The following is a 115,343-nucleotide window of genomic DNA, read 5'->3' as shown; positions in this document are numbered from 1 at the left end:
TTATAATTACCTGTAAGGATAAAGTAGTGAAGCGCAAAATTGATTGTTCCTAAAATCATAATGGTCATACAAATAATCTCGTATGACAGACTATGAAAATACATTGCGTTTTGAGACTGTGGAGCAAACCCTGCTGTGTCCCAACCACCAAGAAACATCCACAGTCCTCTGAAAAATGCCATGTCCAATGGAAGACCTATTAAAACGCCATTTATTGTTAAAGCCAAAGTTCCCAGAACAAGGTATAAAAGGCTCACAGACCAGATTATTCTTGCTGTATGCATAACATTTGGGAATATCTGCTCGTCTCTTGCCTCGCCCATGTACACTTTTAAAAGTCCGCGCATTCCTGATGCAAGGAAACTAAGTGTCATTAAAACCATTCCTTGACCACCAATATAACAAATAAGATGTCGCCACATATTAAGCCCCATTGGTGCATGGTCTAAATCCTGAATAAGAACGAGACCTGTTGTTGTATATCCGCTCATAACTTCAAAGAATGCATCCAAGTATGATTTAAAGTGTCCTGAAAGATAAAGCGGAACAGCAGAGATTAGTGCGCCAAATGCCCAAGTCAAAGCCACCATGCTCATTCCAGCGCCCCACGAAAACCTTTCTTCTTTTGTATCCCTTCCAATAAAGATGAATATAAAACTTATAATAAAAAAAAGTCCAATACCAATCATAAGATTAAATAACATATTCCACTCTCGGTACAAAATCGAAGTAATGGCTGCTAAAACTTCTACAATACCAATTGCGCTTAAAGTTTTTCCTGTCATGTAAAGGACATGCCTAAGTTCTACATGACCATCTCTGAACTTGTTTTTGTACATTTTGTTCAGCCCTCTTTTTCAGCAAATTTTTATTTGTAGCTAAAAAAGATAAGGAATTAAAGTTACGATAGCACCAGCAACAATGAATCCCAGCGCAAGACCAATTTCTACAAGTACACCAATGAAAGTGTTTTTTAGATTTTTTTCTTTTTTCTTAAGCATTGTGTTCAAATCACCCTTTGCATTATTTTGAGCTTATAAGGCGTTTAAACTCTCTTTTTGCACTTTCGTTCACAATTACAAGTAGTGTATCGCCCGGCAAAATTATGCTGTCCCCAGAAGGGACAAATGTCTCATTTTCTCTCATGATAGCACCAATTATACTCTCTTTGGGGAATGGTACCTCAGCAATCTTTTTGTTTGCAGCAGGAGAATTTTGCTGAACAACAGCTTGAAAAACTATTATCTCCCCATTTTTTAACGTGGCAAGGACAGAAAGAGGTTCTATTTCAACCTCATGCTCAATTATCTTTGCAATGATGTCTGTTGAAGATATCACATTGTCAACTCCAAGCCTTTTCATCACGTTTATGTTTTTAGGATTGTTTGCCCTTGCTATAGTTCTTTTTACTTCAAATACCTTCTTTGCAAGCTGACATGATATGAGGTTGTCCTCATCCTTTCCAGTTACGGCAATAAAAAAGTCACACTTATGAACCTTTGCATCAGAAAGGGTGTCCAAAGATGTACCGTCACCTTCTATAACAGTCACATTCGAAAACTCTTCAGCAACTTTCCTGCAAAGTTCTGGCTGCTGTTCAATCACAGTTATGTGATATCTTCCTCTTTCTGCTAAAAGCTTTGTCAAAAAATAACCAACCTTTCCACCACCTATAATAGCAACTCTCATTGATTCACCTTCTTTTCAGCAACTACCATAATATCATTTTCCTGAAGTCTTATGTTTTTATTTTTGAAATAAAAGTGTTCATTTCGAATTATTCCGAAAAGATAGCAATTTTCAGGGAGAATTATTTTGTCCAGTCCTTTTCCAATATCATCTCTCTTTGGTGTGATGTATTTGAAAAACACATCGTCCTTGCCAAACCTATGCTTGTGTCTTATCTCGCGTGAAAGAAGGATTGATTTTATATACTCAACAGCCAAGGTTGTAGGACAGATTGTCTCAAGTCCAAGAGAGTGAAAGATGTCTTCTCTGAGCGGGTCATAAATTCTTGCTATCACCTTTGGTACATTGTAAATCTCTTCAGCAATCTGGGCTGCCATAATGTTTGTACTGTCATCAGGGGTAACAGCTGCAAGCGCATCAGCCTTTTCTATTCCTGCTTGTTTTAAAACGTCTTCATCTATTACAACACCTTGAATCTTCATGCCATTAAAGTCAGGTCCAAGTCTTTCAAAATTTTTGGCATCAGAGTCTATTACAACAACATCGTGACCTTCGTCAGAAAGAGACTTAGCTAAGGTTGAACCTACTTTACCACACCCTACAACTATTATATACAATTTTTCTGCACCCCTACTTGATATTACCTTTAAAAATTCATAGATTAAATTATATTCCTTTTACAATAGACTCACAAGAGGGATTTTGATAGAATAAAATTAATAAATACAAACTTATTGCAGCAAGAAGGAGAGAAAAAATGGTTAAAAAACTTTTATGCGGGGCAGTAGCGATTGTCTTTTTTGTAGTTTTTTCTTCAATCAATATATTACCCGCATTTTCACAATCTCAAATTCCAGAGTGGATAAGAATAGGTGTGTTTTATGCTGATACATACAAAAAATCAAGCCCGGTAGACTTTGTAAAGATTGAGGCAAAAGGAAGTCTCTTCTTGGCTATTTCTGATGACAAAAACTTTATTACAATTTCAAATACACAAAAGAATAGTCTCACAGTCTCAAAGGATGTATACAAAAAAAATGGTCAGGAAGGTCCAAATTATCATGTGGCAGTTGGAAGGTATATTTCATACAAAACAGCAGAAAATAGCTTAAAAAGTTTTTCTTCATTCAAAGACGCTTTTGTTGGCTTTGTAAATGGCGGGTATAGCATATTGATTGGCTGCTTTGACAATATAAACGATGCAAATAAGCTGGCGGCAAAACTTTCTGGTGCAACCATTTATTCTTCGGAGACAATGGTTCTTGTAAAAGATGAGAGTGGCAAAGTTATTTTTGGATTTGACGGGCAAAATACCAAGTTTTTAATGCTGATTCCACAAAAACAAAATGGTATTGAGAGGATTAAGATAGGTAGCAGGTGGTTCAGAGGAAGAGCCGAATTTAAGAGGATAAAGTCAAGCGATATGACAGTTATAAACGTCACCAGGCTTGAAGAATATCTGTATGGTGTTATCAGGATGGAGATTGACCCGCTGTGGCCAGTTGAAGCTGTAAAAGCATTTGCAGTGATTGCCCGAACGTATGCTGTGAGAAACCTTGGCAGGCACCTATCAATTGGTTTTGACCTCTGTCCGACAGACCATTGCCAGGTATATGGTGGTGCTGTTGATGGCACATATGGCGAAAAACAGGCAATTTCAGCTGTTGACGCAACAAGAGGTGAGATTATAACTTATAAAGGAAATCCAATTGATGCTGTATATTTTTCGTCAACAGGCGGTATTCCCACAGAGGATTCTGAAAATGTTTGGAGGTATCCTATTGAGTATTTGAGGTCTGTTGACAACTCTAAAGAAGCAAAAAATTCAAAGTCGTCGTGGCTATTTCAGTTTACTAAAGATGAGATAAAAAATATGCTCAAAAAAAAGAACATAGATATTGGTGATATTTTGGACGTTCAAGTGGTTGAGTATACAAAGGCAGGAAGAGTTTTAAGGCTAAAAATTATCGGTACACAAGGCGAATATGAGTGTCAAAAAGAGGCAACTCGGCTTTTGTTTGGCCTTTACAGCCAGGCATATACAATTACAACAGATGCAGATGTAGCTGTTGTAGACAGCAGGGGAAAGGTGAAAAAAGTGAGAATAAGCGGGCAAAAGATTTTGTTCGAAGATGGAAGTGTAAAAAGAGCAGTGGTTGCTGGGCAGAAGCAGAATTTTGAGGAAACTGAAAAGCTTTTGCCACAAACTGCTGAAAGTGTGTATCTTTCGATATATGATGAGGTGTACCAATCTGAGAGTTTTGGAGGTATTGAAACTGAAGGTCAGACATATTCACAGCAATATATAGATGTAGTAAATCCAGATGGTAGCATTGACAAGGTGCCACTTGTTCCTACTACTTACACATTCAATGGTAAGGGCTGGGGACACGGCGTTGGAATGAGCCAGTGGGGGGCAAAAGGCCTTGCTGAAAGTGGTTATAATTATAAGCAAATTATAAAACACTATTACACAGGAGTTGAGATTGAAAAAAGATGAGAAAATGGAAACTCAGCGACTTTCACTATGACCTACCGGATGATCTGATTGCACAAAAACCTGTAGAGCCGCGGGACAGCTCAAGGCTCATGGTTATTTTACCAGACGGCAGTCTTGAACACAGAATTTTCCGTGACATAGTTGAATATTTAAATGAGGGTGACTGTCTTGTTCTAAATAACTCAAAGGTCATACCTGCAAGGCTAATTGGGCAAAGAGAGGACACAGGCAGTTTTATAGAATTTTTACTTGTAAAAAGGCTTGATATAGACACATGGGAGGTAATGACACGGCCGGGCAAAAAGGCGCGAAAAGGAAGAAAGTTTGTGTTTGGCAATGGAGAGCTAAAAGCCGAGGTTTTGCATGTAAACCAGGAGGAAGGCACAAGAATTGTGAGGTTCTATTATGAAGGGGTGTTTGAAGAGGTTTTAGAAAGACTGGGCAAGATTCCTCTTCCACCGTATATAAAAGAGGAGCTCGACGACCTGTCAAGGTATCAGACAGTGTACAGCAAAGTGCCTGGCTCTGCTGCAGCACCAACTGCAGGTCTTCACTTTACAGAAGAGCTTCTTAGCAGAATATCAAAAAAAGGTGTTGAGATTTTGTATGTGACACTGCATGTTGGACTTGGAACTTTTAAGCCTGTTAAGGTTGAAAATGTAGAGGAGCACAGGATGCATGAGGAGTACTATGAAATTTCTCAGGATGTTGCAGACAGAATAAACAGAGCAAAGGATCTTGGAAAAAGAGTCATTGCGGTTGGAACAACATCGTGCAGGGTTTTAGAGTCGTGCAGCGATGAAACAGGAAGAGTAAAAGCAAAAAAAGGCTGGACTGATATCTTCATCTATCCTGGGTATAACTTTAAAGTGCTTGACGGACTTGTTACAAACTTTCATCTTCCGGATACTACCTTGATGATGCTTGTCTGTGCGTTTGGTGGGTATGAAAGAATCATGAATGCATACAAGATTGCAGTTGACATGCGGTACAGGTTCTTTAGCTTTGGAGATGCAATGCTGATATTGAGAAGATAAATTTGTTTCTTTAATTTCTAAAATTTGTTAATTTACAATTAATAGGTGTTAGTATATAATAATCTTAAACCCAGATAAGAGGAGCTGCTAAAATATGGATGAGATAAAGCAAATGTTAACTCTTGTGTTAGAAAAGGTTGATAGCATTGATAAAGGCTTAGAAGAGGTAAAACAAAGGCTTGACAAGGTAGAAGAGAGGCTTGACAGGGTAGAAGAGAGGCTTGACAGGGTAGAAGAGAGACTTGACAGGGTAGAAGAGAGACTTGACAGGGTAGAAGAGAGACTTGACAGGGTAGAAGAGAGACTTGACAGGGTAGAAGAGAGACTTGGTGCAGTAGAAAGAAGACTTGATACTCTTGAGAAAAGGGTTGACAAGCTTGAGGTTGAGACAACCAAGAACTCTATTATGCTTGAAGACCTCAAGAAGAAACTTGAACTTATGGCAGAGATTCAACAATCTCATTTTGATCAAGACAAGCGTGAACATGAAGAACTGAGAAGATATGTTGATGGCAGGTTTGCTGTTATTGAGTTTGCTATAAAACAACTTTCAGGCAATATGGAAGAGATGAAAAAGGATATAAAAGAGTTAAAAGAAAACAGAGTAAAAATTGAGGTTTTTTACGAGATTCTTGGCAGGCATGAGGTTGAAATCAGCAATCTAAAAAAAGCTGTGTTTTCAGCAAATTAGAATAAGAGGGGCTGTATGCAAAAAATGTTTCAGCCCCTTTTTTGTTTGGTAAGATGTGATATAATTTAAGATAAGATTTTGAGAAAGGTAGAACTTTACAATGATTGACAATTTTCGATTTCCACTTTTGGGCAAACTCAAATATTTTGAGTACCTCACAGCGCCTAACTCAGAAAGATACAGAACAATCATGAGATATTGTTTTTTGTGCCATTTAGAATACAAAAACAGGCTCACAAAAGAAGAGATATTCACATTTTTAAAAGGTTTCCCACAGTTTGCAGACTACACTGAACAGATGTGCGAACAGGACTTGAAAAGTCTTGTTGAGTGGGGCAATTTAAATTCAATTCAGGATACGTCAAAGACCAGGACTGTTGAAGAGTTCAAAAACAAAAGATTTTTGTATGAACTTACACATATCGGACTTAAGATTGAAAGGTTTTTGTTTGAACTTGAAACTCAAGAGGACACAAAAGCAGAGCTAAATCCCAAACATATTGAGAAGATATTTCTCTTGCTTCAGCAGGTGGATAGTATATTGCAAGACCCACAAAAAAGAGCAGTTGACTGGTGGGACGAACTGACAAGATCATTTGAGGAAATTGAAAAGAGCTATTCTGAGTATATTTCAATGTTAAAGTCGTATGAAGCTGAAAATCTCATGATAAGAGAAAAGTTTCTGGACTACAAGTCAAAGCTTGTACAGTACCTTTACAACTTCTATATTATATTTCAGAACTATCTTCCAAGAATAAGATCCATCTTTTTGTTATTGGAAGACTCTAAAGTTGAAAAGCTTTTGAACTACATAATCGCCCAGGAAAAAGAACATCCCAAAAACATATTCAAAGACCCAGAGAGTATAGAAAGAAATATAAAAGCAAGGTTTGACAATATAAAACTCTGGTTTGTTGCTCCTCATGGCCAGGCAGAAAAACTTTCTGACCAGATCCAAGGGCTTATAAGAAAAGTATCTGACCTTGCAGCAAGGCTTTCAGAGATGTCAAGTGTCAAAGTAAACAGGCAGGAAGAGTACAAACACTTAGCTAAAATCTTCTCAAACCTTGATTTAGCTACATGTCACAAGCTTTCTGCAGTTGTGTTTGGTGTGCTTTTGCCACGATACATTGCAGCTGAGGAAAAGAGGCAGAGCGAACTTGCAAGTCTTAGCATTCTTGATGTACCACCGATGAAGAGTTTGCTTCACTCAAGAGGAAGACTTGTGAGGGAAAAGAGCAAGGTTTTGCCGGCATCTGAATTTTCTGAAGACAAGAAGAAAAGGTTTGAGGAGTACAAAAAGAAGATTGAAGAGGAAGAAAAGCTTGTTGCTGAGCTTATAAAAGATGGGAGAATTGAGTTTGAAAATCTTCCTGTTTTGACTCCACAGGTTAGAAAAAAACTTCTTGTGTGGCTCTCAAGAGGACTTTCGTCAGGTTTTGGGAATACGGACGCAGGAAAAAGATTTAAAATTGTAAGACCAAAAGATGGAAGATATTGTGTACTAAAATCGACAGATGGTGAGCTTGAGATGCCGGCGTATGTAATTGAGTTTGTTGAGTAAAGAAAGGCAGGAAAATAGAAAGATGAAAAGTGTACTTTTAAAGCTACTTAACAACTTTTGGATTTTAAAAGAAAAAGATGTTGAAAGCTATTATGAGTGCAAAAACATTGACAAAGGCTTAAAAGACTTTATAGTTTCCAAACTGGGACTTAAGTTTTATGCTACATCTGACATGGTCAGACTTGAAAAGGTACCCCTTGTCCCAAGAGAGTACATGGGGATTTTGGAGTTTGAAGAGCCGAAAGACTATGTATTTTTCTGTCTTGTTCTTGCATTTTTAGAGGACAAGGGCAAAGACACTCAGTTTTTGCTTGAGGATATCACGCAGTATATACGGTCGAATTTTCCTTATGAGGAAATTGACTGGACGATGTATTCTGACAGAAGGTCGCTTATAAGAGTGCTTAAGTTTTGCGAAAAGATGGGGCTTATTAAGATAGATGATGGCAATCAAGAGCTGTTTGTGGAAAGAGCTGATGTAGATGTACTTTATGAATCAACAGGGCTATCAAAGTACTTTATGAGGACATTTCCTAAAAGCCTTGTTGAGTATTCGTCAGTCGAAGAGATTTTAAATAGCGAGTTTAAGTTTACAAATGGACTTTCTGACCAAATCACTGATATAAAGAGAATAAAAGCCTACAGAGGGCTTTTGATAGATGGCATTGTGGATTTTGAGAGTGAAGCACCACTTTATTACATTAAAAAGCAAAAGACAACCATTTTACAGGACCTTGAAAAGTTTGTACCAGAGCTTGAGCTTCACCTGTTCAAGTCGTTTGCCTACCTTAGCGTTGAAGGTGATTACAAGTATACCTATCCTGACCATTCGAACCTGTGCGATTTGTTGCTTTTGTGCTCAAGAGAACTTTTTGAAAGGGTTGAAAAAGGGGAGCTGAGACTTTCGCCTACAAATGAGATGCTTGAAATTTCGCTTGACTATTTTAAGCTAATTGTGGAGGATGTCAAGAAAAAATACGGGCATTTTTGGAACAAGGAGTGGAGAGAAAAGTCAACAGAGAAAATATTTGAAGAACTTTTAAAGTTTTTGCAGCTTCACAATATTGCAAAGACAAATGACGATGGATATCTTGCCATATCCCCTATTTTTTTAAGAGTTGTTGGAGAGTATCAGGACTATGATACAAATGGTCAGCTTTCCGAGAAAAATAACAGCACCGAGAAAGCTTTTGAGGATATAGAAGATATAAATGTAGATGGAGGTTTGTATTTTGACGATGAGCAAGGAAAATAGATGGGTGCTAAGCAGAGCCGGAGTTTTCAACTACTGGTACTATGACGAGGAGTATTTTGATTTTTACGATGGCAGGATGCTTATTCGTGGTCCTAACGCTTCAGGCAAGTCTGTGACAATGCAAAGTTTCATTACGCTACTTTTAGATGGCAACTACCACCCGTCCAGGCTTGACTCTTTCGGGTCAAATGCGCGAAAGCTTGAAGATTATGTTCTTGGCGATCAGGGACCAGGTCAGAAAAACGAGGCAATAGCCTATCTTTTTCTTGAGTTTAAAAAACAAAATGTATTTGTATCCGTAGGCATGGGAATAAGGGCAAAAAGAGGCACGAGCCCTGATACGTGGTATTTTGTTCTAACAGACGGAAGAAGGTTTGGAGTTGACATTTTCTTTTATGAAAAGATAGGCGACCAAAAAATTCCACTTACTAAGAAGAAGTTTGAAAACCTGATAGGAGATGGTGGCAAGGTCTTTACAAGCAGAAAGGATTATATGGAGGAAGTTAACAAGATCTTGTTTGGCTTTGAAAATATAGAGGACTTTGAAAATTTGATAGACTTGATTGTTCGAATTAGAACGCCAAAACTTTCGAGGGATATAAAACCTGATACTGTTTGCAGGATGCTGCAAGAGTCGCTTCCTGCCCTATCTGAGTCAGACTTGCGTAGTCTTTCTGACTCCATAGAAAACATGGACAAGATTCAAACAGAGCTGAAAAATCTTGAGATCATAAAAGATGTGCTGGAAAAGTTAAAAAAGGTTTATGATGAGTACAACAAGCTTTTGCTTGCGCAATGTATACTTAGCGTGCTAGAAAAAAGCAAAGAGTATTTGAGCCTTAAAAAAGAGCTTGAAAAAGCTCAAACTGAGGTTGAGAAAAATAGAGAAGAAAAGCTTAAGATAGAAGAAAAAATAGAAGAGCTTAAAAAAGAGCAAGAGTCTTTGACATTGAGGCTTGAAAGTATAAAAGAAAGTGACATATTCAAGCTTCAAAAAGAGCTTTTAAATATAAAAGAAGAGCTCAGAGAACTTGAGGAGCAGAAAAACAAAAAGATTTCCCAGATAAATTCAGCTTCACAAAAACTTGAAAAGGAAAGACAGCAGCTTATCGCTTTAGAAGAAGAGCTTGAAAAGTACAAAAGAAAAATAAAAGATAGCGTCAAAGAAGGCAAATTGCTAATCGAATCAATTGGTTTTCAGAGATTTTTAGAAACGCTTGATATGTATCTTCTTGAGCAGGGAAGCCTTGACATTTTAAAGGATGAGCTTTCATCTTTCTTATCTCAGGTTGAAATTGCACTTAAAAATTATGAAAAATTAAGTGAAATCAAGAAAGATTTGGACGGCTTTTATAAAGAGCTTGATATGAACAGAGCAGAAGCACAAAAGGTGGAGGAAGAGATACAAAATCTTTTGCTTCAGCTTGAAGAAGTAAAAAATAGTTTGAAGAATGCTATTTCTATTTACTTTGAACAAAATGAGGTTTTCAAAGCTTTAGATGAGCAGAGAACAGCAATTTTCCAGGCGATAAATAGTTGTGAGAGAAAAGGTGATTATGGCAGAATATACTCAATCTTAGATGATATTTATAACTTTCATTATCTTGCTATCTCAGATACAATAAGAAGGCTTGAATTTGAGATAGAAACGTTAAATGGCCAAATTAAAGCTAAGAAAGAGGAGATTGAAAAAATTAAAAGCCAGAAGGATGACGAGATTATTCTGTCTCCTCAGCAGAAGAAGGTAAGAGACAGGCTTTTGCAAAAAGGGGTGCCATTTATACCTTTTTATATGGCTGTGGATTTTAAAGACGGTGTGGACGAAAAAAAGAAAGCTATCATTGAAGATGCGCTAAACTGTCTTGGGATTTTGAACGCTTTGATTGTTCCAGAAAAACACAAAGATATTCTTTCAGACCTTATGGATGATGAAAAAGAAATAATTTTAATTTCAAAACCTGCGTATTTTTCGCATCTACTGAACCAGTTTTTGGAAGTTGCTGACTTTGATGGACCTATTGAGCTAAAACAGGAAGTGGCAGCTGTGATTGACAGCATCTTTGCCACCGAAAAAGATGATGGGATTTACATCAGTGAGGATGGAAGGTTTGGTAGTAGCATTTTAAAAGGCAGAACAACCACGTGCGAAAATGCAAAGTTTATTGGCATTGAAAATAGAAGAAGGTACAGGCAGATGCTAATATCACAGCTTGAAGATGAAGTGCAGAAGCTTTCAGTTGAATTAGATAACAAAAAACAGGAAAGAAATGCACAGAAAAATTTGGTTGAGAAGCTAAAAAACGAGAGAAACAGCTTTCCTTCATTGGTTGACCTTGACACTGCGTTTGAGATGATTGAAGAAAGGGAAGATAGAAAGTCAAAACTTCAAAAAGAGATAGAGTTTTTAGAAAAGAAGATAAGAGAGCTTTTGGGAAGAGAAAATAGTTCACAGCATGAGATTTCTGTCATTGCAACAAAACTTTCTATTACAGCTACGAAGGATAATTTTTTAAAGCTGAGCCAAGAAGCTCAAAAACTTAAAAGTGTACTTGTTAATTTAGAAAACGAGGTTGAAAAAGAAAAATTAGTTTCAAGGACATTAGACTTACGAAAAGATCAAATCCTACAGATAGAAGAAAATATTCAAAATTTAAGCTTCGATTTGCAGGTTTTAAAAACAAGATTGGAAGGTTTAGAACTAAAGAAAATTGAAATTGAAAAAAGGCTTTCAAGCGATGATGCTCATAAGCTTTTTGAAGAGCAGCAAAAGGCAATTGAGCGTCTTGATAGTATTCCTAAGGAGATAGAGAGCTTTAACAAAAATCTTCAGGAGATAGTTGCAAAAATTTCACGACATGAAGCGCTGATTGAGACAAAAGCTTCGCAGCTTGAAAAAGCCAAAATAGAGTACACAAATAGCCTTGAAGTGCTGAAGATTGAACTTTCTTTTGGTTTTGTATGGAAGGAAGAAAATATTGAGGATGAGAGCAAACTTTTAGAGTTTGCAAAGGAAAAAAGTAGCTTTGCTAATGAATTTAAATCCAAGGATTTGAACCAGGTTTTTGAAAGGCTCATTTCTGCACACTATGAAGCTCAAGTGCAGATTGCAGAGTTTGGAGCAAATCTTTATCTCAAGGAAGATGAAAAGACTGGCTATGCAAGATATTTTTGGACAGCAAAGAAGGATGGAAGATTGCTTTCACTTTATGAATTTTTAGAGAGAATAGATTTTGAAATAATCGAGAAGAAAAATCTTATCACCCAGCAGGAAAGAGAGCTTTTTGAAGAGGTTTTAATAAAAGACATTGGACGGAGAATCTCAAGTAAGATAATGCTTGCACAGGACTGGGTAAAGAGAATGAATGAGCTAATGGACGGCATGGACCTTTCAGGAAATCTTAAATTCAGACTTTCGTGGGAGCAGAAAAAACAGGAACTTGAAGATGAGCTTTCAACTGCGGAGTTGATAGGACTCATGAGCAAAGACTTGTCTATTGCAACTGATGAAGACAAACAAAAGGTTGTGAGACACTTCAGGGCACGTATTGAAAGGGCAAAAAGACTTCAGGACTCACCCGACAGTTTTCGAAGTCTTTATGAGATAATGAAAGAGATTTTGGATTACAGGCAGTGGTTTGAGTTCAGGCTCTATTATCAAAGAGGTACCGAAAACAGAAGAGAGCTTACAAACAACGCATACGACAAGTTTTCTGGGGGCGAAAAAGCACTTTCCATTTATGTTCCTCTTTTGGCAGCGCTATGTGCAAAGTACCAGAGTGCTGCAAGCTTTGCACCGCGCATAATTGCGCTTGATGAGGCATTTGCCGGCGTTGATGAGAACAACATTGAAAAGATGTTTGACCTGATAGAAAGTTTGGAGTTTGACTATATCATGAACTCTCAGATTCTGTGGGGAGATTACAAAACAGTGCCAGGACTTTGCATTTATGAACTTATTTCAGACCGAAACAAAGGCTGTGTTCTCAAAGTAAAATACATCTGGAACGGGTACAAGAAGGTGTTGGTGGAGATATGAAGGAAGACAGGCTTTTACAAGAGTGCATAGAATACTTTTCGCACAAGGGTTTTGTGCGTGTGCTGGAGCTCATTTACAACAAATACAGGTCGCTTGGCAGGTTTTCAGGCAAGGTTGTGCTGGAAAACCTACAGCCAGTTGAAAAAGAGATGCTTTCGCGCTATCTTGGAAGAATTGTCAGCGGTGACAGGGTGGTTGTCAATGTAAAAGAGTTTGCACAAAAGAGGTTTGAGCAGACCAAATTTTCTTCGCTTGATTTTAAAGATGTGCTTTCACATGTTCTAAAAAAAGATATTTTAACAAAAAAAGAAGAAAAAGAGAGCAGACAAAAGCAACTTTCAGGCTTTCTTGAAAAATTAGAAAAACAGTTGGCAAACGGCGCAGATAGTGAGTGTGTATTTCAAGCTGTAAAAGAAAATTTCAAGCAGTTTGAAGGGTATTTTAAGAAGTATTCTGAAGAAAAACTTTTGAACATTTTAAAAGTATGCTTAAAAGCTGCCGCAACAAAGCCAGAAAGAATAGAAAGTCTTGCGGTGTTTGCAACTAAAATGGCGCATGACCCTCATTTTTTTGACGAAGACCGCGACAGTGGCAAGATATTTTTAAGAATTTTAAGCCTGGTAAAAAATGTTGAATATCCAAAATCTTCAGAGGAAAAAACTGAACTTTTGTACATGCACAACATCATCATAGACGAGCTTTCAAACTGGTGTTTGGTATATGGTATAGGTGCAATATCAGAAGATGGAACAGAAGATGAAGCGCTCAAAAGTTTTGCTTTGCAAAAAAAGCCGGTGATTCTGCCTCTTTATACCATTAAGGATTACAAGCAGTTTTTTGGATATTCAAAGAAAATTGTGGTTGTAGAAAACCCTGCTGTGTTTTCAATGCTGATGCAAGCTTGCAGTGATATTTCTCTCATTTGTACAAACGGGCAGCTAAGACTTTCTACAAAGATTGTACTTGAAAGCCTTTCAAAAGAAGGCTTTACTATATTTTACTCAGGCGACTTTGACCCTGAAGGGCTCTTGATAGCAGACAGGATTATTCAAAACTACAATGCAGTTCCTGTTTGCATGGATGAAGAAAGCTACCTTTTGTCTTTATCTAAAAACAAGATTTCTCAAAAGAGGCTTGTGATGCTACGAAATGTAAAAAGCCCAGAGCTTTTTGATGTATGCAATAAAATGAGAGAATTAAAGCTTTCGGGGTATCAGGAAAGGATAGTTGATAGAATTGTTGAAAAGTTAAAAAGTTAATATTTTTCGATAATCAAAAAACACTAAAAATAAAATAGTTTTAAATAAATTCGATGAAGAGTAATATTGTATTGTTGCAGAGTTTATTTTTACAGTCATTCTTGTTGTCTTTTATCTTTTATTAAACAACTAAAAAATTGCAGAAATAATATTTTAAACGAATAAAACAGAAGGCACAATAATATTTCCATTTTAGTAGCTTGTGGTATACAATTATACTGAAAACTTTTCTGTAAAAGATAAAAACATTGTTGACAAAAAACTATACTTTGATTAAAATAATAATAGAAAAACGATTATCCATTAATTAATATCCGCAAAATTAGTCATTAAAAACATTTAAAATAAATTTCTATCTGAAGGTGAAGTGTTTTGAGAGTTACTATAAGAGATGTTGCTAAAAAAGCAAATGTTTCTGTGGCCACAGTATCTCATGTTATAAATAATTCTAAGTATGTATCAGAAGATTTAAGAAGGAAAGTTTTACAGGCAATGAAGGAACTTAATTATGTGCCTAATTCAGTTGCTAAAAGATTAAGAAGTAAGAAATCAAATATAATAGGATTAATTGTGCCAATGTTACCAGATGATACGTCGAGTTTTTTCTTTATTAGTGTAGCCCAAGGTATTGAAAATACATTAAAAAAATATGGTTATAGTTTGTTATTAAGTAATTCCTACGAACAGTTAGAAAGAGAAAAGGAATTAATCAAGCTTTTTAATACACAAATGATAGATGGTTTAATTATAGCTCCTACAAAAGATGAACATAGTTTTATGCATGAGATGATTGGTAACAATTACCCAATTGTGTTTATTGACAGAATACCAAAAGGTTTTTCTTCTGATTGTGTTTTATCTGACAATTTTAAAGGTTCATATGAGGCAGTGTATACTTTGATAAAAAAAGGACATAAAAAGATTGGTTTTATTAGTGGTCCATTAGGAATAACAACGAGTGACGAAAGAATAGAAGGATATAAAAGGGCAATTATAGATAACAATTTAGAGGTAGTTTATTCTTTAATAAGAATTGGAGAAGCTAACTTTAACAATGGATACGAATTTGCTAAAGAACTTGTTGAAAAAGAGGGGGTGACTGCTTTATTTGTTGCAAATAATGTAATGGCAAATGGTACAGTAAAATATTTGTATGATAGTAATATAAAAGTACCTGAACAAATTGCTATCATTGGTTATGACGATTATCAATGGACTAGTGTTACTAATCCTCCACTTTCTGTAGTGAAACAATATCCCTATGAAATGGGAGTTAAAGCTGCAGAAGTGTTATTAAATCGAATCAATAGAAAAAGTACCAAGTATGGTGAGTATAGGCTTCCAACTGAATTAATAGTGAGGGGAACGTGTTAATTGTTTTTTAAACATCAGAAAAACGATTAACTACAATCTTATTCCAGAACTTTTTATATAAGAATTTTAAAATTCTAAAAACTAAAACAAAAAGCATTTAAGATATAACAAATCCAGGAGGAGTTAAAATGAGGATAACGTTTAAAAAGATTTTAAGAAATTATCAATTGTATTTATTGATTATGCCTACCTTTTTGTATTTCATCATTTTTAAATATATACCAATGTACGGAATATTAATAGCCTTTAAAGATTACAGCCCGACAAAAGGTATAATAGGTAGTCCATGGGTTGGTTTCAAGTATTTCGAAGATTTCTTTAATTCATTTAACTTTTGGGATTTAATCAAGAATACTGTTTATCTAAATATATTTCAGCTAATAGTAACCTTCCCTTTGCCGATAATTGTTGCTTTAATGCTTAATGAGTTACCAAACGAAAAGATTAAGAAAACTATTCAAACTATTTTATATGCACCATACTTTATCTCAACAGTAGTTTTAGTAGGTATGATGTATGTGTTTTTATCTCCGTCCAGTGGTATTATTAACAAGATTATTCAAGCGATAAGTGGCAATACAATAGATTTTTTTGCCACTCCAGGTTGGTTCAGACCATTATATGTATTGTCAAGTGCATGGCAGGGTACAGGGTGGGGAACAGTAGTGTATATGGCAGCATTATCAAGTGTGGATCCTCAATTGCATGAAGCTGCTATAGTAGATGGGGCTTCCAAGTTTAAAAGAACGATTGTTATAGACATACCTGCAATAATGCCAGTTATAATTATACAGTTAATATTGGCACTTGGCAATATTATGAATGTAGGTTTTGAAAAAGCATATTTAATGCAAACACCTCTTAATTTAGATGTATCTGAAATTATTCAGACATACGTCTATAAATTAGGATTACTACAAGCACAATACTCTTTTTCTACTGCAGTGGGGTTATTCAATTCTGTTATAAATTTTATATTGCTAATTATAGTAAATTGGATAGTAAAAAAGTTTAGCGAAACAAGTCTGTGGTAAAAGGAGAGGATAGAATGTTTAGAACTAAAAACCAAAGTTCGGAGGATAGATTGTTTGATACAATAAGTTATTTAAGTTTGATATTTTTTGCACTCATTGTACTATACCCCTTGTATTTTATCATCATTGCGTCAATTAGTGACCCGGATATGGTCTCTAGTGGACAAATCTGGTTTTTACCTAAAGGAATTACTTTTGATGGTTATAAACGAATATTTGAGGATAATTCAATTTTATTAGGATATAGAAACACACTAATTTATGCTGGATTAGGAGCAATTATTAGTGTTGCGATGACAGTGAGCGGAGCATATCCGTTGGCAAGAAAAGATTTTTATGGCAGAAATTTCTTTATGGCAGTATTTGTTTTTACAATGTTTTTTGGTGGTGGTCTTATTCCTACATATCTTTTAGTAAAAAGTCTTGGTATGTTAGACACAATTTGGGCAATGGTAATACCTGGTGCAGTTTCTGTATGGAATTTAATAATTACTCGCACGTTCTTTCAACTCAATATTCCCGAAGAGCTAAGAGAAGCAGCATTTATGGATGGTTGTTCTGATTTACGTTTCTTTGTAAAGATAGTACTGCCTTTGTCGAGGCCAATTATAGCTGTTTTAGCGTTATTTGCGATTGTTGGTCAGTGGAATGGTTTTTTTGATGCATTAATATATCTTTCAAATGAAAAATTATATCCTTTGCAGCTTGTCCTCCGAAAAATTTTAATTCAGTCCGAACCTCAATTAGGGATGATGGTGGATGTTGATACTTTAGCTGCAAAATTAAAAGTGAGAGAACTTATAAAATATTCTTCAATTGTTGTATCATCTGTACCTGTTTTAATTATTTATCCTTTTATCCAAAAATACTTTGTAAAAGGTGTTATGATTGGTTCAATAAAGGGTTAATATTCAAATTAGCACAAATTAATTGATAGCCACCAAAAATGTGATATTAAAAGGTGATTTTTCTAAGTTCCTTGATTTGAAGGAATGACAATTTTGGAGAAATTGAAATAGTTTTTCAAAATTGAATAGACCTTTTGTGAACACCCAAGGTATTATGAAAACTATCATTTAGGGCTTAGGGTAAAAAGAGTAACAATATACTTTAATATACTTCAATATACTTCGACTAATTTCTAAGTTAGAATTTCGTTATAAAGTTCTTCTTAAAAGCACTTGGATGTATTTATGATTGTTTTTTCAACCTTAAAGTTACAGAAACGTTTAAGAACGCTCGTCTTGAGCGTTTCTGCGAAGAGTTAATAATTAAATAAATTAAGGTGGTGATAGAATATGTTATAGGTGAATTTGCTTAATAAAAGGGTATGTTATTTTATTCTAAAATTTATTAAAAAAACGGAGGAGGATTACGATGAAGAAAAAATTAATTGCGTTTGCTACTTTGGTACTGTTTACCTTTAGCTCGATTCTTGGGTATTCCTCGTGGATGAAACAGCTTGGTTTCAACAAGACAGGTTTACCAATTGTAAAGACTAAGGTTACACTAAAAATAGTCTCGCCAAAAGCGCCTTTAGCACCAAATTATAACGAGATGTTGATATTCAAGAGACTTGAAAAATTGACTAACGTGCATATTCAATGGATAAATATTCCTGATTCTGATTATCAGGAAAAGAAAAATTTGTTGTTAGCAAGTGGAGATTTACCTGATGCCTTTTATGGAGCAGGATTTTCAGATTATGATTTATTTAAATATAGTCAAGATGGAACAATTTTAAGACTTGATAATTTAATTAACCAATATATGCCAAATGTAGTTAAGTTATTTAAAAGGCGACCTGATATAAAGAAATTTGTGACTTTACCTGATGGACATATATATTCACTACCAGTAGGTGAAGAATTGGGAACAGGCAAGGAAGCTATTGGAGCAGTTCTATCATTTCAGTTTATTAATAAAAAATGGCTTGATAAACTTGGTTTGAAAATGCCTACTAACTTAAAAGAAATGCACGATGCTTTAGTTGCTTTCAAGACTAAAGATCCGAATGGAAATGGTAAGGCTGATGAAATACCATTTAGTTTTATTCATATGTGGTGGTGCGCTGATATTGGAACACTGTTCAGTGCGTTTGGGATGCTGGATACAATTGACCATTTAATAGTTAAAAACGGAAAAGTTATATTTACAGCAGTACAACCGCAATATAGGAATGCAATTAGGTATTTTCATCAATGGGTGAAAGAAGGGCTTATTGATAAGGAATCATTTACTCAAACAAAAGATCCAACGGCGTTGTTTGCAAAGGGAAAAACAAAGGATGTAACTTTAGGTTCATTTATGTGGTGGGAAGAAACTGAAATAGTAGGACCTGATAGAGAAAAGGACTATGCTTTTGTTGGACCAATAAAGGGATTAAATAATGAAAAGCCAGTAATATATAGATCAAATGGTTCTCCGTGGGGAAGAGGTGCTTTTGTTATAACAAAGAAAAATAAATATCCAGAAATTACAGCAAGATGGATTGATTTACAATATGAACCTAAAATGACTGCACAAATTCATTGGGGACCAATTGGTGATGTGTTCGAAGAAAAAAATGGAAGACTTGTTTTCAAACCATTACCTCCAGGAGTTGCAATGGGAGAATATAGGCAGAAAGTTGCGCCAAATCAAGTTGGAGTTGTAACTGCTGAAGACTTCAAAAATTTAGTTGATATGGAAGCAAGAGCAAAAGTTAGAATTGAGAGAGTTAAAAAATATGGACCTTATATGACAGATGAAAATCTTCCAACTCTATTCTTTACACCGGCTGAATTAGAGAAGAAAAATAGGATTGAAGTAAATTTATATCAATATGTAAACAAGAAAAGAGCAGAATGGCTAATGTTCGGCAGAATTGATAACGAATGGAACAAGTATATTCAAGACCTAAAGAAAATTGGCTTAGATGAGTATGTAAAAATAATACAGACCGCTTACGATAGGTATAAGAAGAGCAAATAAGATTGATTTATGCTTTGAGGCTGTCCTTGGAATAATTTTATATTAAAAAATGGATTCATGGCTTGCAAGGACAGCCTCAAAGTCAAAATTATAAAATTTTAATGAAATGGGGGAAAATAGTTTGATTAAGTGGAGGGTAACACCATGTCATTAATTTCATATTGGTCATTTGATGAAACAAAAGGGTATGTGGTCAAAAATGAAGTAACAGGCAAGGAAAACTATATAAACTATGTATTTAATAACGCGAAATTTAAAAGACCATCATGTCCAGAAAGGCGACCTGGTATCAAAGGTAATTCGCTGCTTTTTGATGGCTTTTCTACGTGGATTGAGGATGATGAAGGAATAATGAAAAGAAAAATTGAAGAAATAACTATTGAAGCATGGATTATGTCAAGATGTTATGAATATAGTGAGGATAATGAAATAACTGCTATAATTAATCAACATAATAATGAAAAAATTCAAGGGTTTATTTTTGGTTTAAAAAAGTTTAATGAATTGGCTTTTAAAGTGGCAATTAATAAGGAATGGTATGAGGTTAGTAGTTATGAAAAAACAATACCTTTACATATATGGACTTATGTTGCAGCGGTCTTCAATGGAAAAAAAGGATACATGGAATTGTACATAAATGGCGAAAGAGTTGCTTATAGAGAGGTACCCAAGATTTCTCAAATTACACCAACTGATGAAAGTCTGGTGATTGGGAAAACAAATAATTCAAAGAAGTTGGACGAGTGTGAGATAAGTTGTTTTTGTGGACTTATAGATGAATTGAAAGTATATAATGAAGCCTTAAATGAAAATCAGATAAAGGGGATTTATAACCAGTACATTTTAGAACTGAATGGTAAGCTACCAAATACATATATAGAGATAGATAGAAAAATTTATAATGGTGATAAACACAGACCAGTTTATCACTTAATTGCTCCAGGATGTTGGATGAATGAGCCACATGCGCCATTATACTTTAAGGGGAAATACCATATCTTTTTTCAACATAATCCGCATGGACCTATCTGGAGACAAATTCATTGGGGGCATTTAATAAGCGATGATATGATACATTGGAAGGATTTACCATGGGCATTAATACCTGAGAAAGGCAAAATTGATGAGAATGGCTGCTGGTCAGGCTCAGCAATTGTTGATAATGAGAAGCCTATCATTGTATATACAGCAATTGATCCCAATACTAAAGCACAGTGTATTACTTTAGCAATGAGTACTTATAGTGATGATGAAGATATTGAATTAAAAAAATGGGTTAAATTAGGGAAACCAATAATTAAACAGGATATGACTATAGAAACTGAGAAAGGGAAAATGCATTTTAATCATTTTAGGGATCCTTTTATTTGGAAAGAAGATGGAATATACTATGCGCTTGTAGGTACTGGATTTCAGAAAGATGGGGAAAGTACAGGGGGAGCAGCCTTATTATATATTTCTACAGATTTGTATCATTGGGAATACAAGAAACCTTTTTATGTTGGAAATTACAATAAGTACCCAAAGACGGGTGAGATATGGGAGTTACCTGTATTTTTGCCAATAGGAAAAGATAAAGAGGGTAATACAAAATATATTTTTCTTGTAAATCCATATTTTCTTGACTCTAATAATATATATAGCAATAGGTACGTGTGGTATTGGATTGGTACCTGGGATAAAAATACTTTATCATTTGTTCCTGATAGTGAAAAGCCTGACCTATTTGATTTGGGTGAACATTTTACAGGCCCAAGTGGGTTTGTTGACCCTAAGGGACGAACAATTATATTTAGTATAACACAGGGTAGAAGGCCAAGAAAAGATGAGTATTTATCAGGATGGGCTCATAATGCAGGATTACCAATACATATTTATTTAAGGGAAGATGGGAAATTAGGGTTAGATGTAATTTCTGAAATAAAATCTTTAAGAAAAAAGGAGTACATAAACATAAGAGATGTACCTCTAAAACAAGCGAATAAGATGATTGAATTTATTAAAGATGATTGTATAGAAATTGAACTTGAAATCGAAAAAGGGGAAGCAAATGAAGTTGGAATTAATGTAAGAAGGTCTCCAGACGGGTTGGAAGAAACCTGTATATGTTATAAAAGCAGTACAAAAGAAATATTTATAGACAGGACAAAATCAACTTTGAACAAAGAATATGAAACAGGAATCCAAGGTGGATTTATTGATATAAATGAGGATACATTAAAATTACACATATTTTTAGATAAGTCAATGATTGAGGTTTTTATAAACAATCTTAAAGTTTTGACATCAAGGATTTATCCTGTAAGAAATGATTCTTTAGGATTGTTATTAAGGGCTAATGATAAGGTTGATACAGTGAAAATTAAAAAACTAATAATTTGGCAAATGAAAGCGATATTTGAATAAAATTTTTAGACGAAAAGGAGTTTGACAAATGAGTAAGTTACAACAGGCACAAAAATATGTGGAAGAAAACAGAAACAAAGTTAATCCTGAATTTAGATTAAAATATCATATGATGCCAGAAATAGGATGGATGAATGATCCTAATGGCTTTATATATTACAAGGGGGAATATCACTTATTTTATCAATACTATCCATATGACTCAAAGTGGGGAACCCCATACTGGGGGCATGCAAAAAGCAAGGATTTAATAATATGGGAGCATATGCCAATTGCTTTGGCTCCGGATATGTATTATGATGTGGATGGCTGTTTTTCTGGCAGCGCTATAGAAGTAGACGGAAAGTTATACTTGATGTATACGGGTCATACAAATCCAGACCCGGATAATCCAAAAAACATAAGACAAGTACAAAATATGGCTGTATCAAAAGATGGAGTAAATTTTGAAAAAATAAAGCAAAATCCAGTAATAAGCGAAAGGGATTTACCCTACATTGCCTTACCACAAGATTTTAGAGACCCTATGATTTTCAAACACAATGATAGTTACTATGCGGTAATAGCTTCTCGAAACATTGATGGAAGTGGACAACTTTTATTATATAAATCAAACAATTTATTGAATTGGAATTATGTAGGTGTAATAATAAGAAGTGACAATAAGTTGGGGAAAATGTGGGAATGTCCAAGTCTATTTAAGTTAAATGATATGGATGTTCTTATTTTATCAGTTCAACACTTGGATAAAAATGGTGATAAATATCATAATTTGTTCTCAAGTATATATATGCTTGGCAAAATGGATTATGAATCATGGAAATTTATATGTGAAGTGGTGGATGAGATTGACTATGGTTTTGATTTTTATGCTCCTCAAACGCTTGTTGATGATAGAGGAAGGCGAATTATGATTGCGTGGATGCAAGTGTGGGGCCGAACTATTCCTACTGATTGTCACGGGCATAATTGGGCAGGAGCAATGACCTTGCCGAGAGAATTAAGAGTTATCGATGGTAAGTTGTATCAAATACCAGTTGATGAAATAACTAAGTACAGAAAAAATAAAATTAGTTACAAGGATATTATTGTAAACGATAAAATACAATTAGACGGAATTGAAGGGCAAAATGTTGAACTTGAAGTAGAAATAGATGCGCAAAATGCGAACAATTTTGGGATTAAAGTTTTAAAGGGTGAAAAAGAAGAAACTGTAATGCATTATGATAGAAGAGAGGGAAAATTTATCTTTGACAGATCAAAAAGTGGGGAGCAAATAAAAAATACTGAAGGAAAAGAAGATAATGAACAAATTAGAAAGACAACTGTATCATTAAAAAACAATATATTAAGTCTAAGAATTTTTATAGATAGGTGTTCTGTTGAAGTTTTTATTCAAAATGGTGAACGTGTAATGACTTCTACTGTTTATCCAAAATCAACTTCCAAATCGATTGAATTTTTTACAGATAATAAAATAATAATAAAAAATTTGAATAAATGGGATATCGAATTAGGAGGTATCAAATGAAAAGAGTATATACGATTGGTGAAATCTTAATAGACTTTGTATCTGACGAAATTAATACCCACCTAAAAAATGTTGGTACATTTAGAAAAACTCCAGGAGGAGCACCTGCCAATGTTGCTGCAACTGTAGCTAAATTAGGTGGGGAAAGTATATTAATTACTAAGATTGGTATTGACCCATTTGGGGATTACTTATTAGAAACATTACAGAATGCGGGAGTGAATATTGATTACATACAAAAAACAAATTTAGCTAATACAGGTATAGTTTTTGTTTCCTTAAAGGACAATGGCGAAAGAGAATTTTTCTTCTATAACAGGATTAGAGCTGACCTATTATTAGATAAAGATGAAATTGACCCTTCGTGGTTTAAGAAGGGAGATATCCTCCACTTTTGCTCGGTTGATTTAGTAGATGCACCAGTTAGATATGCTCATTTAAAAGCAATAGAATCTATTAAACAAGCGAAAGGATTTGTCTCATTTGATCCTAATGTGAGATTGCAATTGTGGAATAATAAAAAAGAGTACAAAGAGACAATACTGATGTTTCTAAAGTATGCTGATATATTGAAAATAAGTGAGGATGAAGTGGAGTTTATTACTAATATTAAAGATATACAAAGAGCTGCACAATGGATATTGACTACGTTCGATAATTTAAAAATTTTGATAATTACAAGAGGACAAAACGGTTGTTTAGCTTATTTTAATAGTAAACAAATAGAAGTTGAAGGGTATAAGGTTAAAGCAATTGATACAACTGGCGCAGGGGATTCTTTTATTGGGGCTTTCTTATATATGTTGTCTAAAGAAGAGCTAAATATTACCGAAATGACTGAAAGTCAAATAAGAGAGTATTTAAAATTTTCTAATGCAGTTGCTGCCTTGACTACTATGAAGAAAGGAGCAATTAGTGCATTACCTTCTTTAGAAAATGTTAATAGGTTTATTTCGTTTGGTGTGTATGAATAATTTAACACTAGAAAATATAGATTTTAAGATCATGAGATAATTATCCAAAAAAGATTCAAACTATTCTAAAGCAGAAATATTTTAAATATTTGTTGTTAAAAATCAAGAAAGATTAAACATAAGAAATTTAGCGAAAGGTTAGCCAATATAACTTATAAAATTCAGAAAAACGTTTAACCAAATGTTTAAGATAAAAAATTAAAGATTAGATATTACACGTACATTAGTAGTTGGACACAATTACAATTTACTATAATTAGTTATCATTTTCTAAGGCTGTTTAGTTTATTAAGAAAAATAATGTTTAAGCAAAACAAGAATTTCAATAAAATACTCTGAAATTTATAAGTCACTATATGAAAAATTATTGTTGTTTGGGAGGTGATGGGTATGAGTTGAATATAAGTTAAAAACAAAATTGTAATAATTTAATATAGTCACAAAATCAAGTAATCTATAAGGAGGGTTGAGTATGTTTAAAAAGTACGTTAGTAGAAGTTTAGTAGCGCTAATTTTAATTGTATTTGTACTTAATATTGTGTTTTCGCAAGCATATGTATACGCTAACGAGGGTTCACAAGGGGAGACAGATTATCCGTATACAATAGTAAATCCGGGATTTGAGACTGGGGACATGACAGGATGGACAGTAATAGAAGGAGGAGCTTTTGGACCCAATAGCGTGTCAGATGAAACAACATGGTGGGCAGAACAAATACCATATAATCAAGAAGGTAAATACCATTTGAATGGTTGGAGGTATCCGGAGTCGGAGACAGGTAGAGTACGATCGACGACATTTAAATTAGGAGGAGTTGGTTGGATAACGTTTAGATTAGGTGGTGGAAAAAATGTAAATCTGTGTTATATACAGATATGCGATGCAGATACTGGTGAGATAATAGCAAGATATGGAAATACAGAATTTGCAGATGTAAACTTCCCTCATATAGATCAGGGAATGAGATTAGCTAACATGGTAAAGTATAGAGCAGATTTATCAGCTTATATAGGACGTAATTTATATATTGAAATAGTAGACAATGCAACTTCAGATTGGGGTTTAGTATTTGCAGATGATTTTCAAACATATTACGAAGAAATTCCTCAAGATGGTGTATTGGCAAAGAATCTATATAGACCAAAAAAAGTTTATGTATTACCTAATTTAGATTTTGAAAAAGGGTCCCTCGAAGGTTGGACAGTTAAAGGTGACGCATTTACAGGGAGTGTTGTAAATGATGTATATACTCCATCTGGCACCAAATTCAACCAACAAAGGTTTTATCATGTTTTTGGTTTGGCTGGAGCAAATACAGTTGAGGAAGGGAATAAGCGAAAGGGAGAGCTCATATCGCCAGTATTTACCATTTATAGCCCCACTATAAGTTTTCTAATTGGTGGAACTGATGATATTAATAATGTTTATGTTGCATTATATGATGCAAATAACGATAAAGAATTGAGAAGAGCTACTGGAACTGGGAAAGAAGAATATACAGAAATAGTTTGGGATGTTTCTGATTTGAAAGATAAAGATGTGTATATAAAAGTTGTTGATAATTCAGAAAGTGGTCATATAAATGTTGATGACTTTAGTATTAATGTTACCGCAAATTCATTGATAAACCCTGGCTTTGAAACAGGAGACTTAGAAGGATGGTTAAATGTAGAGGGTGAAACATTTTTAAATTCAGTGACTCAAATTTCAACTTATTGGGGGACGAGGTTATTTAAGCAAGAAGGAACATATCACTTATGGGGGTTTGCGTCTGGTGGAGATCAACTCACGGGTGTATTAGAATCGAACAAGTTTATACTTCAAGGTGATCCTGAATTATATGGTAGTGGACGAATAAGCTTCCTTATTGGTGGAGGAAATAATATAGATAGTTTATATGTTGCACTGGTTGATGATTCAACAGGTAAAGAAGTATTTAAAGCAACAGGTAGAAATGATGAACAATATTTTAGAGTAGTTTGGGATGCCTCAGAATATATTGGCAGAAAAATGTTCTTCAGAATTGTAGATAAGGCTAGGGGAGGATTTGGACATATAAATGCCGATGATTTTAGAATTAATTTATATCCTTTTGAAATAAAAAATGGAGATTTTCATACATTAGATTTAACTGGGTATGAAGTTTTAGGTAATGCATTTACTGTAGATGAAAAAGGTGTATCAAGTATACAAAATAAAGAAGCTACTGGGCAATTGAAGAGTTCTGTATTTGAATTAGCAGGGAGTGGAAAAATTGAGTTTTTAGTAAGAGGAGACAGTGACATAGATAGTTTATATATAGCACTTGTTAATTTAGAAGATGGTAAAGAAGTTATTAAAGCTACTGGGAATGGGAAAGATACATTCTCGAAAATAATATGGGATGTAAAAGAATATTTAGGCAAAAATATGTATATAAAGATTGTTGATAGAAGTACGAGTGGTTATATTGGAGTAGACGATATAAGAGCATATATTCCGCCTGAAAGTTTAGATGCAAAAATGTTAATATCTAATAATGGATTTGAAACAGGAGACTTTTCGGGTTGGCTGGTTACTGGTGATGCTTTTATTGTGTCAGACGAAAACATTGATGGGAAGGAAGGAAAATACTTTGCTAAATCTGAATTGAATAAAATTGGAAGTATTAAGTCTCAATCGTTTAAGTTAGGAGGAAATGGTGAAGTTAGTTTTTTAATTGGTGGCAAAGGTAATCCAAATGCATTATATGTTGATATTTACGACAATAATAATATATTGTTGTTTAGAAAAACCATAGAGAAAGAAACATTGGAGAGAGTCAAGGTGAATTTATCACAGTATATCGGACGTGAGCTTTATATAGTTGTAGTTGATTATGATCAGAACGGTTATATAAAAGTTGATGATTTCAATGTATATAACAGAGGTTTGATAGCTTATTGGAGTTTTGATGAATGTAAAGGGAAAACAGCTAAAGATGAGGTAAGTAAGAAACAGGATTATATTAATTATGTTTTCAATAATGCTGTTTACGCAAGTCCAAAAGATCCAGAATGGCGTAAAAGCGGAATTAAAGGAGGTTCACTATCATTTGATGGATATTCTACCTTTATAACCCGTAAAGCAGGAGATATAGAGTTACCGAGAGATCAATTAACAATAGAAGCATGGGTTGCTCCACGCAACTATGAATATGGAGACGAAGGAAAATTATCAGCTATTGTAAATCAGCATAATAGAGATAAAAAAGAAGGTTATATTCTTGGCATGTACAGACATGGTACGTGGTCTTTCCAATGTGGGATAGGAGATGAATGGGTTGAAGTGTGGTGTAACGATCATCCATTAGAAAAATATAAATGGAATTATATTGTTGCGACTTATGATTCAAGAGAATCAATTGTACGATTGTATTATAACGGTCAAGAAGTAGCATCGAAGAAAACACCTAAAAATTATCCCATTAATTTAACTAAAGAGGATTTCATTATTGGTAAAAACAATCAAGCAGTTGCTTTTGCAGGTGTCTTTAATTTCAATATGTTCTCGGGATTAATTGATGAAATAAAGATTTATAATGTGGCTCTTTCTCCAGAACAAATAAAGAATAATTTTGATAATTATATTGCACAATATGGTAGTAAAATACCAGAAATACCTCCAAGCGATATTGAAATAGATGAAAGTAAATATGATGGCGATCCACATAGACCTCAATATCATGCGATGCCTCCCGGCAACTGGATGAATGAATCACATGCTCCAATTTATTATAAAGGAAAGTATCATTTATTTTATCAATTTAACCCTCAAGGACCTTACTGGCATCAAATACATTGGGGCCATTGGGTAAGTGATGATATGGTAATGTGGAAAAATGTAAGTCCAGCGTTAGCTCCAGAAGCAGGCAATTTAGATCCAGACGGATGTTGGTCTGGTAGCGCAACTTATGATAGGGATGGTAATCCAGTTATCTTTTATACTGCTGGAAATGACGCTGCTTCGCCTAATCAAAGAATAGCAATTGCGAGACCAGCTGATCTTAATGATCCTGATTTGGTAAAATGGGTAAAGTATCCTGAGCCAGTAATAGTACAAGAAAAAGGAATAGGTATATATGGTGAGTTTAGAGACCCATTTGCATGGTATGATAGAGAGTCTGATAAATGGTATTGTTTAGTAGGTTCAGGCAGAGAAGATGGAAGTCAAGGTACTGCATTGGTTTATGTTTCAAGTGATATGTATCATTGGGAATATAAAGGGCATTTATTTGATGGGGATGTTTCGCAATATAAATACCTTGGTACTGTATGGGAATTACCTGTATTGCTTCCTATTGGCAAGGATAAAGATGGGAATATGAAGTATATCTTCTTAGTTACTCCATGTAGAGGTGAAGCAAAAGTTGATGTTTATTACTGGATAGGAAGATGGGATAAAGAAAGTTGTAGATTTAAACCTGACCACATTGAACCAAGGTTGTTGGATTTAGGTGGTGGTCATTTAACAGCACAAGCAGGTTTTGTAACTCCTGATGGTAGGACTGTGCTATTTTCTATTGTACAGAATTTCAGAACACCACAAGCTGAATACGAATCTGGTTGGGCACAATCCAATGCATTACCAGTAACAGTAAGCTATAATGTTTATACTCAAGATATTGATGTTAAACCAATAAAAGAACTTGAAGGATTAAGAGCACAAAAACTAGCAGATATAAAAGATAAATCAATTGATGAAGCTAATCAATTAATCGGCAATATAAAAAGTGATATGCTTGAAATTATCCTTGAATTTGATAAACCTCAAAATGCCAAAAAATTTGGTATAAAGGTTCGCCGATCTCCAAGGGGAGAAGAGGAAACTTTATTCTATTATGATCTGAATGAAGGTGCTTACTATGTTGATAGGAATAAGTCAAGTATTGACCCTGATACGAGATGTTATGGAATACAAGGAGGAAAAGTTGATTTAAACGGAGAGAATGTAAAAATTCACATTTATATTGATCGTTCAATAATTGAATCATTTATTAATTATAAAAAGAAAATAACAACAAGAGTATATCCAGGACGAATCGATTCGCTTGGCATACAACTTTGGGCAGACGGAAAAATAAGAATTAAATCATTAGAGATTTGGCAAATGAATGCTCGAAATGGAGAACCAGCTAAGCCAGTATATGTTCCTAATAATTGGGATTCTCCTAAATTTCCGTATGTGGCGGAGAATTGGGATTCTTCGAAATATCCAAATGTTACGTTACCTCCAAATCATGATTTTTCAGCTGGGAATTTATCAGGTTGGATAACAGAAGGCAGTGCTTTTACTGATGCACATGTAACAAAAGAGGAAAAATTCTGGGGAACAATTTATTTTAATCCATCACGAAGGATACCAGGAGGATATCATTTATGGGGATTTAATGAAAAACTTGGTGGTGACAAATTAACTGGGACTCTTAGAACTCAGAATTTTATTCTTGGTGGAAATGGCAAAATAGACTTTCTATTAAGTGGTGGTAAAGACGAAGAAAAATTGTATGCTGCATTGGTACGTGTAAGAGATGGTAAAATTCTATTTAAACAAACTGGATTTAATTATGAAGAGTATCAAAGAATTAGATGGGATGCTTCTTCGTATATTGGTGAGGAGTTGTACTTTATATTAGTTGATAACAGTACTGCTGATTTTGGTCATCTTAACTTAGATGATGTTCATATACCTATAAAGATTGCTGAACAGATTCCAGTAACATCACAACCAGCACCAATAACATATGAAGTGACACCGACTCCATCACAGCAATCAACCCCATCACAGCAGCAGTCTCAGCAACAACCGTCACAGCAACCACAACAACAGCAACAGCAGCCAGTGCAACAGCCATCTCAAACACCGCAACAGCAAGCCCAAAAAGACATTGTCACAGTTGAAATTAATCCAATGTCAAAGTCTACTATTGAATTTGACAAGAACATTAAACTTGAGGTTCCACAGGATACTATTAAAGGGTTTGCACCTCAGGTTAAAATAGCAAAGGTTGAAAAACTTGACCAGGATATTAATGTAGGAACTTTAATTGCTCAGCCAATTGAGCTTTCGGTTGAAAAAGGGAACATAGCAGGAAATGTTCAGCTGCAAATAAAACTTGATGCTCAGGTTGTTAAAGAAGACCAGGTTGCAATTGCACTTATTTACGATGCACAGAAAGGTAAGTGGTTACCTGTTGCAACAAAGCAGGAGCAAGATAAGCTTATTGTTACTACAAACAAAGCTGGCAAAATTGCAGTTGTTGCAGCAAACTTAGAAGATGTATTCAAGGATGTAAAGAAAGAAAATTGGGCATATACTACATTTAAGAAGGCAATCACAACCGGACTTATTACAGGATATGAAGATATGACATTAAGACCTGACAAGAAAGTTTCACTTGCTGAGGCAGCAGTACTTGCTCAAAGAGCGTTTGAAGTTGCACCAAAGCAAGAAGGAAGTCTGCCAAATGTTCCTCAGTGGGCAAGCGCAGCTATCAAAGCGTTAATTGACAATAGTATTATTGAGACAGTTAAAGATTCAAATGCACCGCTTACAAGACTGGATGCTTGCGTAATAATAATGAAGATACTTGAGCAAAGGGGTATAAATGCTGAATCAGCTCAGGTTGCATTTGCTGATGTATCTAACTTGCCAGCTGACAAAATAGATTACATTGCAAAGGCATACAGTTTGGGCATTGTTAAAGGATATAATGACAATACATTTAAACCACAAAAAATTATCACACGTTCAGAAATGATAGTAATGTTAATAAGGGCACTTGAAATATTGAAAATGTGAATAAAACTCTTTATCAAAAATCAGGGGGCTGTCCAAAAAGATAAGTGGACACCCCCTTTTTCTCAATATATACCATAAGCTTATTTACCTTTAAATTTTACCACAAAGTCAGCACCTTCTCCTTTTTTACTAAATACACTAATTTCACCATTATGCATTTGTATTATCTCTTTTGCGATTGATAAGCCCAGCCCGCCTATTCCTTTTTTTGCACTTTTGCTGTAAAATCTATTGAAAATATAAGGCAAATCTGCTTCATCAATACCTTCCCCATCATCTTTGATTGATACTTTGATATAGTCATTTTCTTTTTCAGCTTTTATATAAACGTTTCCTGTGTCGTTTGTATGATGAATAGCATTGATGATAATGTTACTAAAAGCCCTTTTTAGAAGTTTGCTATCAGCTTTTGTTACGATATCATCTTCAAAAAGCCAAAACTTTCTATTTCCTTTTATAATGTTTACTTCGCTGATAATTTTATTAAAAAGGCTTTTTAAGTTTATAGGTTGTATATTCAACTGTATAGTACCAGATTGTAGTTTTGATAGCTCAAGAATTTCATTTATGAGATTATTCAAACGCTCAGCTTCTTCCATGATTAAACTGGCATATTCTTTGATTTGGTCTTTTTCTAATATGTCATCGTATATAGCCTCAGCATAACTTTTTATGATGCTCAGTGGAGTTCTCAATTCATGAGTTGTATTTGCTATAAAGTCCCTCCTTAGCTTTTCGGTTTTAGAAAGATTTTGAGCCATAAATGTGATTGTTTTTGCAAGCTCACCAATTTCATCTTTGTTTTTAACATCAATTTTAACGTTATAATCTCCCTTTGCTATAGCTTTGGCAGCATCAATGATTTTAAGAATGGGTTTTGTGAATAAACTGCTAAGCGCATATGCACCAATGATTGATGCCAAAAGAGCAGCGATAAAAAGGATAAAGATTTGATTTTTGACATTTCGAACGTCATTTTGAATGTCATGCAAAGGTGTATGAATAAATATTGCCGCTATGATCTTGTTATTGTTAATTATAGGCATTCCTAAGGTAATAAGGGTGCTTCCTTGAAATGTTTTTTGGTCTGTCCGGTAGATAATTTTTCCTGATAAAACATCTAAAATTATTTGTCTTTCAATGTTCCTTGTTCTTCCAAACATGAACCTACCATGAGATTCTATCAAACTGCCGTTTGAATCATATATTGATACCCTGCCGTTTATAATATTAGCTATATTATTTGCTTCACTTGAATAATCAAGGTTATTTTTAAATTTATAAGAAATGTCTTTTGCATATTGAATCATTCTATTTTTTAGATTAGCTTTAAAACCACTTGTGACGATATTTCCTTGAAGAAAAAAGCTTAAACCTAACATAAAGAAAAGCAAAATAAGTGTATAAATCAATAGTTTAAAACTTATCCTTCTCATTTTTTCACCTCAAACTTATATCCATAACCTCTTACTGTTTTAATGTAATCTCTGAGATCTCCGAGCTTCTCTCTGAGGTTTTTAATATGTGTATCCACAGTTCTAAGATCACCATAATATTCATAACCCCATACACTATTTAAAATCTGCTCTCTTGAAAGGGCAATGTTTTGCCTTTCATATAGGTACAATAAAAGTTCATATTCTTTTTGAGTTAGATTCACTCTTTGACCTTTTACATATACCTCTCTTGCTGCTTTGTCGATGAACAAAATGTCATTTGAGTTGGGCTTTTTGGTTCTCTTTAAAATTGCCTTCACACGTGCAACAATTTCTTTTGGGCTGACAGGTTTTACAACATAGTCATCAGCACCAAGTTCGAATCCAAATATCTTATCATCATCCTCTCCACGAGCTGTTAGCATAATAACTGGCGTATCGTCCTTTTTCCTTATTTCTCTCAACACACTCCAGCCATCTTTTTGGGGTAGCATCACATCTAAGATTACAACAGAGTACATTGAAGGTTGAAATTTTTCGATTGCTTCGTTTCCGTCCGATGCTTCTTCTACTTCAAACCCTTCTTTTTCAAGATATAACTTTATTATTTTTCTGAGCTTTTCTTCATCTTCAATCAGCAGTATCTTCAACCTATAACTCACTCCTTGTGAATTATAGATGTGAACAACCATAATTCCTTAAATAAATTTTACCAAAGATTTGAGAAAAAATCATCATTTTCAAAAGACAATTTATTTAAAAAGATTTTCTTCACAAAAACTCCACAATTTCTTCACATCAGTTTCACAAAACACCTTTATATTTAAACTTGCAAAACAAAATTTTAGTTTTTGGGAGGTTGATTTAAATGAAAAGAAGAATAGGTTTTGTGGTAGCGGTGGCTTTATTAGTGCTTGTCCTGAACTTAGCTGCTTTTGCCGCAACAAGTGTTTCAAACACCAATCCAGCATCAGCAACTAATACCACAGTTTTGCACATGGCAAGGGGATATGGTGCTCAGTTTATGGCATCAATTGTAGCAAAGCTGACAGGTCTTACAGTTGATGAGGTTGTATATTTGAGGTCACAAGGTCAGACTTTCTACCAGATAGCTTTGTCAAAAGGTGTAACAGCTGAGAAGTTTAAGGATGCTGTATATCAGGAAAAAGCTGCTTTAGTTGACCAAAAAGTAAAAGATGGCGTTATTACAAAAGAACAGGCTGATGCAATAAAGGCACAGATGAAAGCACGAATTGAGAGCTGCAACGGACAGGGCTACGCAAACAGACCACAAACAGGGTATGGACTATTTGGTGGTGGAAATGGGCAAAAGCAGGGTATTGGGCAAGGTAAAGGTATTGGCTACGGCAGAGGTATGAGAGGTTTTGTAAATGGAAATTCTTCAAATCAATCAAAATAAGTAAGTAGACATTTGGGCTTAGCAGGGTGTTTTTGCTCTGCTAAGCCTATGTTAATTTTTAAAATACTGTTTCATTGAAACCAGCTTTAAATATAGATTCTGTGAGACATTTTGCAGTTTTTGTAAGGGAATAAAGATTGATTTAAATGATGATGTGCCAAGGTTGACAAAAGATATAACCATAATATTTCTAATCAAATTTTAATTTCTTTATAATAGTTTTCTAATTATCCTCCTACATAATTATTCTTACGAGCAGCTGCTCGAATAAAAATGTAGGGGGTAGATAAAAAGTGTTGAAACAAGTTAAAAAATTTGTAGTGCCATTGCTTGCGGTAGCTTTTGTCTTGAGCTTTGTAATAGGATATGCAAATTCACACTCTATTGCAAGTTTTACTAAACAAGATAGTCTTGTTAAAAAACAGGCGGCACAAGTTCAGAATCAGAATCAAAATTATAATTCATCAGAAGGAAAGAATGTAGACAATCCAAAAGACAATGATATTGAAAGAGCCGATGATGGGCAAAATGTAGACAGCCCAAAAGACAATGATGTAGAAAAAGCTGATGAAGAAAATGATGAGAGCAATCTAATTACCAAAGCAAAGATTTCAAAAAATGAAGTGGAGAATATTGTTAAATCGGCATATCCTGGCAGCACTCTTCAGAAAATTGATATTGGTGATGAGAATGGTCTGATTATCTACGAAGTCAAAATGACTGACAAATCAGGTAAGGTTTTAAATGTCAAAGTTGATGCAAGCAATGGCAAGATTGTAGGTGTTGAAAATGGTAATTCCCAGCAAGAAGAACAAAAGGATGAAGACAATGGACATGACACAGACAATCAAGAAGTAGAAAATGAACAATAAGGTTAATAAGAATTTTGGGATTTGCAAATATCAAATTTTTTAACAAAGCAGGCTGCCCTAAAGAATTACTGGGCAGCTTTTCTTGTCAATAATTATGTATTTCACAGGCTGATAAATCTGCGGTAAAATATCTTCAAAGAAGAATTAGGGGGAAGATATACAAATGCCATCATACAAAATTTTGATAATAGAAGATGAAAAACAAATAGCTCGATTTATCGAATTAGAATTAAAACATGAAGGTTACGATGTATATGTGTGCTATGATGGCATAGAAGGACTTAAAAAAGTTGAAGAGATACATCCAGATTTGATACTCTTGGATATTATGTTGCCTGGCATAAATGGCATTGAAGTTTGCAGAAAAGTAAGGCAGTATTCTAATGTCCCTATTATTATGGTTACAGCTAAGGATGATATTCCAGATAAAGTGATGGGCTTAGACAGTGGAGCGGATGACTATGTCACAAAGCCATTTGCAATAGAAGAATTATTGGCAAGAATAAGGGCAGCTTTGAGAAAAAGCAAACAGTTGAATATAATTCGGGAAGTTCTCACTATTGCTGATTTGACTATTGATACATCCAAACGGATTGTTAAAAGGGCTGGTAAGATAATTGAGCTTACCAAAAGAGAATATGATTTGCTTGAATATTTAGTGAGAAACAAGGGAATTGTTTTAACCAGAGAACAAATATTGGAAAACGTCTGGGGATATAACTATATGGGCGACACAAATGTGGTAGATGTATATATACGGTATCTGCGCAGTAAAGTAGATGAGGGTTTCAAAACAAAACTCATCCACACAGTAAGAGGAGTTGGATATAAATGTGAGGAGAAAGAAAATGAAGATTAACATTTTAAGGTTCAGAAAGATTTCTTGGAGAATTACATTTACATATGCCGTAGTGTTTTCAGTGATGGTTATTTTATTAAATTTCTTAGTTTTATATGGATTAAGATTTTACCTTCGTGAGCAAGCTATAAATCAAGTTAATGCTATTGGTAAAGATATAGAAAGCAAGATATTGGGAATAGGTGAAGAACAAAAAGACATTTATGACGAAGAACTTATAAATGATGCAGTAATAAATAGCGATATTAACATAAAGATAGCAGACAGCAGTGGCAGGATTTTAAATCAATCAAGGAATTTTGATCCTCATGTTAATGTAATGGCAAATCCTAATCGCGCTATGGTAGTTGAAAATGAAGAAAAACACTTGATAGTGAAGAATTTTGTCATCTTTAATAATGGCAAGATTATTGGATATGTTCAAGTTGCCAAGAATATGAATAGAGAATACTTATTTCTTAAACTATTGTTCATGTTGTTACTTATTGCCGATGCTATTGGAATGATAACATCAGTTATTACCGGATTTTCTATCAGCCAAAAAATACTAAGACCTATTCAGGAGATAACAAATACTGCAAAAAGAATTACTGCCACAGATTTGAATGTAAAAATTGATGTAGGGGAGGTTGATGATGAGCTTACTAATCTTGCCAAAACTTTTAATGAGATGATTGAAAGACTGAAGGTTTCCTTTGAAAAGCAAAACCAATTTGTATCAGATGCGTCACATGAGCTGAGGACTCCTTTATCTGTTATAAATGGATATATAAACTTAATAGATAGATGGGGCAAAAATGATAAGGAGATTTTACAAGAATCTATAGATGCTATAAAGAATGAAGTCAAATATATGACAGAACTTGTAGAAAGATTATTATTTTTGGCAAGAGGGGATAGTGGAGTTATAAAGCTGCAAAAAGAGGTAGTTAATTTGAATCAGTTAGTAGAAGAAATTGTTAAAGAAGGTAAACTTGTTGCACCTAATCGTAATTGGAGCTATGATCTTAAATGGCGAATAGATATTTTTGCTGATGGAAGATTAATAAAACAAATGTTGCGAGCTATCATTGACAACAGCATAAAATTTACTCAAGAAGGTGGTACAATTAATATCTCAGTAGAGAAACATTTGGATAAAGTGAAAATAGTTGTCAAGGATAATGGCATTGGTATTCCCCGTGAAGAGATTGGCAAAATATTTGATAGGTTTTATAGGGTTGATAAGGTCCGAAGTAAGACCACAGGGGGAAGTGGATTAGGACTATCAATTGTAAAATGGATAGTTGAAGCACATAATGGAGAGATTTTGGTTGAAAGTGAACTTGGAAAAGGGACAGAGGTAAGCGTATTGCTGCCTATTTGATTGTGTTTAGTAAAATAGAAAATTTTATTACAAACTCTTGATGCAATCCCCGTGATTTTTCTATGTTGACACCTGAACCAATATTGTTATAAAATCAAAATAGGAGTTTAAAAATTAAAAGTAATGGCATAGTGCACCACGATGGTGCACAAAAGAGATTTGAAAGAGAGTTATTAAAGTGCTTTTATTGACCAAAGAAAAACTAAAAAAAAACTTAAGCTAAACAAGCCCACGAAGGGGATGAGAAGTCTTCCTTTGTGGGCTTTTTGTTTTTCTGTGTGCCAAAAAACTTGCAAAATGGAGGTTTTTAGAAAATGTACAACATTAAAAATAGGAAAATATTATTTTTGAATGCAAAAAGGTTACTTGCTTTAGCCTTAGCTATTTGTTTTTTAAGTTTTCTTAGCACAAGTATTTTCAAAGCCTTTGCAAAGGGGGAAAAAGCATCTTCAAAGCTTATTGTCACTGACCTTTTAGGCAGGAAGGTTGAGATTGAAAACAAGAAAAACAAGCGACTTGTTGCAATAGGTCCGGGGGCTTTAAGGCTTGTGTTGTATGTCAATGGCACAAACAACATTGTAGGTGTTGAGAACGCAGAAAAGGCATGGGAAGAAGGTTCAAGAACATATATCATGGCATACCCTGAACTAAAGAAACTTCCTGTGATTGGACAAGGTGGGGCAGATTCTTCTCCAGACCCTGAAAAACTTATTTCTGTCAAGCCTGATGTGATATTTGCAGCAAGCTTTTTGGACAAAGCTCAGGCAGATAGTCTTCAGCAAAAAACCAGAGTTCCAGTTGTTGTGCTTGACTATGGGACAAAACTACTTTTTGATGAGAATGTCTATAAATCACTAAGACTTATTGGTAAAATTGTAGGGAAACAGCAGCGTGCAGAAGACCTTATAAACTACATGCAAAGATGTAAAGCGTTCTTAAATGAAAGGACAAAGAACATTCCTGCTTCTAAAAAGCCCAAAGTGTATGTTGGGGGTATTAGTTTTAAAGGTGGGCATGGGTTTGAGAGCACATGGGGAAAGTATTTTCCGTTTTTAGCCATAAACGCGCTCAATGTTGCAGACAGCGCGAACAAAGAAGGGTGGTTCATGGTTGAGAAAGAAAAGATTTTAGAGTGGGACCCTGATATTATATTTATTGATGAGGCTAATCTTGAGTTAGTAAAGCAGGATTACAAGAAAAATCCTGAATTTTATAAATCTCTTTCAGCCTTCAAAAATGGAAGAGTCTATGGCCAGCTTCCTTACAATTTCTACTGGACAAATATTGATACTGTCCTGGCAGATACTTTCTGGATTGCAAAGGTTGTGTTCCCAGACAGGTTCAGAGATGTTGATCCCGTCAAAAGAGCGGATGAGATCTACAAGTTTTTCTTAGGTAAGCCTCTTTATAGTAAGATGGCGAAGAAATTCGGAGGTTTTGTAAAGATAAAATTAGATTAGCTTAAGCAGAAAGGGTCTTGATATTGAGATGCAAAAAGAGGTGCTTCAAAGAGAGTATTTGAAACTTACCACAAGAAAAATTGTATTTTTAGTGGTTGTATGCATCCTGATATTTATTTTAGCTGTGTATGCTATTGTTGTCGGGTCGTCAAATTTGAACTTTGTAGATGTTTTAAAGACACTCATTGGCAAAGGCGATGAGAGAACAAAACTCATTGTGTTTAATATAAGACTTGTGCGGGTGCTGGCTGCCATTTTGGCTGGAATTGGACTTGCAATAAGCGGTAGCGCTACACAGACTCTCCTTCACAACCCCTTAGCTTCACCTTTTACGCTTGGTGTGTCTCAGGGTGCTGCATTTGGTGCGGCAGTTGGCATAATTTTGCTTGGCGGCGGCACCACTTCATCTTCTGCATCTGATTCTGTTGTGATTTTGAATCCATCTGTAGTAGTTATCTGTGCGTTTTTAGGGGCGATGATATCAAGTGTAGTTGTCATTTTGCTTGCCCAGGTCAAAAAATTTTCACCAGAAAGTGTTGTGCTCTCTGGTGTTGCGCTAAGTTCCTTGTTTTCTGCTGCAACAACCATAATTCAATATTTTGCATCAGATGTTAAGATTGCAGCACTTGTTTTTTGGACCTTTGGCGATATTGGAAGAGCGTCATGGAATGATGTTAAGATACTATGTGTGTTTGTTCTACTTTCATGGCTGTATTTTTTCAAAAATTCTTGGGACTACAACGCAATTGAAAGTGGTGAAGATGTGGCAAAAAGCCTTGGTGTGAATGTTGAAAGAAAAAGAATTGTTGGGATTTTTATCAGCAGTTTTGTTACCTCAGTTACAGTTAGCTTTTTGGGAATCATAGGATTTATATGTCTTTTGGGACCGCATATAGCAAGAAGGTTTGTGGGGAATGACCAAAGATTTTTGATTGCTGCATCTGGTGTTGTTGGCGGTTTTTTGCTTCTTTTGTCTGACACAGTTGCAAGGCTTATAATATCGCCGGTTGTTTTGCCGGTCGGGGCTGTGACCTCTTTTTTGGGTGCGCCGCTTTTTCTATATCTCTTAATCAGGAGGAAAAAAACATAAAAATGCTTGAAGTCAAAAAGCTCAGTTTTGCCTTCAAAGATTTTGAGGTGTTAAAGGAGATAGAGTTTAGAGCTCAAAAAGGCCAGTTTGTATCAATCCTTGGCAACAACGGTGCTGGAAAATCCACATTTTTAAAGTGCATAGCAAGAATTTTAAAACCACAAAACGGCGTTATTATTGTTGATGGCAAGGATATAAGTCGTTTTTCATCAAATGATCTTGCCAAGGTAGTAGGATATGTCCCACAAAGGTATGCAAGTACAAGGCTTACAGTGTTCGAATCGATTTTGATTGGCAGAAAACCTCATTTTTTGAGCATAACGCCTTCTAAAGAAGATTTGCAGGTGGTAGAAAATGTCATAGAAAAGTTTGGGCTAAAACCTCTTGCTTTCAGGTATTTGGATGAACTGAGCGGCGGTGAAATGCAGAAAGTTGTGATAGCGCGTGCCATTGCCCAGCAGCCAAAAATTTTACTTTTAGATGAGCCAATAAACAATCTTGATTTAAAAAATCAGGTAGAGGTATTGAGTATTTTAAAAAAGTTGTCAAAAGAAAATGGTATTTTGGTAATTAGTGTCCTGCATGATTTAAACTTGGCAATAAGGTTTTCTGACCACTTTGTCTTCATTAAAGACAAAAGCGTATTTGCCTCAGGTGGCAGGGAAATTATCACTCCTGAGATTATATCAAATGTGTATGGAGTAGAGGTTAAGATAGAAACTTCACACGACCAACTTTTTGTAGTTCCTGTGATTCCGACAATATAAAGATTTTAAAGGAGAGAGATTTTATGGAGCTTGTCCCGATTGGCATATTTCACAGCCCATACAAGACAAAAGATGAAGCGCCGCACCAGGGAAGAGGTTCTGAGGTTGTTGCGTATATAGAAGTTTTTGAAAAATATATTCAAGGGTTGAAGGATATAGAAGAAGCTAAGTACCTTATAATTCTTTACTGGGCACACCAGGCTAAAAGAGATGTGCTTGTGACAAAGACTCCTTTTTCAGATGTACCTAAAGGTGTGTTTGCCTGCAGATCGCCAAACAGACCAAATCCAATTCTATTGGATGTTGCTGAACTGGTAGATAGAAAAGGAAATGTCCTGGTTGTAAAAGGAATAGATGCTATTGACAGCTCACCTGTTTTGGATATAAAACCTTTTTATGCAGAGATTGATGTGCCTAAAGAAATTTTGTTCAGTAGCGTAGTAAGAAAGGAGAGTGAAACTTAAAATGGACAGCGCACTTTGGCAAAAATGCATAGAGTTTCACGGACACAGTTGCCCTGGTCTTGCAATAGGATTTAGAGCATGTGAAGTAGCAATAGAAAAGCTTGATCTTACTTTTTCAAAAGACGAAGAGGTTGTGTGTATAACAGAGACAGATGCCTGTGGTGTTGATGCTATTCAGATTATTTTGGGCTGCACTGTTGGAAAAGGAAATCTTATATTTAAAGACAGAGGCAAACATGCATTTACCTTTTTCAGGCGTGACACTAATGAAGGAATAAGGGTTGTTTTTAAAGGTTTTGACAATGACATGCCACGTGAAGAAAGGCTCAAAATTGTTCTCAGTGCACCACTTTCACAGCTGTTTGAGCTAAAACAGCCACAAGATACTATTCCACCATCTGCACGCATCTTCAAAAGCATTGAATGTACAGGGTGCGGTGAAAAGACAGCAGAAAATAAAATAAGAGTTTTGGACGGCAAGTTTTACTGTCTTGACTGCTTTGAAGAATACTCAAGAGGATGGGGAAGATAAGCTCCTGTCCTCTTTTTTTATGTTAAGGGCTATATCTTCAATTATCTGATTAAATATCTCCTTGATTGAAAGATTGAGTGTGCCAGGAATAAATATTCCATGCAGATTAAGAGGAATGATGTACTTCTTGCACTCAAGAGAAAATACCGTTTGGGCTATCTTTGCTGTTATCTCACCGCCAATTCCGCCACACGTCAAAATTCCGATGGGTCCCACAATTGCATCTGGTACAAAATTTGTTAAAAAATAAACAATCTCATCCTCACCACAATATCCCACATCTGCGCCGTTTTTGAGCATGTTCTGCATAGCCACTTTGTTAGTCCCAAGCGCAACGACTTTTATTTTATCTTCAAACTCTTTTTTTAATCTTTTTATAAACTCCCTTCCAAGTCCTGCTCCTTGTCCATCTAACACTGCGATGACCATTCTCAATTCAGCCCTTTTTTGAGTACTTAAGTGATATGTTTCTAGTAACTAAATTATAAAATCTTTGCGTTGGATTGTAAAGAAAAGATTCTTAAGTAGAATGTAGTTTGGTCTGATGTTTTGGAAGGCTCACTTCAAATTTTGAACCTACTCCAACAGTACTTGTTACATTTACTTTTCCCTGATGAATTTTTACTATCCAATCGACAATGGAAAGACCTAGACCTATTCCCTCAGTTGCACGCGATTTATCAACCCGGTAAAATCTGTTAAAAATAAAAGGAAGGTCTTCTTGAGGAATTCCAATGCCACTGTCTTCAATAATTATTCTTACTTGCTGGTCCAGTTCTTCAACTTTTGCTTTTACCCATCCACCTTTTTTGTTGTATTTTATAGCGTTCTCAATAAGATTTATAAAGAGTCGGGTAAGCAGTGTCTGGTCACCTTCAATAAAAATATCCTTTTCACATTCATGGTAAAGTTTAACATTTCTTTGTAAGGCATATTCATCCATTTCTACTATTACATCTTCTACCATTGTTTTTAGATTTATATTTTCAAAATCCACCGGCCAATTGCCTTCTTCACACCGTGTGAGCATAAATAGCTGGGATATTATTTTGTTCATCTTTGATATTTCTCTATGGATGGAGATTAGCCTGTGACGATATTCTTCTTTTGTCAGGTCACTTTCAAGCGCTTCTTCCACTAAAGCTTTGACAGTTGCAAGTGGAGTTCGAAGCTCGTGTGATGCATCTGACAAGAACCGTCTTTCTCTTTTGAATGCACTTTCTAACCTTTCCAACATCTCATCGAATGTCAGAGCAAGCCTGCCGATTTCATCATTTGTGTTTGGAAAATTTAAACGTTTGCTCAAATCGGTGTGTCCTATTGTTCTTGCCATTGTTGTTATATCATCAATGGGTTTTAATGCTTTTTTGGCAAGAAGGTATCCTCCTGCCACTGCAATTAAAAATGGAATTGGAGTGGATAAAAATATGACCTTTTTTAAACTATTCATAACTCTTTTTGTAGCAGATGGTCTTCCTATCCTGAGCCAGCCAATTGGCTTATTTTTTTCATCGTATATTTGCTGGTCATATACAAGCCAATCCTTTTCGTTTAATTCAAACATTCTCACCGCTGTATTAAAAGGAATATTTTCTACACTTTTTGCAAATAGATTACTTGTTGCATATATCACCTTGTTGGTCATAAAGTATACTACTATTTGTGCTCCTGAACTGATTATCCTGTGTGACTCTGAAAGAGAAATTCTGTTGTCTTTTGAAATGTTTATTCTCAGGGCAACCTCATTTGCAAAGTCCTGCAAAAAATTCTTCTCACTTGTTTCAAGAATTTGAAACATAAGGAGATATAAAAATAGACTGAACAGAACTACTATGACCATTAACATTGTAGAATACCAGATAGTAAGCTTTAGCCTTATATTTAAAAATTTAAGACAATTTCTTTTCATTTTTCATCCCTCAGCATATATCCTACACCACGAATGGTGTGAATAAGCTTTTCAGGAAACCCATCATCAATTTTCCGACGAAGATACCGGATGTACACATCTACTATATTTGAAGTTCCTTCAAAGTCATAATTCCATACATGTTCAGCTATCTGAGATCTGGTAAGAACTCTTCCCTTATTTCTGGCTAAATATTCTAAAATAGAGTACTCTTTTGTTGTAAGATCAATTACTTTTCCCGACCTTGTGACTTTGTGGGAGTTTGTATCTATTACAAGGTCTTTTACCTTGATTATTGGTTCTCTTGTTTGGCTATATCTTCTTAGCAATGCTCTTACTCTTGCTAAAAGTTCATCAAATGAAAAAGGCTTTACAAGATAATCATCTGCACCAGCATCAAGCCCAGTGACCCTGTCCTCTATTGAATCTTTAGCAGTCAGGCAGAGTACTGGTGTTTGAATTCCCTTTGTTCTTATAAGTTTCAGCAAATCTATGCCATCAATCTTGGGAAGCATTATATCGAGTATAATGAGGTCATAGTTAGCGCTTAGAGCAAAATGAAGACCTTCCTGTCCGTCGAGAGCTATGTCTGTGCTGTAGCCTACTTCTTGAAGTCTTCTTGCAATAGTATGTGCTAATGATTCCTGATCTTCCACCACCAAAATTCTCATTTAAACTTTCACCTGCACTTTAGTTTCTATCTCAAAATTATAGCTTATGTCAAAAGCTTTATAAATTAAAAAAGTTTAATCCTTCTTTAAGCTTCTTTTAATGGTAAAGGTTTAAAATAAGAATCTGAATAAAAGTTCAAAAATTTTTAAAAGAGGAGGTGTCTGAGGTGAAATTAAATTCAAAGCTTATTCAAAGAGTAGTTGCAGTTGTAGTTTTATCAGTATTTATTATGGTTGGAGCACTTGGCTTTGCAGCCACAAATTCAAAATCTATGACAAAAAGTACGGTAAAAAAGATTTCAACAGTTGCATCAAAGTCTTCAACTAAGGTTTTGGCAAAAACAAGTAAATATAAAAAGGTAGCTAAACTTTCATCGACAACAAAGTCGAAAAAGAATTCTGTTAAAACTTCAAAGGTAAGTACAAAAAGTGCTAAAAAATCCTCAAAAGCTTCAACTCCAGCCTCGTTATCCAAAAAGTAAATTGTTTCTTTACTAACTGGGGTAGCACTGCTACAATCCCAATTTTACAATAAAAAAGCATGGGCTGTACCTTTCTCATGAAGTCAGAAAGGTCAGCCTTTTTTTGTTTGAATATAATAAAGCAATTCAAAAATTCTATTATAACTATAACCGAAATCGATTATCCTATCTTTTGTATTATTTTGTTCTTAAAAATCACAAAAAATTTAATTGAATTTTTACAAAAATTTTGTGTATAATTTCCCATATATGAAGCTATAAAGCTTTGAAATTCTAAAATAAAAAATTATATGGTGGCAAAAATTAATAAACGGTTTTAAACATATTAAAATTTTAAATAAAATATATTTGCCTGGCTTCTAAATTGTGTTATAGTATTTATGGATGATATAAATATGAAAGCAAAAGAAGTTCTGGAATTATTAAAAATATCAAGACCAACCCTAACTAAGTATGTAAAAGAAGGGAAAATAAGAGTAACGGTTATGCCAAATGGATTTTATGATTACAACTATTTATGCAAGGGTTTCAACTCCAAAACTAAAGAGGGATTTAGAAAATCAAATTGAATTATTAAAACAGTTTTGTTTTAATAGTGGCTATAAAATACACGGAGTATTCTCTGAACAAGCATGGGGAATTAGCTTTGAAAAAAGAAATGAATTTTTTAAAATGCCCGATAGATATTCTTGCAGGTAAGGTACAAAGGGTTGTTATAGCCTATAAAGATAGGTTGAGCAGAGTGGGATTTGAATTGTTTAAACGCTTATTTAGAAAATTTAACACTGAAATAGTAGTTGCATCGGAAGTTGGAAGCAAGAAGCTTGATTCTCAGGAAATAATTGAAGAAATTATAAGTTTGCTCTACTGTTACAGTATGAAATTTTATAGCAAAAGAAAAATTCAAAAAATAAGAAAGCTTTTAGAAAGTGAGGTGTTTGAAGATAATACTCAAGAGGACAGAGCAAATACAGATAAACAAGAACCATGAGTTATGGAATTATTGTGATAAAGTGTGTTTTGCAGCAAAGAATTTATACAACTTTGCAAACTACACTGTAAGACAGGAATTTATAAAAAGTGGCAGGTGGATAAGATACAGAGAACTTGACAAAATGTTAAAAGACCATGAGAGTTATAAGAGCCTGCCAGCTCAGACTTCACAGCAAGTGCTAAGACTTCTTGATAAAAACTGGAAGTCATTTTTTAAAGCAATGAAAGAATGGGGCAAAGATAAAAGTAAATTTTTGGGTAGACCTAAATTACCAAAGTATAAGAAAAAAGACGGCAGGGCTATTTCTATTTTTACAAATCAGCAGTGCAAGATTAAAAATGGTTATTTGACTTTTCCGAAGACAGAATTAAAGCTAAAGACAAGGATAACAGACAAATTAAAAGAAGTCAGGATAATTCCAAAAGGAAGCATTTATGTAGTTGAAATAGTTTATGAAAAGGAAATAGCCAAGGTAAAAAGACCACCAAAGAGGATAGCAGGAATAGATTTAGGGCTTAATAACTTTGTAACATTAGTAAATAACATAGGCATAAAGCCTATTGTTATTAATGGCAAAGTTATTAAGTCAATAAATCAGTATTACAACAAGAAAAGAGCACAGCTTATGAGTTATGTAGGCAATAGAGGAAGTAGCAAAAGAATAGAGAAGTTGACTTTAAAGAGGAACAACAAGATTAAGGATTTTATGCACAAAGCAAGCCGTTTTATAGTCAACTGGTGTAAGCAACACGAAATAGACACTCTTGTTGTTGGGTATAATCCAAACTGGAAGCAGGAGATAGAGCTTGGCAAAGTAAATAATCAAAATTTTGCTTCTATACCATTTAATCAGTTTGTAAATATGCTCAAGTATAAGTGTGAAGAAGAAGGGATTAGTGTAATAATTACAGAAGAGAGCTACACAAGTGGCTGCAGTTTTTTAGATGGAGAAGAAATCAAAGAAATAAATTATAATCCACGTCGAAGAATAAAGAGAGGCTTATTTAGGAGCAACAAAGGGATATTAATAAATGCGGATGTTAACAGTGCGTATAATATTATAAGAAAAGTATTTCCCAAAGCATTTGCTGAGGGGATAGAGGGTGTGGGGTTACACCCAGTTAGGTTGAATGTAGCCTAACAAAGAATAGTATTTAGCAAAATTTTAAATAGTTTTTAATACTTTAAACACTATTCATAACCTGGTGAAAAAGCTATGAAAAGGATCTTGATTGTTGATGATTCTGAACTTATGTGTGAAGTTATAAAAAGTGCTTTGAGGGGTTTAAAAGAGGACATAGTTGTATTTTTGGCTACAAATCCTCTTATAGCTGTCAGGAAAGCGAATTTATTTAACATTGATTTAGCTTTGGTTGATTATGAAATGCCTTATATGAATGGTCTTTTACTGATAAGTTATTTAAAAGAGATAAATCCGTTGACAAAGATTGTAATGGTTTCAGCTTATACTGAGCCTGGTGCAAAGATTACTCTTGAAGCACTTGCAAGAGGCGCAATAGATTACATATTAAAACCTGCCAATAAAGAGGAGTTTGAAGACTTTAAAAAGGAACTGTTAGATAAAGTTCGCTGGATATTAACAGAAAGAGAGTTTAGCCGTAAAAAAAGTAAGATAGAAAAAGAAAAACCCAAAGTTTTAGGTTATCTTGAGGGACTTAAGGCTGGTACTACTAATTATTTAGTGGATAGGCTAAGAGAAAGTAAAGTAATAGCAATTGGAATTTCAACAGGAGGCCCCCCTGTTTTAGAAAAGATTTTTACAAATCTTAAGAAAGATTTTTCAATTCCAATATTAGTTGTTCAGCACATGCCGTCAGCATTTACAAAAGCCTTGGCTGAAAGGCTTTGCAAAATATCTCAAAGACAGGTGAAAGAAGCCGAAGATGGTGAAAAGATTGAAAATGGTGTAATTTATATAGCAAAAGGTGGAGTACATCTTGCTGTTGAAAAGATCTTAGGAAAGTATTACATAAGACTTCTTGAAAATGTCGAAAAGGTAAATAGCCACAAACCATCTTGTGATATTTTATTCAGTTCAGTAGCTGAATGGTACGGAAAATATGCAACAGGCATAATCATGACTGGAATGGGTTGTGATGGGTCAAATGGTCTTTTGGAAATGAAAAATCAGGGTGCTTTGACAATTGCACAAAGTAAAGAATCATGTGTAGTTTTTGGTATGCCAAGAGTTGCCATAGAAAAGGGGGCGGCAGAAGCAGTGCTAAGTACAGATGAGATTATAAGACTTTTAAATGAGGTGTGACCCCAAAATAATAAATTTAAAATATCCTTTTAAGATTAAAGACACATCGATATATTCACACTGCCTAAGATAAATAGTCAGTGAAGGTTCAAAGGGATTATACACCTTTTACAAATTAAGACTGAAAATAAAATGTGCTATCTTAACGCTACTTACACCACTCTATTCTTATACCTTTAAATAAAGTACAGCTCTATTTTGAGGACTATAAATATACAACATAATGTCTTGAAAAATAGGAATGTTTTTGCTCATAAGATTTTAGTTCATCAGCTGACAGGACTTTGGTCAAAAATAAATAATTACTTGAGAGCACAGTAACGTCTTGTTCTTGAAAAGTTTTGAATTATGTTAAAACTACTTTATTAAAAAGGTTTAACTGATTTTGAATTTAAAGTAAAGTACTTGGTGAGAACAAATCCCGCATCTGCTCAAAACTATTTTATATCACCTCTCATTTCCATGTTATACCACAATTCTTACTCAAAAGCTTAAAAAAAATGTGTATCTTTTTGCTCAAGTATGGTATATATAAAGTTAAAGCAAACTCTTTTGGGGGCTTATGATTTTAAGATGGACAGCCAAACTCAAATACCCGAAAAGTTAAAAAAATTCTTTTGGGATATTGAATTTGAAGATTTAGACATTCAGAGGCACAAAGCATTTATCATCACGCGCCTTCTTAACTTTGGAGACCAAGATTCAATAAAGTGGCTATTTAGCACATATTCAAAAGAAGAGATTAAAGATGTGGTAAAAAATAGCAGAAGTCTTTTGAAAAAACCTGCAAGATTTTGGCAACTATATTTCAATTTGAAAGAGGATGAAATGAGGTGTTTTGAGGTTTTCAAAAAGATGGAAGGGATGTTTCCGTTTTAGGGGTATTTCAAAATGGAGGTTAGCGTTAAGATGTTTTTTAATGTTTTAGAGTGTCAAAGGTATGAAGTTCTAAATAAGATTGTAAAAAGTGATGTAATTGGAGAATTTTACTTAGGTGGGGGGACAGGACTTTCTTTGCAGCTTGGACATAGAGTTTCAGAGGACTTCGACTTTTTTTCACCAATAGAATTTTCAAGCGAATATATAATATATGAATTGGAAAAAGTGTGCGATATAAACATATTGTACTCAGCAAAAGATACTCTTCATGTGCTTTTAGATGGAGTTAGGGTAACATGGCTATATTATCCTAATCCTTTATTAGATAGTCTTGTAATACCAACTGAAGTAAAAGGCTTGAAAATTGCTTCAAAAATAGATATAGGTGTGATGAAATTAGTTGCTATTTCTTCAAGAGGCTCTAAAAAAGATTTTATTGATTTGTACTGTATATGCCAAACAGGAATAGAGTTAGAAAAGCTTGTTAAGCTTCTTCCACAAAAATTTCCAAACAAAATGGTAAATCTTTATCATATCATTATGAGTCTCTGTTACTTTGATGATGCTGAGGATGAAGTAATGCCCAAGATGTTCATTAGACTTGACTGGGATAATGTCAAGAGATTTTTCTTAGATAATTGTCAGAAATTAATCAAATTAATAGAATAATGATTTTCAAGAAAGAAGGTGTCATCTTGAAGATAATTACATTTTCACACTACAAAGAGGTAATTGATGAGGTTTTAAAAGATTCATACGCCATTGTTATTGACCTTCTCAGGGCAACATCTACTATGATTTGGGCTATTTCAAATGGTGCAAAAGGAATGATTCCTGTTGAGGATATTTCTGAGGCAAGGCTTTTTAAGAAGTTAGATGAAAGCGTTCTTCTTGGAGGTGAGAGAGGCGGCTCAAAAATTGAAGGTTTTGATCTTGACAACTCACCTCTTTCGTACAAAAAGGAAGCCATTTTTGGCAAAACTATTGTCATAACAACAACAAACGGTACAAGAGCTCTCAGGAAAGCATCCTTTGCAAAGAGAATCTTTCTTGGTTCATTTATAAATGCTAAAAAAACTGCAGAGTATATTATAAAAGAGACTCTACACTATAATATTGACACAATTTCAATTGTATGTGCAGGGACAGAAGAGAGGTTTACACTTGAAGACATCCTTTGTGCTGGCTATTTTATAGATTTGTTTAAAGAAAATCTTCTAGATGTGTTTTTAGATGACCTTTCTCTTGCATCACATGTGCTTTATAAAAAATTTGAAAATGACCCTCATGAAATATTAAAATATTCATATCACTATAATCATTTAAAGAAGATTGGCTTTGAAACTGACCTTGAATTTTGTCTCAAAAAAGATTTTGTGAATTGTGTATGTGAGTACAAAAACTTGGTAGTAGAGAAGGTGTAAAAATGTTCGAAATCTATCTTTCTTCATACTCAAGGAGAATTTATAAAAGAAAGGCCAAAATAACATCTATTATCGGCATATTTATAATCATTGGAATATCAAGTTTACTTCACTTTGGATTTGACTTTTTTAACAGAATAAAAGCCTCTGCAGTGATTTTTTCAGTAAATGAGAGTGTATGGGAACATCTTAAGATTGGATTTTTCGGGGGGTTGATTTTTTACGTAATTGAATTTATTATTTATGGCAAGAAGTTTGACAATTTTATTGTGGGGAAGACAGTTGCACTATTTTTGATACCATTTTTGACAGCGGTGTTCTTCTACGTCTATACAGCGTTTTTAGAAGACAATTTAGTTCTTGACATACTTACTCTTGCTTTAGCGGTAATGATAGCCCAGTTTGTTTCACTTGGAATAACATTGTCGAATAGAAAAATAAAAAAAGCACCATTTGTAATACTTTTAATCATCATGCTGATTATTTTCCCAATATTTACATATTTTCCACCAAAAATACCAATTCTTTTTTACGATTTTGCTCACAAGCGTTATGGAATGTAGGTACGAATTATATTTTAAATTTCATAAGAATTCCAAATAAAGGGAGGAAAATTGTTTATGGAAAAGCCAAAATTTTATATAACCACGCCTATATATTATCCATCGGACAAACTTCATATTGGTCACACATACTGCACAGTTGCAGCAGATACCATCGCAAGGTACAAAAGGCTCAGAGGATACGATGTATATTTCCTAACAGGGACAGATGAGCATGGGCAAAAGATAGAAAGAAAAGCGCAGGAAGTTGGCAAGACTCCACAAGAGTATGTCGACGAGATAGTCACGTCAATAAAAGATCTTTGGAAGCTAATGAATATCTCATATGATGACTTTATAAGAACAACAGAGGAACGTCACAAAAAGGTTGTTCAAAAGATATTCACAAAACTTTACGAGCAAGGTGATATCTACAAGAGCGAGTATGAGGGTTGGTACTGTACACCATGTGAGTCTTTCTGGCTTGACAGGCAGCTTGTTGACGGCAAATGCCCTGACTGTGGTAGACCTGTTGAGAGGGCAAGGGAAGAGAGCTATTTTTTCAGGCTCTCAAAATACCAGGATGTACTTGTAAAGTATATTGAAGATCATCCGGATTTTATTGTTCCACAGTCACGGGCGAATGAGATGATAAACAATTTCATAAAGCCAGGGCTGGAGGATGTGTGCGTTTCGCGAACAACTATAAAATGGGGAATTCCTGTGCCGTTTGACCCCGAACATGTAATCTATGTTTGGATAGATGCACTTTCAAACTATATAACAGCACTGGGGTACATGAGTGAAGATGATAGCAAGTTTAAAAAATATTGGCCCGCAGATGTACATCTTGTTGGGAAAGAGATTGTAAGATTCCACACTATAATTTGGCCAGCAATGCTGATGGCACTGGGTCTTCCTCTTCCAAAAATGGTATTTGGTCATGGCTGGCTACTTTTAGAGGGTGGCAAGATGTCAAAGTCAAAAGGAAATGTAGTGGATCCAGTAATACTTGCGCAAAAGTACGGAGTTGATAGTCTAAGGTATTTCCTCTTGAGAGAGATTCCATTTGGTGCAGATGGTCACTTTTCAGAAGATGCTTTAAAGACAAGGCATAACAGTGACCTTGCAAACGACCTTGGAAATTTATTGTCAAGAACAGTCGCAATGATTGAAAAGTATTTTGATGGATTTATCCATCTTCCTGAAGAAAAAGAAGAACTTGATAATGAACTAATAACCTTGGCAAAGGAAACATACGAAAAGGTGTGCAAATACCTTGATGATCTACAATTTTCAAATGCCTTGATAGAAATCTGGAAGCTGATTGCAAGAGCAAACAAGTATATTGACCAGACAATGCCATGGGTGCTTGGCAAGGATAAATCCAAGTATCCGCGTCTAAAAACAGTCTTGTACAACTTAGCAGAGGTTTTGAGAATTGTAGCAATTTTGATAGAACCTTTTATGCCACAGACAACCCCAAAGATTTTACAGCAGCTTGGAATTTCAAAAGATGAAAATACTGATATAACCACTTGGGAGAGTGCTTCGCAGTTTGGTTTAATTCCGGAAGGAACAAAGGTTCAAAAAGGTGAGCCTATTTTCCCAAGAATAGTTGAGAAGGAGGAAAATGCTATGGAAGATACGAACAAGCAAGAAGTTAAAAAACCAGAAGGTGCAGTACCTGCAGATGATAAAAATGAAGAGCAGAAAGAGTACGTCACAATAGAGGATTTTGCAAAGATTGAACTAAAGGTTGCCAAAATTTTAGAAGCAGAAAAGATTGAAGGGGCAGACAAACTGCTTAAACTCATTGTTGATTTAGGAGATGAAAAACGACAAATAGTTGCAGGTATTGCAAAACACTACACGCCTGATGAGCTTGTTGGCAAAAAGATTGTGGTTGTTGCAAATTTAAAGCCTGCAAAGCTAAGAGGTGTTGAGTCGCAGGGGATGCTTTTAGCAGCGTCAATTGGTGATGAGCTTTGCTTAATTACTCCTGAAAAAGATATAAAAGAAGGTGCTAAAGTAAAGTGATGATAGTTGATGTTCATGCTCATTATGATGATGAGGCTTTTTTGAACGATTTAGAGGATGTGATGGCAAAGCTAAAAGACGAGAATATAATTGCCATCTCATCCTCTTCTTCTATTGAGTCTTCAATAGAAAATATTGAAATTGCAAAGAAATATAAGAACATTTATATAACTGTTGGAATTCATCCTCACGAGGCAAAAGATGCACCAAGCAGTTTTGAGGATATACTTTTTGAACTTGCAAAGTTTGAAAAGAACGTTGCAATTGGTGAGATTGGGCTTGATTACCATTATGATTTTTCACCAAGAGATGTTCAAAAAGAGATATTTATTAGACAGATTGAGGTTGCAAAAGCTTTAAATCTTCCAATAGTTGTTCATTCAAGGGAAGCACATAAAGATACCTTAGATATTATTCTTGATAAAGCAATTGGGAAGATTCCAGTTTTGATACATTGCTATTCAGGAAGTGTTGAGATGAGCAGGATTTTGAAAAAGTATGGCATTTATATTTCGGTAGGTGGTGTTGTAACTTTTCAAAATGCGAAAAAGCTTGTTGAAGTTGTAAAAGAGTACCCTCTTGAACTTTTGATGCTTGAAACAGACAGTCCTTATCTTACTCCTCATCCGCATAGAGGTAAGCGCAATGATTCAACATATTTGAAATATGTAATAACAAAAATTGCAGAGATAAAGGGAGTATCTGAAGATGAGATAATTGAAAAAACAACTAAAAATGCCATGAATGTGTTTGGTATTAAATAAGACTAAGAAACAAAAAAGATGGGAGATGAATCAAAGTAAAGATGGGAATGATAACATACACAATTGACAACAAGTTATATATCAATGTTACAAACAAATGCACAAACTCATGCATATTCTGTATAAGAAACACTGAGAGAGGGCTTGGCGAAGGGTATGACCTGTGGCTTGACCATGACCCAACAGCCGAGGAGATACTTCTTGAAATAAAAGACCCGCAAAAATATGATGAGATTGTATTTTGTGGCTATGGTGAGCCACTTATCAGACTTGATGTTGTAATTGAGGTGGCAAAAAAGCTAAAAGAAATAACTTCAGTGCCGCTGAGGGTTAACACAAATGGTCATGCATCTTATATTCACAAAAAGAATGTACCCCAGCTTTTGTCAAACCTTATTGACAGGATATCAATAAGTCTCAATGCTCCAAACAAAGAAAGGTACAATGAAATTTGCAAACCGTTTAATGAAGATATATATGACTACGTGATTGAATTTATAAAAGACAGCAAAAAATATATAAAGGAAGTTTGGGTTTCGTGCGTAGATATAATTTCAAAAAAGGAAATAGAAGAATGCAAAGAAATTGCTCAAAAGTTAGGAGTAAATTTCAAGCTAAGGACTTATGAGGAATAAAACTAAAAAAGAGTGATGTTATAAGGAGGAATGAGAAGACTTTTGTGTATAGCTAAAGTACACAAAAAAAGCACAGTTTTTTATTTAAATCGGTCAAATATTCACATAGCCACATAACTAAAAAAACAAAAAGAAAATTGAAAAAGTTCATTTATTTTTGGTATTGATTGGTGTATACAAAAAACATATAATTATAGATGAAAACAGCAGGTGGTAAGAAAAATGCGGACAACCCCCTTGTAACTATTGTTTTTGAAGGCTTACATAAATACAAAATCCCCCCGTTCATTTCCTCCTTTTATATAGAAAGCGGGCAGAAGCTCTACATAAAAATGAGCTTCTGCCCGCTTGCGATTTTAGGGAAATTGTAATGGAAAATGGCTCAAAGATAGTGTAAAATAAAAAAAGCATCTTTGTTATAAAGGAGTATTGTGAAAAGTATATGCCACCGTTTAAAGCTAAAAGTGTGGGAAGTAGAATTTACAAAAAACCTCAGAATGAAAGAAGAATAAGATTTAAGCGAAAATACATTTTATATGCATTTGTTGTATGGATTGTTGCAAATGTTCTTGTATTTTTAGCAAGAGAGTATATCTCAAACTACTTTTTTTCAGCTCAACTTCCACAGCTTCATGTTGAAAATTACAAACGGATACTTATCTTTGCCCCACACTGTGACGACGAAACCTTGTCTTCTGCAGGTGTGATACAAAGAGCACTTTTGAGTGGAAGTAAAGTTAAAGTTGTTGTCATGACAAATGGGGATGGTTTTACCCGTGCTGCAGGTCAGAACTTTGGCAAGATAAGACTTACTCCTGATGACTATATAAGATTTGGCTATCTTCGGCAGAACGAAACCATCCATGCGCTTGAGGACTTGGGTTTGAAAAGGGAAGATATAATTTTTTTAGGATATCCTGATAGGGGTTTGAGGTTTTTATGGGAAAAATATTTTGATTCTAAGGTGGGATATTTTAATCCTTTAACGCGCACATTCAGAAGTCCATATTCAAACTCCTATCAGAAGGCAGTAGAATATAAAGGAATTAACGTTGTGAGAAATATTCAGAGCATAATAAAATCATTTGAACCTGATTTAATCATATACCCATACTCACGCGACCAGCATCCTGACCACTGGGCAACATCGGCATTTATTAAGTTTTCAATATTGACACTAAACTATAAGTGCGAGGAGTGGCAATATCTTGTGCACAGGGGGGACTGGCCGACTCCTTTTGGCAAACACCCTCAGATGTACCTTGTCCCACCTTTTAAGCTTGCGTTTACAGATACAAAGTGGTATCAGGTACCACTGGATGACTATATGATAGAAAGAAAATCAAATTCAATCTCAGACTACCACTCTCAGATGAAGGTCATGAGAGGATTTTTGGAGGCATTTGTTCGTCAAAACGAACTATTCGCAAAATTAGATAGCAAAGATGCAAAAAAATATAATGGCGACAATCTGTTTTCAGAAAAGTATTTAGTTGGCAAGGAACCGACACATGACATATGGTCACTCATTTTTGAAAAAGGTGCTGATATTGAAGCAATATTTGCAGCACACGATAGTAAAAACATCTATATAGGTATCAAAATGGTTGGTTCTGCTAAGAAACTTATTTCATATTATCTTCACATAAGGGTTTTCGAAAATAACAAGTATCTTGGTAGAATTTATGTTTCAATTTCTGGGAACAAGATGAATGCAATAAAAACCATGACAACCCATACTTTTTCATTTCAAAATGTAAAAATGAGAAGAAAAATGAATCAGATTGAAATAATATTTCCTAAAAAAGACTTAAAAAATCCGAACATGCTTTATTTAAGCGTGCGTACAGAATTTCTTGGTCGTCAGCTTGACAGAAGCGCATGGAAGGTAATAGAACTGAGGTAAATCTTTTTATTGTGGTATCAGCTCTTCATACTTATAGGTAAACTCTATAAGTTTTGGGGCCATATAAATTGGGCAGTTTACTCTCAAAGCAAGCGCAATTGCGTCGCTCGGCCTTGAGTCTATGATAGAAATTACATTGTTGTAGTCTCTTAAATGAAGCTGCGCAAAGTATGTTCCATCCTTGATGTCTGTAATTACAACCTTTTGGATAAAAATTGAAAACTTTTGCATAATCTCAACCATCAAATCATGTGTCAAAGGGCGTGGAAACTTTTGTTTTTCTAGGGCAAGTGCAATTGACTGAGCTTCAAGTGGTCCTATGAAGATAGGGAGAACCATTTTATTGTTCTTGTCGCACAAAAGAACCGCAAATCCTCCCCCCTCTTCAAAAAATGCAACGTTTTTTACATACATCTCTATCATTTTATAACACCTCTTTTTTTGCAAACTAAAAAAACAAAAAACGCAAAACCCCCTCTTTAAATATTATACCTCTTTTTTTATCTTTTGAGCACTCTCAAAGAATTTAAAACTGCTAAAAGCATTGCACCAGTGTCTGCCGCAACTGCTTCCCACAGGTTTGCAATTCCTAAAACTCCTAAAAACATTACTGTAAATTTTATTCCGAGAGAAAGAGAAATATTTTGAATAACAATCTTTCTTGTGAACCTTGAATCTTTTACTAAATTTACAATCTTATAAAGCTTTTCATCAAGAAGAACAATATCTGCTGCCAATGTTGCAAGATAACTGCCATTTTTTGCAAATGAAATTCCTACGTCACACACAGAGAGCACTGGTGAATCATTTATTCCATCTCCCACATATACAATATATTTTCGTTCTTTATTTTCAAGTTTTATTTTTTCAGCTACTTTTACCTTCTCCTCTGGAAGGAGATTTGAATAAATACCGTCTATTGGAAGGTCTTTTGCAATTTTTTCAGCCGCCTCTTTCTTGTCACCTGTCAGGATGTATATTTTTGAACCAAAACTTTTGAGGTGAGTAAAAACCTTCTTTACATCATCTTTTAAAGAATCTTTCAAGGCAACATACCCACAGAATTTACCTTCGCACGATACATAGATGTACGAAAATTCGGGTGATATTTCAAAGCTATACCCAATTTTAACTCCGTTTTCCTGCAAAAACTCTTTTGTACCTATTAAAACTTTTTTGCCCTCAACAATTCCTTCTATTCCCCTTCCTGGATGTTCTTTGACCTCTTGCACTGAATGCAAAGAAATATTTTTCTCTTCAACTTGATTTAATATAGATTTTGCTATTGGGTGATTCGAAAGACTTTCAAGACTTATAAGAATTTTCAAAAATTCTTGTTGAGAAATTCCCACAGGTACTATCTTTTCAACAGAAAGAGTTCCATTAGTGATTGTTCCAGTTTTATCAAAAAGAAAACTACCTATTTCTGATGCAAGAATATCTATAAATTGTGATCCTTTTACCAGTATTCCCTTCGAAGAAAGTCTTGAAATTGATGCAAAATATGAAAGTGGGACAGATATAACAAGGCTACAAGGGCAGGAGATGATTAAAAAGATAGCTGCCCTGTAAATCCACAGCGAAAAAGGCTGGGCAAATAACAGTGGTGGTAACATAGCTAATGCTATTGCCGTAATAACTACCGCAGGGGTATAAACCTTTGCAAATCTTGTTATGAATTTTTCGGTTTTAGATTTATTTACAGATGCATTTTCAACAATCTCAACTATTCTGTGAAATGCAGAATCCTTGAAAAAACTTTTAGCTTTGACTTCCAAAAAACCGTCAACTACAACGCTGCCAGCTAAAACTTTGTCATTTGGCTGAACAGCAAAAAGTTTTGACTCACCTGTTATAGCAGATGTATCCAAGAATGATTTGCCAGATACTACAGTTCCATCAACCGGCACTCTTTCCCCCGGTTTTACCACTACTATATCACCAGGTACAACATCTTTTGGATTTACTTTCCTGATGCTATTGCCAATTTTCAAATTTGCATACTCTATTTCAAGGTGTTTGAGAGCCTGTATAGTTTTTCTTGACTTGTTTATAGCAACATCCTCAAGTATTTGCCCAATTTTGTAAAGAAGCATAACAGAGGCTGCTTCAGGGTATTCCTTTAAAAAAATAGCTGTTAGTGTTGCCACTGTCATTAAGAAATTTTCATCAAACACTTGAAGTTTTCTAAGGTTTTTAAAGAAGTTTAATATAACATTTTTTCCCGAAAGAAGGTATGAAAAAAGGAAAAAGATTAATGAATAATGTTCTCTTTTTGTAAAAAGACCTATTCCAAAAAATATAAAAGAAATTACTAACACTAAGATTTCGCTTATATTTATCATTGGTTTTTCCTTAGGTGTAACAAGTACTCTAACTTCTGGTTCAATTTCGTTTACAATCTTCTTTACTGCTTCAACAAATGTGCTTAAATGTTTCTGGTCAACCTTTGCTGAGAGTTTCTTTGTTACAAAGTTTAGCGAAACGTCTTCAGCAAAAGGAAGCTTTGAAACATTTTCTTCAATCTTTTGAGCACAATTAGCACATGAAAGATTTTCCAAAATTAATTCTATATTTACTTTTGCCAAGTTTGGCTCATCCTTTCATCTACTGGTTTTCGCTAAGATGTGCAAGACCAAGTTCAATTATACTTTTTACATGGTCATCCGACAGAGAATAATACACAACCTTGCCAGCCTTTCTATTCTTTACTAACCTGAATGCTTTAAGTAGTCTTAACTGATGAGATATTGCCGACTTAGATGTACTTAATACTGCTGCTAAGTCGCATACACACATCTCAGAGATTAAAAGACTACTTAATATCTTTATTCGTGTTGAGTCTGAAAAAACTTTGAAAAATTCAGAAAGATCAAACATAACTTCTTCATCTGGAATACTTTCTTTTACTTTTTGTACAATATCATTATGAATTACAGTACAGCTACACAAATCAACCTTTTTAGAGTCAGTTTGATTATTCAAGTTATTTTCACCCCATATAAAAGATTGAACAATTGAATAATTGTTCATACATCTATTATAAGATAAATTTTTCTGTAAATCAAGTTTGTCTTTATGTCTTTGGGTTTAAAAGCTGTGTTGACTCTTTCAGTGCTTGAGTGATAAACTCAAAAAAGGATAAGGAAAATTTAATACAAGGGGAGACAAGAAAGTTGAACTTAATTATTCTTACCATAGGTTTTCCGCATCCTAAAAGGGATGTTTTTGTTGGGAATGAAATAGATATTTTAACAAAGTTTTTCGATAGGATATATATTGTACCTATCTGGCCAGGGAAGGTGTTACCAAGGAAACTAAAAAACCTAAAAAAATATATTCAAAATCCTAAAGTTGAAGTGGCAGAAATAGAATTTGGTTTGAAAGAGATTTTACTTTTGACCCCCAAACTTTTAAAGATTATATTAAGTGAAGCATTCAAAGCACTATTTTCTTCAAAGCCTTTTTCATACAAGCTTTTAAGTTTATGGATGCTTTTTAGATGGACTTTTATTACAAATATTACACTTGCCAATTTAGAAAGACTTATAAATAAATACAATATTACCACGCAAGACACCATCCTTTATTCATACTGGTTTCACTTTTTAGCGTTATCAGTAGCAATTTGCAAAAAGCCTTTTGCACTAAAGGTTTCAAGGGCGCACGGTTCGGACCTTTATGAAGAGATCTATCCTCAGCCATGCAAAAAGTTTATAATTGAAAATATTGATAGAATTTTTGCCTGTTCAAAGATGGGTGCTGAGTATATAACCAGAAGGTATCAAACAGAGAAAGCAGAAGTGTCGTATTTGGGGACTTTTAATAAACACGATGTTAACATTGATAAAAAAAGAGATGAAATTTTCAAACTTGTCAGCTGCGCAAGGCTTGCTTCTGTTAAGAGGATTGACAAGATTGTTGGTAGCCTTGAAAAGATTTACAGCATTAAAATTTCGTGGATTCATATTGGCGATGGGGAGCTTTTGGAAAAAATAAAATCATATGCTCAAGAAAAACTGGACAATAAAAGAAACATTCAATTCAAATTTTTGGGGTTTATGAAAAATGAAGATATTTTAAGCTTATATGCAAAAGAAAACTTTAATCTATTTGTAAACACAAGCCAGTCAGAAGGCCTTCCGGTGTCTATCATGGAAGCAATGTCGTTTGGAATACCTGTTGTAGCAACAGATGTTGGTGGGACTAAAGAGATTGTAAAAAATGGAATAAACGGCTTTTTGCTTGACAAAAACTTTTCAGACTTTGAGCTTGCAAGCCTTATAGAAAAATTTGCTACCATGAGCGAAGAAGATTATAAAAAGTTTTGCTATGGTGCAAGAAAGACATGGGAAGAGAATTTCAATGCTCAAAAGTGTTATGAAGATTTTGCAAAAAGACTTTTGACTTTGGCAGCATCAAAAAATAAAAAAGGGGAAGCTTGTAGATGAGGAATAGCAACGTTCTAAAAAACATAGACCTTTTCCTGCTTGACTTGGACGGCACAGTGTATCTTGGTGAGAGGGTATTTGAAGGTGCAAGAGAGTTTATTAAACTTTTAAAGGAAAATCAAAAAGAATTTCTTTTTCTGACAAACAATTCATCAAAAAATTCAGAAGAGTACTATTTAAAACTTTTGAACATGGGTTTTGAGATTACAAGACAAAACGTATTTACTTCTGGTCAGGCTATGGGAATTTATATCAACACAATCCACAAAAAAGAAAAACCACCAAGAGTATATGTTGTTGGCACATCATCTTTAAAAAGAGAGCTAAAGTCGATGGGCATCTTTGTTGTTGATAGTCCAAATTACAATATAGACTATCTTATTGTTGGATTTGATACTACCCTTACCTACAAAAAGCTTTTGGATGCATGTGAGCTTATAAGAAGAGGAGTTCCTTTTTTAGCAACAAACCCGGACCTTGTCTGTCCTTTAGATGGCGGAAGATATATACCAGATTGCGGGTCTATCTGCTATCTGCTTGAGATTGCAACAAAGAAAAAACCTGTTTTTGTTGGAAAACCTTCTTCTATAATGGTTGATATAATCTCAAATCTCAAAAAGGTTGATAGAAAAAGGATTGCAATGATAGGAGATAGACTTTACACAGACATAAAAATGGCAAAGGATAGCGGTATGGTTGCTATTTTGGTTTTGTCTGGCGAGACAAAGATGGAAGATGTTGAGGCTTCATCTTTAAAGCCAGATTTGATTTATAGTTCAATAATGGATTTATATTATGACATGAAGCTTAGCTTTGGAGGTTGATTTTTTGTGTGCGGGAGATACTTTTTGAATCTTGATGATAACATTGAAGAGATTAAAAAGATCTTAGATGAGATTTCTCAAAAATATGAAGGAAGTCCACTTTTACAGAAAGTGAAATCAGGTGAGATATTTCCTACAGAGTTTGCTGTATCAATTGTGTCAAAGGATTTTCAAAGAAGAGCTGAGATTTTAAGATGGGGATTGCCTCTTCAAAACAAGAAAGAGGTTATAATCAATGCAAGGGCTGAGACCATCTTGCAAAAGCCTCTGTTTTCCAGCATAATATCAAACAGGTGTCTGATTCCTGCTCAAGGCTTTTTTGAGTGGAAGAAAGATGGCAGCAAAAAACAAAAGTTTTTCATAAAACCCAAAGATTGCAGTGTCTTTTACATGGCAGGGCTTTACAAAAGAATTGAGCTTGAAGGTGGGATGACCGTAGACAGTTTTGTCATTCTCACAACAGAGCCAGCAGAAGAAATAAAGCATATTCACAACCGCATGCCTGTAATACTGAAAAAGGAGCATGAAGATTTGTGGCTTTTTGAAAAAGGAAGTACCAAAGCTCTAAAAAGCTTGTTTTCTGTGTTACTCAAGCCTTGGGAAGATGGTATTGAGGCAGTTGAGGTAAAAAATAATTAAACTTTTTGTTTAAATATAATATAATAAAATTTGAAACAGAAGCTTTTAAGGTGATAGAAAAATGGAATTTGAAATGTATTTAAAAGATTCAGGTATTGATTTTCTAAAAAACCATCCTTTAAAAGACCTGACAACATTCAAGATAGGTGGAGAAGCAAAATATATAGTATTTCCCAAAAATACCAAACAACTTATCGAAGTGTTAACTGTAGCAAAAGATAAAGCGATAAACCATGTTGTTGTTGGAAACTGCTCAAATATTCTTGTCTCTGACAAAGGTTTTGATGGTGCGATAATCACTACAGTAAAAATAGATTTTTTTAAAATAGATGGAAATGTGATTGAAGCAGAGTGTGGAGCTATGCTTTCTCAGATTGCCAAAAAAGCGTGCGAAGCAGGTCTAAAAGGATTGGAGTTTGCAGTAGGAATTCCTGGTACTGTCGGTGGTGCTGTGTATATGAACGCTGGTGCATACGATGGTGAGATAAAAGATGTTTTTGAATGGGCAGAGGTTTTGGATGAGAACTTGAACCCCGTAAAGCTTGGTAGGACAGATATGAGGTTTTCATACAGGCATAGCCGACTGAAAGAAGAAAAACTTGTCCTGCTCAAGACGGTATTTTGCCTGCAGTATGCAAGTAAAGAAGATATCACGCCTTTGCAAAAAGCAAATGAATGTTCAAAAAGGCGGCGAGAAAAACAGCCTCTTTCTTACCCGAGCGCAGGTTCTGTGTTTAAAAGACCGCCAAACAACTTTGCAGGGAAGCTCATCGAGGATGCAGGATTGAAAGGGTATAGAATAGGTGGTGCATGTATATCAGAAAAACATGCAGGGTTTATCGTAAATGTAGAAGATGCTAAGGCTGAGGATGTAAGAAGACTCATTTATCTTGCTCAAAAGACTGTATATGAAAAGTTTGGAATTTTGCTTGAACCTGAAATTCAGTTCATAGGCGAGTTTGAGACACCGCTTTTTGTACCAAAAGATGGTCAAAATAGTAGATAAAAAAGGGTGATTTTATTGGAGATAGTGATAATAACTGGCATGTCTGGCGCTGGTAAGAGCTTGGCAATAAGGGCGTTTGAAGACATGGGATTTTTTTGCATAGACAACTTGCCACCACACTTTTTACCCAAAATTGCTGAACTTGCAAGTGCAACAAAGGAGAAAATTTCAAGGATTGCTGCGGTAGTGGATATTCGTGGTGGAGAATTTTTTGATGACTTCAAAGATGTTCTTAAGGAGCTTAAAAAAGATAACCGCAACTTTAAACTCCTCTTTTTAGATGCCCATGATGATGTTCTTATAAAACGATATAAAGAAACAAGGCGAAAACATCCTTTAACTCATGAAGGTGACGGTAGCATTTTAGAAGCTATTCAGAAAGAGAGAAAGAAGCTTGAGGATGTGAAAAAATATGCTGATTTTGTGATCGATACATCAACCCTTTTACCAAAGGATTTAAAAGAAAAACTTTTTGAGATTTTTGTTCAACAAAAGTCAAAAGAAACAATGCTAATCACAATTATGTCTTTTGGTTTCAAATACGGACTTCCGCTTGATGCCGACCTTGTTTTTGATGTTAGGTTCATTCCAAACCCGTTTTATGTAGATACTCTCAAACACAAAACAGGCAAGGACCCTGATGTAAAAGAATATGTTTTAAGGTGGGAAGTTACAAAAGAATTCTTACAAAAACTATTTGACCTGATTTTATTTTTAATACCAAATTATGCAGAAGAAGGAAAAGGACAACTTGTAATTGCAATTGGCTGTACTGGTGGTAAGCATAGGTCTGTAACAGTGGCTGAAGAACTAAAAAAGACTATTGAAAATCAGGGATATAAAGTGTCAATATTTCATAGAGATATAGAGAAAGATATAAAAGGGTGACAGCAAATGATATTTGATTTTCTGAAACCAGGTATATATATAAAAAGATGGGTTTTATTGATGTTATTTAGTATTATTATAATCTCAGCTTCGTTAGCAAAAAGCATTGATATTTTCAATGTTTCAGTAGAACTTCGATTATCTTTTCGCATAGGGTTATTTGCTTTAGGGATTGGAATTTTTTTAGTTTCGCTGATGGGTTTAGCAAAGGGATTTATACAGCTTTTGAACAAAAGTTTGCCATACAGAATAAGTCAGAAGACCATATTTGATGCTATATATTCAAAAGGGTTTTTAGAAAAAGGGCCAAGAATTGTTGCAATCGGTGGTGGTACAGGACTTTCTACAATGCTCAGGGGGCTAAAAAACCTCACTGCAAACATCACAGCAGTTGTAACTGTCGCAGACGATGGAGGAGGTTCAGGAAAACTCAGAGAAGACCTTGGTATGCTTCCCCCGGGTGATATAAGAAACTGCATCTTAGCTTTGGCAAACACAGAAGAGATTATGCAAAAGCTTTTAAATTACAGGTTCAAGGAGGGAAGCCTTAAAGGTCAAAGTTTTGGCAATCTGTTTTTAGCTGCGATGACAGGAATTGCAGGTAGCTTTGAAAAAGCGGTAAAGCTTATGAGCGAGGTTTTAGCAGTTCGTGGGAAAGTTTTGCCTGTCACTCTTGACAATATTAATCTTTGCGCTGAGCTTGAAGACGGTAGGGTAGTTGTTGGCGAGTCAAAAATTCCTGAAGAGGTTAAAAATTCTAAGACTCCAATAAAAAGAGTTTTTATAACTCCAACTGATGCAAAGCCATATTCTGAAGTTCTGGATGAGATTGAAAAGGCAGATGTAATAATAATTGGACCGGGAAGTCTTTATACAAGCATAATGCCAAATCTTGTATTTAAGGAGGTTGTTGAGAGTATAAAGAAAAGCAGGGCAAAAAAAATTTACGTTGCAAATATCATGACACAACCTGGTGAGACAGACGGATACCTTTTGTGTGACCATATTGAAGCAATAGAGAGACACTGTGCTGGAAGGATTTTTGACATTGTTATTGTTAACAACCAGCCTATTCCTTCAGATGTGCTTGAAAGATACAGGGAAGATGGTGCACAACCTGTTTTTGCTGACAAGAAAACTGAAGAAAAGGGATATAAGGTTATAGAAGAAGGACTTTTAAGTATTTCCAATGGACTTATTCGCCACAACTCAGCAAAACTTGCAAGGCTTCTTAGTAATATAGTTTTTGGCAAGGATGTTATTCATGAGTATAAGTTAGGATATTTGAGATTAAAAAATTTTAGTAAACCATTTAAGAGCTAAAGTGCCCCAAACAAGCTTTCTTTTTGGAGGTAAATAAAAATGTCTTTTTCATCGACTGCAAAAGCAGAGGTGAGCAAAAAATTTTCTCAAAATTCCTGCTGCGTGAAAGCCGCAGCTGCAGCCTTTTTGAAATTTACAGGGCTCATATATGAGATTGATGGAACTTTTTCGTTTAAAACTTCTTTTGAAAATGCTCAGACTGCAAGGGCCTTTTTCCTCCTTATGAAAAATGGGTTTTCAAAACACTGTGAAGTAAGCATTAAGAAAAATAGCAAGTTACAAAAAAACTATATTTACACAATTTTTTTACCACCAAGCAATGATAACTTGAAAATTTTAAAAGAACTTCATTTTGTGAGAAAAGGTACAAAAGAGTACTACCTTAATTTTTCGCTTAAAGAAGAACTTGTAAAAAAGAAATGTTGCAAGAAGGCATTTTTGCAGGCAACATTTTTATCGTGTGGTTCTATTACAAACCCTGAGAAGATGTATCATTTGGAGTTTGATTTGAAAACAAAGGATGATGCCGAGTTTTTGCAGAAGGTTTTAAACAGTTTTGAGTTTGAGGCAAAAATTGTTGAAAGAAAGTCTCATTATGTAGTATACTTAAAAGAAGGTGAACAGATAGTAGATTTTTTAAACATAATTGGAGCACATTCTTCACTTTTAGAACTTGAGAATATCCGGATAGTAAAAGAGCTAAGAAACAATGTCAACCGTCTTGTCAATTGTGAAACAGCTAATTTAGAGAAAACCATAAATGCCTCTATGAGGCATATTGAGAATATTGAATTTATTGAAAGGACAATTGGCATTGAAAGTCTTCCGGAGAATTTACAAGAGATAGCACGCCTCAGGATTAAATATAAAGATGCATCTTTGAAAGAATTAGGGAATATGCTTGAAAAACCAATTGGCAAATCTGGAGTCAATCATAGATTAAGAAAAATAGATAAAATTGCCGAGGAACTTAGAAAAGGAGGAATAGTATATGCAAAGCCTTCACATTAAGATTGAAAATTCCCAGGGAATCACATCTCGTGCTGCAGCGTTGCTTGTTCAGGTTGCAAGTAAGTTTAAATCTCTAATTTTAATAGAAAAAGATGAGAAGAGAGCCAATGCAAAGAGCATAATGGGTTTAATGTCGCTTATGGTGGACTATGGAGATGAAGTAACAATTATCACTGAGGGTGAGGATGAAAAAGAAGCATTGGAAGCTGTTTTAAGGCTTATTCATTCGGATTTTAGCGAACAGGTTGCCGATGAAATTACCCAGCAAGAGACAAAAAAGGAAAGCCAAAAAGAGAATGGTGAAGATGTTCTTGAATAAGTATTTTGAAGAGGCTGCTTAAAATTTAAGCAGCTTTTTTTAAAATTTATTGTTAAGAGAGGATGGTATTTGCATTGTTGAAAGATGAACTTTACAAAAAGGTATTAATTTTTGATGGGGCGATGGGTACTCAGCTTATTCAAAATGGCTTGACAGAAGATGAATGTCCTGATTTGTGGTCGGTAACACGGCAGGATGTAGTTTCGTCTATTCACAGGCAGTACTTTGAAGCTGGGTCTGACTGTGTTGAGACAAACACCTTTGGCGCAAACAGAGAAAAGCTTAAAAAATATGGACTTGAAAATGAGGTTGAGGATATAAACAAATGTGCAGTCAAGCTTGCAAAAGAGGTTGCAAAAGACTATGGCGGGTATGTTGGACTCTCTGTCGGACCAACAGGCAGGCTTTTTGTCCCTTCAGGTGATCTTAGCTTTGATGAGGCAGAAGAGATATTTTATGAACAGATTTTGAGTGGAATTCAAGCGGGAGCAGATTTTGTTTCGATTGAGACTATGTCTGACATAAAAGAAGCAAAGGCTGCATTTTTTGCATATAAAAAGGTAAAAGAAGAGTTTAAAAAAGATATACCGTGTTTGGTATCTCTTACGTTTGAACAAAACAAGAGGCTTTTGATGGGAACTCCTCCAGAGGTTGCAGCATATTATTTCAGTTTAATTGGCTGTGACATTGTTGGTGCTAACTGCTCTGGCGGTGCGATGCAGCTTTTAGAAGTTATAAAGCAGATGCAAGGTTTTTCGTTTATTCCGCTTTCAGTAAAGCCAAACGCAGGGCTGCCTAAGGTGATTGATGGCAAGACTGTGTATGAAAGCTGCATCCCTGAGTTTGTAAATTTGACAGAAGAGTTTGTTGAAAATGGAGTCAGGCTCTATGGTGGCTGCTGTGGCACAAACCCTGAGTATATCAGAGCAATATCGAAGGTTTTAAAAGGAAAAGAGGTTTCATTTGAAAGTGACACACAGAAGAAGTTCATAACATCAATTTATTCATTGCTTGATATTTCTCAAAAATTTAGTGTATATGAATTCAAGCTCACAAATGATTTTTCAAACGAAGCTGTCTTTGAACTTGCAGGGCTTGAAGAAGATGCAATATTTGTTGATATTGATGAGAATGTAGAGCCTGAGATTTTAAAGGAATTTTTAATAGAATCTCAAGACTTTTCAAAAAAACCTTATATTTTTAATACAGAAACAGAATCTCATATAAATATTATCGAAAGGTATTACTTTGGTGTATACGGAATTGTGTCAAACATACACGGCGAAAGTGCGGTAAAGGTACAGATTTAAGAATATTATGAGGAGGTTGCAAGTTGAAGAAAAACTTTGAAGAATTTTTAAAAAGTCAGTCAAACATAATTTTTGACGGTGCAATGGGCACAGAGCTTTTGAACAGAGGATTTTCGCTGGACTTTCCACTTGAGTGGGCAAATGTAGTGAATCCTGAGCTTGTAAAGCAAATTCACACAGATTATATCTTAGCTGGTGCAAGTTGTATTGAAACTAATACCTTTGGTGCAAATGAGTGTAAGCTCAAGGTTTTTGGATTTGAAAACGAGGTTGAAAGGATAAACAGATATGCTGTCAGGATTGCAAAAGAGGCAGGAGACGATAAAGCTTATGTCATAGGTAGTGTTGGACCGCTTGGGAAACCGGTTGGCAGTGGTTTTGAGATAGATGCTAGACGAGCAAAAGAGGTGTACAAAAGACAGCTTTATTTTCTCTTGGACGAAGGGGTTGATGCAATAATCTTTGAGACAGCTGCATCAACACATGAGGTTCAAATCGCAATTGAAGCTTTGAAGGAGCTAAATGATAAAATTCCATATATAATTCAATTTTCCTTTACCAAAGAGCTGAGCACAATATATGGGGAAGATATCTACACGGTTATAGAATTTTTGAAATCTACAGATGCAGATGTTGTGGGACTTAACTGCGGTAATGGTCCTCAAAAGACTTTAGAGGCTTTGAAGATATTCTCCCAACATTTAAAAGGTCCATTTTCTGTTCAGCCGAATGCAGGGTATCCCCAGCTTGTGCAAGGAAGGCTCATTTTTTCAACTTCGGCAAATTATTTTGCATCATTTGTTCCTGAATATATAAAGCTTGGGGCAAAGATTGTTGGAGGATGCTGTGGAACAACTCCTGAGCATATAAAGGCTATAAAGGAAAAAGTAGGAGAGTTTTTACCCAGCATAGAAGTTGAACCGGTTGAGAGAAAAGAAGAACAGAATGCAGTTTTAAAAGATACTCCATCTGAATTTTCTCAAAAACTTGGCAAAAAATTTATCTTTACAGTTGAGATAAGTCCACCCAAAGGAATTGAGCTTGAAAAGACAAAAGAAGGTGTGAAGTTTTTAAAAGAGGCTGGGGCAGACACGGTAAATATTGCAGATTCTCCAATGGCAAGGGTTAGAATTTCTCCAATTGCTCTTGCTCATATACTCAAAGAAGAGCTGAATATGGAGTCAATACTGCACTTTACGTGCAGAGACAGAAACCTTATTTCTCTTCAATCAGAACTTCTGGGTGCAGCAGCACTTGGAGTAAAGAATGTTTTGGCGCTCACAGGTGACCCACCATCAATTGGCGACCATCCACAAGCAAAACCTGTTTTTGATGTTAATTCTGAAGGGCTTGTTCTAATTTTAAGCAGGCTAAATAGTGGCACAGATTATATGGGCAATCCGATTGGCAAGGCAACAAACTTTACAATAGGCGTTGCTCTGAATCTTAACGCAGATGACTTAGAAAAAGAAATAGAAAAGCTTAAGCACAAGATTGAAAATGGAGCTCACTTTATAGAAACACAGCCAATTTATGAACCAGAAAGTTTAGAAAGATTTTTTGAAAAAGTTAATTTCAAACTTCCACCAATTTTGGCTGGCATTTTGCCACTAAGGTCACCACGCCATGCTGAGTTTCTGCACAATGAGGTGCCAGGAATTACAATACCAGATAAAATCCGTCAGAGAATGCACAATTCCAAGGAACCTGCAAAAGAAGGTATAGAGATTGCTTGCGAAATAGTTGAGAAAATAAAACATATGGTAAATGGTATCTACATCATGCCACCGTTTGAAAAATACGAGATGGCGGCTGAAATAATTAGGAATTTTAAGTAACTAAAATAATTATAAAAAATGCAAAGAGGCTGCGAAAGCAGCCTTTTTATTTTTCTTTGACTTTCAATAGAAAAATATAGTATAATTTTCTCAATATAACATACTATCATTTAATCTTTCCTTGAGAGGAGAACCTCAAAAATGAAAAGAGCGTATCTTTTGAAAAAACTTAATTTAAGCCTTCTTGATGATGCAAAGCCTAATGAGCTTATAATTCTTCCACGTCGGTTTATTATAAGCAAACTCAAAGAAAGGCTTGTTAAGAAAAACGGAGTTCTTTTTGATACCGATATATTTACATTTGATGATTTAATAACCCCTGCCAAAAATGAGGTGCTAAAGACACGGAAGGTAATTACAAGAGATCAAGAAGTTTTAATTATATTTCAACTTCTCAAAAGTATTTTCAAAGGTAAGACAAGCTTTGAAAATGTTTTGACATATGAGTTTACAAGCCAGGTCATATACCTTTTGAATTTGATGTTTTTAGAGTCAAAAAACTATTCTCAGAAAATTTTTAGAGTGTCTGAAAATTATAGTTTTTTAAAAGAGCTTTTTGAAAAGTACAAGGAATACCTTGACCAAAACAACCTTGTGAACTTTTCCTACCTTCAGGATTTGGCTATAAAACTTTTTGAAGAAGACAAACTTGAGTTTAAAGAATATAGTGCTGCCAAGATAGCATTTTTCCCAGATTTTAGATGCGACCAAAAAAGGATACTAAGGCTTATTGCAGAGGAAATAACTGATATAGAAGTTTTTGCACCGTTTTTTGATGATATTGAGATTTGCAAAGAGACTACCAAGTTTTTAGAATTACTTGGATTTGATATAGTATTTGATATGGCAGAGGAAAATTCAAGATGGCTTTTAAACTCAGAATATTCTGAGGTTAAAATATTTTCTTATCCAAATATAATTCTTGAAATAAACGCTCTTGTAAAAGAAATCAAAAAAGATATAGCTGAAAAGAAAATTGATTTTGATAAGGTAGCAATTGTTGTGCCAAGTGTGGAAAGGTATAAAGATGCTCTGTTGCAGACATTTTCTGAGGAGATGCTACCTGTAAACTTGAGCTGTCAGAAAAGTCTTATAGAATTTGGATTTATAAAATTTGCTTTAGAGCTTTTAGAGTTTTTAGGTGGAGAATTTGATAAAAAGAATTTTGAACGGATAATATCGCATAGATTTTTGAACACAGAAAAGGCAGACTTTGAGATTTTGTTTTCTAAGATAAAAAATGTTAGCATTTTAGAGCTTGAGCAAATAGAAATAGTTCTTGAAGAATTAGAGTTTTTTGCTAATCTGTATGCCTTCGACGATGTGATTGAAAACCTCACTAAAATTTGGAGGGTTTTTAATAGACTCAAGAGAATAAAAAATGAATATGATAAGTTACCAAAATCATTTAATAGCTGGCTTGAAAATACAAGAAAGGTTTTTGAAAAATTAGGTGTAACAAAGCATGCAGAATTAGTAAATGACATTGAATTTGTGAAAGCATTTTATTATTTAAATGAGATTTTCAAAAAAAGCGAAGAAGATTTTAAAGAGTTTGACTCTGAATTTACTTTTGAAGAATTTTTAGATATTTTTAAGACTATTCTTTCACAAAAGATGGTTGATACATCGATTAATATCTTAAATGGGATTGACGTTATAAGTCTTCAGGATGCTTTAGGTGGCTGTTTTCAAAAGGTCTATCTAATTGGGCTTTCGGACGATATTTTACCGCGTTCAAGGTCTGAGGGATTTTTGATGAACATGAGATTAAAAGAAGAGCTCATGCTTGATGAGATAAAAGATTTTGACTACATATTCCAAAAAGACCTTATATATTTTAGAAGTATTATAAACTCTTATAATATATATATGTCATATCCACGTTATTATCAAACACAAGTTGACAAAAGCCCATTTTTGGAGTTAGAAGACATTAAAGAAGTTTCAATTTATAGGGGCTATATACCAAGTGATAATCAACTGACATATAGAGAATATAAATTTTTAAAAAATTCAAATGAGAAAAGTTTCGAAAAAACTTGCACGTGCAATAATATTCCGCTAATTAATATAATAAAAGACAGAGAGCTAATTGAATATCAGAGCTGTCCTTTAAAATTTGCCTTCAAAAAGTTTGATGTTGATGAGAAGGAGAGAGAAGAAAAACATTTTATTTCGAACCTGCAGCTTTTGTTTTCATGTATTCAAAAGATACTTTCTTTAAAAGCTCCTAATGAAACACTTGATTTTTTGCTTTCAAATATTCGGTATACGCACAACGAATCAGTTAAAAAATTTGCAGCATTAGATATTTTGCAAATGTCTCTTGAAATTGTTGAGAGAATGAACGAATACGGGGTTAAAGAGTTTACTCCCCAAAATATGAAAGACAGGGTATTTGTAGTGAGAAAGATATTTGAAGGGGTTGAACTTCAACTCTTTCCCAATTTTGTTGTGAAAATTGATGACCAAGAAATATGCGGTTTTGTAAAAACAAAGGTTTCATCCGAAAAAGAAATTGACAAGATTTGGATTGCAAGTTACATCTTTGAACTGGACAGAGTTGCTGCTATATATCTCTTTGAAAAACCGCGATTTGTGATTTATGAAAAGACGAATAAGTCTTTGGATAAGCTAACTCAAGAGATTTTAAGTGGACTAAAAGAAGGGATTTATAAACTAGGTGAAATTGAAACTTATAAAAAGACACAGTCTGTTAAAAACTGTTTTTCTTGCGAATATAGCCATGTTTGTCTATTGTTTTAAAACAAAAAATATCAAGGGATGGTTGAAAAAATGGGCAATACAATTATTTATAGTGCATCTGCTGGCTGTGGCAAGACAGAAAGTATAGCAAACCTTTATATAGACCTTATAAATTCTCAAAAAGCTTTGCCAAGTGAAATTGTCTGCATAACGTATACAGAAAAGGCAGCAAGAGAGCTTAAGAACAGAATCATCTCAAAAGCCAAGCAGAAAGGGCTTGATTTGCTCACAATTTCAAAGATTCAAAACTCCCATATTAAGACCATACATTCATTTTGTATGTATCTTTTAAGATTTTACTGGGCATGGGCAAGGGTTGATGCAAACTTTAAAATTGTTCCTGAGCAGAATAGAATTATGCTAAAACTCATAGACAATTATCTTTCAGTTTTTCCTGCAACATTGGGGAGATTGCCTCAGGAAAAGTTTTTTATAGAAGAATATCTTCACTATATTGAAAATATAGCACAGGAATTCAACAATTCATCAAAATATATCAACAAAGCTTATCACCTTGAAAGCGAAACTTTTTATATTTTTGATCATCTATCAAACAGTTTAAATAACATGTTTTTAAAAGAACTTACATACGATTTGGTCTTGCAAAGAACCTTTGAACTTTTGAACATTCCAGAAGTAAATAAAGATGTAAAAACAAGATTTAAGTACTTAATTGTTGACGAGTTTCAAGACTCAAACTTTTTACAAAAATCAATCTTCGAGAATATAGCTGAAAACATTTATTATGTTGGAGATAAAAAACAGTCCATTTACCGTTTTCAGGGTGCAGAGCCAGAGGTTTTTGATGAGGCAATGGAAAGCTGCAGCCAGGTTTTAGAGCTCTGTGAAAACTTTAGAACAAACTCTGAGCTTGGCAAAAAGATAGATAGGATAAGCAGCATGCTTTTTCCAAACTACAAACCACTTTCTTATAAGCATCAAGCTGACGGATTTTTAAAGGTTGTGGAGATTGTAAATCCAACAAGAGAAGAGATTATTCAAAATGAAGCTATTTATGTTGCAAAAAAGATAAAAGAGATGGTTGAAAGTGGTTTTGAGATAAGTGTGGGTGGCAAGCCAAAAAGAAAGGTGAAATACTCTGACTTTGCAGTGCTGTCGCGAAAAATTCAAAACATTGCTCATATTTACAAAAGGGTGTTTGAGGATTATGATGTTCCAATTGATATTAACTTCAAAAGAGGGCTTTTGGAACAAAAAGAGATAGTGCCGCTTTTGGGCCTTCTTGAGATTTTACAATATCCGAACAAAAAATCAGGGTACTTGAGACTTCTTGCAAATGACATATTTAAAGTGGACAGATTCACGCTTCTCTTTTGCGAGATGAGTAAAATAGAATGTTATGTTCCAGAAGATGTTTTAAAATTTATTGCAAAACAGCGTGATAACCTGTTTGTCAAAAAGATTTCAGAGATTTTGTATGAGTTTGAAGACATGTTCGAATATAGCTACAAGGTCTACAAGTTTTTTGGCAAGGGTGCATACGAAAATGTCAGACTTTTTTATGACTTGGCAGAAGAGAGCAAAAGCTTTTCGATAGAAGACCTTTGCAGTTTTGTAAATTATCAAGGCGAAAGGTTTTCGAGCTTTTCTTCTCTTGATGATAGCGCAGTATTGCTTAGCATACATTCAGCAAAAGGACTCAGCTTTCCAATAGTGTTTTTGGTCGGACTTTGCGAAAGTACAGGGTACTTTCCGGGCAGAAGTCCAAAGCTGAGAGGTTCTTATGACACAGACACAAGAGAATATATAATTGCTCCTTTTTGGATGGAAAAAGAATACACAAAAATAAAGAATATATCAAAACAGCAGGAAAAAGAAGAACTTAAAAGGCTTTTTTATGTTGCCATAACAAGACCGATGGCAGGGATTTTTATGATAAACTCAACTGTAAGAGAAGCTATAAAGAAAAGAGGAGGAGCAAAGTCGTTTGGTGAAGAGGTAGGTTTGAATTACATTCTCGCAAAGGCAGAAGAGATTGGAATTGAAAAGGAAGTCGTGGAGATAAAAAACACTGAAGAAGATCCATCTAATGATTTTGCTTGTAAACAGAAAAATACAATTAGCAGTGCATTACCTCTAATGATTTTGCCTGACGAGTTTGAAAATAGGTTTAAGTTTTTGTCACCCTCACACATAATGGATTTTAAAAGATGCCCTGCCATGTTTTCGTTAAAGTACATCATGGGTCTTCCAGTTTTTGATGAGCTGAGCTCAAAAGAGGAGATACAACAGAACGCAAAAGTACTTGGTACCACAGTGCATAGAGTTTTAGAGCTCACAAGCTTGAAAAATATTCAAAGCTTAGATAGCAACATTGCCTTAGCCATGCTTGAAAATAACTTTGAGGATGAAAAGGTTGTGAAAGAACTTATTTTGAACTTTTTTGAAAGCCAGTTTGTAAAAGAAATCAAAGATAAAGTAATAAAAGAAGAAAGCGAGTACCCGTTTTATTTTAAACTTGACAATCAAATGATATATGGCATAATTGACAAGGTGTACCATTTAAAAGATGAGGTTTTACTTGTTGATTTTAAAACAAACCTTCATTTTGATGATACAAAATTCAATATTTACATTCCCCAGCTTTTCATTTACACAAAAGCCATGAAAGAGAGATTTCCTTCCAAAAAGATTTTTTCTTCCATCTTCTGGTTAAGAGAAGGGAAAAAGTTTGACTATGAGCAAAAAGATGAACACCTTGAAGATGTAATTGATGTGATAAAGAAAATAAGAAATATCAGAACCAGAAAGGATGTACTTGAGCTTATTGAGGATTCTTTAGATGGAAATTGCAATGGCTGTGAATATGAATTTTACTGTAAGGATGAGCAAAATATTAAATTGATAAGGAAAAAGCTTGAATAGATTTTCTTTTTCCTTGTTTTTAAAAAATTAGAGGTTTGCAAAGAAAGACAAAAAGAGGTTAAAATAAATTATACGTAGTTTTGTTCAAAAAATATATTAAGCAATTATTTAAAAGGAGATAAAGCATATGCTTGTTGATTTTATGAAAATATCAACTGTTGACTATCCAAAAAAGATTGCAGCTACTTGTTTTTTTGGTGGCTGCAATTTTTCGTGCCCGTTTTGTTACAACTCACAGCTTGTAAACTTCAAAGGAAATTTTATGGATGATAGCATATTTTTTGAGTATTTGGACAAAAGAAAAGGTATAGTTGACGCTGTGTGCGTCACAGGTGGAGAGCCAACTTTGAATGAAGGGTATCTGACAGAGTTTATAAAAAAAATAAAGCAAAGAAATCTTCTTGTCAAGCTTGACACAAATGGCTCAAGACCAGAAGTTTTAAAAAAGCTTTTAGATGCAGGTCTTCTTGACTATGTTGCAATGGACGTAAAAGCTCCGCTTGAAAAATATCCTCAAATAACAGGTTTTTCCGATATTGACAAAATTAGAAGCTCAATAGAGATATTGAAAAATTCAAATATAGATTATGAATTCAGAACAACAGTTAACAAAAACATTCATACAGTTGAAGACATATTAAATATTGCAAGGTTATTAAAGGATACCAAACTTTATATAATAAAACCTTATAAATACACACCTGAAGTTCTGGATGAGAAAATAAGTGGCACCCAAGATTTGGAGATGGAGTACTTGCAAGAGATTTACAATCGCGCAAAACAGGAAGGTATTAACAATATCAAAATTGGTGGTGCAATCTGATTTTGTATTAAAAGAGGTTTTACGCATACGAGGTGATTATTATGACAAAAATCAAAGCACAGATTGAGCAGATGGTTTTAGCATTCAAAGAGATAAATCCAAACGCTAAAAAGATTTTGTTTTTTGAACCCATTTTTACTGTTCCATATGCTATGTTTATCATCTACTCCTCACTTTACATGACAAGAGTTGGAGTAAAGGATTACCAGATAGGACTGCTGTCAACAGTGTTGAACTTGGTGATGCTTATCACATCACCATTTGCAGGAATGCTTGTGAACAGGTTTGGACGCAAAAATGTTCTTCTCATTGGCGATTTTCTATCGTGGTGTGTGTATGCATATATATTTTTCTTTTCAAAAGACTTTACATGGTTTTTAATAGCAACTATCTTTAACGGACTTATGAGAATTCCAGAGCTTGCATGGCGACTTCTTCTAATGGAAGATGCAACCGAAAACGAAAGAGTTGCAATTTATTCTGTAACTGTATTCGTGTGGAATATGGGGAATCTTTTTGCGCCCATGATGGGCATTCTTGTTGCAAGGTTTGGCTTAATACCTGCAACTAAATGGACAGTCCTTGCATTTGGGATTTTAGTAAATATACTAATTGTTGTGAGACATCTTGTTACATCTGAGAGTTCTGTGGGACAAAAACTTGCACAGGAGAATTCTGAAAAAAATAATAATGGTTTTTCTGAATGGTTGGACAGTCTAAAATACATGTTCAGAAATAGACAGCTTCTTTTGATTGTACTTGTTGCAATATTTGGCAATGTTGCCCTGATATTCAGAGACACGTATAAAAACATATACTTAAGCGAAGCTTTGCATTATCCAGATAGCATAATTTCGGTGTTTCCCACACTGTGGAGTGTGGTTGCCCTTATATTTGTAATGTTTTTAATTCCAAATTTAAAAGAACAAAAACATGATACTGTTCTTTTTTGGGGAATGCTTTCAATTACAATTTCGAATGCATTGATTTTAGTTGTACCCACAGGAACATTTGGCTTTATTTTGATGATAATTGTAACAGTGCTTGGCAGCATAGGGGCTGCAGTATATTATTCATTTGTTGATGCTATCTTAGCAAATTCTGTTGATGATGATAAAAGAGCGCATGTGTTGTCAATCACAATGTTTTTAATCTCTCTTTTTTCAATGCCAGTTGGTGCAATAGCTGGCCAGTGTTATACATTTTCAAAAAGTTTACCTTTTGTTCTTGCTACAATCTTTACTATTTTGTGTACAGTTTTGATTTTCTTCAAGGTAAGAATAGCAAGAGCCCAAGAAAGACAGTAACTCACCGTTATTGCTTGGATATAATTCAAAGTAATTACAAAGGTTGCAAGGATTTTGTCAAAGGTATAAAATAAAAAACAGAAGTAAAACTATCTGGGGGTGTAAAATGCCAACAGTTAAAGATGTTGCAAAAAGAGCTGGTGTTTCTGTTGCAACAGTTTCAAGGGTGCTGAATAATTCAGAAAAAGTCTCTGAACAAACGCGACAGAAGGTTTTAAAGGCGATAGAAGAACTGGGATTTAAGCCTAACCTTCTTGCAAGAAACTTCAGGAAGGACAAATCAAATCTGATATTAGTTATACTTCCTACAATTGCCAATGCATACTTTGCACGTGTTGTAAAAGGAATTGAGGATACCGCACGAAAGAATGGATATGGAATACTTCTTTGCACAACGCAAAACAGCCCTGAGATTGCAGCAGAATATTTAAAACTTATAGGAAAAAAACAGGTTGATGGAGCTATAATTGCATCTGCAAAGATTGAGATTGATTTTTGCAAAGGGCTTGATACAAGAAGGATTATCCAGGCATGTGAGTTTTATTCTTTTTTGGACACATCATGTGTAAAAATAGACCACAAAAAAGCTTTTTACGATGTTGTGGATTACCTTATTAAAAAAGGTAAAAAGAATATCCTATGTGCAATTGGGAACGAGGACATTCCTTCTGAGTTTGAAAGGAAAGAAGGATACAGAAAAGCTATTGAAGAAAATGGACTTCAGTTTAAAGAAGAGAATGTCATAAGATGCAGCTATGGCTGGACAGAGCTGTATGAAAAATTAAAAAACTTTTGCTGTCTTAAAAAATACGATGCTATTGCCTGTTCTTCAGATTTGATGGCAGTTGGAGCAATAAAAGCTGCCAAAGCTCTAGGGCTCAAAATCCCTGATGAGTTTTCTGTGACAGGTTTTGACAATATCATGATTTCAAGGCTTTATGAACCTTCAATTACGACAATTGCACAACCTATGTATTCAATAGGTGAGAAGGCAGCCCAGATTTTAATTGATACACTTGAAAGTCCAGGTGTTTTTGAAAAACAAAAAATAATTCTTCCTCATGAACTCAAGACAAGAGAATCTGCCTGATGTTTATTTTTTATTTTTAAACCATTGTAATTGATTACACTATGAGTTATAATATCTTATGTAATCAATTACACAATTAAGGAGGCAGAAAAAATTGAAAAAGCTAAAGCTTGCAATAATCGGATGTGGTTCGATTACAAAGCACAGGCATGCGCCGGAGGCAAAGCAAAATCCCAATGTTGAGCTTGTTGCTGTATGTGACAAGAATTTAGACCATGCAAAAGCCATTGCAGAGACATTTAAAGTTGGAAATGTCTATGATGATTATAAAAAGATGCTAAAAGAAATAAAACCTGATGCAGTAGTGGTTGCAACGCCAAATTGTCTTCATGCTGATGCTACTATAAAAGCTTTAAAAGAGGGTGCTCATGTTCTTTGTGAAAAGCCAATGGCAACAACAGAAGATGAGTGCAGGATGATGGTAGAGACTGCAAAAGAGATGGGCAAGTTTTTGATGATTGCTCACAACCAGAGGTTCAATGAAGCCCACAAAAAGGCAAAAGAGGTAATACAAAGCGGTGAGCTTGGGAAAGTGCTGAGTTTTAAAACAACCTTTGGTCATGGCGGACCTGAGAGCTGGAGCTCAGACAGGCCCGATACATGGTTTTTCCACAAAGAAGCAGCAATATTTGGTGCAATGGGTGACCTTGGCGTTCACAAGATTGACCTTATGAGATTTTTACTTGGTGAGGAGTTTGTTGAGGCAGCTGCGTTTGTTACGACTCTTGCAAAAAGATATCCGAATGGTAATTTAATAGATGTTGATGACAATGCTGTTTGTATTTTAAAAACTCAAAGCGGAGCGGTTGGAACTGTAACTGCTTCATGGACATATCCAGGAAGTGAAGATAATTCAACTGTAATCTACTGTGAGAAGGGTTCAATTATACTTTATGCAGACCCAAAATTTTCGATGATAATAAGATATGCAAACGGTCAAAAAGCATATTTTGAGCTTGACACAATGCAGACAAACGAAAGACAAACAAAATCAGGTGTGATAGACGAGTTTGTAGATTGTATCTTGACAAACACACCACCCAAAATTTCTGGAGAAGAAGGTTTGAAGACCATGAAAGTTGTGTTTGCATGTTTTGAGTCAGCAAAGACTGGCAAGATTGTGAAGATTGATTATTAAGCATTGGTCCAAATTCTGAAGATGGAAAGGGGAGCTAACGATAGCATGAAACTTGGGTTTTTAACAGCCTGCCTGCCAAAACAAAGCCTTGAAAATCTTGTTGTGTGGGCAAAAAGCATTGGTTTTGAGATGTTGGAAGTTGCGTGCTGGCCTGTAAAAAATACAAGAGACTATTCTGGTACAACCTTGGATGTTGCAAATCTTACACAAGATCAAGCAGAAAGAATAAAAAAACTTTTTGAGCAGAACAATATGCAAATTTCTTCTCTTGCATACTATGACAACAACCTGCACCCTGACCTTGTGATAAGAAAATCTTACCATGACCATTTAAAAAAGGTGATTGATGCAGCAAATCTTCTTGGCGTCAAGTATGTTGGGACATTTGTTGGGAGAAACTATAAAAAAACAATCAAGGAAAACTTTGATGAGTTTGAGATTGTGTTTAAAGAGATTTTGGAGTATGCAAAGGAAAAAGGAGTTTCTATTATAATTGAAAACTGCCCTATGCCAGGCTGGAACCCAAATGGTGGATGGATGGGGACAATATCATACTCACCTGAGCTTTGGGAAGAGATGTTCTCAAGGCTACCTTACGACAACTTTGGTTTGAATCTTGACCCATCGCACCTTCTTTGGCTTGGAATTGACCCTGTTTCGGTCATAAAAGAGTTCAAAGACAAAATATTCCATGTCCATGCAAAGGATACTCAGATTTTGAAAGACAAGCTCAATAAATATTCCATTTTTGGTAGCCAGATTCAAAGGAAAAATGAGTGGGATATGGGATATTGGGTGTATAGAATGCCAGGTCGTGGCGAGATTAATTGGAAAGCATTTTTGAAAGAGCTAAAACAAAACGGCTATAACTTTGTTGTAAGCATAGAACATGAAGACCCAGAATATGAGGGGACTGAAGAAAAAGTAAAAGAGGGACTAAGGCTTGGGTTTGAATATTTAAAAAATATCTTGAATGAGATATAAAAAAACATTTTGTTTAAGCGGTCGGAAGAAAAATTTTGCCGACCGTTTTATTTTGTAACAACTTTTTAACATTTGAGTAGTAGAAGCAGGCACAAAAAAAGGGTAAAATATTATATATGAAAACCTGCAAAAAATCAAAGTAAGGAGCAGGGAAAAATGGTAGGGTATTTGTTACCACATCCACCCGTCTTGATTCCCGAGATTGGGAGAGGCGAGGAGAAAAAGTGCCAGGCAACTTTGGATGCTTTGGGAAAAATAGCAGATGAGATAGCTGAATATAAGCCTGAGGTCATAGTCATAATATCACCCCATGCACCTGTGTTTTCGGATGCTTTTTTCTTGAACGACAAGCCAGAAATTGGTGGAAGCCTTGCAAGATGGGGTGTATATGGGATTGAATTTAGGTTCAAAAATAACCTTGAGATAGTTCAAGACATAGCAAAGATGTGCAGCAAAGAAGGTTTGACGGTTGGATTTGTGTCAGACAAAATTCAAAAAAGATATGGCGTTTCGCGAGATCTTGACCATGGTGCAATGGTTCCACTTTATTTTGTCACAAAAAAGTATAAAGAGTTTGAGCTTATACACACTTCTTACTGTATGCTTGATGATATTAAGCTTTATAAATATGGAATGATACTCAGAAGGGCAATTGAAAAGCATGGTAAAAAAGGTTTAATTATAGCTTCAGGTGACCTTTCGCACAAACTCTCTTACGATGGACCTTACGGGTTTGCAAAGGAAGGACCCGAGTTTGATAGACTCTTGGTTGAGCTTTTACAAAGTAGCAACACACGTGCACTTTATGACATAGACCCTGAGCTTTCAGAGAAGGCGGCAGAATGCGGTTTTAGGTCCATAAAGGTTTTGCTTGGATCATTTGAGGGCTATAGTATAGAATCAAAGGTTTATTCATATGAAGGACCTTTTGGCGTTGGATACTGTGTTGCTGCTTTTTACCAGAAAGGGGAAGAAAGTTCTTCTTTGTTTGAGGAGATAGTTCAAAAAAGGGAAGAGAGACTAAAAAAGATAAGAGAAAATGAAGATGAGTATATAAGACTTGCAAGAGAAAGCTTAGAATACTATGTAAGACACCGCAGGTACTTAGACCATATACCAGATTATGTCACAGAACGGATGCTAAGAGAAAGAGCAGGAGTTTTTGTATCCATCAAAAAGGATGGAAATTTAAGAGGCTGTATAGGTACAATTTTCCCCACACAGGAGAACATCGCAAAAGAGATAATTAGAAACGCTGTTGCAGCAGGGTTTCACGACCCGAGGTTTGAAGAGGTAACAGAAGATGAGCTTGACAGTCTTGTGTATGATGTTGATATTCTAAGCCCACCTGAGAAGGTAAACTCGAAAGACCAACTTGATCCTAAAAAATATGGAGTTATTGTGAGAAAAGGAACAAGGCAAGGTCTTTTGCTTCCTGATTTAGAAGGTGTTGACACAGTTGAAGATCAGCTTAAGATAGCCTGCAGAAAAGCAGGAATTGACTATGAAAGTGAAGATTTTGAGATAGAAAGGTTTACAGTTGAAAGACACAAGTAGTAAGGGAAGAGGGTAGAATGGTTGAGGCAAGATATTATGAAAAGCTTGAAGAAAAAAAAGTCAGATGCAAGCTCTGTCCGCATGGATGCATTCTACCACAGGGCAGCACTGGTTTTTGCAGAGCAAGGAAAAATGTTGATGGAGTTCTTTATTCGCTAAACTATGGCTATATCTCTTCAATTGCATTTGACCCTATTGAAAAAAAACCTCTATATCATTTTTATCCGGGGTCAAGCATACTCTCTATAGGAACGTTTGGATGTTCGTTTAAATGTCTTCACTGCCAGAACTTTGAGATTTCCCAGCTAACTCCAAACGTGTTCGAGGTTGAGACTGAGAAGCTCATTGCTCTTGCTAAAAAAGACCCAAAGTGTATTGGCATTGCTTTTACTTACAATGAACCTACCATCTGGTTTGAATATGTAATGGATGTCGCAAAAGTTTTTAAACAAGAAGGGTTAAAGACTGTGCTTGTTACAAACGGATATTTAAACGAAGAGCCGCTTTATGAGTTACTTAAAGTAATAGATGCAGCAAATATTGATGTAAAAGCTTATAATGATGAATTTTATAAAAAGATTTGTAATGGTGATTTAGGAACTGTGAAAAAATTTGTTGAGATTTGTGCTAAAAAGATTCATATAGAAATAACAACACTCATTATTCCAACGTTAAATGATAGGGATGAAGAAATAGAAAATCTTGCAAAGTGGATTGCTTCAATTGATGATAGAATTCCGCTGCATCTTACTAGATATTTTCCAAGATACAAGATGACTATTCCTCCAACACCAAAGGAGACATTAATGAGACTGAGAGAAGTTGCTAAAAAGTATCTTGTGAATGTGTATCTTGGCAATATATAGAAAATATTGGGGGAGAAAGGTTTGTGGAAAGATTTTTCTTTTTATCTTCAGGAATTTTTGAGGAACGTAACACTGATAAGGGTGTCGCCATTTGATATAATTGACATTGCAATTGTATCATTTGTGATATACAAAATAATTGTATGGATAAAAGACACAAGAGCGTATCAGCTGATAAAAGGAATAGCAGTTTTAATTGTAATTACCCAAGTTAGCAAATGGTTGAATCTGAATGTTATAAATTGGCTTTTGACAAATACACTATCTTACGGTGTTCTGGCACTTTTGATAGTTTTCCAGCCAGAACTGAGACGAGCTTTAGAGGAGATTGGGAGAAGCAAAATCTGGGGCAAGTTTTTGTGGCTTGCCCCAGATGAAGAAATGGCAATAAAATGGCAAAACAGTGTTGAAGAGATTATAAAGGCTGTGATGTATCTTTCCAAAAACAAGATTGGTGCATTGATTGTTGTCGAAGGTCAGACCAAAATAGGGGATATTATCAACACAGGGATTATAATTGATTCAGAGATTTCATCCCAGCTTTTGATAAATATATTTATTCCAAACACCCCACTTCATGATGGTGCAGTGATTATAAGAGATGGGAAGATAAAAGCAGCTGCGTGTTTTTTGCCTCTATCCGAGAATAGATACATAAGCAAAGAACTTGGGACACGACACAGAGCAGCACTTGGGATATCTGAAAATTCTGATGCGACAGCAATTGTTGTGTCAGAAGAGACAGGTACTATTTCTGTTGCATACAATGGTGGTCTTACAAGAAACTTAGGACCTGAGGCTTTAAGAAAGATACTTCTCAGGCCTTTGAAGCAAGAAAAAGAGAAAAATGGATTAAGTATTTTCAAGTGGAGGCGCTAAAGTTGAAAAAGATTTCTGTAAAAAAACCGAAAGACGACAATTTCTGGCTCAGAATAGTTTCAATTTTGATTGCAATTGTTCTATGGTTTTATGTGAACAGCATCATAAATCCAATCAAGAAAAGAGAAGTAATTATTCCTATTAAATATAACATGACAACTTTATCAAAAGGTCTTGTATTAAGAGAAACTGATGCAAAAGAAGTAAGAATAGTCGTAAGTGGGACACAAGATGAACTTAGCAAAGTTGACGAAAAGAATATCCAAGCGGTAGTTGATTTTTCTGATATAAGACAAACAGGTGAGATAAAATTGCCTGTAACTATCCAAAATCCTTATCACAGGATTAACATAGAAAATGTATATCCTAAAAATGTCACAGTATCAATTGATAATCTCGTAACAATCCAGAGAGATGTTTCTGTTGAGATAAGTGGTAATCCTAAAAAAGGATATATAATTAATGGTTACCAGGAAGAGCCTAATGTGATAAGCATAAGAGGTGCTGAAAGCGATGTAAAAGAAATTTCCAAGTGTATAGCACAACTGAACTTGAGTTTAAACGACAGACCTTTTAAGGCTTCTGTCCCTGTAAAGGTAATAGATTCAAGGGGAAAGGACATAACATCGCTTTTTGACCTTTCACAAAAGAGTGTGGATGTTTACGTAGAGATACTTAAAACGAAGCAAGTGCCTTTGAGTGTCAAGTTTAAAGGTAGTCTTCCACCCAGTAAGGTTATCTCAAAGGTGATTTTAAAACCTTCTACAATTAACATAGCAGGAAAAGAAGAAGATATAAATTCAATAAATGAGATTATTGTGGGGACTATTGATACAAAGATGCTTGAAAATAAATCAACATTTCAATTTGACTTTAGTCTTCCGAAGAATATAAAGTCTTTAGATAATGTAAAGCAAGTAACAATCACCATATATACAGATTCAGTTGTTGAGAAATCTATTAATATTCCTGTTGAAGTGAGAGGATTAAAACCTGGGCTTGTTGCAAAACTGAGTCCTGATAAGGTAAAAGTAGCACTCAAATACTACCAAAGCGTGCAAGATTCTATAGATTTTAATTCTTTGAAAGCTTATGTAGATGTATCAAATTTAACCAAAGGAAGTTACGACCTTCAGGTGTTTGTTGAAAAACCTCCGAACGTAGAAGATTTTGAAGTTTCTCCTATTTACATAAAAGTAGAAATTTCAGAAAGTAGTCAGCCTCAATCCCAATAAAAGAATACTGTGTGCGCCAAAAAGAGGAGATGACATGATGCTGCTTGAAGAAAAACTTTCTAATCTTCCAACATCGCCAGGGGTTTATATAATGAAGGATGAAAATGGAAATGTTATATATGTTGGCAAGGCTGTAAACCTCAAGAATAGAGTCAGACAGTATTTTCAAAACTCTCAAGATATGCCTCCAAAGACAAGGCTTATGGTAAGGAAAATAAAAGACCTTGACTATATTGTGACAGACAACGAGGTAGAAGCTTTGATTTTAGAGTGCAACCTAATAAAAGAATATAGGCCCAAATACAATGTTCTTTTGAGAGATGACAAAAACTACCAGTATATAAAGATAACAAACGAGATGTTTCCGCGGCTTGTGACGACAAGAAAAGTTGAAAAAGACGGTGGCCGATATTTTGGTCCATATGTCAGCGGATATTCTGTAAAACAAACAGTTGAGCTACTCAAAAGCCTTTTTATGCTCAGGACTTGCAAGAAAAAGTTCCCTGACCAGCTTGGCAAGGGAAGGCCCTGCCTTAACTTTCATATAGAAAAGTGTCTTGGTGTGTGCAAGGGAGATGTATCAGAAGAAGAATACCAAAAGCTGGTTGAGAGAGCTGTAAAGGTTTTGAGTGGCAAGGGCGATGAAATTGTTGAAGAGCTCAAAGCAAAGATGTTTGAATATGCCGAACGTCTAATGTTTGAAAAGGCGCAGGAGGTAAAAAATAAGCTTTCAAGTCTGGAGAGAATAATCACAAAACAGAAAGTCATTTATGCAGATGACAGAAGTGAAGATGTCATAAACTTTGCAAAGGACCACACACACATTGCAATTGTTGTGTTGATTATCAGAAATGGCAAGCTTATAAACAAGGAAGAGTTTGTTTTTAAAGCTGAAGAGGATACATTTGAGAGATTTTTAGAGCAGTACTACTCTGATGTTGTATCTTTGCCCAAAGAGATTATAATTCCCTGCGATATAGAAAATGCTGACAATATTGAAAAGATGATTGAAAAACTTTATGGTTTCAAAGTGAAGGTAACTGTTCCAAAACACGGTGAAAAAAAGCAGCTTCTTGACATGGCAAAAAAGAATGCAGAGATTTCACTTGCTAACAGGCAAAGAGTAGATGATGTTTATGCTGAGGCGCTTTTAACTCTTAAAAATATCCTTGGACTTGAAAACGAAATTGAAAAGATAGAAAGTTATGACATTTCCAACATTGCAGGTGCTGACAACGTAGGGACTCTTGTTGTGTTCGAGGATGGGAAGTTCAACAAAGAATTTTACAGGAAGTTCAAGATAAAAGGATTTGAGGGTCAAGATGATATTAGAAGTGTTAAAGAGGTTTTGACAAGAAGGTTCAAAAATTTAGAAAAACATGGGAGAATTCCTAATTTGATATTGATTGATGGTGGACAAAATCAGGTCAATGCTGCATTAGAGGTTTTGAACACTTTAGGATTTTCTATTCCTGTTGCTGGCATGGTGAAAGATGATAGACACAAAACAAGGGACTTGATTTACAATGGTAAAGAGGTGGGTATTCAAGAGTATCCGCTTGTGTATAAACTTATATATACTATTCAAGAAGAGACGCACAGGTTTGCAGTGAAGTTCCACAGAGAAGTTAGAAAGAAGCATCTGTATGAGTCAATTTTAGATGAAATAGAGGGAATAGGAGAAAAAAGGAAATTCAAACTCTTCAGGACTTTTGGCTCAATTGACAATTTGCGAAAGGCAAGCATTGAAGAAATTGTAAAGGCAGCTGACATTCCATATGAGGTTGCTTTGAAGATAAAAGAAAAGATAGGAGTATAAGAATAGATTGACAAAAGTGAAGGAAGGTGTAAATATACATTGTTCTACACAACAGTTGGCAAAATTATAAAAGAGCTCAATTTAGAGTGTTTGACAGAAATCAGTGGCATTGAAGAGAGAAAAATAAAGGATATGAACTTGAATAGACCCGCTTTGCAGCTTATGGGGTTTTTTGAGTATTTTGATGATCAAAGGGTGCAGATAATAGGAATTTCTGAGATGGCGTATTTGAAGACCATGACACCCTTGCAGCGAAGAGACGCAATTGAAAGACTTTTTCAGCGAAATATCCCGTGTGTGATAATTACCTCAAACCAGGAACCTTTTGAGGAGTTTTTGGAATTTTCAAAAAAGTATGGTGTTCCTCTTCTTCGCACTCAAGAGGTTACGACAAGGTTTATGACAAATTTGAGCACTTTTTTGACACACGAACTTGCACCAAGGATAACCCGCCATGGCACGCTTGTAAATGTGTATGGTGAAGGTGTTTTGATGCTTGGCGAAAGTGGGGTTGGGAAAAGTGAGACAGCTTTAGAGCTTGTAAAAAGAGGGCACATTCTTGTTGCCGACGATGCAGTTGAAATTCGAAAGGTTTCTGAAAAGACACTTGTCGGTGAAGCACCCGAGATTATAAGGCATCTTATCGAAATTCGAGGGATTGGGATACTGGATGTCAAAAACCTGTTTGGTGTTGGTTGCGTCAAGGAGTCCGAAAGAATTGACCTTGTGATCCAGCTTGAAACATGGAAACAGGGCAAGGAATATGAACGGCTTGGTCTTCATGACCAATACATAGAAATTTTGGGGATAAAAGTACCGACACTTGTGATACCAGTTCGACCCGGAAGAAATCTTGCCATCATTGTTGAGGTTGCAGCAATGAACAACAGACAAAAGAAAATGGGCTACAACGCAGCAAAAGCCCTCACAGAAAGACTTCAAAAACAGATGAGCAGAGGAAATGGATCTGAGTAAAAAGGTTAATGAAGATAAAACAGATATTAATAGAGGTAAAAATGACAAATCTAAAGAACAATGAAAAGAAAAGCTTCTGGAAATGGCTTTTGGGGCTTTTGCACATTCAGGTAGACTGAGGCAAAAGCCCTCTTTTTTATTTTATTTGACAATTAAAACATATGTGTTATATAATCTATATAACAGATATAACCTAGAAAGAGGTGCTTTGTGTTGGTATCTAATCTCAAAATTATCTTTATGTGCATTACACTTCTTCTTTCAGTAGGCTTTCCGGTTGTGCTGGCTGTGGTTGTTTTAAAGAAGTACTCAGAAGTTTTGAAATCAATTTTAATAGGAGCATTAATATTTTTCATTTCTCAGATTGTTCTGAGAATTCCGATACTTCAGATCTTGTCAAAACAAAGTTACTTTGTACAATTTTCCAAGCATTACATTGTATACTCTCTCTTTTTGGGTTTGACAGCTGGGATTTTTGAAGAGGTTGGAAGATACATTGGTTTTAAAGGGTTTTTAAAAGATAGGCTAAACTATCAAAACGGTCTTGCTTATGGGATTGGACATGGTGGGATTGAATCAATCTTGCTTGTTGGTATGAGCTATATAAACAACATTGTGTTTTCATTCTTAATCAACTCTGGCAGTTTAGATACACTTTTAAAAAGCAAAGTTGCGCCTGAGGTAATCGGTGCTATAAAAAATGCACTGATAAATACGCCAGCTTCAGCATTTCTTCTTGCTGGTTTTGAAAGAGTTTTCACAATGGCAGTTCAGATTGCTCTTTCACTTTTGGTTCTGGTGGCTGTTAAGAAAGGAAAGCTTTATTATCTCGTGCTGGCGATATTGCTTCATACAATCATTGATACGCCGGTTGCATACATGTCATTATTGAAAGTTAATATATTTGCTATTGAGTTTGTAGTTTTGCTTTGGGCTGTGTTGAACCTATTTTATATCATAAAGTGGAAAGATATTCATAGAATACAAGAAAGCTAAAAGGGCTGAAAGCGAGATGTTTATAAAAATTGACTTTACCTCTGACATGCCAATTTATGAGCAAATAAAGAACCAAATAATAGAGGCAGTAGCAAGAGGAGAACTTCAAAATGGCGACAGCCTTCCTTCTATCAGAGACCTTGCAAGCGAAATTGGCGTCAACATGCACACAGTAGCAAAGGCATACAATGAGCTCAAAGATATGGGACTTATTGCTATTAACAAAAAGTATGGGGCTTATATTGCTGTGAGCAAAGGTTATAATAAGGAGTTTTTAAATGAGATAATAGAAGAAGTTACTCCAATTGTTGCAAAAGCCATTTGCAAGGGTATGAATAAGAATGAATTAATAAGATTGATTGAAACTATTTTTGATAGTTTTGGGGGAAGGGAAGATGAGTGAAAAGCTACTGATTTTTATCCTTTCTTTTCCTGCACAGATTTTTCTTGTTCTACTATGTTTTTTTATTCCGTACTTTTCGAGAGAGCATATTTTGTTTGGGGTAAACGTTCCGCCTACTATTAAAAAAAGTAAAGTTACACAGAAATTTTATAAAGAATACTGGAGAAACTTTGCTCTAACAGTTTTAATTCCTACTTTGTTGTTTTTCTATATTCTTTTTGAGAGTACAGAGAGAGTTTTGATAAAATACAACATATTATATCCACTGTTTGTCATTGTTTTAATGACACTCAATCACTATGTAATCTACAGAAAAGTTTTAAAAGCTAAGAAAAAAGGTAATTGGCAAGAAGGAAAAAAGCAAATTGTGGTTGTACCTATTAAAAAGGATAAAAAAGGGAGATATCCGTCAAGGTTGTGGTTTTTAGTACCAATTGGTGTGTTTATAGGTTTGTTAATAATAACTGTGGTGAGATACAACCAACTTCCTAAGATAATTCCACTTCATTACAAACAAAAGCTTGAAGTTGATTATAGTGGGCCAAAGTCAGAACTCATAAAGCCTCTTTGTGTGATGTTTGGAAGTATGTTGTTAGCTCAGGGCCTGGGATATTTTGTTTATGAGCTAACAAAAAAAGGTAAAATGAAACTGAGTATATATTTTCCTGAGAAATCTGCAGAGCAGAACGAGAAAGTAAAAAGCTATACAGTGTACTTTTTGATTTGGATTTTAGTCTTAATAGAGCTTATAATGGGTTTGGTTATTTTTTCAATGCTTGACATCATAAATATTCAAACCACGTTGGCTTTACTTCCAGTTTTTCTCACATTTCCCTTAATAACATTAGGATATTATCTTATGAAAGTATTCAACATTAATTCTGAAAGATTAAATTTGATGCCAGAAGAAAAAATATCCGAAAAAATAATTGACAGAGATGACGACAAATACTGGATTGCAGGGATGTTTTATTACAATCCTGACGACCCTGCCCTCTTTGTCGAAAGGCGGGTTGGGGGATTTGGCTGGGATTTAAACTACGCAAAGCCGCTTGGCAAGTTCATAGGGTTTTTAATAATTGGTATTTTGGTTGCAGTGGTAGTTGTGAGTTTGGTTTTGATTTGATTTTGTCTGATTCATGCTTACGTTAAGATGTGGTATAATAATACTGTAGAGATTATTCTCACTCTTCTTTAAAATTTGATTTCTAAGGAGAATTATTTAAATGGACAATGAAAACAAGGAAAAACTTCCTGCAAATGAGCATGATTCTACTTTTAAACTTCTTTTTGAAAATCCTAAGGATATTTATCTTTTGTTGAGCAAAATCATAAACTATAGTTGGGCGAACGAAATACGTGAAAGCTCAATTGAAATAAAAAAGACAAATTACATTACAAAGGAATTTTCTCAAGTAGAGGCAGATGTTGTGGCAAAAGCAAGGCTAAAAGACAGAGATGTATATTTTTATATATTGATAGAAAACCAATCAACAGTAGCAAAAGATATGCCAGAACGATTATTGCGGTATATGATTTCCATATGGGCAGAAGAAATAAGAAATGGTGTTGAAAAACTGCCGGCTATTATTCCTATTGTTGTTTATAATGGGCTTGATAGAAGGTGGGAAGTGTCTACCGATATAATTGGGGCATTTGATATTTTTAAAAATGATATTTTCAAGTACAAGGTTGTAGATATTGCTCAAATTGATGTCAAAAATTACTTGCAAGAAGAAGATGTTTTAACACCAATAATTTTCTATTTAGAACAGGTAAGAAATGACAGCAATGAATTAGTTCGCAGGTTACAAGAAATTGAACAAAGCTTAAAGAAGCTAAGTTTTAACAATATTGAGAGGTTTTTGCTATGGTCCCAGTATGTTATAAGACCAAGATTAGGGAATGAACAAAAGAAAGAATATGACAAGCTTGTAAGGAAGGTAAGACAAGAGGGGGTGGAGCTGATGGGTGAGTTTGTGTCAAATGTGGCAAGGCTTTTGGATGAGACAAAAACAAAAGAATTTTTGGCAGGCGTCCAACAAGGGATTCAACAAGGTATCCAGCAAGAGAGGATAGAGACAGCAAAAAGAATGATTCAGTTAGGAATTTCATACGATGTCATATCCAAGGCGACCAACCTAAGTACTGAAGAGATTGAAAAGATAGCGCGGGAAAAGATTAACTAAAGTCCAGAACAACTTAAAAAACTTTATTGTTTGTTGCAAAATTAAATGTAACGATAAAAGAAAGTATTGAAGCCTTAATCAATTGATAATTTTTAGTTTCTTTAAAAAATGTTGTATTTAATATTACAATTTAGATAGATTTGGAATTTGAAAAAGCTTATTGTTATCGATGGTTTAAAAGAGGTATAATAAAAATAGCATTGACTTTTTGCGATGATTGTAATTTTACAAAAAGGAGAAAAGTATGAGCACTTATAGAAAGTATGATGAAGGATACAAGAAATTATTTTCTAATAAAGAGAATCTAATTTGGTTTTTACAGGATGTTTTAAATGAAGAAAGATTTAGGAGAATAGAAAAGAATGATATAGAGATTATTGCAACTGAGTCGATAAATAAAAGGTGGCAAAAGAAAAGCTCAGACATAGTGTATAAAATAAAATATAAAGATTTTTTCTTTTGTTTGACTATTGAGTTTCAAAGTAAAAAGGACAAGAGAATTTTGCACAGGTTATATGAATATATGCATCTTATTCAGCTCAAGAACAAAGTAAATGGTGAAATACCAGTAGTTGTGCCAATTGTACTGTATAATGGCATAAGTCATTGGAAACCTAATGAACAGTATAGCGAAATTATCCTATTTGCAGAAGATTTTCCTGAGTTCGCACAAAATTTCAAAGTGATATTCTTAGATATCAAAAGTATACCCGAGGAGAAATTAATAAGTGCATCAAATGTATTAGCAATAGCGATGTACATTGACCAGGTATCTAATAATCCTGAAAGGGTACTAAATAGGATATTAAATTTGAGAGGGAAAATACATCTTAATTGGGAACAGAGAGAAGAATTGGCTGATTGGCTGTATGAAGTTATTTTAAGAGCTTATGGTGTTAGTGAAGAAGAAGCAGAAGAAATGTTTAAAAAATCAGGATTGGAGGTGGATGAAATGTTTTCAAGCACAGCTGAAAAGATAAAGCAAGGAATCGAAAGAGAAAAGAAAAAAATTGCTAAAGAGGCAATGAAGCAAGGCATGAAACAAGGCATGAAACAAGGTATGAAACAAGGTATGAAACAAGGTATGAAACAAGGTATGAAGCGAGCAATGAAATTAATTGCAAAACAGATGCTAAAAGATAATCAACCTATAGAGCTTATTTCGAAGTATACGGGTCTTACACCTGAAGAAATAAAAAAATTGAAGTAAGAACAAAACTATGGTTTTTATAACTTAAAGTTTTTTGTTGAGTTTGATTTTCTTGCAAAGCTTTTTCCAAAGTGCTATACTAAAAAGTGAAAATTAAATATCTGGTTTTAAGGGGGAGCTGAGCGGGGCAAAGCTCGGCTGAGAGTAGGCACTAAAAAATCCCTGTGCCTTGACCCTTTGAACCTGATCCGGGTAATGCCGGCGAAGGGAAAACACAGATTTCAAAGCCTTTAATGCAAAATGGTCCGGCATTAAAGGCTTTTGTTTTATAAAAACACTGCCCAGAATTTACACAAAAAGATCAAGAAGCTGCCGGCAACAGGCAGCTTTTTTTAATGGAGGTGAAAGTTTTGATAAGGGTAAATGATGAAGAGATGGAGTTTTATGGAAACGTGCTTGAGCTTTTGCTAAGTCTTAATTTAAATCCTCAAGTCTGTGCAGTTTTAGTCAATGGCGAAATTGTGAAAAAGGAGATGTGGGAAAACTTCTTGCTCAAAGACGGAGATTATGTTGAAATCGTAAGTTTTGTTGGCGGTGGATAAAAACTTTAAGTTTTGCAAGTTTAAAAACTATACGCAGAAAGGAGACGATTGATATGTTCGAGATAGGTGGCAAGACCCTCAAATCAAGACTTTTTGTTGGAACAGGAAAGCTTCCTGACTACTCACTTGTTGAAAAAATGTACTATGAGGCAGGAGTAGAAGTTTTTGCTGTTGCTGTCAGACGAATTGGTCCTAACACCAAGCATACCAAAAACGTGTTAGAATATATCCCTAAAAATGCAATAATTATGGTAAACACCTCAGGTGCGCAGGACCATAAAGAGGCTGTAAAGATTGCAATGATAGGAAGAGAGCTTACAAATTCCAATTGGGTAAAGGTTGAGATTGAAAAAGACACAAAGTACCTTTTCCCGGACAGCATTGAGACTTTGAAAGCTTGCGAGATTCTGGTAAAAGAAGGGTTCAATGTCTTCCCGTATATATACCCAGACCTCAACCTTGCAAAAGAGCTTGAGCAAATTGGTGTTGAAGCTGTCATGCCGCTTGGCTCACCAATTGGGACAAACAAAGGTATAGGTTGTGAAGTGCTTTTAAAACCAATTATAAACGAGATAAAAATTCCTGTGATAATTGATGCAGGAATTGGAAGACCATCTCATGCAGCAAAGGCTATGGAAATGGGAGCTGATGCTGTTTTAATCAACACAGCAATTGCAACATCTTCAGACCCTGTGAAAATGGCTTTAGCATTTTCTAAAGCTGTTGAGGCAGGAAGGCTTGCTTTTGAGGTTGGGCTTTTGAAAGAATATGAGTATGCTCAGGCGTCATCACCTTTGGAAGATTTTATAACAGGCTAAAATAAATATTTCAAATAAAAAAGAAGGTGCTAAAAAAATGACAGAGTTTATAAGAGAAGCTCAAAAAGTTTGGGAAGAGTTTAAAGATTATGTCCCCACTTATGATGAGGTATGTGAAATCTTAGAAAAAGAAGTTGTAAGCATTGAAGATGTGGCAAAACTCTTGAATGTGGAAGATAAAAACTTAATCCTTCTTATGGCAAGCAAAGCTAAAAAGATCACAAGAGAAAACTTTGGCAAGGTCATCCTCTTGTATGCGCCGCTGTATATCTCAAACTACTGCCAAAACGGATGTGTTTATTGCGGATTTTCTTGCAGGAAAAATTATAAAAGAGAGAAGCTTGATCTTGATGAGATTGAAAATGAGCTAAGGAGTATGAAAGAAGAGGGTATCGACTCTGTTATAATCCTCACAGGAGAGGATAGAATACACTCTCCAGTTGACTATATTAAACAGGCCTGCAAAATAGCAACAGAATATATGTCAGAAGTTTCGATTGAGGTTTATCCTCTTTTTGAAGAAGAATATAAAAGTCTTGTAAACGCTGGTGTTGTGGGAATAACCATATATCAGGAGACATATCAAAAAGAAGATTATGAGAAGCTACATCCTTTTGGACCAAAAAAGGATTTTGATTTTAGGCTTTCTGCTGTTGAAAGAGCCCTATCTGTCGGGTTTCATGAAGCGTGTGTGGGACCGCTTTTGGGGCTGTCTCATCCCAAAAAAGATGTACTTTGTACTTTGCTTCATGCAGAGTATCTTCTTGACAGATTTCCAAAAGCAGAAATCTCAGTTTCATTCCCACGCTTTAGAAGCGCAGGAGTAGATTTTGTTCCGCGATACACTATCTCTGACAAAGATTTTATAAAGTTTCTACTTATTGCAAGGCTTTATCTTCCAAGAGTTGGGATTGTGATATCCACACGGGAAGATGCGCGACTTCGTGATGCACTCATTGATGTGTGTATAACAAAGATGTCGGCAGGTTCTAAAACAACTGTGGGCGGATATGCAACACAGGGGGAAAAAGATGCCCAGTTTGAGGTTGAAGATAGAAGAACTGTTGCTGAGGTTGTAGAGAGTATAATAAAAAAAGGACTGCGACCCGAGTTTACTAACTGGGTAAGGGGTGTAAACAGTTTATGAGCTTATTTGACCTTATGCTAAAAAACTATTTTGATGAAAAAATGCTTGAAAATCTCTCAAAGGTAAAAGTCCTTATTATTGGCTGTGGCGGCCTTGGCTCTAACATTGCAGTGTTGCTGGTTAGATGCGGTGTCAAAAATCTCACAATAGTCGATTTTGACAAAGTGGACATTTCAAACCTCAACAGGCAAAATTATTTCTTTTATCAAGCAGGTGAGGATAAAACCTCTGCACTCAAGGACATTCTTTCAAAGATAAATCCTTATGTAAGTGTAAAGGCTATGAACATGAAGGTTGATGAGTCGAACATAGATGGCTTGATTTTGGAACATGACATCATTGTCGAAGCTGTTGACAATGAACTTACCAAGGTTTTGATTTTCAGAAAAGCACACGAGCATGGAAAAAAGGTTGTCTTAGCATCAGGGATTGCAGGGTTTGGCGACTGTGAAAACATTAAAATCAAGCGTGGCAAGAACTTTTCGATTATAGGTGACTTTGTAACATCAATAAAAGAGAAAAAACCTCTTGCTCCAAAAGTGGTTGCAGTTGCTGCAATGCAGGCTGATGAGGTTTTGAGGATGGTGAGCGAGCTTGAGTTTGACTAAAGAAGAAAAATTAAAGCTATTTTCAACATATACCATCTATGGGATGACAGCAGAGAAATTTTCAAATGGAAGGTCTAATATTGAAATTGTAAAAGCCATGCTTGACAGCGGCATAAAAATTATTCAGTACAGGGAAAAATATAAATCTTTAAAAGAAAAGTACAAAGAATGTCTTGAGATAAGAAAACTTACAGAAGATTATGGGGCACTCTTAATTGTCAACGACCATGCAGACCTTTGCCAGATGGTAGGTGCAGACGGTGTTCATTTGGGGCAAGAAGACTTACCAGCAGATGAGGTGAGAAAACTCTTGGGTGACAAATTTATAATCGGTGTTACCACACACACAAAGGACCAAGTTTTGAAAGCAAAGGAAGATGGTGCTGACTATGTGGGTTTGGGACCAGTCTTTGCAAGCTTTACAAAAGACAATCCACATCCACCAATTGGGCTTGAAATGGTAAAATGGACAGCTGAAAATTCTCCTTTACCTTTTGTTACAATAGGTGGGATTAAGGAGCACAATTTAAAAGAGGTCTTAGCAAGTGGTGCAAGGTGTATCTGTGCTGTTACAGAGATTGTGGGTGCAGATGATATTCGCAAAAAGATAGAAAGCCTTTTTAAGATTTTGAAAAGTTTTGAAAGGAGATGAGTGAAAATGACTCAAATGAGCTTAGCAAAACAGGGGATATTTACAAGAGAGATGGAACTTGCAATCCAAAATGAAGAGATAGATAAAGAAGAATTTTTGCAAAAAGTTACAGAGGGCAAGATTGTTATTCCTGCAAACAAGAATAGAAAAAGAGACAAATATTTTGCCATTGGCGATGGAACATATGTCAAGATAAATGTTAATCTTGGTGTGTCAGAGGCATGTCCAAACTTTGATCTAGAGCGCCAAAAGCTTGAACTTGCCAAAAAATTTGATGTTGAATCTGTGATGGATTTGTCAAGTGGGCTTGATGCTTCAAACTTTAGAAAATACATTCTTCAAAACTATGACTTTATAGTAGGAACAGTTCCAGTTTACCAGGTTGCATCAAGGCACGACGACATCACAAAGGTTGACGGCAAAGAGTTTATAGAAGAGATTGAAAGGCAGGCAGAAGAAGGAGTTGACTTTTTCACAATCCATGCAGGGATTACAAGAAGGACTTTGGAGAGGTTTGAAAAAAATGATCGTCTGCTCAAGATTGTCTCAAGAGGCGGAGCACTTCTTTATAAATGGATGATGGCAAACGGAAAAGAGAATCCTTTGTATGAGCATTTTGATGAGATTTTGAAGATATGCAAAAAACATGATGTTACAATCAGCCTTGGCGATAGTCTAAGACCAGGTGCGGTGGCTGATGCAACAGACGCGCTGCAGATAGAAGAACTTATAAACCTTGGCGAGCTTACCAAAATGGCCTGGAAAGAAGATGTGCAGGTGATGATAGAAGGGCCAGGGCACATGAGAGCAAACGAGATTGCAGCAAACATGGTAATTCAAAAAAGGCTTTGCCACGGTGCACCGTTTTATGTCTTAGGTCCTCTTACAACAGACATTGCAGCAGGGTACGACCATATCTCAGGTGCGATGGGTGCGCTCATTGCAGCTTTGAATGGAGCAGATTTTCTGTGCTATGTTACACCTGCTGAACATTTGAGACTTCCATCTTTAGAGGATGTCAAAGAAGGGATTGTTGCGTTCAGAATTGCAGCGCACAGTGCAAATATAGCAAAAGGGTTCAAAAAGCCGCTTGAAAAAGATATTGAGATGTCAGTAGCAAGAAGAGACCTTGACTGGGAAAAGATGATAAGCCTTTCGGTTGACCCGCAAAAGGCAAGAGAATATAGAAGCACATACCCTTCTGATACATGCTCTATGTGTGGAAGGCTGTGTGCTGTAAAAAATTCAAGGGATAAAGCTGTTTTATAAAAGCTGTGGCATGTTTTTTTTAAAAAGGAGATGAAAGTAGAAAGATGAAAAAAGTGCTCATAATTGCCGGGTTTGACCCATCAGGTGGTGCAGGCGTTTTGCTTGACGTAAAAGTTGTGAGGGCGTTGAATAGTTATGCAACATCTGTAGTAACATCTTTGACAGTCCAGGATACTCAAAGGGTCTATGACTTAAAACCCATAGACCCTCATTTTTTTGAGTATCAGCTTCAAAAAGTGGTTGAAGATATAAAGCCAGATAGTGTCAAGATTGGACTTTTAGGAAGTTCTGAGATAGCAGTTGTTGTGCTGAGAAACTTAAAAAGGTACAATCTTAAAAAAGTAGTGTGTGACCCGGTTTTGAAATCCACAAGCGGTTTTGAGTTTTGTAAAAGTGAGTTTATAGAATTTTTAAAGTATGAGTTTTTCAAAGCTTGTGATGTAATAACACCCAACAAAAATGAGGCAGAAGTCATTTTTGATGTGGAAATTAAAAATTTTGATGAAGATGTTCTAAGCTGCGTTCAAGAAAGAATGAAGAAAATGGGAATAAAATCATGCATCCTAAAAGGCGGTCATCTTCCTGGCGAGGTTGCAGAGGATGTTTTGATAACACATAATGATATTTTTAAAGTACATGCAAAAAAACAAGGCTTTACAGATAGCATTCACGGGACTGGTTGTGCATTTTCGACTGCATTTGCCACTTTCCTTGCAAAGGGATATAATATGTATGATGCCTTGATAAGCACCAAAGAGTATGTTTCAAACCTAATATATAAGTCTACAAAAATCGGAAATGGAAAGCTCATTTTAAACCCATAGGTTTTTTCATTATAAATATTTCGAAGGATTTTTACAGGAAGGGGCAAGGAAAAAGTGGCAATAAAGTTTGAGCTAATTAAAAAGAGCAATAAATCCAATGCAAGACGAGGAAGACTCTACACACCACACGGAGTGATTGAAACACCGGTTTTCATGCCAGTTGGAACACAAGCAACAGTCAAGGCAATTATGCACAGGGACCTGTACGAGATGGGAACTCAGATAATTTTGGCAAACACGTACCATTTGTATCTTCGACCTGGAATAGATGTCATAAAAGAAGCAGGTGGACTTCACAGGTTCATGAACTGGCAAAAACCAATTTTAACCGACAGTGGCGGGTTTCAAGTGTTTTCACTCGGCAAACTTCGAACAATCACAGACGATGGCGTTGAGTTCAGGTCGCACATAGATGGTTCTCGGCACTTTTTCACACCCGAAAAGGTGATAGAGATACAAAACATTTTAGGTTCTGACATCATAATGGCGTTTGATGAGTGTGTGCCATACCCTGTTGACCATGAATATGCAAAATGGGCAGTTGAGAGAACAGCAAGATGGCTCAAAAGATGCAAAGCTCATCACAAAAACACAGAAAATCAGGCTCTGTTTGGGATAGTGCAGGGTTCAACTTACAAGGACTTGAGGATAGAGAGTGCAAAGCGCACAATTGAAGAAGATCTCCCCGGCTATGCAATAGGAGGACTTTCTGTTGGTGAGCCAAAAGAGCTCATGTATGAGATGATAGAAGTTTTGCACCCAATCCTGCCAGAAGATAAACCTCGCTACTTGATGGGAGTTGGAACACCAGACTGCCTGTATGAATCTGTCATTCGCGGTGTTGACATGTTCGACTGTGTGTTTGCAACGCGAACTGCTCGAAATGGAACAGTTTTCACAAAAGAGGGCAGGATGATTATAAAAAATGCTCAGTATGCAAAGGACTTCAGACCCATTGAGGAGGATTGTGACTGCTACACATGCCAGAACTTTACCCGCGCTTACTTGAGGCACTTGATTAAAGCTGAGGAAATCCTGGGGGCAATTTTGCTTTCTATCCACAATGTAAGATTTTTGCTAAGGTTCATGGAAAAGCTGAGAAAGGATATTGAAGAGGATAGGATATAAAAAGAATTTATTTAAAGGGGAATATTCCCCTTATTTTTTTGTGCATTATTACCATGAAGATAAATTTATTTTTTACTAAAAGTCAATTGATTTTAACGTTACGAAACTATATAATTAAAGTAAAAAAGCAAATAACAATTTTAAATTTTTCAGATACAAAGGAGGATGGATTTGTTTAAGTTAAAAAGACTATCACAAAAACCAATATTAGAACCAATTCCAACAAACGCTTGGGAATCAAAGGCTGTTTTCAATCCAGGTGTAATTTACCATAATGGATACATTCACTTGTTTTACAGAGCATGTAACAATACTTTTGAAGCTCTTTCGTTTCCTCAACCTCAGCAGGATTATAAATTTGTCTCTTCAATAGGATATGCAAAAAGTAAAGATGGGATTAATTTTGAAAGGATGCCACTTCCTTTGCTTCAAGGACAAGGAGAACAAGAAGATTGGGGGATGGAAGATCCAAGAATAACTTATCTTGATGGCAGATTTTATATGGTTTATACGGCTTTTGGTGGAAGGAGTTGGGATGATATTAGAATTTCTCTAATTTCATCCCTAGATCTTATAAATTGGACAAATGAAAGAAAAATGCTTCTCGATGAGCCTAATAAAGATGGTGCTTTGCATCCAGAAAAAGTAAAAGGGAAATATATGCTTTATCATAGACGTCCTCCTTCCATCTGGGTGGCTTTTTCAGATGACCTTGTACATTGGCAAGATCACAAGATCATCATGACACCTCGAGAGGGCAAATGGGACAGTTATAAGATAGGCATAGCAGGGCCCCCCATTTTAATAGAAGACGGTTGGTTATTGATTTATCATGGAGTTGATGAAGAAAAAACATATAGGTTAGGGGCAGCTCTTTTGGATAGGGAAGACCCTGCAAAAGTTGTGGCACGTCAAGAAGAACCTATTTTGGAACCTGAACTTGAATGGGAGAGAAAAGGACTTGTACCGAATGTTGTGTTCAGTTGTGGACAGTGTATATTTGATGGGATGTTGCTTGTTTATTACGGAGCATGTGATACATGCATAGGAGTTGCTGGAATTGAAATAGAAAAGATAAAGTTTTAGTCAAGTTAAATAGCTGAAAAAGAAAGGGGTATAAATATTATGATAAAACTTGAAAGACTTTCTACTAAACCTGTATTGGAACCCAAAAAGGATGATGATTGGCAGCGTTCTGCTGTTTTTAATGCTGCTGCAATATATTACAGAGGGCTAGTCCATATATTGTATAGAGCAACAGACCTTCCACCACACGAAAAATATGGAGCATATATTTCTCGAATTGGGTATGCCGTATCAACTGATGGAATAAACTTTTTCAGATTTGACAAGCCTGTGATGGTAGCTGTGTGCGAACAAGAGAGAAGAGGAATTGAGGACCCAAGAATCGTAAGAATAGGCGACACTTTTTATATGACTTACACAGGTTTTGGTAACAGATTTGAAGGAGATTACAGGATAATGATTGCAAAATCAAGAAATCTTATTACATGGGAAAGAATTGGCATTGTGCTTGATGAACCTAACAAAGATGCGGCATTATTTCCGAAGAAAATAGAGGGACGGTATGTGATGTTTCATCGCAGGTACCCAAACATGTGGCTTGCTTTCTCTGAAGATTTAAAAAACTGGACAGATCACGTAGAAGTTGTAAAAATAAGACCAAATACATGGGAAAGTAGTCGTGTAGGAGTTGCTGGTCCGCCTATTGAACACAGGTATGGGTATATTGTTATTTACCATGCTGCTGATCATTTGAATATCTATCGTTTGGGAATTTTACTTTTAGATAAAAAAGATCCTACTAAAATTTTATCACGGCAAGATGAACCCATTCTTGAACCAGAGCTTGACTGGGAAATAAATGGTTACATTCCCAATGTTGTTTTTAGTTGTGGTCATGTTCAACTGGGAGAAGATCTTTTAGTTTATTATGGAGGAGCTGATACTGTTATTGGTGTTGCAAGATTAAACTTGAGAGAGATAAAATTTGAGTAGAAATATTTCAAAAAAGGGGTTAAACATGGATATAGAAATTAGAAAAAGAAGAAAGAGCGTAACGCTGGAAGATATAGCCAAGAAATTGAATATATCAAAAAACGCAGTTTCAGTTGCTTTATCTAACAAGCCAGGTGTTTCTGAAAAAACAAGGCAGCTTGTTTTGCAAACCGCAAAAGAGCTTGGGTATAAGTTCAAAGAGAAAGAAATTGAAAAAGGTACAATAGGTTTAATTATGACAGCAAATGTGCTGCAGGACCCGTATTTTTTCAGTGCAATTGTGTACTCTGTAGAGAATGAAATTCGAAAAAATGGATTTGAGTTTAGTTTATACTGCATTTCCTCTGAAGAGGAAACAAGCCTTGATGAAATCTTATCTAATAGTAGCTTTAAAGGTATAATTATTGTTTCTTCTGTTGGTAAAGAAATTATTGATAAAATTGAAGAAATGAGAATTCCCACCGTAATAATAGACAATCTTGTAGAAAGTAATTGGATAGATACGGTGAACACAGACAATCGACGTTCCACCAAAGCCGCAATAACTTTTTTGATTTCCAAAGGATATAAACATATTGGTTTTATAGGGGATATAAATCATGCAATTAGTTATAAAGAAAGGTGGCAGGGATTTGTTGAAGCACATGAACAATTTGGGTTTAAAATAGATAGGGAGGTATGCAAGATAGAAGGTTTTAAGGATTTCAGCAAAAATCCAGAACCAGAAATTCAGGAATTTTTGAGAGGTTTGAAAAAGGTACCTGAAGCATTTTTCTGCGTTAGCGATTTGTCTACACTGGTTACAGCAAACACCCTGAAAGATATGGGATTGCAAATTCCAAGAGATATAGCTGTTGTAGGATTTGATGATACTGAACTGGTGAAGCATTTCAAGCCTTCTCTTTCAATGATTCATATCGACAGAGATTATTATGGTAAAAGAGCAGTCAAACAGCTTCTTGAAAGAATAGACTTCCCTTCAAAGCCTGCAGAAGATATAAGAATATTTTGCAGATTGAATATCCGCAAATCCATAAAAAATATTTAAGTTTTACTACAAAGGAAGCTCAGGTAAGAGGGCTTCCTTTGTAAAATAAATTTAAATAACGACAAAATTCAAGCAAAAATCACTTGACATATTTCACAAAAAGATATATAATTTAAACATCAGCTGTTTTAAAAAAGTCTTTGTTTTTTGTCAAATCATAAAGAAATAATGTAAAGGAGGTTTCAAAATGTCAAATCGTGTAAAAAGGTTGATTGCAGTTCTTGTATTGGGTATTTTCTTTATAGGCTTAATGGGAATTAGTCTTGGCGCTTCTTCAACATCTTCTGCAGGTGAACTGAGGTTGGCAACTGATTGGCCGTATCCTTTCCATGGTAATCCTTTTGGAGCAGGGGCAGTAGGAGGGGCATGGTGGTTTGTTTATGAACCGTTTGCTTATTACATCCCACAAAGTGATGAGTACATTCCAAGATTAGCAGAGAGCTGGAAAATAGAAAAAGGAAAAGTTACAGTAACTCTGCGCAAAAACGCAAAATTCAGTGATGGCAAGCCTTTTACTGCCAAGGATGTAATCAATTCTGTTAATTTCATTCAAGCTATGTGGCAATGGCCTTATGAGATTGAGAATGTGACTGCTCCAAATGATTACACGGTAGTTTTTACACTTTCAAAAGATGCTCCTCAGTCATTTGTTCATACAATATTGACCGATGCTGCAATTCCAGCTTTAGCTCCATATCATGTTTATAGCAAGTGGGCTAATCTGGCAAAAGAAGTTGCTGAGCTTGGTAAAAAGATATTTGCAATAAGCTCTTCTGGTAAAACTCCAGATGCTCAACTGAAAAGCACCTATGACAAAAAAGCTGATGATTTGAGAAAACAGGTAAATGCTTTTTCACCCTTTAAAACTCTAAAAAGAATGCCAGTTATAGGTTCATTCGAACCAACAAAGATTACCCAATCTGAAATGGTATTAACTGCAAACAAATATCATTGGTTGTATCCAAAAATGAAAATTAATAGAATCACATTCAGAAGATGGTCTTCTAATGAATTTGTTTGGGCATCATTGATTTCGGGTGAGATTTATGCAGCTCATCCAAACATGCCAAAGGATGTGGTTGAACAGCTTACTATACTTAATCCATCCTTAAAGGTTAAAACAACAACAGACTTGTCTGAAATAGCTTTGGTGTTCAACTATCAAAAGCCACTGTTTAAAGATGTAAACCTCAGAAAAGCTATTGCTTATGTATTAGATAAATCCAAAGTAAGAGATGTAGCTGTATGGCAGGCATCTACATGCTCCCCATATGCTCACGGAATTTTAAAAAGCATGGAATCAAAATGGATATCCAAAGACACTTTGAGTAAATTGACCAAATACGCAACAAACGCCAAAATGGCGGAAGAAGTATTGAAAAAAGCCGGATACAAAAAAGTTGGAACTACATGGCAGCAGCCAAATGGTCAGCCTGTAGCATTTACATTGTCCGTGTATGGTCCGCACAGCGACTGGGTATTGGCAGCTCGTGAGGTTGTGCAGCAACTGAATAATTTTGGATTTAAGGTAGAAATGAAGCTTATTCCTGATGGAATGCGAGACCAGGTTATGAAGAGTGGGGACTATGAAGCTGCGATTGAGTTTGGAGTTACATGGCAAGGTTATCCGCATCCTTATAACGGATACATGAGATTGTATGAAGCAGATTTATACAATATCACAAAATTCCCATCAAAGGATAAATATTCTACACCATGGGGTAAATTCTCACCTTACGATTTGACTGAGCAGCTGAGAGATGTTGCACAAGATAAGAAAAAATCTATAGATGTTGTTCAAAAATTAGCATACATTACAAATGAGTACTTGCCTATTATACCTTTGTTTGAAAAGGTTTTGCCAATTTACTATTCTGATAAAAAGGTCACAGGTTGGCCTGCAAAAGATGACCCAATTTGGTCTCTTGCTCCTGGTGGAATAGAAAGAGTCTACAATCTTCTGATTACAACAGGCAAGCTAGCGCCTAAAAAATAACGTGTGGAGGGCAAATAAAAGTTGAAGTATGTGGTTGATAGACTGGTCTATCTGATTATTGTACTTCTTATAGCTATAAGCGGGGTTTTTGTCCTGGTGAATAAAATGCCAGGCGACCCCGCTTATGGCCTGGCTGTTTCAATAGCACAACAGCGAAATATGGAAATGGAACGGGCACTCGAAATAGCGCACAAATTAATGGGAATTGACCCACATGAACCTTTAATTGTTCGATACGGGAGATTTATTTCGAACCTGCTCAAAGGTAATTTTGGTTACTCCTCATTTTATCAGACAAGTGTAAATGAAATAATTGCCAAAGCGCTTCCATGGACATTGTTTGTGATTTCTTTGGCAACGTTAGTAAGTTTTTTGGTTGGAATTTATCTTGGGTCTTTTGCTGCTCAAAAGCGTGGTACAATAATTGATTTAGTAATCTCTGGGATAGCAAGCATAATTCAAGCAATACCGCCTTTTGTATTAGCTGTTTTAATTTTGTTCATTTTTGCAGTGAGGTTACGTGTAATTCCATTAGGTGGCGCATATCCGGTTGATATGGAACCCTCATTTTCATTGAGCTTTATTTTGAAAATTATACATCATGCGCTCGGACCTATGTTTGCTACAGCCATTCCTCAAATGGCTGCATGGGCGCTTGCAATGAGAGGAAATACATCCCAAATTATGGAAGAAGACTATATCAGGTTTGCTCAAGCACGAGGTTTGAAAGATTCTGTAATTGCAAACAAATATATAAAAAACAATGCTATGCTTCCGCTAATTGCAAGTTTGGCCATTTCAATTGGATACATGTTAGGAGGACATACATTGGTAGAATCGATATTTAATTATCCTGGGATAGGATTTTATTTTGGCAAAGCAATAGCTGTGAGAGATTTTGGGCTTTTGACAGGTTTGTTTTCTTTGATAGTGATAGGAGTAATTGTTGCAACCTTTATTGCTGAAATTGTGTATGCATTAATTGATCCAAGGGTGAAGCTAAAATGAGGAAAAAAAGGTTTTTAGATTTCTTTTATGATTATGTTCAACCACTTATTTCAAACAAAAAATCGTTAGCAGGTTCTATTATATTGTTATTTTTTGTTTTAATGGCAACAATTGGTCCAATGATAGTTCCGCTCAACATGAATTCTGATTTTGCAAACAGGTATCAAAGACCTTCTTTACAACATCCATTTGGGACAGATTATTTTGGGGTAGATATTTTTCAGCAGATTGTGCACGGTTCAAGGTCAGTAATTTCCCTTACACTTTTTGCAAGCTTGTTTGCAGTAATTATAGGTACAGTTGTTGGGGTAGCAAGAGGATATTTGGAAGGAATTGGTGGAAAATTATTAGATGCAATAATCACTGTGTTTTTGGTGATTCCTTCTTTCCCTGCACTTTTAATTTTAGCTGCAATATTTGCTGATACAAAATTGAACACAGTAGAGGTTGCATTGATAGTTGCGATATGGTTGTGGGCACCTTTAGCAAAACAGATTGCAGCTCAAGTGCTGACGGTAAAATCAAGAGAATTTGTTGAGGCTTCTAGGATGTTGAATATGGGGCTGGGTTACATATTGTTCAGTGACATTGCAAAATTATTAATACCTTATATATTTGTAAATTTTGTAACACAGCTGAAAAGTGCAATGGAGTTCTCCATAGGATTGATGTTTTTAGGTCTTGCTAAATTTGACCCTACTCACTGGGGAGTAATGCTAAACTATGCTTTATATCAAGCAGGAGCACTATATACGCCAAAAGGTTTCCATTATCCATTTTTTGTAATACTCAACATTGTTTTGTTGATTTATGGTGGCATATTATTGGCTCAAGGGATTGAAGAAGTGTTTAATCCTAAGCTTCGGGGGCATGAATAAAGATGAATTGTTTATTGGAAGTGTCAAGCCTTAAAGCAGTATACTTAGTAAGAGAAGGGACAATAAAAGCAACTGAAGATGTTTCTTTTGAAATTTTTGAGAATACAGTCACGGCAATAGTGGGAGAAAGTGCGTCTGGAAAAAGTACAATTATAGAAGCTATTACAAGAACTCTACCACCAAATGGGCGAATACTCTCTGGAAAAGTATTTTACCGGACTGTGGGATTTGATTTATTAGAAATGAAGGAAGATGAACTGAGGAAGATAAGATGGAAGAAAATAGCTCTTGTTCCACAGGCCGCTCAGCAGTCATTAAACCCTACCATGAAGATTATTGACCATTTTAGAGATACCATAGAGGCACATGGGCTTAACTGGAGCAAGGATGAGTTAATTAACAAAGCATCAGAGAAGATAAAAATGGTAAGACTTAATCCTGAAACTGTGCTTTATGCTTATCCAATGCAATTATCTGGTGGAATGAAACAGAGAGTACTAATTGCTTTGGCACTGCTTTTAGAACCGGAAATTCTAATTTTGGATGAACCGACTTCTGCGCTGGATGTCTTGACCCAAGCACATATAGTACAGCTTCTCAAGGAATTAAAAACACAGATGAACATAACACTCATATTTGTTACCCACGATATCGCAGTGGCAGCAGAGCTTGCAGACAATATTTTTGTAATCTACGGTGGATGTTTGGTAGAAAGTAGCCCCACAGAAAAGATTTTTAAAGAACCTAAGCATCCATATACGCAAGGGCTGATAAATTCAATAATGGCAATAAACGCAGATATGTCAAAAGTAAGAGCTATCCCGGGTGACCCACCAAGTTTGCTAAATCCTCCTTCTGGTTGCAGATTTCATCCTCGCTGTGAATATGCTATGGAGATTTGTAAGAAAGAAAGGCCACAGCTTATAAAATTGCCGGACAATGTAAAGGTTGCATGTCACTTGTATAACGAAGGAGGATGTAAAGATGAATGAGATTGCCCTAAGAGCTGAACATGTGAGCAAGGTGTTTTCGCAAGGTCTGTTTAAAAAAAGATATAAATTGGTGCTGGATGATATAAATTTGGAAATAAAAAGGGGAGATAGGTTAGTTATTATTGGAGAAAGTGGAATGGGTAAAACCACCCTGGCAAGAATATTAACAAACCTTGAAGTGCCGACAGAGGGGAAGATATACTGGTTTAATAAGAGTTTAGATGAGTGGAGAAGGGATTATAGTGTTATAAGAAGAAAGGTTCAGTACATTCATCAAGACCCATATGCTTCTTTGCATCCGTCAAAAACCATTTACAAAATAATAGCAGACCCATTAAAGAGGTGTGAAGGACTGAGTGGAGAGAGGTTAGAAAAGCGCGTATATGACCTTCTTGAGATGGTAGGGCTTACACCACCAGATTATTTTTTTAATAAATATCCCCATCATTTATCTGGTGGAGGCAGACAAAGACTTGCAATTGCAAGAGCATTGACAGCAAATCCAGAGATAATAGTAGCAGATGAGCCTATAAGCATGATTGATATGTCCCTTAGGGCTGCCATAATAAAACTGCTCAAGGACTTAAATGAGAAGAAAAACATTACAGTAATTCTTGTTTTGCACGATATAGGTGCAGCAAGGTATTTTACTTATGAAAAAGGTGAGATGGCTGTTTTGTATGGTGGAAGGATTGTTGAAAAAGGCTCAAGCAAAGAGATAACTACAAATCCTGTGCATCCTTATACAAAAGTGCTTTTAAATTCCAGCCCGATTGCCGACCCTGAGTTAGCAAGAAAAAGAAAGGTGGAGCAGCTCAGGTCGTATGATCCTCCTGTGAGAAAGCCAGGAACACAAGGTTGTCCTTTTGCACATGCTTGTAATTATTTTACTGATAAATGTCTAAATGAAACACCACAGCTTGAAATGATATCTCACAGTCACTGGGTTGCATGCCATGTTTTTGAAAATATTTAGGTAGGGAGAAATAGATGAGGTTAAGACGATTCTATTTTACCTTATTCTTGATTATAATTATTTTTTCTCTGGTGTGGCTTTTGAGTTTCCGAAAAGGTGGTATAGAACTTTACTTGGTTATTTTATCAATCGTATTTGCAGTTATTGGAATAGCAATAATATTGAAAATGTCCAAACACAAATAAGGGGCTATTTTGGAAAAAGTAGCCTCATTTTTTTATTTTCAGCCGAAAATATTATGTTAAAAAATTGTTTACAAAACGTTCAATCATTGTTAAACTTGGTAATGTAAAATGTTATAAAGAATAAACAATTAGGGTATAGCAACAATGTCTCCAAAAGTCTACTTCGTAAACCCATGCTATAACGAAAAAGAAATGCTCCCTTACACCATTGAAAAGATGTTGCAAAAGTTTGATACCTTTTTAAAAAGGGACAAATATCAAACAAGAGCAAGATTGTATTTGTGGATGATGGAAGCAGGTATAATACCTGAAGGATTTAAAAGTTTAAATAAAACTCTCTTGGTCCCAAATCAGGTACTTCTACGTTTTTTTCTGACACCAAAAATTTTCGAATATCAAAACACAGGCTGCATTTGTTTAAAAATTTTTTTGATGGTGTATAATCATAATTTTCTTTTGCAAACTCAAATAGACCTTTTATTCCTTTAGTGTAGAGTAAGTTTACAAAAAAGTATTTGCTTGAGTCAAGCTCTTTTCCAAGGTCATCTATTGAGATTCTAAATCCAACACATGGATTTGGAATAAAATTTCCAAAAAGGTCCATGTGAAAATGGCTTTTGCTATAAAGTTCAAAACATGCAGGTGAGTTTTTAATTATGTCATCAGCAGATTTTGTTGGAAAATATTCTTCAAATGTTTTGATTGCTCTTCCGTTTAGGGTAAGATAATACCTTTGAGGAAGAAGCTTTATATAGTTTTCCCCGAATAAATCTTTGTATTCAGAAAGAGAATGTGTCTTGTCGATGTTCAGTCTTTTAATTTCATTTGCAAAGCTTTCAATCCAAGGGAAAATTCTGATACCAACATCATCAAGAAGTTTGATTAATTTTAATACCTTTTTAAATGGAATGTATTCATTGTGAAAAGGGCTGATTGAGACAAGTATTGTTTCAATTCCGAGATTTTTTAATTCTTTTAATCTTCTTTTCACCTCATCTTCATTTTCAACCCACGAAGCGTTTGTCTCTATGTACTCAATGTAAATCCCATTTTCATTTGCTCTATTGATGACCTTTTTTAGTCCTTCAAAATTCAAAAAAGGTTCTCCACCGCCTATGTGAACCGAGAAAACTCCAAAGTTTTTTAAGGTCTTGAATACTTTGTCTGCCATCTCCTCTGTCATATATTCTTTTTTCCAGGATGGAGAGCTGTTGTAAAGACAGTGTTTACAGGCAGAAGAACAGTAGTAGTTTGTGATGACACCACCCGAAAAAAGCCTTTCAATTTTAAGTTTTCCAACAGATTTTTCCAATTTTTGCAACCTCCTTTTTAGTTTTTCAAAAATGCTTGCCTATTTTTTGATAACTGTTATAATATTATTATGCATAATTCTAATTAAAAAAATCAAATGGTGGCAGGGGGATAAAAAGTTTATGATCTTGAGTAATCTTTTATTTGAAATTGCGTATGCAGCAGGCAATCAAAGCTCTCAGCAGCAGGCACCAGCAGGTGCAACAGCAATTGCTCTGCTTGCACAGTTCATACCTCTGATATTGATGTTTGTAGTTCTTTACCTTCTCATAATTGTTCCACAGAGAAGAAGAGAGAAACAGTTCAGAGAGATGATTAATTCTTTAATTGTTGGAGATGAGATAGTTACAAACGCTGGAATTATCGGCAAGATTGTGAATATCAAGGATGATATTTTAACAATTGAAGTGGGGGCAGACAGGGTAAAACTCAAAATTTACAAGTGGGCGGTCAAAGAGGTTTTGAAAAAGGCTGAACAAAAAGATTAAAAAGAAATGGTTCTGAGGGCTTAATGTCTTCAGAGCCATTTATTTTTAATACTGAAGGTAAACTTTAAAAGGAGTGGATGGAGCCATTACTAAATCGGAACTTTTAAATCTTCTTAAAAAATATGGACTTTCTCCAAATAAAAAGCTTGGACAGAATTTTTTGGTTGATGAAAATGTAGTAAGAAAAATCATTTTATTTTCCCAAACGGAAGGAAAAGAAGTTATTGAGATAGGTGCTGGCCCTGGAACACTTACAGTTTATTTGGCAAAAACTGCGCAGAAGGTAGTTGCAGTTGAGATTGACAAAAAGATATTGAATGTTTTAAAAGATGTTTGCCAGAACCTTTCAAACCTCCAAATAGTAAATAGTGACTTTCTTGAACTTAATGTTAAAAATTTAACAAATGGTAATAAGGTATATGTTGTTGGCAATCTGCCATATTATGTCACATCGCAGATACTCTTCAAACTTTTTGAAGAAAGAGAGTGTATAGAGAAGTTTACCATAATGGTTCAAAAAGAGGTTGCGCAAAGGCTTTTGGCAAAACCAGGGACAAAAGAGTATGGAAATCTCACAGTTGCAATGAACTTTTACTGTGAGATAGAGGATTACTTTTATGTTAGCAAAAATGTTTTTTATCCAAAGCCAGAGGTTGACTCTGCGGTCTTAAGAGCAAGGTTCAAAATTGAAAAGCCAAATGTTGATGAAAAAAAGTTTTTTAAAATAGTCCATGCATGTTTTTCAACCCGCCGAAAGACAATTCTAAATGCTCTTTCAAATCAGCTTGATATTGCAAAAGATGAGCTAAAAAAGATTATCCACATGGCTGGACTTGATGAAAATTTAAGAGCAGAAGACTTATCGCTGGATGATTATGTAAGACTTTACCAGTGCTTTGAAGAGGAATTTTTTAAAAGTTAAAAGAAGATCTTAATACCTGGTAACAAATGCAATTTGGTGTGTGGTTATGTTTCATTTATTCTTAAAAATGCTATTTTATTTTTGACAATTTCAACATTAATGAGGTATAATATAATACAAATTGCAATTATCATAAACAAAACTTGCAAGGTGGTGGAGAAAAGGTGGTAAAGGTGAACTTACATCCCTCAGTGTATGAATGGATTGATGAGATGGCAAAAATCACAAAACCAGACAAGATTGTCTGGATAGATGGTTCTGAGGAAGAAAAACAAAGGCTTATAAAAGAAGCTCTTGAGTCAGGAGAACTTATGGAGCTCAACCAAGAAAAGCTTCCTGGATGTTACCTTCACCGAACGCATCCGAGCGATGTTGCAAGGGTTGAAGACAGAACGTTTATCTGCACACCAACAAAAGAAGAAGCAGGTCCGACTAATAACTGGATGGACCCAAACGAAGCTTACAAGATGCTCTACTCACTTTTTGACGGCTCAATGAAAGGAAGAACAATGTACGTTGTTCCATACTTGATGGGACCTGTTGGTTCACAATATTCAAAGGTGGGAATTGAGCTTACAGACAGCATATATGTTGTTTTGAACCTCAGAATCATGGCAAGGATTGGCGATGTTGCATTAAAGCATTTAGGAAGCTCACCTGATTTTGTAAAAGGACTTCACTCCAAAGCAACTCTTGATCCAGAAAAGAGATACATCTGTCATTTCCCGCAGGACAACACAATTATGAGCGTCAATTCAGGTTATGGTGGTAACGTTATTCTTTCAAAGAAATGTTTTGCACTCAGAATTGCAAGTTATCTGGGAAGGAAAGAAGGCTGGCTTGCAGAGCACATGCTCATTGTCGGAATTGAGGACCCAAGCGGCAAGGTAACATACATTGCAGGTGCTTTTCCAAGCGCGTGTGGTAAGACAAACTTAGCTATGCTTATTCCACCAGAGCCTCTTAAAAAGCTGGGCTACAAGGTGTGGACTGTGGGGGATGACATTGCATGGATGAGAATAGGCGAGGATGGAAGGCTTTGGGCCATCAACCCTGAAGCAGGGTTTTTTGGAGTTGCACCTGGCACAAGTTATAAGACAAATCCAAATGCCATGGAAACCATAAAGAGAAATACTATATATACAAATGTTCTTTTAAAAGAAGATGGAACAGTATGGTGGGAAGGCATGGACGAAGAGCCGCCAGAGCGAGGTATTGACTGGCTTGGAAGACCATGGACAAAAGACAGTGGTGAAAAGGGTGCGCACCCGAACGCAAGATTTACAGCGCCTGCCAGTCAGTGTCCATCAATTTCAAAGGAGTGGGAAAATCCAAATGGCGTACCCATTTCGGCAATAATATTTGGCGGCAGACGTGCAAAGGTTGCACCACTTGTGTATGAGGCATTTGACTGGCAGCATGGTGTATATATCGGTGCTACTATGGCATCTGAAACAACTGCTGCTGCAATGGGCAAGGTTGGTGTTGTTCGTCGCGACCCGATGGCAATGCTTCCATTCTGTGGCTATAACATGGCAGACTACTTTGCGCACTGGCTTGAGATGGGCAAGAAGATTCCAAACCCGCCAAAGATTTTCCATGTAAACTGGTTTAGACAAGACGAAAATGGCAAGTTTATCTGGCCTGGGTTTGGTGAGAACTTGAGAGTGCTCAAGTGGATAATCGAAAGATGTGAAGACAAAGTAGAAGCAAAAGAGACTCCAATTGGTTATGTGCCATATGTTGATGACCTTTACTTAGATGGTCTTGATATAGACAAAGAGACAGTAGAAAAGCTTCTTGAGATAGACAAAGAATTGTGGTTAAAAGAGGCTGAGGATTCAAGAGAGTTTTTAAGCCAGTTTGGAGATAGGCTCCCGAGAGAGCTTATTGAAGAAAATGAAAAGCTAAAACAAAGACTTTTAAAATAGAAATAAATCACCTAACATAAGGCCTCCTTCATATACTGATATAAAGATTGTGAAGGAGGTCTTTTATTTTGATAGAAAATTTGCCGTTCACAAGATTTGTTGTAATCTTAAAGGGAATTGAACAGAAAGGAAAAATCCCGTTTGGATATGTCAAGGTTCAGGCAATTGTAGACAGCACTAACTTGGAAATTGTTATCCAGGGATTTGAAGAGGCAGAAGATAAGATTACTTTTTGGGGTGTTGTGAAAAAATCGGATGGATATTTTCCAGTGTTTTTGACTGCACTTTCAAAACCGCAAAAAGGGAATATTGTCCAGTTTCTTTCCACAAGTAGGTTTAATTTGTTCAAAAGCAGCTTAAAACTTTCTGACATTTCCGGATTTGCTATTGCAAAAGAGAGGAAAGAGAAACCTAATTTCATTCTGATAGGAAGCTTTGATGATAGTAGTTTATATGAAATGGAAAGAGATATTCTGAGAAGTTTTGAAAAGGGTGAAAGTAAGAAAAATGAAGATAAAAAAGAGATAGATAATCACGATGAAAAAAAAGAAACAAAAGTAAAGAAAGAAGAAAAAGCTGAGAGTTTTACTTCAAAAGATGGTGACCAAAGCTTGGGTGAGAATTGCAACGAAGATGGTGAAAAAGAAATCATGCAGACAAAAGAACAAGAAGCAGAAGATGAGCTTACCAAAGAGTTGGCCGAAAAATCAGAAAAAGAAGAAGAGTCTTCTGAAATAGTTGAGAGTGTTTTCCAAGAACTTCAAAAGGCTTACCAGGATGAGAGTAGAGAAGAAAACTTTCATTTCGATGTTGAAAAAAATTACTGCATATTAGAATTTGGTGACAAAAAAATTTGGAAGAGAATTTTTGAAGAGTTGAAAGAAAAGTGTGAAAGATTTGATCCGTTTTCTGACGACAAGGTCAAATGGTTTAAAATTGAGAAAAAGGATATAATCAGCATATCTCATCTGCATCCATTTTTGTATGTTATATTTAACCCATTTGTATTCAATCTTGTATCCGAACATGGGTATTTGATTATCGGTTACAGAAGATCCAAAAGAAAAAGAGATAGAGTTGAGATTTTAGTGCCGGCAGAGTTTTCAGAGGAGACAGAAAAGGTTGCAAAGTCGTTTGGATTTTCTGAGTTTGTCACAAGAGATGGAAAAGTCATAGATGGCAAAGAAGGTTACTTTAAGATGAGCTTAGAGCTTATAGAGAAGGAAGAATAAAAGTTATGGACTGGGCTTGCATTTTGTCTGGCGGTGCGGGTGTCAGACTTTGGCCAAAGAGCAGAAAAACATTTCCAAAACAATTTTTACAAATTATAGGTGATAAAAGTTTTCTTGAAATGACCTATGACAGAGTAAAGAGAATAATACCGCCAGAGAAAATTCATATAGTCACCCATATAAATTACCGTGAACATCTCAGGATACTTTTACCGAATGTTAAGGAAGATAATTTAATTTTTGAACCTGAACAAAAAGAGACACTTGCGTGCGTAAGCTTGGCGTGTATTCATATTTTGAAAAAGGACCCAGATAGCGTTTTGGGAATTTTTCCTTCTGACCATTTCATTTCTAAAAAAGACAAATTTGAAAATGCCATAAAAAGAGGTTATGAGATTGCCAAAAAAGGCTATATAATCTGTTTTGGAATTGCTCCAACAAGAGGTGATACAAATTATGGATATATAAAGCTTGGAAGGGAACTTGAAAATGGAGTATTTACAGTAGAAAGATTTGTCGAAAAACCTGATGCAAAGAGGGCAAGGTATTTAGTAAAATCGAAGTACTTTTGGAATAGTGGCATTTACATCTTCAAAATTTCTGTATTTTTGAAAGAACTAAAGAGATACATGCCCCACTACTATGATATTTTTATGAAAATATTTTCTTCAATTTCCACCGAGAGTTACATTGAG

The 115,343-nt window shown here is 35.2% G+C and carries 97 protein-coding genes, 1 pseudogene and 1 riboswitch (2 of these 99 running past the window's edge); of the genes and pseudogenes, 85 read left to right on the top strand and 13 right to left on the bottom strand.

From position 1 onward, the window contains the following. The 4 genes in view from CaldiYA01_RS10740 to CaldiYA01_RS10730 are tightly spaced (at most 39 nt apart) and all read right to left on the bottom strand, a layout consistent with a single transcriptional unit that may run on beyond the window. Positions 1 to 839, bottom strand: partial view of a TrkH family potassium uptake protein gene (locus CaldiYA01_RS10740; RefSeq protein ID WP_207179589.1) — the 5' portion only. 673 nt of this gene lie to the left of the window's left edge; only the first 839 of its 1,512 coding nucleotides appear in the window; it begins with the start codon at positions 837 to 839; its stop codon lies off the left edge, out of view. 39 nt (positions 840 to 878) lie between these two features. Beyond that, positions 879 to 1,001: a hypothetical protein gene (locus tag CaldiYA01_RS12415; protein WP_269076400.1), complete on the bottom strand. Its 123-nt coding sequence runs from the start codon at positions 999 to 1,001 to the stop codon at positions 879 to 881. Between the two features lie 22 nt (positions 1,002 to 1,023). After that, positions 1,024 to 1,689, bottom strand: a complete 666-nt coding sequence (locus CaldiYA01_RS10735) for an NAD-binding protein (protein WP_207179587.1) — start codon at positions 1,687 to 1,689, stop codon at positions 1,024 to 1,026. Next, a complete protein-coding gene (locus tag CaldiYA01_RS10730; RefSeq protein WP_013404198.1) occupies positions 1,686 to 2,306 on the bottom strand; it encodes a potassium channel family protein in 621 nt (206 codons plus the stop codon). Before CaldiYA01_RS10730 ends, CaldiYA01_RS10735 begins: the two co-directional genes overlap by 4 nt. A gap of 140 nt (positions 2,307 to 2,446) precedes the next feature. Here CaldiYA01_RS10730 and CaldiYA01_RS10725 point away from each other — a divergent pair, with 140 nt between their 5' ends. The 15 genes from CaldiYA01_RS10725 to CaldiYA01_RS10655 all read left to right on the top strand — a co-directional run bounded on the left by CaldiYA01_RS10725 (position 2,447) and on the right by CaldiYA01_RS10655 (position 31,143). After that, a complete protein-coding gene (locus CaldiYA01_RS10725; RefSeq protein ID WP_207179580.1) occupies positions 2,447 to 4,189 on the top strand; it encodes a SpoIID/LytB domain-containing protein in 1,743 nt (580 codons plus the stop codon). After that, the gene (gene queA / locus CaldiYA01_RS10720; protein WP_207179577.1) at positions 4,186 to 5,226 is read left to right on the top strand and encodes a tRNA preQ1(34) S-adenosylmethionine ribosyltransferase-isomerase QueA; all 1,041 of its coding nucleotides are present in this window, start codon (positions 4,186 to 4,188) and stop codon (positions 5,224 to 5,226) included. Before CaldiYA01_RS10725 ends, queA begins: the two co-directional genes overlap by 4 nt. A 94-nt stretch (positions 5,227 to 5,320) precedes the next feature. Beyond that, the gene (locus tag CaldiYA01_RS10715) at positions 5,321 to 5,917 is read left to right on the top strand and encodes a hypothetical protein (RefSeq protein ID WP_207179575.1); all 597 of its coding nucleotides are present in this window, start codon (positions 5,321 to 5,323) and stop codon (positions 5,915 to 5,917) included. Positions 5,918 to 6,017: 100 nt separating this feature from the next. After that, complete coding sequence (locus CaldiYA01_RS10710) at positions 6,018 to 7,481, top strand: TIGR02677 family protein (protein ID WP_207179573.1); 1,464 nt, start codon at positions 6,018 to 6,020, stop codon at positions 7,479 to 7,481. 22 nt (positions 7,482 to 7,503) lie between these two features. Further along, positions 7,504 to 8,736: a TIGR02678 family protein gene (locus tag CaldiYA01_RS10705; protein ID WP_207179570.1), complete on the top strand. Its 1,233-nt coding sequence runs from the start codon at positions 7,504 to 7,506 to the stop codon at positions 8,734 to 8,736. Then, positions 8,720 to 12,772, top strand: coding sequence for a TIGR02680 family protein (locus tag CaldiYA01_RS10700; protein ID WP_207182840.1), 4,053 nt, complete (start codon positions 8,720 to 8,722; stop codon positions 12,770 to 12,772). The genes CaldiYA01_RS10705 and CaldiYA01_RS10700 overlap by 17 nt, the downstream gene beginning before the upstream one ends. Next, complete coding sequence (locus CaldiYA01_RS10695) at positions 12,769 to 14,031, top strand: TIGR02679 domain-containing protein (RefSeq protein WP_207179569.1); 1,263 nt, start codon at positions 12,769 to 12,771, stop codon at positions 14,029 to 14,031. Before CaldiYA01_RS10700 ends, CaldiYA01_RS10695 begins: the two co-directional genes overlap by 4 nt. A gap of 372 nt (positions 14,032 to 14,403) precedes the next feature. Continuing rightward, positions 14,404 to 15,405: a LacI family DNA-binding transcriptional regulator gene (locus CaldiYA01_RS10690; RefSeq protein ID WP_207179567.1), complete on the top strand. Its 1,002-nt coding sequence runs from the start codon at positions 14,404 to 14,406 to the stop codon at positions 15,403 to 15,405. 128 nt (positions 15,406 to 15,533) lie between these two features. Continuing rightward, positions 15,534 to 16,439 (top strand): ABC transporter permease, encoded by a 906-nt coding sequence (locus CaldiYA01_RS10685; RefSeq protein WP_207179565.1) that lies wholly within the window; start codon positions 15,534 to 15,536, stop codon positions 16,437 to 16,439. 14 nt (positions 16,440 to 16,453) lie between these two features. Continuing rightward, entirely contained in the window at positions 16,454 to 17,347 is an 894-nt protein-coding gene (locus CaldiYA01_RS10680; RefSeq protein ID WP_207179563.1) for a carbohydrate ABC transporter permease, read from the top strand. A gap of 469 nt (positions 17,348 to 17,816) precedes the next feature. Further along, positions 17,817 to 19,412 carry an ABC transporter substrate-binding protein gene (locus CaldiYA01_RS10675; protein WP_207179562.1) on the top strand — a complete coding sequence of 532 codons (1,596 nt, stop codon included), beginning with the start codon at positions 17,817 to 17,819 and terminating at the stop codon, positions 19,410 to 19,412. Positions 19,413 to 19,556: 144 nt separating this feature from the next. Further along, on the top strand, positions 19,557 to 21,818 hold the full coding sequence (locus CaldiYA01_RS10670) for a GH32 C-terminal domain-containing protein (protein WP_207179560.1): 2,262 nt from the start codon (positions 19,557 to 19,559) through the stop codon (positions 21,816 to 21,818). 28 nt (positions 21,819 to 21,846) lie between these two features. Beyond that, complete coding sequence (locus CaldiYA01_RS10665; protein ID WP_207179558.1) at positions 21,847 to 23,349, top strand: glycoside hydrolase family 32 protein; 1,503 nt, start codon at positions 21,847 to 21,849, stop codon at positions 23,347 to 23,349. Further along, positions 23,346 to 24,323, top strand: a complete 978-nt coding sequence (locus CaldiYA01_RS10660; protein WP_207179556.1) for a carbohydrate kinase family protein — start codon at positions 23,346 to 23,348, stop codon at positions 24,321 to 24,323. Before CaldiYA01_RS10665 ends, CaldiYA01_RS10660 begins: the two co-directional genes overlap by 4 nt. A 472-nt stretch (positions 24,324 to 24,795) precedes the next feature. After that, on the top strand, positions 24,796 to 31,143 hold the full coding sequence (locus CaldiYA01_RS10655) for a GH32 C-terminal domain-containing protein (RefSeq protein ID WP_207179555.1): 6,348 nt from the start codon (positions 24,796 to 24,798) through the stop codon (positions 31,141 to 31,143). A gap of 80 nt (positions 31,144 to 31,223) precedes the next feature. On the opposite strand, the gene CaldiYA01_RS10650 is transcribed toward CaldiYA01_RS10655, so the two are convergent. Next, entirely contained in the window at positions 31,224 to 32,579 is a 1,356-nt protein-coding gene (locus CaldiYA01_RS10650; protein WP_207179552.1) for a sensor histidine kinase, read from the bottom strand. Further along, positions 32,576 to 33,229, bottom strand: a complete 654-nt coding sequence (locus CaldiYA01_RS10645) for a response regulator transcription factor (protein ID WP_307729582.1) — start codon at positions 33,227 to 33,229, stop codon at positions 32,576 to 32,578. Before CaldiYA01_RS10645 ends, CaldiYA01_RS10650 begins: the two co-directional genes overlap by 4 nt. A 218-nt stretch (positions 33,230 to 33,447) precedes the next feature. Between CaldiYA01_RS10645 and CaldiYA01_RS10640 the strand changes: the two genes are divergently transcribed. The 9 genes from CaldiYA01_RS10640 to CaldiYA01_RS10600 all read left to right on the top strand — a co-directional run bounded on the left by CaldiYA01_RS10640 (position 33,448) and on the right by CaldiYA01_RS10600 (position 41,409). After that, positions 33,448 to 33,999 carry a DUF2680 domain-containing protein gene (locus tag CaldiYA01_RS10640; RefSeq protein WP_207179550.1) on the top strand — a complete coding sequence of 184 codons (552 nt, stop codon included), beginning with the start codon at positions 33,448 to 33,450 and terminating at the stop codon, positions 33,997 to 33,999. A 293-nt stretch (positions 34,000 to 34,292) separates the two neighbouring features. Beyond that, positions 34,293 to 34,871, top strand: a complete 579-nt coding sequence (locus CaldiYA01_RS10635; RefSeq protein WP_238480524.1) for a PepSY domain-containing protein — start codon at positions 34,293 to 34,295, stop codon at positions 34,869 to 34,871. A 163-nt stretch (positions 34,872 to 35,034) separates the two neighbouring features. Beyond that, a complete protein-coding gene (locus CaldiYA01_RS10630) occupies positions 35,035 to 35,730 on the top strand; it encodes a response regulator transcription factor (RefSeq protein WP_207179548.1) in 696 nt (231 codons plus the stop codon). Then, a complete protein-coding gene (locus tag CaldiYA01_RS10625; protein ID WP_207179546.1) occupies positions 35,720 to 37,096 on the top strand; it encodes a sensor histidine kinase in 1,377 nt (458 codons plus the stop codon). Before CaldiYA01_RS10630 ends, CaldiYA01_RS10625 begins: the two co-directional genes overlap by 11 nt. Positions 37,097 to 37,410: 314 nt before the next feature. Further along, positions 37,411 to 38,556, top strand: coding sequence for an iron ABC transporter substrate-binding protein (locus CaldiYA01_RS10620; RefSeq protein ID WP_207179545.1), 1,146 nt, complete (start codon positions 37,411 to 37,413; stop codon positions 38,554 to 38,556). Between the two features lie 28 nt (positions 38,557 to 38,584). After that, positions 38,585 to 39,646 (top strand): FecCD family ABC transporter permease, encoded by a 1,062-nt coding sequence (locus CaldiYA01_RS10615; protein WP_207179543.1) that lies wholly within the window; start codon positions 38,585 to 38,587, stop codon positions 39,644 to 39,646. A gap of 2 nt (positions 39,647 to 39,648) precedes the next feature. Next, positions 39,649 to 40,413 carry an ABC transporter ATP-binding protein gene (locus CaldiYA01_RS10610; protein ID WP_207179541.1) on the top strand — a complete coding sequence of 255 codons (765 nt, stop codon included), beginning with the start codon at positions 39,649 to 39,651 and terminating at the stop codon, positions 40,411 to 40,413. Positions 40,414 to 40,436: 23 nt separating this feature from the next. Continuing rightward, on the top strand, positions 40,437 to 40,877 hold the full coding sequence (tsaA, locus tag CaldiYA01_RS10605) for a tRNA (N6-threonylcarbamoyladenosine(37)-N6)-methyltransferase TrmO (RefSeq protein ID WP_207179540.1): 441 nt from the start codon (positions 40,437 to 40,439) through the stop codon (positions 40,875 to 40,877). 1 nt (position 40,878) lies between these two features. Beyond that, complete coding sequence (locus CaldiYA01_RS10600) at positions 40,879 to 41,409, top strand: FmdE family protein (protein WP_207179531.1); 531 nt, start codon at positions 40,879 to 40,881, stop codon at positions 41,407 to 41,409. Here the strand turns inward: CaldiYA01_RS10600 and CaldiYA01_RS10595 are convergent. From CaldiYA01_RS10595 to CaldiYA01_RS10585, 3 genes are all read right to left on the bottom strand, one after another. Next, positions 41,389 to 41,838: a DUF3842 family protein gene (locus CaldiYA01_RS10595; RefSeq protein ID WP_207182838.1), complete on the bottom strand. Its 450-nt coding sequence runs from the start codon at positions 41,836 to 41,838 to the stop codon at positions 41,389 to 41,391. The genes CaldiYA01_RS10600 and CaldiYA01_RS10595 overlap by 21 nt on opposite strands. A gap of 91 nt (positions 41,839 to 41,929) precedes the next feature. Then, positions 41,930 to 43,318 carry a sensor histidine kinase gene (locus CaldiYA01_RS10590; RefSeq protein WP_207179529.1) on the bottom strand — a complete coding sequence of 463 codons (1,389 nt, stop codon included), beginning with the start codon at positions 43,316 to 43,318 and terminating at the stop codon, positions 41,930 to 41,932. Next, positions 43,315 to 43,989: a heavy metal response regulator transcription factor gene (locus tag CaldiYA01_RS10585; protein WP_207179527.1), complete on the bottom strand. Its 675-nt coding sequence runs from the start codon at positions 43,987 to 43,989 to the stop codon at positions 43,315 to 43,317. Before CaldiYA01_RS10585 ends, CaldiYA01_RS10590 begins: the two co-directional genes overlap by 4 nt. A gap of 167 nt (positions 43,990 to 44,156) precedes the next feature. Here CaldiYA01_RS10585 and CaldiYA01_RS10580 point away from each other — a divergent pair, with 167 nt between their 5' ends. From CaldiYA01_RS10580 to CaldiYA01_RS10525, 12 genes and pseudogenes are all read left to right on the top strand, one after another. Beyond that, a complete protein-coding gene (locus CaldiYA01_RS10580; RefSeq protein ID WP_207179525.1) occupies positions 44,157 to 44,471 on the top strand; it encodes a hypothetical protein in 315 nt (104 codons plus the stop codon). Positions 44,472 to 44,866: 395 nt separating this feature from the next. Further along, positions 44,867 to 45,462: pseudogene (locus CaldiYA01_RS10575) on the top strand (IS607 family transposase). Beyond that, positions 45,410 to 46,606, top strand: coding sequence for an RNA-guided endonuclease InsQ/TnpB family protein (locus CaldiYA01_RS10570; RefSeq protein WP_207179522.1), 1,197 nt, complete (start codon positions 45,410 to 45,412; stop codon positions 46,604 to 46,606). The pseudogene CaldiYA01_RS10575 and the gene CaldiYA01_RS10570 overlap by 53 nt, the downstream one beginning before the upstream one ends. 75 nt (positions 46,607 to 46,681) lie before the next feature. After that, complete coding sequence (gene cheB / locus CaldiYA01_RS10565; RefSeq protein ID WP_207179520.1) at positions 46,682 to 47,749, top strand: chemotaxis-specific protein-glutamate methyltransferase CheB; 1,068 nt, start codon at positions 46,682 to 46,684, stop codon at positions 47,747 to 47,749. Positions 47,750 to 48,322: 573 nt separating this feature from the next. Next, on the top strand, positions 48,323 to 48,628 hold the full coding sequence (locus tag CaldiYA01_RS10560) for a DUF6922 domain-containing protein (protein WP_207179513.1): 306 nt from the start codon (positions 48,323 to 48,325) through the stop codon (positions 48,626 to 48,628). Between the two features lie 12 nt (positions 48,629 to 48,640). Further along, positions 48,641 to 49,297 carry a nucleotidyl transferase AbiEii/AbiGii toxin family protein gene (locus tag CaldiYA01_RS10555; protein WP_238480523.1) on the top strand — a complete coding sequence of 219 codons (657 nt, stop codon included), beginning with the start codon at positions 48,641 to 48,643 and terminating at the stop codon, positions 49,295 to 49,297. A 26-nt stretch (positions 49,298 to 49,323) separates the two neighbouring features. Then, positions 49,324 to 50,052: a 2-phosphosulfolactate phosphatase family protein gene (locus CaldiYA01_RS10550; RefSeq protein ID WP_207182834.1), complete on the top strand. Its 729-nt coding sequence runs from the start codon at positions 49,324 to 49,326 to the stop codon at positions 50,050 to 50,052. Between the two features lie 2 nt (positions 50,053 to 50,054). Next, positions 50,055 to 50,615, top strand: a complete 561-nt coding sequence (locus tag CaldiYA01_RS10545; protein WP_207179511.1) for a DUF6512 family protein — start codon at positions 50,055 to 50,057, stop codon at positions 50,613 to 50,615. 57 nt (positions 50,616 to 50,672) lie between these two features. Further along, positions 50,673 to 52,634: a methionine--tRNA ligase gene (gene metG, locus CaldiYA01_RS10540; protein ID WP_207179510.1), complete on the top strand. Its 1,962-nt coding sequence runs from the start codon at positions 50,673 to 50,675 to the stop codon at positions 52,632 to 52,634. Continuing rightward, positions 52,634 to 53,398 carry a TatD family hydrolase gene (locus CaldiYA01_RS10535; RefSeq protein ID WP_207182833.1) on the top strand — a complete coding sequence of 255 codons (765 nt, stop codon included), beginning with the start codon at positions 52,634 to 52,636 and terminating at the stop codon, positions 53,396 to 53,398. Before metG ends, CaldiYA01_RS10535 begins: the two co-directional genes overlap by 1 nt. Before the next feature lie 41 nt (positions 53,399 to 53,439). Further along, the gene (locus tag CaldiYA01_RS10530) at positions 53,440 to 54,033 is read left to right on the top strand and encodes a TatD family nuclease-associated radical SAM protein (protein WP_207179509.1); all 594 of its coding nucleotides are present in this window, start codon (positions 53,440 to 53,442) and stop codon (positions 54,031 to 54,033) included. 442 nt (positions 54,034 to 54,475) lie between these two features. Further along, positions 54,476 to 55,939, top strand: a complete 1,464-nt coding sequence (locus tag CaldiYA01_RS10525) for a PIG-L deacetylase family protein (RefSeq protein WP_207179504.1) — start codon at positions 54,476 to 54,478, stop codon at positions 55,937 to 55,939. Between the two features lie 6 nt (positions 55,940 to 55,945). Here the strand turns inward: CaldiYA01_RS10525 and CaldiYA01_RS10520 are convergent, their stop codons facing one another. The 3 genes from CaldiYA01_RS10520 to CaldiYA01_RS10510 all read right to left on the bottom strand — a co-directional run bounded on the left by CaldiYA01_RS10520 (position 55,946) and on the right by CaldiYA01_RS10510 (position 58,924). Further along, on the bottom strand, positions 55,946 to 56,362 hold the full coding sequence (locus CaldiYA01_RS10520; RefSeq protein WP_207179502.1) for a bifunctional nuclease family protein: 417 nt from the start codon (positions 56,360 to 56,362) through the stop codon (positions 55,946 to 55,948). Between the two features lie 77 nt (positions 56,363 to 56,439). After that, positions 56,440 to 58,527 carry a heavy metal translocating P-type ATPase gene (locus CaldiYA01_RS10515; RefSeq protein WP_207179500.1) on the bottom strand — a complete coding sequence of 696 codons (2,088 nt, stop codon included), beginning with the start codon at positions 58,525 to 58,527 and terminating at the stop codon, positions 56,440 to 56,442. Positions 58,528 to 58,546: 19 nt separating this feature from the next. Further along, complete coding sequence (locus CaldiYA01_RS10510; RefSeq protein ID WP_207179498.1) at positions 58,547 to 58,924, bottom strand: ArsR/SmtB family transcription factor; 378 nt, start codon at positions 58,922 to 58,924, stop codon at positions 58,547 to 58,549. Positions 58,925 to 59,115: 191 nt separating this feature from the next. Between CaldiYA01_RS10510 and CaldiYA01_RS10505 the strand changes: the two genes are divergently transcribed. From CaldiYA01_RS10505 to CaldiYA01_RS10290, 44 genes are all read left to right on the top strand, one after another. After that, positions 59,116 to 60,390 (top strand): glycosyltransferase, encoded by a 1,275-nt coding sequence (locus CaldiYA01_RS10505; RefSeq protein WP_207179496.1) that lies wholly within the window; start codon positions 59,116 to 59,118, stop codon positions 60,388 to 60,390. Next, positions 60,387 to 61,214 (top strand): HAD-IIA family hydrolase, encoded by an 828-nt coding sequence (locus CaldiYA01_RS10500; RefSeq protein ID WP_207179494.1) that lies wholly within the window; start codon positions 60,387 to 60,389, stop codon positions 61,212 to 61,214. Before CaldiYA01_RS10505 ends, CaldiYA01_RS10500 begins: the two co-directional genes overlap by 4 nt. Positions 61,215 to 61,220: 6 nt before the next feature. After that, positions 61,221 to 61,853 (top strand): SOS response-associated peptidase, encoded by a 633-nt coding sequence (locus tag CaldiYA01_RS10495; RefSeq protein WP_207179492.1) that lies wholly within the window; start codon positions 61,221 to 61,223, stop codon positions 61,851 to 61,853. A gap of 61 nt (positions 61,854 to 61,914) precedes the next feature. Further along, positions 61,915 to 62,859: a UDP-N-acetylmuramate dehydrogenase gene (gene murB / locus CaldiYA01_RS10490; protein WP_207179490.1), complete on the top strand. Its 945-nt coding sequence runs from the start codon at positions 61,915 to 61,917 to the stop codon at positions 62,857 to 62,859. A 15-nt stretch (positions 62,860 to 62,874) separates the two neighbouring features. Then, on the top strand, positions 62,875 to 63,747 hold the full coding sequence (gene rapZ, locus CaldiYA01_RS10485) for an RNase adapter RapZ (RefSeq protein WP_207179489.1): 873 nt from the start codon (positions 62,875 to 62,877) through the stop codon (positions 63,745 to 63,747). Positions 63,748 to 63,753: 6 nt separating this feature from the next. Next, on the top strand, positions 63,754 to 65,070 hold the full coding sequence (locus CaldiYA01_RS10480; RefSeq protein ID WP_207179487.1) for a gluconeogenesis factor YvcK family protein: 1,317 nt from the start codon (positions 63,754 to 63,756) through the stop codon (positions 65,068 to 65,070). A gap of 39 nt (positions 65,071 to 65,109) precedes the next feature. Beyond that, positions 65,110 to 66,081, top strand: a complete 972-nt coding sequence (gene whiA / locus CaldiYA01_RS10475) for a DNA-binding protein WhiA (protein WP_207179485.1) — start codon at positions 65,110 to 65,112, stop codon at positions 66,079 to 66,081. Continuing rightward, positions 66,062 to 66,400, top strand: a complete 339-nt coding sequence (locus CaldiYA01_RS10470; RefSeq protein WP_207179477.1) for an HPr family phosphocarrier protein — start codon at positions 66,062 to 66,064, stop codon at positions 66,398 to 66,400. Before whiA ends, CaldiYA01_RS10470 begins: the two co-directional genes overlap by 20 nt. A gap of 62 nt (positions 66,401 to 66,462) precedes the next feature. Further along, positions 66,463 to 67,710, top strand: coding sequence for a homocysteine S-methyltransferase family protein (locus CaldiYA01_RS10465; protein ID WP_207179475.1), 1,248 nt, complete (start codon positions 66,463 to 66,465; stop codon positions 67,708 to 67,710). A 23-nt stretch (positions 67,711 to 67,733) separates the two neighbouring features. Continuing rightward, on the top strand, positions 67,734 to 69,548 hold the full coding sequence (locus CaldiYA01_RS10460; protein ID WP_207179467.1) for a bifunctional homocysteine S-methyltransferase/methylenetetrahydrofolate reductase: 1,815 nt from the start codon (positions 67,734 to 67,736) through the stop codon (positions 69,546 to 69,548). A 141-nt stretch (positions 69,549 to 69,689) separates the two neighbouring features. Continuing rightward, on the top strand, positions 69,690 to 72,317 hold the full coding sequence (locus tag CaldiYA01_RS10455; protein ID WP_207179466.1) for an ATP-dependent helicase: 2,628 nt from the start codon (positions 69,690 to 69,692) through the stop codon (positions 72,315 to 72,317). A 30-nt stretch (positions 72,318 to 72,347) separates the two neighbouring features. Continuing rightward, a complete protein-coding gene (locus CaldiYA01_RS10450) occupies positions 72,348 to 75,203 on the top strand; it encodes a UvrD-helicase domain-containing protein (protein ID WP_207179464.1) in 2,856 nt (951 codons plus the stop codon). Between the two features lie 127 nt (positions 75,204 to 75,330). Then, positions 75,331 to 76,026, top strand: a complete 696-nt coding sequence (locus tag CaldiYA01_RS10445; protein WP_207179461.1) for an anaerobic ribonucleoside-triphosphate reductase activating protein — start codon at positions 75,331 to 75,333, stop codon at positions 76,024 to 76,026. A 41-nt stretch (positions 76,027 to 76,067) separates the two neighbouring features. Continuing rightward, entirely contained in the window at positions 76,068 to 77,333 is a 1,266-nt protein-coding gene (locus CaldiYA01_RS10440) for an MFS transporter (protein WP_207179459.1), read from the top strand. 106 nt (positions 77,334 to 77,439) lie between these two features. After that, positions 77,440 to 78,423 carry a LacI family DNA-binding transcriptional regulator gene (locus CaldiYA01_RS10435; protein WP_207179457.1) on the top strand — a complete coding sequence of 328 codons (984 nt, stop codon included), beginning with the start codon at positions 77,440 to 77,442 and terminating at the stop codon, positions 78,421 to 78,423. Between the two features lie 94 nt (positions 78,424 to 78,517). Continuing rightward, entirely contained in the window at positions 78,518 to 79,561 is a 1,044-nt protein-coding gene (locus CaldiYA01_RS10430; RefSeq protein WP_207179455.1) for a Gfo/Idh/MocA family protein, read from the top strand. A 45-nt stretch (positions 79,562 to 79,606) separates the two neighbouring features. Continuing rightward, the gene (locus CaldiYA01_RS10425) at positions 79,607 to 80,545 is read left to right on the top strand and encodes a sugar phosphate isomerase/epimerase family protein (RefSeq protein ID WP_207179453.1); all 939 of its coding nucleotides are present in this window, start codon (positions 79,607 to 79,609) and stop codon (positions 80,543 to 80,545) included. 156 nt (positions 80,546 to 80,701) lie between these two features. Next, positions 80,702 to 82,102: an AmmeMemoRadiSam system protein A gene (gene amrA / locus CaldiYA01_RS10420; RefSeq protein ID WP_207179451.1), complete on the top strand. Its 1,401-nt coding sequence runs from the start codon at positions 80,702 to 80,704 to the stop codon at positions 82,100 to 82,102. Positions 82,103 to 82,119: 17 nt separating this feature from the next. Beyond that, a complete protein-coding gene (gene amrS / locus CaldiYA01_RS10415; RefSeq protein WP_207179449.1) occupies positions 82,120 to 82,968 on the top strand; it encodes an AmmeMemoRadiSam system radical SAM enzyme in 849 nt (282 codons plus the stop codon). Between the two features lie 21 nt (positions 82,969 to 82,989). After that, positions 82,990 to 83,847 (top strand): diadenylate cyclase CdaA, encoded by an 858-nt coding sequence (cdaA, locus tag CaldiYA01_RS10410; RefSeq protein ID WP_207179447.1) that lies wholly within the window; start codon positions 82,990 to 82,992, stop codon positions 83,845 to 83,847. A gap of 2 nt (positions 83,848 to 83,849) precedes the next feature. Beyond that, entirely contained in the window at positions 83,850 to 85,082 is a 1,233-nt protein-coding gene (locus CaldiYA01_RS10405) for a CdaR family protein (protein WP_207179445.1), read from the top strand. A 37-nt stretch (positions 85,083 to 85,119) separates the two neighbouring features. Next, on the top strand, positions 85,120 to 86,901 hold the full coding sequence (gene uvrC / locus CaldiYA01_RS10400) for an excinuclease ABC subunit UvrC (protein ID WP_207179443.1): 1,782 nt from the start codon (positions 85,120 to 85,122) through the stop codon (positions 86,899 to 86,901). 39 nt (positions 86,902 to 86,940) lie between these two features. Next, the gene (gene hprK / locus CaldiYA01_RS10395; protein WP_207179441.1) at positions 86,941 to 87,876 is read left to right on the top strand and encodes an HPr(Ser) kinase/phosphatase; all 936 of its coding nucleotides are present in this window, start codon (positions 86,941 to 86,943) and stop codon (positions 87,874 to 87,876) included. Positions 87,877 to 88,089: 213 nt separating this feature from the next. After that, on the top strand, positions 88,090 to 88,872 hold the full coding sequence (locus CaldiYA01_RS10390) for a YhfC family intramembrane metalloprotease (RefSeq protein WP_207182832.1): 783 nt from the start codon (positions 88,090 to 88,092) through the stop codon (positions 88,870 to 88,872). Positions 88,873 to 88,888: 16 nt separating this feature from the next. After that, positions 88,889 to 89,275, top strand: coding sequence for a GntR family transcriptional regulator (locus tag CaldiYA01_RS10385; protein ID WP_207179439.1), 387 nt, complete (start codon positions 88,889 to 88,891; stop codon positions 89,273 to 89,275). After that, the gene (locus CaldiYA01_RS10380; protein WP_207179438.1) at positions 89,268 to 90,401 is read left to right on the top strand and encodes a DUF1648 domain-containing protein; all 1,134 of its coding nucleotides are present in this window, start codon (positions 89,268 to 89,270) and stop codon (positions 90,399 to 90,401) included. The genes CaldiYA01_RS10385 and CaldiYA01_RS10380 overlap by 8 nt, the downstream gene beginning before the upstream one ends. A gap of 100 nt (positions 90,402 to 90,501) precedes the next feature. Further along, complete coding sequence (locus CaldiYA01_RS10375; RefSeq protein WP_207179437.1) at positions 90,502 to 91,464, top strand: Rpn family recombination-promoting nuclease/putative transposase; 963 nt, start codon at positions 90,502 to 90,504, stop codon at positions 91,462 to 91,464. Between the two features lie 244 nt (positions 91,465 to 91,708). Continuing rightward, entirely contained in the window at positions 91,709 to 92,674 is a 966-nt protein-coding gene (locus CaldiYA01_RS10370) for an Rpn family recombination-promoting nuclease/putative transposase (RefSeq protein ID WP_207179436.1), read from the top strand. Positions 92,675 to 92,775: 101 nt separating this feature from the next. Further along, a riboswitch (TPP riboswitch) is annotated at positions 92,776 to 92,901 on the top strand. A gap of 123 nt (positions 92,902 to 93,024) precedes the next feature. Beyond that, positions 93,025 to 93,216 (top strand): sulfur carrier protein ThiS, encoded by a 192-nt coding sequence (gene thiS, locus CaldiYA01_RS10365; RefSeq protein WP_207179435.1) that lies wholly within the window; start codon positions 93,025 to 93,027, stop codon positions 93,214 to 93,216. A 53-nt stretch (positions 93,217 to 93,269) separates the two neighbouring features. Further along, positions 93,270 to 94,034, top strand: coding sequence for a thiazole synthase (locus CaldiYA01_RS10360; protein WP_207179434.1), 765 nt, complete (start codon positions 93,270 to 93,272; stop codon positions 94,032 to 94,034). Positions 94,035 to 94,071: 37 nt separating this feature from the next. Beyond that, a complete protein-coding gene (gene thiH, locus CaldiYA01_RS10355) occupies positions 94,072 to 95,181 on the top strand; it encodes a 2-iminoacetate synthase ThiH (RefSeq protein WP_207179433.1) in 1,110 nt (369 codons plus the stop codon). Further along, positions 95,178 to 95,789 carry a sulfur carrier protein ThiS adenylyltransferase ThiF gene (gene thiF, locus CaldiYA01_RS10350; protein WP_207179425.1) on the top strand — a complete coding sequence of 204 codons (612 nt, stop codon included), beginning with the start codon at positions 95,178 to 95,180 and terminating at the stop codon, positions 95,787 to 95,789. The genes thiH and thiF overlap by 4 nt, the downstream gene beginning before the upstream one ends. Further along, positions 95,776 to 96,441: a thiamine phosphate synthase gene (gene thiE, locus CaldiYA01_RS10345; RefSeq protein ID WP_207179424.1), complete on the top strand. Its 666-nt coding sequence runs from the start codon at positions 95,776 to 95,778 to the stop codon at positions 96,439 to 96,441. Before thiF ends, thiE begins: the two co-directional genes overlap by 14 nt. Positions 96,442 to 96,447: 6 nt before the next feature. Then, positions 96,448 to 97,710 (top strand): phosphomethylpyrimidine synthase ThiC, encoded by a 1,263-nt coding sequence (gene thiC, locus CaldiYA01_RS10340; protein WP_207179423.1) that lies wholly within the window; start codon positions 96,448 to 96,450, stop codon positions 97,708 to 97,710. Between the two features lie 44 nt (positions 97,711 to 97,754). Beyond that, positions 97,755 to 98,534 carry a bifunctional hydroxymethylpyrimidine kinase/phosphomethylpyrimidine kinase gene (gene thiD / locus CaldiYA01_RS10335; RefSeq protein WP_207179422.1) on the top strand — a complete coding sequence of 260 codons (780 nt, stop codon included), beginning with the start codon at positions 97,755 to 97,757 and terminating at the stop codon, positions 98,532 to 98,534. A gap of 54 nt (positions 98,535 to 98,588) precedes the next feature. Next, entirely contained in the window at positions 98,589 to 99,662 is a 1,074-nt protein-coding gene (gene tgt, locus CaldiYA01_RS10330) for a tRNA guanosine(34) transglycosylase Tgt (RefSeq protein ID WP_207179421.1), read from the top strand. A gap of 171 nt (positions 99,663 to 99,833) precedes the next feature. Beyond that, positions 99,834 to 100,748 carry a glycoside hydrolase family 130 protein gene (locus tag CaldiYA01_RS10325; RefSeq protein WP_207179419.1) on the top strand — a complete coding sequence of 305 codons (915 nt, stop codon included), beginning with the start codon at positions 99,834 to 99,836 and terminating at the stop codon, positions 100,746 to 100,748. Positions 100,749 to 100,787: 39 nt separating this feature from the next. Continuing rightward, on the top strand, positions 100,788 to 101,681 hold the full coding sequence (locus tag CaldiYA01_RS10320) for a glycoside hydrolase family 130 protein (RefSeq protein WP_207179417.1): 894 nt from the start codon (positions 100,788 to 100,790) through the stop codon (positions 101,679 to 101,681). A gap of 25 nt (positions 101,682 to 101,706) precedes the next feature. Beyond that, entirely contained in the window at positions 101,707 to 102,729 is a 1,023-nt protein-coding gene (locus CaldiYA01_RS10315) for a LacI family DNA-binding transcriptional regulator (protein ID WP_207179415.1), read from the top strand. A gap of 187 nt (positions 102,730 to 102,916) precedes the next feature. Continuing rightward, the gene (locus CaldiYA01_RS10310) at positions 102,917 to 104,725 is read left to right on the top strand and encodes an ABC transporter substrate-binding protein (RefSeq protein WP_207179413.1); all 1,809 of its coding nucleotides are present in this window, start codon (positions 102,917 to 102,919) and stop codon (positions 104,723 to 104,725) included. A 21-nt stretch (positions 104,726 to 104,746) separates the two neighbouring features. Then, positions 104,747 to 105,733 carry an ABC transporter permease gene (locus CaldiYA01_RS10305; protein WP_207179411.1) on the top strand — a complete coding sequence of 329 codons (987 nt, stop codon included), beginning with the start codon at positions 104,747 to 104,749 and terminating at the stop codon, positions 105,731 to 105,733. Beyond that, complete coding sequence (locus CaldiYA01_RS10300) at positions 105,730 to 106,611, top strand: ABC transporter permease (protein ID WP_207179410.1); 882 nt, start codon at positions 105,730 to 105,732, stop codon at positions 106,609 to 106,611. Before CaldiYA01_RS10305 ends, CaldiYA01_RS10300 begins: the two co-directional genes overlap by 4 nt. Before the next feature lie 2 nt (positions 106,612 to 106,613). Then, positions 106,614 to 107,603, top strand: coding sequence for an ABC transporter ATP-binding protein (locus CaldiYA01_RS10295; RefSeq protein ID WP_207179408.1), 990 nt, complete (start codon positions 106,614 to 106,616; stop codon positions 107,601 to 107,603). Then, positions 107,596 to 108,579, top strand: a complete 984-nt coding sequence (locus CaldiYA01_RS10290; protein ID WP_207179405.1) for an ABC transporter ATP-binding protein — start codon at positions 107,596 to 107,598, stop codon at positions 108,577 to 108,579. Before CaldiYA01_RS10295 ends, CaldiYA01_RS10290 begins: the two co-directional genes overlap by 8 nt. Before the next feature lie 501 nt (positions 108,580 to 109,080). Here the strand turns inward: CaldiYA01_RS10290 and CaldiYA01_RS10285 are convergent. After that, a complete protein-coding gene (locus CaldiYA01_RS10285) occupies positions 109,081 to 110,076 on the bottom strand; it encodes a radical SAM protein (RefSeq protein ID WP_207179397.1) in 996 nt (331 codons plus the stop codon). A gap of 121 nt (positions 110,077 to 110,197) precedes the next feature. Here CaldiYA01_RS10285 and yajC point away from each other — a divergent pair, with 121 nt between their 5' ends. The 5 genes from yajC to CaldiYA01_RS10260 form a co-directional block, all read left to right on the top strand. Next, the gene (gene yajC / locus CaldiYA01_RS10280) at positions 110,198 to 110,563 is read left to right on the top strand and encodes a preprotein translocase subunit YajC (RefSeq protein WP_207179389.1); all 366 of its coding nucleotides are present in this window, start codon (positions 110,198 to 110,200) and stop codon (positions 110,561 to 110,563) included. Between the two features lie 73 nt (positions 110,564 to 110,636). Further along, positions 110,637 to 111,485, top strand: coding sequence for a 16S rRNA (adenine(1518)-N(6)/adenine(1519)-N(6))-dimethyltransferase RsmA (rsmA, locus tag CaldiYA01_RS10275; RefSeq protein WP_207179387.1), 849 nt, complete (start codon positions 110,637 to 110,639; stop codon positions 111,483 to 111,485). A 164-nt stretch (positions 111,486 to 111,649) separates the two neighbouring features. Further along, complete coding sequence (locus tag CaldiYA01_RS10270; RefSeq protein WP_207179385.1) at positions 111,650 to 113,416, top strand: phosphoenolpyruvate carboxykinase (GTP); 1,767 nt, start codon at positions 111,650 to 111,652, stop codon at positions 113,414 to 113,416. Positions 113,417 to 113,484: 68 nt separating this feature from the next. After that, positions 113,485 to 114,648 (top strand): hypothetical protein, encoded by a 1,164-nt coding sequence (locus CaldiYA01_RS10265; protein WP_207179384.1) that lies wholly within the window; start codon positions 113,485 to 113,487, stop codon positions 114,646 to 114,648. 5 nt (positions 114,649 to 114,653) lie between these two features. Then, positions 114,654 to 115,343, top strand: the 5' portion of a protein-coding gene (locus CaldiYA01_RS10260) for a mannose-1-phosphate guanylyltransferase (RefSeq protein WP_207179383.1). The gene runs 366 nt beyond the window's last position; 690 of the gene's 1,056 nt are visible here — the first part of the coding sequence; the start codon lies at positions 114,654 to 114,656; its stop codon lies off the right edge, out of view.

The sequence above is a fragment of the Caldicellulosiruptor diazotrophicus genome (assembly GCF_017347585.1).
Classification (GTDB): Bacteria; Bacillota; Thermoanaerobacteria; order Caldicellulosiruptorales; family Caldicellulosiruptoraceae; genus Caldicellulosiruptor; species Caldicellulosiruptor diazotrophicus.
This window is presented reverse-complemented; position numbering and strand designations above follow the sequence as displayed.

What these genes read in the sequence shown, in the direction of transcription:
- CaldiYA01_RS12415 (WP_269076400.1), bottom strand. Translation starts at nt 1,001, where the DNA reads ATGCTTAAGAAAAAAGAAAAAAATCTAAAAAACACTTTCATTGGTGTA.
- CaldiYA01_RS10735 (WP_207179587.1), bottom strand. Translation starts at nt 1,689, where the DNA reads ATGAGAGTTGCTATTATAGGTGGTGGAAAGGTTGGTTATTTTTTGACA.
- CaldiYA01_RS10725 (WP_207179580.1), top strand. Translation starts at nt 2,447, where the DNA reads ATGGTTAAAAAACTTTTATGCGGGGCAGTAGCGATTGTCTTTTTTGTA.
- queA (WP_207179577.1), top strand. Translation starts at nt 4,186, where the DNA reads ATGAGAAAATGGAAACTCAGCGACTTTCACTATGACCTACCGGATGAT.
- CaldiYA01_RS10715 (WP_207179575.1), top strand. Translation starts at nt 5,321, where the DNA reads ATGGATGAGATAAAGCAAATGTTAACTCTTGTGTTAGAAAAGGTTGAT.
- CaldiYA01_RS10710 (WP_207179573.1), top strand. Translation starts at nt 6,018, where the DNA reads ATGATTGACAATTTTCGATTTCCACTTTTGGGCAAACTCAAATATTTT.
- CaldiYA01_RS10705 (WP_207179570.1), top strand. Translation starts at nt 7,504, where the DNA reads ATGAAAAGTGTACTTTTAAAGCTACTTAACAACTTTTGGATTTTAAAA.
- CaldiYA01_RS10700 (WP_207182840.1), top strand. Translation starts at nt 8,720, where the DNA reads ATGAGCAAGGAAAATAGATGGGTGCTAAGCAGAGCCGGAGTTTTCAAC.
- CaldiYA01_RS10695 (WP_207179569.1), top strand. Translation starts at nt 12,769, where the DNA reads ATGAAGGAAGACAGGCTTTTACAAGAGTGCATAGAATACTTTTCGCAC.
- CaldiYA01_RS10685 (WP_207179565.1), top strand. Translation starts at nt 15,534, where the DNA reads ATGAGGATAACGTTTAAAAAGATTTTAAGAAATTATCAATTGTATTTA.
- CaldiYA01_RS10680 (WP_207179563.1), top strand. Translation starts at nt 16,454, where the DNA reads ATGTTTAGAACTAAAAACCAAAGTTCGGAGGATAGATTGTTTGATACA.
- CaldiYA01_RS10675 (WP_207179562.1), top strand. Translation starts at nt 17,817, where the DNA reads ATGAAGAAAAAATTAATTGCGTTTGCTACTTTGGTACTGTTTACCTTT.
- CaldiYA01_RS10670 (WP_207179560.1), top strand. Translation starts at nt 19,557, where the DNA reads ATGTCATTAATTTCATATTGGTCATTTGATGAAACAAAAGGGTATGTG.
- CaldiYA01_RS10665 (WP_207179558.1), top strand. Translation starts at nt 21,847, where the DNA reads ATGAGTAAGTTACAACAGGCACAAAAATATGTGGAAGAAAACAGAAAC.
- CaldiYA01_RS10660 (WP_207179556.1), top strand. Translation starts at nt 23,346, where the DNA reads ATGAAAAGAGTATATACGATTGGTGAAATCTTAATAGACTTTGTATCT.
- CaldiYA01_RS10655 (WP_207179555.1), top strand. Translation starts at nt 24,796, where the DNA reads ATGTTTAAAAAGTACGTTAGTAGAAGTTTAGTAGCGCTAATTTTAATT.
- CaldiYA01_RS10650 (WP_207179552.1), bottom strand. Translation starts at nt 32,579, where the DNA reads ATGAGAAGGATAAGTTTTAAACTATTGATTTATACACTTATTTTGCTT.
- CaldiYA01_RS10640 (WP_207179550.1), top strand. Translation starts at nt 33,448, where the DNA reads ATGAAAAGAAGAATAGGTTTTGTGGTAGCGGTGGCTTTATTAGTGCTT.
- CaldiYA01_RS10630 (WP_207179548.1), top strand. Translation starts at nt 35,035, where the DNA reads ATGCCATCATACAAAATTTTGATAATAGAAGATGAAAAACAAATAGCT.
- CaldiYA01_RS10625 (WP_207179546.1), top strand. Translation starts at nt 35,720, where the DNA reads ATGAAGATTAACATTTTAAGGTTCAGAAAGATTTCTTGGAGAATTACA.
- CaldiYA01_RS10620 (WP_207179545.1), top strand. Translation starts at nt 37,411, where the DNA reads ATGTACAACATTAAAAATAGGAAAATATTATTTTTGAATGCAAAAAGG.
- CaldiYA01_RS10615 (WP_207179543.1), top strand. Translation starts at nt 38,585, where the DNA reads ATGCAAAAAGAGGTGCTTCAAAGAGAGTATTTGAAACTTACCACAAGA.
- CaldiYA01_RS10610 (WP_207179541.1), top strand. Translation starts at nt 39,649, where the DNA reads ATGCTTGAAGTCAAAAAGCTCAGTTTTGCCTTCAAAGATTTTGAGGTG.
- tsaA (WP_207179540.1), top strand. Translation starts at nt 40,437, where the DNA reads ATGGAGCTTGTCCCGATTGGCATATTTCACAGCCCATACAAGACAAAA.
- CaldiYA01_RS10600 (WP_207179531.1), top strand. Translation starts at nt 40,879, where the DNA reads ATGGACAGCGCACTTTGGCAAAAATGCATAGAGTTTCACGGACACAGT.
- CaldiYA01_RS10595 (WP_207182838.1), bottom strand. Translation starts at nt 41,838, where the DNA reads ATGGTCATCGCAGTGTTAGATGGACAAGGAGCAGGACTTGGAAGGGAG.
- CaldiYA01_RS10590 (WP_207179529.1), bottom strand. Translation starts at nt 43,318, where the DNA reads ATGAAAAGAAATTGTCTTAAATTTTTAAATATAAGGCTAAAGCTTACT.
- CaldiYA01_RS10585 (WP_207179527.1), bottom strand. Translation starts at nt 43,989, where the DNA reads ATGAGAATTTTGGTGGTGGAAGATCAGGAATCATTAGCACATACTATT.
- cheB (WP_207179520.1), top strand. Translation starts at nt 46,682, where the DNA reads ATGAAAAGGATCTTGATTGTTGATGATTCTGAACTTATGTGTGAAGTT.
- CaldiYA01_RS10560 (WP_207179513.1), top strand. Translation starts at nt 48,323, where the DNA reads ATGGACAGCCAAACTCAAATACCCGAAAAGTTAAAAAAATTCTTTTGG.
- CaldiYA01_RS10555 (WP_238480523.1), top strand. Translation starts at nt 48,641, where the DNA reads ATGGAGGTTAGCGTTAAGATGTTTTTTAATGTTTTAGAGTGTCAAAGG.
- CaldiYA01_RS10545 (WP_207179511.1), top strand. Translation starts at nt 50,055, where the DNA reads ATGTTCGAAATCTATCTTTCTTCATACTCAAGGAGAATTTATAAAAGA.
- metG (WP_207179510.1), top strand. Translation starts at nt 50,673, where the DNA reads ATGGAAAAGCCAAAATTTTATATAACCACGCCTATATATTATCCATCG.
- CaldiYA01_RS10535 (WP_207182833.1), top strand. Translation starts at nt 52,634, where the DNA reads ATGATAGTTGATGTTCATGCTCATTATGATGATGAGGCTTTTTTGAAC.
- CaldiYA01_RS10530 (WP_207179509.1), top strand. Translation starts at nt 53,440, where the DNA reads ATGGGAATGATAACATACACAATTGACAACAAGTTATATATCAATGTT.
- CaldiYA01_RS10525 (WP_207179504.1), top strand. Translation starts at nt 54,476, where the DNA reads ATGCCACCGTTTAAAGCTAAAAGTGTGGGAAGTAGAATTTACAAAAAA.
- CaldiYA01_RS10520 (WP_207179502.1), bottom strand. Translation starts at nt 56,362, where the DNA reads ATGATAGAGATGTATGTAAAAAACGTTGCATTTTTTGAAGAGGGGGGA.
- CaldiYA01_RS10500 (WP_207179494.1), top strand. Translation starts at nt 60,387, where the DNA reads ATGAGGAATAGCAACGTTCTAAAAAACATAGACCTTTTCCTGCTTGAC.
- murB (WP_207179490.1), top strand. Translation starts at nt 61,915, where the DNA reads ATGGAATTTGAAATGTATTTAAAAGATTCAGGTATTGATTTTCTAAAA.
- CaldiYA01_RS10480 (WP_207179487.1), top strand. Translation starts at nt 63,754, where the DNA reads ATGATATTTGATTTTCTGAAACCAGGTATATATATAAAAAGATGGGTT.
- whiA (WP_207179485.1), top strand. Translation starts at nt 65,110, where the DNA reads ATGTCTTTTTCATCGACTGCAAAAGCAGAGGTGAGCAAAAAATTTTCT.
- CaldiYA01_RS10470 (WP_207179477.1), top strand. Translation starts at nt 66,062, where the DNA reads ATGCAAAGCCTTCACATTAAGATTGAAAATTCCCAGGGAATCACATCT.
- CaldiYA01_RS10465 (WP_207179475.1), top strand. Translation starts at nt 66,463, where the DNA reads ATGGTATTTGCATTGTTGAAAGATGAACTTTACAAAAAGGTATTAATT.
- CaldiYA01_RS10455 (WP_207179466.1), top strand. Translation starts at nt 69,690, where the DNA reads ATGAAAAGAGCGTATCTTTTGAAAAAACTTAATTTAAGCCTTCTTGAT.
- CaldiYA01_RS10450 (WP_207179464.1), top strand. Translation starts at nt 72,348, where the DNA reads ATGGGCAATACAATTATTTATAGTGCATCTGCTGGCTGTGGCAAGACA.
- CaldiYA01_RS10445 (WP_207179461.1), top strand. Translation starts at nt 75,331, where the DNA reads ATGCTTGTTGATTTTATGAAAATATCAACTGTTGACTATCCAAAAAAG.
- CaldiYA01_RS10440 (WP_207179459.1), top strand. Translation starts at nt 76,068, where the DNA reads ATGACAAAAATCAAAGCACAGATTGAGCAGATGGTTTTAGCATTCAAA.
- CaldiYA01_RS10435 (WP_207179457.1), top strand. Translation starts at nt 77,440, where the DNA reads ATGCCAACAGTTAAAGATGTTGCAAAAAGAGCTGGTGTTTCTGTTGCA.
- CaldiYA01_RS10425 (WP_207179453.1), top strand. Translation starts at nt 79,607, where the DNA reads ATGAAACTTGGGTTTTTAACAGCCTGCCTGCCAAAACAAAGCCTTGAA.
- amrA (WP_207179451.1), top strand. Translation starts at nt 80,702, where the DNA reads ATGGTAGGGTATTTGTTACCACATCCACCCGTCTTGATTCCCGAGATT.
- amrS (WP_207179449.1), top strand. Translation starts at nt 82,120, where the DNA reads ATGGTTGAGGCAAGATATTATGAAAAGCTTGAAGAAAAAAAAGTCAGA.
- uvrC (WP_207179443.1), top strand. Translation starts at nt 85,120, where the DNA reads ATGCTGCTTGAAGAAAAACTTTCTAATCTTCCAACATCGCCAGGGGTT.
- CaldiYA01_RS10385 (WP_207179439.1), top strand. Translation starts at nt 88,889, where the DNA reads ATGTTTATAAAAATTGACTTTACCTCTGACATGCCAATTTATGAGCAA.
- CaldiYA01_RS10380 (WP_207179438.1), top strand. Translation starts at nt 89,268, where the DNA reads ATGAGTGAAAAGCTACTGATTTTTATCCTTTCTTTTCCTGCACAGATT.
- CaldiYA01_RS10375 (WP_207179437.1), top strand. Translation starts at nt 90,502, where the DNA reads ATGGACAATGAAAACAAGGAAAAACTTCCTGCAAATGAGCATGATTCT.
- CaldiYA01_RS10370 (WP_207179436.1), top strand. Translation starts at nt 91,709, where the DNA reads ATGAGCACTTATAGAAAGTATGATGAAGGATACAAGAAATTATTTTCT.
- CaldiYA01_RS10360 (WP_207179434.1), top strand. Translation starts at nt 93,270, where the DNA reads ATGTTCGAGATAGGTGGCAAGACCCTCAAATCAAGACTTTTTGTTGGA.
- thiH (WP_207179433.1), top strand. Translation starts at nt 94,072, where the DNA reads ATGACAGAGTTTATAAGAGAAGCTCAAAAAGTTTGGGAAGAGTTTAAA.
- thiF (WP_207179425.1), top strand. Translation starts at nt 95,178, where the DNA reads ATGAGCTTATTTGACCTTATGCTAAAAAACTATTTTGATGAAAAAATG.
- thiC (WP_207179423.1), top strand. Translation starts at nt 96,448, where the DNA reads ATGACTCAAATGAGCTTAGCAAAACAGGGGATATTTACAAGAGAGATG.
- thiD (WP_207179422.1), top strand. Translation starts at nt 97,755, where the DNA reads ATGAAAAAAGTGCTCATAATTGCCGGGTTTGACCCATCAGGTGGTGCA.
- CaldiYA01_RS10320 (WP_207179417.1), top strand. Translation starts at nt 100,788, where the DNA reads ATGATAAAACTTGAAAGACTTTCTACTAAACCTGTATTGGAACCCAAA.
- CaldiYA01_RS10315 (WP_207179415.1), top strand. Translation starts at nt 101,707, where the DNA reads ATGGATATAGAAATTAGAAAAAGAAGAAAGAGCGTAACGCTGGAAGAT.
- CaldiYA01_RS10310 (WP_207179413.1), top strand. Translation starts at nt 102,917, where the DNA reads ATGTCAAATCGTGTAAAAAGGTTGATTGCAGTTCTTGTATTGGGTATT.
- CaldiYA01_RS10300 (WP_207179410.1), top strand. Translation starts at nt 105,730, where the DNA reads ATGAGGAAAAAAAGGTTTTTAGATTTCTTTTATGATTATGTTCAACCA.
- CaldiYA01_RS10295 (WP_207179408.1), top strand. Translation starts at nt 106,614, where the DNA reads ATGAATTGTTTATTGGAAGTGTCAAGCCTTAAAGCAGTATACTTAGTA.
- CaldiYA01_RS10290 (WP_207179405.1), top strand. Translation starts at nt 107,596, where the DNA reads ATGAATGAGATTGCCCTAAGAGCTGAACATGTGAGCAAGGTGTTTTCG.
- yajC (WP_207179389.1), top strand. Translation starts at nt 110,198, where the DNA reads ATGATCTTGAGTAATCTTTTATTTGAAATTGCGTATGCAGCAGGCAAT.